We start from the raw sequence: 113554 nt of genomic DNA on the forward strand, positions 1-113554 counted from the left end.
GTCGAGGAGCGCGGCGCTGTGGCGGTTCCGGCCGGTCGTCGCGTTGCCTACTCTTTGCGGCCATGAAGGAAATACCCGCGCGTGTGCGCTGGGAGCGGCGTACGCAGCGCCCGTTGCTGGCGTTCGCGTTGCTGTTCGGTGTCGCGTACGCGCTGCCCATCGTCATGCCCGGCGCGCACGGCGCCCTCACCCGTGCCTGTTCGGTCGTCGAGTGGGTGGTGTGGGGGCTGTTCGCGGCGGACTACGCGGTGCGGCTCGTTCTGGCCCGTGCCCGCAGGGAGTTCGTGCGGCGTCATCCGCTGGATCTGCTCGCCGTGCTGCTGCCGATGGTGGCGCCGCTGCGGTTGCTGCGTGTGGTGGCGACGCTGTTGCTGGTCGGGCAGCGGGCGAGGATCGCGAGTCAGATCAGGCTCACGACGTATGTGGTGGGGGCGGTCGCCGGGCTGATGATGTTCGGTTCGCTGGCGGTGCTGGAGGTCGAGCGCGGCTCCCCCGACGGGAACATCAAGACGCTGGGTGACGCGGTGTGGTGGTCGTTCACGACGATGACCACGGTGGGGTACGGCGATCTGTCGCCGACGACGGGGCTCGGGCGGCTCCTGGCCATCGGTCTGATGCTGAGCGGGATCGCGCTGCTCGGGCTGATCACGGCGAACATCGCCACCTGGTTCATCTCCCGTTTCGAGCAGGAGAGTGCGGGCGAGGAGCGTCAGACGGCCGCGATCGAGCTGCTGACGGAGGAGGTGCGGGAGTTGCGCGCGGAAGTGGGCCGGCTGTCGGGTGCCGCCCTGCCCGGTCGAACGGGGGAGAGCGACGGTACGACAGCCGGCCGCACACCGGTCTGATCGCGCTGTCCGATCTTTCTGGTCCTGCTGATTCTTCTTGTCCTGTTGAAAAGGCTGAAACCGCGGGTCCCGTCACGGGTCACCGTGTGGCCGGTCAGACCAGCCACATGAGTGCCAGTACGGTGTCGGCGATTCCGAGCGTGAAGGCGATCACCGCGGGTACGTACGCGGTGCTCCACCGCCGGCCCATGCCGAGCCAGCCGAGCACGATGGCCAGCGGGCCGAGCACGATCGACGCCACGAACAGGCCCGCGACGGCGAAGACCAGACCTACTATCCCGATGGTCACGCGGTCCGTCCCGTTCCGCGACCCCGTCCGGCCGCGTGAGCGGGGGTGCTTGCGTGTCCGGGTGTTTCCGAAGCCCGTCATCATCACTCCCTGTGTCGGTGGATGTGGGCTGTCTGAAACACCGGGTACCCCCGCTCAGCGCTCCCAGACCTTGAAGGCCCGTACGCGGTGGGGCGACTGGGGGATCCAGGTGCCGTCGCCGGGGTACGTCTCGAACTCGCCGGTCTCCTCGCATTCGCCGGACTGGTAGGTGGTGACGGGCCGCCCCAGCCGGTTGACCAGGGACTGGGCGTCGGTGCCGGGCGGCAGGGGGACGCAGTTCTGGATCTCGGTGCGGAAGAGCTCATGGGTCTGGCGGGCGCCCCGGAAGTCGGGCTTTCCCCACAGGCAGAGTTCGCCGGGTCCACAGACGCCGCGCGGTGCGGCGCCGGCGGCCGGGGCCGCGGCGGGCAGCAGGACCGTGGCGGCGGCCAGGGTGGCCGCGGTGAGCATGGTGGCGGGCGTGGTCGTACGCATGATGGTGAACCCCCGTGTCGTGCTGATCAGTTGTCGGCAATCTGACCCGGCGGGCCGCCCCACGGGAAGAGGATCTTGCCGCACTCCACCCGAACAGGCGACGGCCCCGCCGGGATGTCCGGGCGGGGCCGTCGTGCTGAATCACGTCCTGTTGACGCGACCGGCTCTCGTCGCACCCCGGCGACTGCGTCGCGTGGGACGCGCTGTGCCGGGGTGTCAGATGTGGACGCCGCCCCCGGCCGCGTCCGCGTTGTCGCCGCGCTTGGCGCGGGTGGCGACGAACGCCGCGATCACCGCGACCGTACCGGCGACCAGGAACGCCAGGCTCATCCCGGACACGAACGTGTCCTGCATGACTCCGGTGATCTTGGCGAAGATGTCGGGGGTGACTCCGGGTGCCTCGGCCAGGGCCGGCGGGGCGACGCCGATCTCGGCGGCCTGCTCCAGGGACGGGTCCAGCGGCAGCGGTATGCCGGCTTCCTGCCAGTTGCCCTCCAGGTCGGCGCCGACCTTGGCGGACATGACGGCGCCGAGCACCGCCGTACCGAGCGCGCCGCCGACCTGCATCGCGGCCTGCTGGAGACCGCCGGCGACGCCGGAGAGCTCCAGCGGCGCGTTGCCGACGATGACCTCGGTGGCGCCGACCATGACGGGGGCCAGGCCCAGGCCGAGGAGGGCGAACCAGAGCGACATCACGGGCGTGCCGGAGCCGGGCGACAGGGTGGACATGCCGAACATGGCTGCGGCCGTGGCGGCCATGCCGCCGACCAGCGGGACCCGCGGCCCGAACTTGGTGATCAGCATGCCGGCGACGGGCGAGGCGATGATCATCATGAGGGTCAGGGGCAGCAGGTGCAGGCCGCTGTCGACGGGGCTCATGCCGTGCACGCCCTGGAGGTAGAACGTCACGAAGAAGAGGCCGCCCATGAAGGCGAAGGCCATCAGCACCATGAGGATCGTGCCGGCGCTGAGCGGGACGGACCGGAACATGCTCAGCGGTACGAGGGGTTCCTTGACCTTCGTCTCCCAGACGGCGAACAGGACGAAGCACAGGACCGCGGCGCCGAGGAACCCCCAGGTGCCGCCCGAGGTCCAGCCCCAGGACTCGCCCGCCTTGATGATCGCCCAGATCAGGGAGAACATCGCGGCCGAGAGCAGCAGGATCCCGAGGACGTCGAAGGACTTGGGCGCGTTCGCCGCGCGGTGGTCCTTGAGGATCACCAGTCCGAGGACGAGGGCGACGACACCGACGGGCACGTTGATGAAGAACACCGACTGCCAGCTGACGTGTTCGACGAGCAGACCGCCGACGATCGGGCCGCCCGCGGTGGAGGCGCCGATGACCATGCCCCAGATGCCGATGGCCATGTTCAGCTTCTCGGCGGGGAAGGTGGCGCGCAGCAGTCCGAGGGCGGCGGGCATCAGCAGGGCGCCGAAGACGCCCTGGAGCACTCGGAAGGCGACGACGAAGGCAACGCTGTCGGAGAAGCCGATGACGGCGGAGGCGGCGGCGAAGCCCGCGATGCCGATGAGGAAGGTCTGGCGGTGGCCGAAGCGGTCACCGAGCTTTCCCGCGGTGATGAGCGCCACGGCGAGCGCGAGGAGATAGCCGTTGGTTATCCACTGCACCTGGGCGAAGGTCGCGCCGAGGTCCTCCTTGATCACCGGGTTGGCGATCGCGACGATCGTGCCGTCGAGCGCGACCATCATCACGCCGATGGCGACGGAGAAGAGGGTCAGCCAGGGGTGGCCACGCAGGCCCTTGGGGGCTCCCGGAACCGCTTCCCGAGGGTCGTTCGGCGCCGGTTCGACGGTGGTCTGACTAGTCATGCCGCGAGGCTAATGACAGTGTCTGACAGTTGACAAACCATTTCACTAGTCTGTAACTGTCACGTGGCTCACATCTCATTCGGGGTGGGCGGCGGTTCACGGAGTGGACCGGAGGTGACGGGACGGAGGACCTGCGGGCGATGGACGGGCAGCGGGCGGCGCGGCACCCGGCGGGACTGCGGGAGCTGAAGAAGCGGCGTACGCGCGACGCCCTGCTGCGGGTGGCGCTCGACCTGTTCACGACGCGGGGGTACGAGGAGACCACCGTCGACGAGATCACCGAGGCCGTCGACGTCTCGCAGCGCACGTTCTTCCGCTACTTCGCGAGCAAGGAGGAGGCCGCGTTCACGATCCAGGATCTGGTGGAGACGCGTTTCCTCGCGGAGCTGCGTCAACGTCCCTGCGCGGAGACCCCTTTCGAGGCCATGCGCCACGCGGTGCTGGGTGCGTGGAGCAGCATCAACGAGGCGATCGAGGCGCTGGTCCCGGTCGAGCTTCATATGCGGACCTACCGGATGATCGAGTCCACCCCCTCGCTGCTGGCCGCGCATCTGCGGCGTGCCACCGAGCTGGAGGAGCAGGCCGCGCTGGTGATCGCCGAGCGCGAGGGGCTCGATGTGGAGAGCGATCCGCGTCCGCGTGTGGCCGTCGCCGCGTTCTCCGGGGTGATGCGGGTGACGGGGCGGCTGTGGGGGCAGGGCCGGGAGACCGGTCTGGACGGGCTGCGTGAGCTGACGGAGTCGTATCTGGACCAGCTGGCGCCCACCCTCGCGGGTGACTGGAGCGCTCCGCGAGAGGCGTCGAACGGCGCCCGGCGGGCGGGCTGAGACCTCACCGCGGGTGACGGCCGTGCGCGCGGCCGACGTTCGGCACCTCTGACCGCCGAGGCGATTTGCACCTTTCGCTCCGTTACATACGACACAGGGATGCTCCGATGCGTGCGCGCTACCCCGACGGAGCGTGAACAAACGGGAGTTCACCCCTGTCCACGTGGTGATCTGTCTCACGGTCGTGATGAGCGCCGCCGAACGTCTCCTAGGGTGTGGCGCAGTGACTTACGCAGACTCCTCTCCGTCCCTCACCGCGTGGCGCACCTTGCTGGCACTCGCCGTGGTGTTCGTGATGCTGGCGACCACCGGGTGGACGGCGCTCCAGCAGCACGGCGAGCGCGGCACCGCGCGCGAGCAGGCCCTGTCGGCTTGGGAGAAGGGCCGGGTCGGCGTCCTCGACCTGCCGGACCCCGCCTCCTCGCACCAGCTGATCGCCGCGTTCTTCGCCTCGATCACGGCCGCGCAGCGCGTCCGGCTCGCCGACCGGTACCCCCTGGTGGTGGGCAACCTCAACGGCGTGCCCCTGACACTTCGCTACCGCGCCAACCGGCTGGCCGTGATCCAGGCGCGGGACGCCGAGCGCGAGCGGATGCGTGACGGGAGGCTGTCCCTCGACGGGCGGCAGCTGGCGAACCGGCGGATGCACCGCTTCCAGTCGATGGCCGACAGCGACCGCCACCTCCTCGCCTTCGATCCCACCGGCAACGGCCGCGCCGCCGAGGTCTTCGGCGACCTCGGCAGCGCCGAGCGCGTGTCGGTGGTCGTCCCGGGCGTCGACACGAACCTGCTGACGTTCGAGCGCACGCAGCGCCGCTTCACCGCGCCGGTCGGCATGGCCGAGTCGCTGTACGACGCCGAGCGGGCCGCCTCGCCCCGTACCAGGACCGCCGTCATCGCCTGGGCCGACTACACGGCGCCCGCCGGGCTCGGCATGGACGCGGCGATCGGGAGGCTGGCCTCCGACGGCGCCGTACGGCTCAACGCGCTCACCACCGCGCTGCCCGGCGACTCCCGGGTCTCACTGATCTGCCACAGCTACGGCTCCGTGGTGTGCGGCATGGCCGCGCGCCGGCTGCCCGCCCGCGTCACGGACGTGGCGGTCGCGGGCAGCCCCGGCATGCGGGTCGAGTCGGCGGGACAGCTCGACACCCACGCCCGGGTGTGGGCCATGCGCGACCAGGACGACTGGATCCAGGGCGTGCCGTATCTGGAGGTCGTCGGGCTCGGCCACGGCGCCGACCCGATGACACCGGCCTTCGGCGCGCGGGTGCTGTCAGCGCGGGGCGCGGTCGGCCACAGCGGCTATTTCGAGCCGGACACCGAGAGCCTGCGGAACTTCGCGGACATCGGGGTCGGTTCGTACCGGAACACCAGCTGCGCGGACGACGGCGACACCTGCCGGAGCTGATTCTCCGGCGCCGGAGTGATCTGACGCGCGTAGAACTCGGGGCGCCGGGGTGGGCTCCGAGGGGCGACGCGCGGACTTTCGCCGCATACGATGAGGCACATGGGTGATGTGCTGGCCGGAATTCATGCCACCTGGGAGTTCGACAGCGACTCCGTGCTCATCCGCTTCGAACGGGGGATACGCACGCCAAAGCTCTTCCAGGCTCTGCGCGAACGGCGCGTACCGCACGAGGCGTTGGCATCGGTGACGCTCACCCCGGGCAGACGCGGGACGGTGGTGCTGCACGCCGTGCCCCGACCGGGCGCCGACCCCCTGATGGAGGCGGCGGCGGGCCAGCTCAAGGACACCTGCGATCCGTACCGGCTGGTGCTGCCCGCCGAGCGCGCGACGCTCGCGGAGTACTACGCGGACGAGCTGCGCGCCGCCCTCACCGCGACCGCGCCGGCCGACGAGCGGGAGCCGGCCGACCGCTATCTGGTGGACCCTCCCCCGGCGCCGCTGCACTTCAAGGCGTACGACGGCAAGGCGTCCTTCGACGGGTCCAAGGTGTCCTTCCGCTGGTTCTGGACCGGCGCGTCGTCGGCGAAGTGGAAGGCGGGCGACCAGCGCTTCGGCGTCCCGGAGCTGTGCGGGGTCGAATGGCGCTCCCCCGAGGTCTTCGACGGCTACCTGCGGCTGCTGCGCCGTGGCGACCAGGAACAGCCCGCACAGGCCGACCACGACCCGGCGGCGGTGGTCTTCGGCCTCGGCTACGGGCCGGTCCACGAGTCGCTGCCGTTCGCGGCGGCGGTACTGGCCGCCGTACGGACGTCGGACACCGCTCCCGCCCTGGACGCCGGGCCCGTCCCGGTGCCGGTGATGGCGTCGGGCCGGCGCGACCCGGCCGACATCGCCGAACGGATCCGGCACCTGGGAGAGCTGCACGAGGCGGGGCTGGTGACGGACGACGAGTTCAGCGCGAAGAAGGCGGAGCTGCTCGCCGAGCTGTGACGCGCGTAGCGGGCCGGCACCCCCTACTGGGGTACGAGGCCGGGGGTGGCTCCCGGGTATGACGCCGCCGGCGCGCGGGCTGCATACGCTGAACCGGCCATGAGTAACGAAGACCCGCCGCCTCCCCCGGCGCCCCGCACCGCCCGTGCCCGTGAGTCGCTGCGCTCGCTCGGCAGCGCCCTGCGCACTCCTGCCGCCTCCACCGAGCCGCTGCTGGCGCGCGCCGCGAAGCCCTGGCAGCGCTACATCCCGTACGTCATCGCCCTCGGCTTCGCCGTCGCGCTGCTGCCCGTCACGGTGACCGTGCTCGTCCAGGACTACGGGCTGGCCGGCGGCTGGGCGGGGTCGCTCGCCACCGCGCAGGCCGCGCCGCTGCTGCTCGCCGTGACCCGGCCGCTCCAGGCGTGGTGGATCATCTTCACGGCGGACGTCGTCGGCGCGGTGCTGCTCCTGACCACCGCGGACGGTCTCGACGGCCGCTCCTGGCCGTGGACACCGATGGTGGTCGTCGGCTATCTCCTGCTGATGGTCTGCCTGGGCCTGCGCGAGCCGCGCCGTACGCTGCTGGCCGTCTGGCTCGCGACCGGGGCGGCGGGACTGGTCTTCGAGCTTCTCTCGCAGGACCGCAGCGACGGCGTGCACCTCCTGCTGTTCGTACTCAGCGGCATGATCCTGCTCGTCACGGCCGCCCTGCGGGAGCGCGGTGACGCCCAGCGCAGGCTGGTGGAGCAGGAGACGATCAGCGAGGTCGAACGCGCGCAGCGCACACTGCTGGAGGAACGGGCCCGTATCGCACGCGAGTTGCACGACGTGGTCGCCCACCACATGTCCGTGATCACGGTGCAGGCCGACTCGGCGCCGTACCGGATCGAGGGGCTGCCGGAGGCGGCGCGCGAGGAGTTCTCCACGATCGCCGCCGGGGCGCGGGAGTCGCTGACCGAGATGCGGCGGCTGCTGGCGGTGCTGCGCAGCGACGGTTCGGCGGCCGAGCGGGCGCCGCAGCCGGGGCTCGGGCGCGTACAGCAGCTCGTCGAGGCGACGGTACGGGCCGGGGTGCCGGCCGAGCTGTCCCTCGCGGCGGATCTGGGTCCCGTCCCGCCGTCCGTGGACCTCTCGGCGTACCGCATCGTCCAGGAGGCCCTGTCCAACGTCGTACGGCACGCGCCCGAGGCCCCGACGCGGGTCTCGGTGACCTCGGACGCCGACTGGCTGACCGTGCTGGTCGTCAACGGGCCGGCGAGCGCCCGCACCTCACCGCTGGAGACCTCCGGCACCGGCCACGGGCTGATCGGTATGCGCGAACGCGTACGGTTGACCGGCGGCACGCTGGACACGGGGCCGCTGCCGGACGGGGGGTTCCGGGTTGCGGCGAGGCTTCCGCTGACGCGGGTGTCTGGTCGGGGGCCGGGGCCTGGGCCGGATGCCGCCGTCATCGATCCGACCGCGAAGGACCCGTCTTGACCATTCGTGTGATCATCGTCGACGACCAGGCCATGGTGCGGGCGGGTTTCGCCGCGCTGCTGTCGGCGCAGGCCGACATCGATGTGGTCGGCGAGGCGCCGGACGGGCGCCAGGGCATCGAGGTCAGCCGCGGCACCCACCCCGACGTGGTCCTGATGGACGTCCGGATGCCGGAGATGGACGGCCTGGCGGCGGCCCGCGCGCTGCTGGACCCGCCGGTGGGGGTGGTGCACCGGCCGAGGGTGCTGATGCTGACCACGTTCGACGTGGACGACTACGTGTACGAGGCGCTGCGCGCGGGGGCGTCCGGGTTCCTCCTCAAGGACGCGCCGCCGGCGGACCTGATCTCGGCGGTCCGCGTGGTCGCGGCGGGCGAGGCGTTGCTGGCGCCGTCCGTGACGCGCCGACTGATCGCGGACTTCGCCCAGCAGCGGCCGGCACCGCGCAAGGACCGCTCGCTGCGGCTGAAGGGGCTGACGCCGCGCGAGACGGAGGTGCTCGAACTGATCGCGCGGGGTCTGTCGAACCAGGAGATCGCGGAACATCTGATCCTCGCGGAGCAGACGGTGAAGACGCATATCGGGCGGGTGCTGGCGAAGTTGGGGTTGCGGGACAGGGCGCAGGCGGTGATCTTCGCGTACGAGTCCGGGCTGGTTGCCCCTGGCGGTTGAGGTTGCTGGGTCCGGCCGGTGGTGGGTGTGTCCTCAATCGCCGGACGGGCTTGTTCTCCGCCGTCCCGGCGAGGGGTCCGGTGCCTGGGGCGCCGGGCTCGGTTGGTGCGGGCCGGTGGCCGGGTGCCGCTGCGGGGTCATGCCCGGACGGCGTGATTTACGGCGCGTGCAAGGCTCGTCGGTCTCAGGGGGACCGGCATTCTCACGCGCCACAAATCAGCCCGGGTGTCCGGACACACCCCCCCAAAGACCCCGAACCCCGCCCACGACCGACAACCGCGACCAAGACCCCGGACACCGCGCCCCGGAAGGGCCCCGCACCCCGACCGGCACCCGACAACCGCAACCGCCCCACCCCCGGAGGGACCCGCACCCCGCCCGGGAGCACCGACCCGCAGCCAAGACCCCGGACACCCCCTACCCCGGTAGCACTCCCGACCTGGCCCCCCGGTGTGACGTCACAGCGCCCGTCGTCCTCCTACCTTCCTCCCGCCACACCCCGTGGCCACGAGGAGGGAGACGCGAGATGCGCCGCTACAGAAGGACCTTGGTCGCCGTCGCGCTGATGGCCACCCTGGTGTCCGGCACCGCCGGATGGGCCGCCGGGAGTGGGCAGCAGGCGGTCGACGGGCCGCCGCCCGGCAGCGACGCCTGGCGGCACGACGGGTCGCTCGGGCGCGCGCTGCCCGACCCGCAGACCGCGTCCCCCGCCCAAGTCGCCTCCTTCTTCCGCACGTTGAGCCCCACAAGCCGGCGGGACCTCGCCGAGCGGCACCCCTCGGTCGTGGGGAACCTCGACGGCGCCCCCGTCGAACTCCGCTACGCCGCCAACAGGATCGCGCTCGCGAAGGACCCCCGCCACAGCCGTCTCGCCGCCCCCGGCCGGCAGATCCTCGCGTTCGATCCGCGTGGCCGCGGCACCGTCGCCGAGGTGTACGGGGATCTGCTGACGTCCCGTCATGTCGCCGTCGTGGTACCGGGTTCGGACATCGACGCGGGGACCTACGACCGGTCGGGCGACGCGTACGGCACCCCCGCCGGGATGGCCACGTCGCTGCGGACCGCGACCGAGGGGCGTAGCGCCGTGGTGGCGTGGGCCGGATACACGACGCCCGTCGGCCTCGGGCTGGACGCCGCGACCGGTGGGCTCGCCGAGGTGGGCGCGGAGCGGCTGGCCCGGTTCACGCAGGGGCTGTCCGCGGCGGGGGTCAGGACGCCCGCGCTGTTCTGCCACAGCTACGGCTCCGTGGTGTGCGGGCTGGCCGCCGCGGCGGCGAAGGCGTCGGACATCGTGGTCCTGGGCTCCCCCGGCATGCGGGCCGCCAGCGCGGCCGCGCTCGGCACGGACGCCCGGGTGTGGGCGGCGAAGGACCCGTCGGACTGGATCTCCAAGGTGCCGAACGTGGAGTTCCTGGGCCTGGGCCACGGCACGGACCCGGCGGCGGAGGGCTTCGGGGCGCGCCGTGTCCCGGCGCGGACCGCGCACGGGCATACGGGCTACTTCGCCCCGGGCACGGACTCGTTGCGTGCCTTCGCCTCGATCGCCACGCATGGTGACGTGCGATGAGGTTCGCCGAGAGGATCGAGGCGCGGACACCCGCGTCGCGTGACCGCGCGATCGACGGTCTGCGCGCCCTGGCGCTGCTCGCGGTGCCGACCGGGCACTGGCTGCTGGGCGGATTCACCCTGGACGAGGGCGCGTTGCGCAACGCGAGCCCGCTGAGCACGTTCGGCTTTTTCGCGCCGGTGAGCTGGGTGCTTCAGATGCTGGGCATCTTCTTCCTGGTCGGGGGTTACGCGTCGGTGCTCTCCTACCGGCGCAGGAAGGGCTCCACGGCGGCGTGGCTGCGGCGGCGTGCCGCCCGGCTGGGGCGGCCGGTCCTGGGTGTGACGGCGGTGTGGGCGGTGCTGATTCCGGTGCTGTACGCGGCCGGTGTGCCGGGGACGACGCTGCGTACGGGCTCGACGCTGGTGGTGCAGCCGCTGTGGTTCGTGGGGGTGTACGTGGTGGTGACGGCGCTGACGCCGTACTGCGTGCGGATGGCGGGGCGGCTGGGCGCGTGGGCGGCGGCGCCGTTGCTGGGGGTGGTGGCCGTCGTGGACGTGCTGCGGTACGGCCCGTACGGCGAGGCGATGCCTTCGTGGCTGGGCGTGGTCAACATCCTGCCGGGCTGGCTGTTCGCGTATCAGCTGGGTGTGTCGTGGGGCGAGGGCGGGATCGGCCGGCGCGGCGCGCGGGTGCTGCTCGTGGGGGGCGGGGTGCTGTTCGCCGTACTGCTGCTGGTCTTCCACTACCCGGCGTCGATGGTCGGGGTGCCCGGTGAGGCGCGGACCAATTCGCATCCGCCGTCGCTGCTGGTGCTGGCGCTGGCCGCCGCGCAGAGCGGTGCGGCGATCCTGTTGCGGGACCGGATCGCGGGTGTGCTGCGCAGGCCCGCGCTGTGGGCGCCGGTCGTGGTGGTCAATCTGCTCGCGATGACGATTCTGTGCTGGCACCAGACGGCGATGCTCGCCGCGGCGGTGCCGGGTTCGTATCTGGGGGCGGTGCCGGGGCTGACGACGGCGCCCGATTCGTACGGCTGGATTCTCGGCCGGTTGCTGTGGATGCCGCTGTTCGCGGTGCTGCTGGTACTGATCGCCCGGTACGCGCGGGCGTTCGAGGCGCCGTGGCGGTCGGGGACGCGAGCGGCGAGGGCCCGCCGGGCGGCGGCGGGGCTGCTCGCGGCGGGCTTCGCCGTGTACGCGCTGGCGTCGTGAGGCGCTGCGCGGTGCGGGGGTCTACTCGCGGGCGACGGCTGTCGCGGACATGTCCGGGTAGCGGTCGCCGGCGACCTGTCCGGCGATCGGCTCCAGGAGTGCCAGCTCCTCGGGGGTGAGGATGATGCGGGTGGCGGCGGCGTTCTCCAGCAGGCGTGAGCGCTTGCGGGTGCCGGGGATCGGTACGACGGTCAGGCCGTGTTCCTGGGCACGCTGCTGCACCCAGGCGAGCGCGATCTGGCCGGGGGTCGCGTCGTGTGCGGCGGCGATGGTGCGGACGGGTTCGAGGAGGGCGGCGTTGCGGCCCGCGTTGTCGCCGGTGAAGCGGGGCTGGGTGAGGCGGATGTCGGCGCCCTTCAGTTCCTTGTCGGCCCGCGTGAACGAGCCGGTCAGGAAGCCGCGTCCGAGCGGTGAGTACGGGACGAGGGCGACGCCGAGTTCGGCGGCGGCGGCCACGGCGCTGGTCTCGACGTCGCGGGAGAACAGCGACCATTCGGACTGGAGCGCGGTAATGGGGTGCACGGAGTGCGCCTCGCGCAGTTCCGCGCCGGTGACCTCGCTCAGGCCGAGGTATTTGACCTTGCCCTCGGCGACGAGTCCGGCCATCGCGCCGACGGATTCGGCGAACGGTACGGCGGGGTTGTACCGGTGCATGTAGTAGAGGTCGATGACGTCGACGCCCAGGCGCCGCAGTGAGCCTTCGACGGCCTGTCTGATGTAGGCGGGTTCGTTGCGGATGCCCCGGTATGCCGGGTCGTCGCTGCGCTCGATGCCGAATTTGGTGGCGAGAGTGATCTCGTCGCGGTGTGCGGCGACGAAGGGCGCGAGGAATGTCTCGTTGGCGCCGCGTCCGTAGGCGTCCGCGGTGTCGATGAGGGTGACGCCGGTCTCGACGGTCGCTTCGAGGGTGTCGCGGGAGGCGGTGTCGTCGGTGTCGCCGTAGAACTCGCTGATGCCCATGGCGCCGAAGCCCTGGACGCCGACGGTGGGTCCGGCGGCGCCGAGCGTCACCGCGGTGATCTTCTCCGTGCTGGGGGTGTTCATGAGGCCCTTTCCGACGCGGGGCGCGCACCGGCGTAGTAGTCGATCTTGTAGTCGAGTACGGCGAGTGTGTCGTGGAGTTCGGCGACGCGGGTGCGTACGTCGCGCCGGGTCTGCTCCAGCAGTTCCTGCCGCCGTTCGAAGGTGTGCTCGCCCTCCCGGACCAGTTCGGCGTAGCGGACCATGTCGGCGACGGGCATACCGGTCAGACGCAGTTTGCCGACGAAGGCGAGCCAGTCGAGGTCCTGGTTGGAGAAGCGCCGCTGTCCGGTGTGGGACCGGTCGACGTGCGGCATGAGTCCGATGCGCTCGTACCAGCGCAGGGTGTGCGCGGTGAGGCCGGTGAAGGAGACGACTTCGCTGATCGTGTACTGGTCCCGTCCGGCGGGGCGGGGATGCGTGGGCGGGGCCGATACGCAGAGGTCCTCGGTTTCCGTCCGGACGGGTGTGCTCTCCATCAGCGTCATGCCTTCAACGTAGGACCTTGGAGTGCACTCGAAGCAAGTGCGACCCGTGACGATTTTCGCGCGTCGCGCTCCCGGGGGCGGGCGCCGGGTGGGACCGGTCTACGCTCGTGGCCATGCAGAGCGTCTCTGATCAGCTGAGCGATCCCGTGTCAGACGTGGTGTCTGGCAATGGGATTGCCCACCGTGGAGGGGTGGCGTGGGCGTGCAGGTGGAAGCCCGCGCCCAGTGCTGCTCCTCGTGGCCGGTGACCGGCTGTGGTGGGTTTGCTGATCGTTGCCACGCCCTGTTGCCGGTGGGCCGCGCGAGGCAGCCGGTTCCGGTCCGTGTGAGCGTGTCCCTCCGGACGCTGGCCCGCCGGACCCGAAGGTCTGACAGGGGAGGGTGTCCGGCGTCGCCTGGGCGTCGGACGTGTTGCATGGTGCCGGGTGGGGCCGGTCTTGGACCGGTCGTTCCGGCTGGTCTTGTCGGTACTCGGCGTGACGACCGCGCCCGCTTCGAGCGTGTCCACCACCGTGCGGATCGCCATCGCGCCGCTGGTGCGGTCGGTGACGGTTTTGGTCTGGTGGGTGAGGCCGCGTGCGGCGATGCGCCGCCACGCCCCGTTGTCGCGGTCGCCCTGCCACCGGCAGGAGGGGCAGAGGGCCCATTTCCATCCGGGTGTGGTGGGCCGGTCGGGGGCTTCGCGGTGCCGCAGCGGGGTGAGGCACTGGGGGCAGTGCTTGGAGGTGTTGCGCGCCGGGACGGTGACAACAGTGATACCCACTTCGGCGGCGAGGTGCCGCATACGGTCCACGATCTGCCCGCGCACCTGCTGGGAGAGGCGGGTGTTCATGGTTCGGCCCATGCCCTTGGCTTCCATCGACCGCAGGTCTTCCACGTAGATCACCGTGGCCGAGAAGGTGATGGCCTGATCCACTGTCCAGCGTGCGGCGGCCGACGCGAGGGCGTTGTTGAGGTGGGAACGCCGGTCGGAGACGTGCCGGATCTCATCGGACAGGGCCGTGTGCCTGGCGGCCAGCGGATGATGTCCGTCTCCGCCCGTGAGCCGCTGGTAGTGGTCGGCCTTGGCGTGCAGGTGCTCGGACAGGCGCCGGAGCCGATGCTGTTTGGCGAGGACCCCGGCGGCACGGAACTGTCCGCCGGAGCCGAGGGCGCTGATCCGGCCGTCCGCATGCAGGCGGACCGCTCCGGCGGACAGCAGGGTGTTCAGGCCCCAGTCCACACCCAGCGCGACCGTGTGACCGGTGCGGGCGGCCTTCGGGACGGCGTGGGTGTAGGCGAGATCAGCCCGCACTCTGCCCTGGTGGATACGCAGAGTGGGCAGGTGCAGCACCGCACCGGCCGGGATCACCGGCGGCAGGCTGATGGGGCAGGCGACCCAGGTCCAGTCTTTGTACGAGGCCGGGTCGGCGCGGGTGGGCAGCTGGAGCCTCAGCAGGGCGCGGCCGGGTTCGTCGGCGCGTTCGATGGTGGCCTGCTGCCCGTCACACGCCGAGAGCAGCAGCATGCGTGCGATCCGGGGCGTGGGCTCCGTCTCGAACACATCGACCGGCATCCGGCCGTGCTTGCCGACGAACGCCGCAGCCTGCCGGGTACGGGACTTGATCACACTGGACGGCAGGAACTGGCCGCCGGGCACCGCCTCGCGCACCGCTTCCCACTCGGCCGCCGTGCGCTTCGCCGGATCACCCGGCCACGTCTTGAGGACACCGGCCGTCAGATCGGCGCGCCACTTCGCCGACCGCAGCACGCGCCCGGCCTGCTCCTGCGCCATCCGCACGATGCGGTCGTTGACCTTGACACCCCTGGGCGGCGCGACGGCCCAGCCGAGGCGGCGCAGTGCCATCCACGCGTTCGACGGCAGTTTCCTGCCCCCCGTGTCCTCGCCGGATGCCAGGGTGTCCACGTCGGCGGTGTTCCAGTGCTCGACGGTCAGCTCACCGGCCATGCCGGACACCAGGCCCGCGCACCAGCCCACACGCTCCGCCAGCACAGCGGTGGACAGGAGGTCGCCGGTCCTCTCATCCAGGCCCGTGCGCAGCACGCCACGGGCGCATGCGGTGCGGGAGGTCTCGCCCTCGGCGAGCGGCAGCTTCCGGCTCACCGGCCGCCACCGTCTTCAGCGCACTGCCCGGTCTCGGCGAGCAGCCGTTCGCGAGCCTCTGCTGACCGCATCCCGTACAAACGGCCCGCGAACGTGGTGACCAACGAGACGAAGTCTTCGAGGAGTTCATCCCGGCCGCCGGACTTCTTCGGGTACAGCACTTCGAGCGAGGCGCCGTACACGGCGAACAGACGCCTCAGCCAGCCCACACCGAACCGCGCGAGACGGTCCTCATGCGTCACCCGCACCACGCTCACCGAGCCGTCGGACACCATCGCCAGCACCCGGTTCAGGCCGGGCCGGTTCTCCCGCAGGCCAGAGCCACGGTCCCTGACGACTTTCACGACCTCACCCGCGGACGTGGCCCGCGGCTCCTCCTCCTGCGCGAGCAGCGAGGACTCCTGGCCATTCGAACCGGACACGCGCACATACAGAACCTCCCGCCTCGGACGGGAGGTTGCGGAGCCGCTACCGCGCTTCATGTTCTCCACATCGACCGAGGAGAACCGGCGCTCCCTGCCAACCCACACGAACGGGACCTTGCCGTCGACAGCCCACTGGCAAAGCGTCATCGAGTGAATCCCCAGACGCTTCACAGCCTTGGACATACGCAGCAACTCCTCGCATGCAATTTCACATACACAACACTAGGGATAACTAATGAAGTTGATGAGCCTGGCGATGATCGAGAACTGGCCGGTGCAGGCCGCCGCGGCGGCCGTCGTACGGGCGGACGGCACGGTGAGCGGATCGTACGGCCCGACGGGGCGCCGTTTTCCGCTGGCGTCGGTGACCAAGCCGCTCGCCGCGTACGCGGTGCTCGTGGCGTACGAGGAGGGCGCGGTGGAGCTGGACGAGCCGGCCGGGCCCGAGGGCTCGACGGTGCGCCATCTGCTGGCGCACACCAGCGGTCTGGCCTACGACGAGCACCGGGTGACGGCCCCGCCCGGCACCCGGCGGCTGTACTCGAACGCGGGTTTCGAGGCGCTCGGGGACCATGTGGCGGAGGCGACGGACATCCCGTTCGGCGAGTATCTGCGCCAGGCGGTCCTGGAGCCGCTGGGCATGACGTCGACCACCATGGGCGGTTCGCCCGCCCGGGACGGTGTCTCGACGGTGGACGATCTCGTCGCGTTCGCCGCGGAACTCCAGGCGCCGCGGCTGCTGGACCCGCGTACGGTGCTCGACGCCATGACGGTGGTCCATCCGGGGCTGTCGGGGATCCTGCCGGGCTACGGGCATCAGAAGCCCAACGACTGGGGTCTGGGCTTCGAGATCCGCGACTCCAAGTCGCCACACTGGACGGGCGGTTCGTCGTCGCCGCGTACCTTCGGCCACTTCGGCCAGTCGGGCACGTTCCTGTGGATCGACCCGGACGCGGGCGCGGCGTGCGTGGCCCTGACCGACCGGGCCTTCGGTCCGTGGGCGGTCGAGGCCTGGCCGCCGTTCACGGACGCGGTTCTGGCGGAGCTGCGGTCGGCGGGCCGGGGGGTGTCCGGGGAGTAGCGCCGTCAGGGTCCCAGTTCCCAGATCAGTGTCTCCGACGGGGTCTCTGCGGTCAGTTCGAGGCCGACGGAGTCCGTGATGCGCGCCGAGTCGCCGGGGCCCAGTTCCACTCCCGCCAGGACCACCAGGCCCCGGACCACGTGCAGATACGCCCGCGCCGCGTCGGGCACCGCCGCCCGTTCGCCCTCCTGGAGGCGGCGTACGTGCAGCATCGCGCCGGCCTCGGGCAGCGCGTACGGCGTGGAGTCGGCGATGCCGCGCACGATCTCGTAGCGCGGGTCGCCGCCGGGTGCGAGTGGGGCGAGCCACATCTGGACGAAGACCAGGGGGTGCTCGCCGTCGTTGCGCTCCACGTGCCGCACGCCGCCGCCCGCGCCGAGCCGCTGGACGTCGCCGGGCCGAACCACCGTGGCGTTCCCGGCGCAGTCGCGGTGGGTGAGTTCTCCCTCGACGACCCAGGTGACGATCTCGGTGTGGCTGTGCGGGTGTTCGTCGAAGCCCGCGCCGGGCGCGAGACGTTCCTCGTTGCAGGCGATCACCGCGCCGAACCGGAGGTTGTCGGGGTCGTAGAACTGCCCGAAGGAGAAGGCGTGGAAGGACTCGATCCCGGTGGACGGGTCCCCGCCGGGATAGCGGTCGTCGGCGTACCGGACGGAAATCACGTCCCCACGTTAGACCCGCCCCGGCATGCGGCCGTCCGGATAAGGCAGTCTTGTCCCGTGCCTGAACCCGCGAACGAAGCCCATCCGCATCCCGCGACCCTGCGCCGGCTGGAGAAGTCGGCCGGCCGGCTGGCCGCGAACGCGATCGCCCGCATGGACGAGAAGCTGCCGTGGTACCGGGCGATGCCTCCGGAGAACCGTTCCTGGATCGGCCTGGTGGCCCAGGCGGGCATCGCGGCCTTCACCGAGTGGTTCCGGCATCCGGAGACCCCGCAGGCGATCTCCACCGATGTGTTCGGCACCGCTCCGCGGGAGTTGACGCGGGCCATCACGCTGCGCCAGACCGTCGAGATGGTGCGCACCACCATCGAGGTGATGGAGTCGGCGATCGAGGAGGTCGCGGCGCCCGGTGACGTGTCGGTGCTGCGTGAGGCGCTGCTCGTGTACGCGCGGGAGATCGCCTTCGCCACCGCGCAGGTGTACGCGCAGGCGGCCGAGGCGCGCGGCGCGTGGGACGCGCGGCTGGAGTCGCTGGTGGTGAACGCGGTGCTGTCGGGCGAGGCCGACGAGGGCGCGGTGTCGCGGGCCTCGGCGCTGGGCTGGAACTCGCCCGAGCATGTGTGTGTGCTGCTGGGCACGGCGCCCGACGGGGACAGCGAGCTGACGGTGGAGGCGATCCGCCGGGCCGCGCGGCACGCCAAGCTCCAGGTCCTCACGGGGGTGCTCGGTGACCGGCTGGTCGTCATCGCGGGAGGCAGCGACAATCCGCTGCAGGTCGCGAAGGAGCTGATCGGACCGTACGCGGCGGGGCCGGTGGTGGCGGGTCCGGTGGTGCCGGACCTGCTGGCGGCCACGAGGTCGGCGCAGGCGGCGGCGGCCGGGCTGAAGGCGTGTTCGGCCTGGCAGGACGCGCCGCGTCCCGTACTGTCGGACGATCTCCTGCCGGAGCGCGCGATCGCGTCGGATCCTGCCGCGCGTGAGCAGTTGGTGGAGGAGATCTACAGACCGCTCGAAGAGGCGGGGTCGGCGCTGCTGGAGACTCTCAGTGTGTATCTGGAGCAGGCGAGCAGTCTCGAAGGCGCCGCCCGGATGCTGTTCGTGCACCCCAACACCGTGCGCTACCGGCTTCGACGTGTGACGGACGTCACCGGCTGGTCACCGTCCGACGTCCGTTCCGCTTTCACTCTGCGGATCGCGTTGATCTTGGGGCGGCTGGCCGACGGAGAATCGTCCTCATAGCTTTTTGTGGGACATCAACAATTCCCCCGACGGTTCTTCGTCCCTGTCCCCACGGGCGTCGGAGGCCGTCCGCAGGAGAGAGTGTGAGGGTGCTCGTACTCGTCGCTCCCGGCCAAGGCGCTCAGACGCCAGGCTTCCTGACTCCCTGGCTCGACCTCCCCGGCGCCGAAGACCGGCTGCGGGCGTGGTCGGACGTCATCGATCTCGATCTGGTCCACTACGGCACGAAGGCCGACGCGGACGAGATCCGCGACACCGCCGTGGCCCAGCCGCTGCTGGTCGCGGCCGGGCTGCTGTCGGCCGGGGCCGTGCGCGGGCTCGTCGGCGAGGGCGCGAGCGTGGGTGCGGTCGCGGGGCACAGCGTCGGCGAGATCACCGCCGCCGTGTACGCGGGTGTGCTGGGCGAGGAGGCCGCGCTGGGCTTCGTCCGTACGCGCGGTCTGGCCATGGCCGAGGCGGCGGGCATCACGCCGACCGGTATGGCGGCGCTGCTCGGCGGCGACCCGGACGTGACCCTGCCGCATCTGGAGAGGCTCGGTCTGACGCCGGCGAACGTGAACGGCGCGGGCCAGATCGTGGCCGCCGGCACGCTGGAGCAGATCGCCGCGCTGGATGCCGACAAGCCCGAGGGCGTACGGCGCGTGGTGGCCCTCAAGGTCGCGGGCGCCTTCCACACCGAGCACATGGCTCCGGCGGTGGCGAAGCTCGCGGAAGCGGCCGAAAAGCTCGACGTGTCAGACCCGGCCCTGCCGTACGTCTCGAACAAGGACGGGCAGACTGTGACCACGGGGGCCGAGGTCGTCGCGCGTCTGGTCGGCCAGGTCGCGAACCCGGTCCGCTGGGACCTGTGCATGGAGACGTTCAAGGAGCAGGGTGTGAGCGCGCTGATCGAGTTGTGCCCCGGTGGCACGCTGACCGGCATCGCCAAGCGCGCGCTGCCCGGGGTGCGGACCCTCGCGCTGAAGACCCCCGCCGACCTCGACGCGGCTCGCGAGATCGTCGCAGAGCACGCTTCCTAAGGAGCCCGAGAGAGCATGGCGAAGATCAGGCCCAGCCAGGGCGCGCCGTACGCCCGCATCATGGGTGTCGGCGGGTACCGTCCGACGCGCGTGGTGCCCAACGAGGTGATCCTGGAGACGATCGACTCGTCCGACGAGTGGATCCGCTCCCGCTCCGGTATCGCGACCCGCCACTGGGCCTCCGACGAGGAGACCGTGGCGATGATGTCGATCGAGGCGTCCGGCAAGGCCATCGCCGACGCCGGGATCACGCCCGAGCAGATCGGCGGTGTGATCGTGTCGACCGTCTCGCACTTCAAGCAGACGCCGGCCGTCGCGACGGAGATCGCCGACCGGATCGGGGCGGGCAAGCCCGCCGCGTTCGACATCTCGGCGGGCTGCGCGGGCTTCGGTTACGGGCTGACGCTCGCCAAGGGCATGGTCGTCGAGGGGTCGGCACAGTACGTGCTGGTCATCGGTGTGGAGCGGCTGTCGGACCTCACCGACCTCGAAGACCGCGCCACGGCCTTCCTGTTCGGCGACGGCGCGGGCGCGGTGGTCGTCGGCCCGTCGCAGGAGCCGCAGATCGGTCCGACGGTCTGGGGTTCCGAGGGCGACAAGTCCAACACGATCATGCAGACCGTACCGTGGGACGCCTACCGCAACGGCACGGTCGAGAGGTTCCCCGCCCTCACGCAGGAGGGGCAGGCGGTCTTCCGCTGGGCCGTCTTCGAGATGGCGAAGATCGCCCAACAGGCCCTGGACGCGGCCGGGATCACCTCGGCGGACCTGGACGTCTTCATTCCGCACCAGGCCAATATGCGGATCATCGACTCGATGGTGAAGACTCTGAAGCTGCCGGAGCACGTCACGGTCGCCCGTGACGTGGAAACCACCGGCAACACCTCGGCCGCCTCGATCCCGCTCGCGATGGAGCGGCTCCTGGCGACCGGTCAGGCGAAGAGCGGTGACACCGCGCTCGTCATCGGCTTCGGGGCGGGTCTCGTGTACGCCGCGACGGTCGTTACCCTCCCCTAGGCACACCGGAACTTTCCGGACCGTGCTCGTACAAATCCCTCTGCTCACGCTGAATATCGAAGGAGCGCCCACATGGCCGCCACTCAGGAAGAGATCGTCACCGGTCTCGCGGAGATCGTGAACGAGATCGCCGGCATCCCGGTCGAGGACGTCCAGCTGGACAAGTCCTTCACCGACGACCTGGACGTCGACTCGCTGTCCATGGTCGAGGTCGTCGTCGCCGCCGAGGAGCGCTTCGACGTGAAGATCCCGGACGACGACGTCAAGAACCTGAAGACCGTCGGCGACGCCGCCGACTACATCGCGAAGCACCAGGCCTGATCCAGGTCGCGCGGCTGACGCCACCCGGTGGTGGTGCCGTAGAAATTCCGCACCCTCTACACGTGGAGAAAGAATTCCAGTGAGCCCGACCAATCGCACCGTGGTCGTCACCGGTATCGGCGCAACCACACCGCTGGGTGGCGACAGCGCATCGACCTGGGAGGGCCTGCTCGCCGGCCGCTCCGGCGTCAAGCCCCTCGAAAGTGAGCGGTTCGCCGACCTGCCGGTCCGGATCGCCGCGGTCGCCGCGGTCGATCCGGCCGACGTGCTTCCCCGCCCGCTCGCCCGCAAGCTGGACCGCTCGGCGCAGTTCGCGCTGATCGCGGCCCGTGAGGCGTGGGCCGACGCGGGCTACAAGGACAAGGCGGGCGAGGACGAGTCCGTCGCCCCCGAACGCCTCGGCACGGTCATCGCCTCCGGCATCGGCGGCGTGACCACCCTGCTCGACCAGTACGACGTGCTGAAGGAGAAGGGCGTACGCCGCGTCTCCCCGCACACCGTGCCGATGCTGATGCCGAACGGCCCCTCCGCCAACGTCGGCCTGGAGGTGAACGCCCAGGCGGGCGTGCACACCCCGGTCTCGGCCTGCGCGTCGGGTGCCGAGGCCATCGGCTACGCCGTGGAGATGATCCGCACCGGCCGCGCCGATGTCGTGGTGGCGGGCGGTACGGAGGCGGCGATCCACCCGCTGCCGGTCGCCGCGTTCGCCAACATGATGGCGATGTCGAAGAACAACGACGCGCCCGAGAAGGCGTCCCGCCCGTACGACAAGGCCCGTGACGGCTTCGTCCTCGGTGAGGGCGCGGGTGTCGTGGTCCTGGAGTCCGCCGAGCACGCGGCCGCGCGTGGTGCGCGGGTCTACTGCGAGGTGCTGGGCCAGGGCCTGTCCGCCGACAGCCACCACATCGCCCAGCCGGAGCCGACCGGCCGCGGTGTCGCGGCGGCGATGCGGAACCTGCTCGACAACACCGGCATGAAGCCGTCGGAGGTCGTGCACCTGAACGCGCACGCCACCTCCACGCCGCAGGGCGACATCGCGGAGATCAAGGCGCTGCGCCGGGTCCTGGGCGAGGACCTCGACCATGTCGCGGTCTCCGGTACGAAGTCGATGACCGGCCATCTTCTCGGCGGCGCCGGCGGTATCGAGACCGTGGCGACGGTGCTCGCGCTGTACAAGCGGCTGGCCCCGCCGACAATCAACATCGACGACCTGGACGAGGAGGTCGACGCGGACATCGTGAGCGGTGAGCCGCGGGCGCTGCCCGAGGGCACGATCTCGGCGATCAACAACTCGTTCGGCTTCGGCGGCCACAACGTGGTGCTGGCGTTCCGCTCGGTCTGATCCACCGACGCAGCCGACGGGCGGGCCGCACATGCGGCCCGCCCGTCGGCACATCAAGCCCGTCCGGCGATTGAGGACACCACCCACCGGCCGGACCGTCTCAGCCCGTCCCGGCGATTGAGGACGAACCGCCCCCGGCGGCGCCGGCTCAGGTGTCGAAGCTCGCGAAGTACGTCGCCGCCATGTCCCGCGCCCCGTGCCCCATCGCCTCCGCGCGGGCGAAACGGTTCGCGCCCGCCTCGGCGACGTCCAGCCGGACGCCTTCCGCCTCGCCCGCCGACACGATCAGCCGGGCGTCCTTGACTGCCGTGGTGAGGGCGAAGCTCGGGGTGTAGTCGTCGTCGAGGATCGCCGACGACTTGACGCGGAGGTACCCGCAGTCGAGGCCGCCGCCCGCCACGGCGTCCAGGAAGCCCCGCGGGTCGACGCCGAGCCCCTTCGCCAGGGCCAGCGCCTCGGCCGTTCCGTGAGTGAGCGTCAGGACCCAGCTGTTGCAGACGAGTTTGAGTCTCGTCGCCGCACCGGACGCCCCGTCCTCGCCCACCCACAGCGTGCGGTCGCCGACGGCCTCCAGAACGGACGTGAGGGTGTCACGCGCGGCCTCCGGGCCCGCTGCCAGGACGGTGAGCTTTCCCTCCCCGGCGGGGCCCCTGGTGCCGAGGACGGGCGAGTCGAAGAAGACCAGTCCGTGCGCGTCGGCCAGCTCCGCGAGCGGCGCGAGACCCTCCAGGCCGGCCGTCGTCGTCTGGAGCCAGACGGTGCCGGGCCGCAGCCCCGGTGCCGCGGCCGTCATCGCCTCCAGGGCGGCGGGGCCGTCGTACAGCATCGTGAGGACGACGTCCGCGCCCCGTACGGCGTCCGCCGGGCTGTCCGCGACGCGCGCCCCGTCGGCCGCCAGCGGCTCCGCCTTCGCGCGGGTGCGGTTCCAGACCCGGACCGCGTGACCGGTCCGGCAGAGATTGCGGGCCATCGCGGCGCCCATGATGCCCGCGCCGAGAACCGCCACTGCGAGTTGATCAGCCATGCGCCCACGGTAGAACGCGGCCGTCCGGTCCGCCCGAAGGACGTAGGTCAGGCTCAGACGACCTGGTGCAGCCAGCGCACCGGGGCACCCTCGCCCGCGTACCGGAAGGGCTCCAGTTCGTCGTCCCACGGCTTGCCGAGCAGCTTGGCGACCTCGGCCTCCAGCCGGCTCTCGCCGGTCAGCGACCGGGCGAGTGCGGCGCGCAGCCGGTCCTCGGGGACCAGGATGTCGCCGTGCAGACCGGTGACGGCGTGGAAGATGCCCAGCTCGGGGGTGGCGCTGTAGCGCTCGCCCTCGGCCGTGGGGCTGGGTTCGGCGGTCACCTCGAAGCGCAGCATCTGCCAGCCGCGCAGCGCGGACGCGAGCTTGGAAGCGGTGCCCGCCTCGCCCCGCCAGGAGAACTCGGAGCGCCAGGTGCCCGGTGAGGCGGGCTGCCTGATCCAGTCGAGCTGTACGCGCAGACCTAGGACGCCCGCCACCGCCCATTCGACGTGGGGGCACATCGCGCGCGGCGCGGAGTGCACGTACAGAACACCACGTGTGGTCACCGGGACCTCCAGTGTGGGACGAGGATCGCCATTGCCCAGCGGCCTCAGTAAACATCATCGGGCTTGAAAACCCGCAAAACGGACAACGTGTGACGGTATGTAACGTACCGGAGCCGGAGAGCGTTGTTGACTCTGGTTCGACGCCTGAAAAGCTACCTTGCGCGGGGGCCATGGGGGTGCCGTACTGTCGGTCCCAGGCGCGATATACGCGAAGCTTTCACTCGCCAGGACGCCGCCGTACGCATGACGACGCCCACGCGGAGGGTTCGGACGATGCAGGAGAGCCCTCAGGGACACGAGCGACGCCTCGGCGGACGCTCCGTCCGCCGCCGCACTCCGTACGCGGGCGTCGCGGCGTCCTGTGCGGGGCTGCTGTTCGCGGTGGCCGCCCTGGCGGGCTGCACGTCGTCGGACGGCGCCGATCCGGACTGGAAGAAGGCGAAGGCGAGCCAGTCACCGCCCAAGCCGATCTGGGACCGCAGTCCCGCTTCGATCGCCGCCGTCGGCGACTCGATCACCCGTGGTTTCGACGCCTGCGGGGTGCTGAGCGACTGCCCCGAGGTGTCCTGGGCGACGGGCACGGACGACGGGGTGCGCAGTCTCGCGTTGCGGCTGCTCGGCAAGCCGGGCGCCGTCGAGCGCAGTTGGAACTACGCGCGTTCGGGCGCGTCCGTCGCCGCGCTGCCGGCGCAGATGGGGAAGGCCGCGGGCCACGAGCCGGATCTGGTCACGGTCATGATGGGCGCCAACGACGCGTGCAAGGACGAGGCGGCTCTGATGACGCCGGTGGACGAGTTCCGGGCGTCGTTCGAGGAGTCGATGCGCCGGCTGCGCGCGGACTCCCCCAAGACACACGTGTACGTGGCGAGCGTGCCCGATCTGAAGCGGCTCTGGTCCGAGGGCCGGGAGAATCCGCTGGGCCGGCAGATCTGGAAGCTGGGGATCTGCGCGTCGATGCTGGGCGATTCGCAGGACATGGGCGCCGAGGCGCGGCAGCGGCGGTCGGCGGTGCAGGCGCGGGTGGTGGCGTACAACAAGGTGCTGAAGGACGTGTGCGCGAAGGATCTGCGCTGCCGGTACGACGGCGGGGCGGTCTTCGACTTCCGGTTCACCGGTGAGCAGTTGAGCACGTGGGACTGGTTCCATCCGAGCAAGAACGGCCAGGGGAAGCTGGCTGACATCGCCTACCGCAACGTGGTCGCGGCGAAGCCCCCGGCGTAGGGTCGGCGACCGTGGACGAGTCGACGGTGAACGAGATGACGCCCGAGCCCGCCGGTTCGGCGCCCGAGGGCACTGCGGTGCACCGCTGGACCCTGGAGCGGGCCGGTGTGCGGGTGAAGGTGCTGACCTACGGCGGGATCCTGCAGTCCGTCGAGGTGCCGGACCGCGAGGGTGCGTCCGCGAACGTGGTGCTGGGCTTCGACGACGTGGAGGGGTACGTCGGCTGTCCCTCACCGTACTTCGGCGCGCTGATCGGCCGGTACGCGAACCGGATCGCGGGCGGTTCCTTCACGCTCGACGGGCGGACGTACCGACTGCCGCGCAACAACGGGCCCAACTGTCTGCACGGCGGGGAGCGCGGCTTCGACAAGCGTGTGTGGGACGCGGAGCCGGCGGCGGACGGGCACGGTGTGCGGCTGTCTCTGGAGAGCCCGGACGGCGAGGAGGGGTTTCCGGGCCGCGTGGAGGTCTCGGCGACGTACGCGCTGGACGCGGCGGGAGCGCTGCGGATCGGCTACCGGGCGGTGACGGACGCGCCGACGGTGCTGAATCCGACGAATCACTCGTACTGGAACCTGGGTGGCGCGGGCGGTGGCAGCGCGGCGGGGCACGTGCTGCGGATCGCGGCCGGTCACATCACGCCGCTGGACGGCGACTCGGTGCCGGCGGGCCCGCCCGCGCCGGTCGACGGGACGCGTTTCGACTTCCGTGAGCCGCGCAAGGTGGGGTCGGGTTACGACCACAACTTCGTGCTGGACCAGGGGGGTTCGGTGGCGGCGGAGCTGTACGACCCCGCTTCGGGACGGGTGTTGACGGTGACGACCACCGAACCGGGCTTGCAGCTGTACACGGGGGACCACTTCGACGCGGGGCCGTTCGGGCCGGGCGAGGGGATCGCGCTGGAGACCCAGCACTTCCCGGACTCGCCGAACCGGCCGGATTTCCCGAGCACGGTGCTGCGGCCCGGCGAGGAGTTCACCTCGGAGACGACGTACGGGTTCGGGCTGCTGTAGGTGTCTCCCCGATCGCCGGACGCGCTCATTGTGAGCGCGTCCGGCGATCGGGGGACGGACCGGCTACGGCTCGACCGTGGCGGTCAGTCGGGTGTCGGTCAGTGAGCGGCCCGCCTGGATCTCGTAGGTGCCGGGGACCGCCGTCCAGGCGTTCTCCCGCTCGTCCCAGATCTGATAGGCGCGTTCCCTCAGCGGGACGCTCATCTCGACGCTCTCGCCCGGGCCCGCCTCGACGGAGGCGAAGCCCGCCAGCCAGCGCCGCGGGCGCTCCGGGGTTCGCGGCGCGGTTGCGGGCGCGGGGGCGAGATAGATCTGGACGGTCTCGCGGCCGGGCCGCGACCCGGTGTTGCGCAGCCGTACGGTCACGTTCCCGGTGGTGGCGCGGAGGGTCTCGTACTCCCAGTCGGTGTAGCCGAGCCCGTGGCCGAAGGGGTACGCGGGGGCGGTGCCGGCGCGCTCCCAGGCGCGGTAGCCGATGAACACGCCCTCGGTGTAGTGGAGTTCGCCGTCGGCGGGTGTGGTGTCGTGGACGGGGACGTCGGCGAGGGCGACCGGCCAGGTGGTGGTGAGCCGGCCGCCGGGCTCCTCGGCGCCGGTGAGGACGTCGGCGAGGGCGGCGCCGCCCTCCTGGCCGGGGAACCAGCTGAGCAGTACGGCGGCCACGTCGTCGCGCCACGGCAGTTCGACCGGTGAGCCGGTGTTGACGACCACGACGGTGTTCGGGTTGACGGCGGCGACGGCCGCGACGAGCGCGTTCTGGTGGCCGGGCAGTTCCAGGCTCGTACGGTCGAAGCCCTCGGACTCGACGGCCGAGGTGGTGGCGACCACGACGACGGCGGTGTCCGCGGTCCTCGCGGCCTCGACGGCCTCGGCGATCAGGTCCTCGGGGTCGCGCCGCGGGCCGAGGTGGAGCAGCGAGAAGGCGACCGCGTCCATCGGGGCGCCGGGCAGCCTGGGCACGGTGAGACGCAGCGAGACATCGACGGACTCACCCTCGGTGAGGGTGACTTGGGCGCGTTCGAGACGCTCGCCGAAGAAGGCGTTGAACGGGTCGGAGCTGTCGCCGAGGCGTTCCTCGCCCTCCCAGACCTTCTCGCCGCCGACGGTGAGGACGAGGGGGCCGATGCCGCGGGTGCCGAAGGTGTGGTCGCCGCTCTCGCGCGGGGTGAAGGTGCCGGTGAGCTCGACGGTGTGCAGTTCGTCGTAGCGGACGCCGTCGGGCAGGTCGGCGCCGACCCACTGGACCATGCCGGAGGGGATGTCGGTGGTGCCCAGCTCCCGTCCGTCGGCGGCGCGGCAGACGGCGCGCAGGTCGAATCCCTGTGCGGCGACGCCGAGTTGGTCGCTGGGGTCGGCGCCGACGCGGTAGCTGAGTGCGCCGTCGGGGAGGGCTGCGGTGAGGCCGTCGAGCGGGGCGACGACGTGCGGCGGGAAGACGGTGGCCGAACCGCCGCCGAGGATCCGGGCGTCGCGGGCGGCGGCGCCGCTGAGTGCCACCGTGCGGGTCCTGGCCGGGTCGAGGGGCAGGGCGGGGTGGCCGTCGCGTACCTCGTTGCGTACGAGGACGAAGGAGCGGCGCGCGACCTCGCGGGCCAGCGCGTCGCCGTCGACGGGCGCGGGGAGCGTGGAGGCCGCGACCACGGCGGGGGCGTTGTCGAGGACGCCGACGCGGGCGGCGAGCCTCAGCACGTTGCGTACGGCGTCGTCGACGAGGGATTCCTCGACGTCGCCGGCCCGGACGGCGGCGGCGAGCGCCTGGCCGTAGACGGTCTTGGGGCCGGGCATCGCGACGTCGAGGCCGCCGAGGAGGGCGCCGGTGGTGGAGCGGGCGGCCAGCCAGTCGGAGACGATGTAGCCGTCGAATCCCCATTCGCCGCGCAGGACCTCGTTCTGGAGATAGCGGTGCTCGGTCATCGAGTAGCCGTTGACCTGGTTGTAGGCGGCCATGATGCCCCAGGGGTGGGCGTTCTTGACGATGGCCTCGAACGGGGCGAGGTAGAGCTCGCGCAGCGGGCGCGGGGCGACGATGTTGTCGACGGTGAAGCGGTCGGTCTCGGCGTCGTTGGCGACGAAGTGCTTGACGGTCGTGCCGACGCCGCCGTCCTGGACGCCGAGGACGTAGCCCGTGCCGATCTCGCCGGTGAGGTAGGGGTCTTCGCTGTACGCCTCGAAGTGCCGTCCGCCGAGCGGGGACCGGTGCAGATTGACGGTGGGCGCGAGGAGGACGTGCACGCCTTTGCGGCGGGCCTCCTGTGCCAGCAACCGCCCTGCCCTGCGGGCCAGTTCGGGGTCCCAGGTGGCGGCGAGCGCGGTGGGTGAGGGGAGCGCGACCGACGGGTCGTCGGCGGTCCAGCGCACGCCCCTGACGCCGATCGGGCCGTCGGACATGACGAGGGAGGCCAGGCCGATCTCCGGGAGCGCGGGCAGCGACCAGTTGTCCTGCCCTGCCAGCAGCCGCGCCTTGTCGTCCAGTTCCAGCTTGCCGAGCGCCGCCTCGACGGCCGCTTCGCGTGCTTGGTCGGCCCGGGTGATGGGTGCGCCGGTCACGGCGGTACCTCCTCGTCAGTGCCCTGCGTCGTGCGGACGGTTACATGGTGGCCCCCGATTCTGTAGGTGAGTAGGCTTCGTTATCGGTTTGTTACTCGTGTACGGTCCGGACAACGGTCGGTGAGCGGACAGGTGCGAGGCGAGAGGACCCGGTTGGATGGCGAGGCCCAGAGGCGTGGAGCGGCGGGCGGAGATTCTCCGCGCCACCATCGAGGTGATCGCCGAACGCGGCTACCGCGGCGCGACGTTGGGCGCGGTGGCCGAGCGGGTGGGACTCACCCAGCAGGGGCTGCTCCACTACTTCCCCACGAAGGAGGCGCTGCTCCTCGCGGTCATGGACGAGCGCGACCAGTGGGACACCGGGGGCGGCAGCCGGGGCGCGGACGGCTGGCGGCTGGAGCTGCTGACGTCGATGGTCGACTACAACGCGATGCGGCCGGGCATCGTGCAGACCTTCTCGGCGCTGCTCGGCGAGAGTGTGACGGAGGGTCACCCGGCCGGGGAGTTCTTCACCCGGCGGTACGTCCAGGTCCGGGGCAACATGGCGGGCGTACTGCGCGACGAGTTCGGCGACCGGCTGCCGAGCGGGCTCACGCCCGAGCAGACGGCGCCGTTGCTGGTGGCCGTCATGGACGGGCTCCAGTACCAGTGGCTGCTGGCGCCGGAGTCGGTGGACATGCCGGCGGCGTTCCGGGCGTTCGTGACGCTGCTGCGGGGCGGGGCGGAGGGGCCGGAGCGGTAGGGGGTCTCCGGCGGACGGTCGGGAGCAGTGGGGCGCCGTAGCCATCGGCGGGGTGCGGAGGCGATACTTCCGCCACCCGAAGGAAGGACTCCCGTGAGACTCGTGCGCACCACAGGCAACACTGCCGGCCGGCTCGGCCTCGTCCTGCTCGCGTCGGCCGCGCTGGTCGCGGTGGCGCCTCCCCCGCACGCCGCGGCCACCGGCGGCGCCGTCGCCGCCCGTCCTGCGTCCGACGCCGCCCCGGCGGTCACCGTCGAGGAAGCGCGGCTCGACAGGGACGTACCGCGGCGGATACTCGCCGACAGCGGCTTCGACGGGGTCGCTCCGGCGTTCGCGACAGCACTGCGCGGCGCCGGTTCGTACGGGCAGGCGGAGCGCGCCGCCGTACGGCACGGCGAACGGCTGTGGCGGCGCGCGGTGGACCGCGCGCAGGGGCGGGGCCCGGCGGGCGGTGAGCTGAGCAGGGACGACGACCGGTCGCTGTACTGGGCGCGGCTGGCCATGACCCGCGAACTGCGCGCCTGGCACGCGGAGTCGGGGCTCTCGGACGCGGCGGGCGTACGGCTGCTGGAGCGGCTGGAGAGCACGTCGCGCGGTCAGGAGTCACTGGCACTCGGCGGCGGCGGTGACCGGGCCGGGGAGCGGGAGCGCGACAGGGCGAAGGGCGTCAAGCAGATCGTGGTGACCGGCTTCGACCCGTTCACCCTGGACAGGGACATCCGCATCAGCAATCCGTCCGGGGCCCTCGCGCTCGCGCTGGACGGCACGGTGATCCGTACGGCCGACGGACCGGCGCGCGTCGAGACGGCCGTGTTCCCGGTCCGCTGGGGGGACTTCGCCGACGGCACGGTCGAACGCGCCCTGCGCCGGGCGCTGCCGCGCGCCGATCTCTTCGTGACGGTCAGTCAGGGACGGGTGGGGCGCGTCGATGTCGAGCGGTACAACGGCGCCTGGCGCGGCGGTTTCGGTGACAACGAGAACGTGTCCGAGACCGGGCTCGTACCGGTGAAGAACCCGGCCACCCAGCCGCAGTGGACACGGACGACGCTCCCCTACGCGGGCATCGTGGCCGCCGGCACGGGGCGCTTCCCGGTGTACGACAACACGTCGGTCACCGAGATCCCGGCGGGCGCCGCCGCGCCGGTCGTACGCCCCGACGGGCCGACACCCGGCTCGGCGGCCCGAGCGGGTGGCGGCGGGGACTACCTGTCGAACGAGATCGCCTACCGGGCGACGCTGCTGCGCGACCGGCTCGGGCTGGACATCCCGGGCGGGCATGTCCACACGCCGGTACTCCAGTTCGGTCCGGACAACACCGATCCGGCGACGGGTTCGGTGACCGATCCGGTCTTCGTCCAGAACAGGCTGGACATCACGGAGCAGTTGCGGGAGATCGTGCGGGTGGCGGCGGAGGAGTCGTAGCGGGTCCGCCCCGGCTCACCGGGCCCGCCCGGTGAGCCGGCTCGTGTTCACCACTCGTGTGGGGCGTCCGCCGTCGGGACCGTACTTCCGGGCAGGGGCGAACCCGACTGCCCGGCGCCCGCACCCGCGCCCGCACCCGCGTCCGTCAGGTCGCGGGCCATCAGTGTCGCTCCCGCCACCGCCCCCGGCATCAGGAACACCGCGACGAACGGCACCAGGAACGCGAGCGTCAGCGGGACGCCGAAGCCCAGCGTGAGCAGCCGGCGGCCCCGCAACAGCGCGAGGCGTTCCTTCAGTTCGATGCCGCGCCGCTGCATCGCGACCGCGTTGAGCTCGTGCGCGAGGAAGAAGCCGGACACGCAGAAGCCGAGCACCGGCACGACGGTCTGCCCGACGACGGGGACGAACCCGAGGGCGAAGAGCAGGACGCCGTACAGCACCACCCGCCCGAGGACCCGCAGGCTGTCGCGCGCGGAGACCCACAGCTCGCGCCAGAGTGTCAGTCCCGACTCGGGTACGTCTCCGCCCTCCGACCGGTCCACCGCCTCGGAGAGCGATTCGTAGAAGGGCTGCCCGACCAGCAGCGTCACGGCCGTGAACGCGATCACGGCGAGGAACAGCACGAGCCCGACGATCAGCACGGTGAGGAAACCGCGGAACAGCCCCTGCCACGGCGAGGACCAGTCGTCGGCGAAGGGCGTCGCCCAGGCCGTCAGATCGTCGGCGCCGTGGAAGAGGCCGACGAGCGCCGCCACGTACAGCACGAGGGTCACCAGTCCGGGCAGCAGCCCGAAGCCCAGCCATCTGCCGTGCGCGCCGACCCAGCGCTGGCCTTTCACCAAGTAACCGAAGCCCACACCGAGATCACGCATACGGTCACCCTATCGGGGTTGTTCCGCGGCTGTTTCGGGGTGGTTCCCGGCCGGTTCCACGGTGCGGGCGGGACCGACGAGACTCCAGACACCCCTTGTTGTTGACACGTTCAACCGGTATGACCTGCCTATTGAACCGAACGATCCCCCCCGCACGACCCGGAGGTACATCCGCATGGGGATGCCCAGACCCGTACTGCTCGCCACGGCCACGGCCACCGCGGCCCTGATGCTCGCACCGCTGCCCGCGCTCGCCGTGCCCGGCGCCGACGACGGCCGGTCGTCGCACCCGGTGAGGGACGGTGGCACCACGGACTCCCGCGTGGCCTCGACCGCGCTGCCGTCGGCCGGCGCAGCGGCTCTCTCCTCGGTGGGCAAGACCTCGCTCGGTCTGCGCAGGGACGGCGGCTACCCGCGCCGCACCGTCCTGGACACGCTGCCCGAGAACCCGGCGGACAAGGCCATCAAGCTCGGCCTCGCGCCGTACCACGCGCTCGCTCCGCGTCTCAACGCCCTCCAGGAGCTAGGCAATCGGGTCAGTGTCGAGGTCACGGGCCGGTCGGCGGGCGGGCACGACCTGTATCTCGTCACGGTCACCGCGCCGGAGAGCGCGAAGGAGGCCGCCGAGCAGGAGCGGATGCGTGAGCGCATCGAGAACTCCCCCGCGTCGGCCGCCAAGGACAAGCGCATCAAGGAGAGTTACAAGACCCCGGTCTTCATCAACAACAACATCCACGGCAATGAGTGGGAGGGCACCGACGCGGCCCTGAAGCTCATCGAGGAGCTGGCGAAGGCCAAGGACAGCCGTACGAAGAAGCTGCTGTCCACGAGCCGGATCATCCTCAACGTCACGGCGAACCCGGACGGCCGGATCGCCGGAACACGCGCCAACGGCAACGGCATCGACCTCAACCGGGACTTCATCACCGCCTCGCAGCCGGAGGCGCGCGCGATCCGGCAGATAGCCGTCGACAAGCAGCCCGCGGTCATGCTCGATCTGCACGGATACGTCAACGGCACCCTCATCGAGCCGACGACGCCGCCGCACGGCGAGAACTACGAGTACGACCTGTTCCTCAAGAACTCCTACGCCAACGCCCTCGGCATGGAGGAAGCGGTCAACGACCTCGGCTACACGGCCGAGAAGGACGGCGTGCAGCCGCCCGTCATCCCCTTCCGTGACCAGGAGGAGGGCTGGGACGACTGGCCGCCGATCTTCACACCGCAGTACATGGCGTTCCAGGGCGCGGTCGCCTCGCACACCATCGAGATCCCGATGCGGGTCAACAACAACGACTACAACAACCTGCCCGTCGAGGAGTTGCGCCGCAGGTCCGCGATCAACACCGATGTCGCCGGCGCGGCGATGCGCTCCACGCTCGACTTCGCGCTGGCCAACCGCAAGACGCTGATAGCCGACCAGATCGAGACGTTCCGGCGCGGCGTCGCGGGCGAGAAGCAGCGGATCATCTCCGAGGAGACGGTGCCCGGTGTGCCCGGCATCGGTCCGGAGGACATCTACACGACCGACTTCCCGCGCGCGTACGTGATTCCGGCCGGCGACGGCCAGCGGTCGGCGTCGGCCGCCGCGCGGCTCGTCGACCATCTCATCGCCAACGACGTAGTGGTGGAGCAGGCCCGTAAGAGCTTCAAGCTGGCGGGCCGCACGTATCCGGCCGGTTCGTACGTGGTCGACATGGAGCAGGCCAAGCGCGGTCTCGCCAACGTCATCCTGGACGAGGGCCGGGACATCAGCGCGGACGTGTCGTCGATGTACGACATCTCGGGCTGGAGCCTCGGGCTGCTGTGGGGCGCGAACGTCACCAAGGTCCAGCGGGGCTCGCTGAACCTCGAAGGTCGCGAGGTCGACGCCGCGTCGCCCGTCGGCTCGGTGGCCCGCGGCGGCGACCTGAAGCTGCGGCTGGACGACCCGAAGGAGTTCGCCGCCCTCAACTCGCTGCTCGCGCAGGACGTGAAGGTGCGCAGGACGGCGGACGGCGCGGCGATCGTGCCGTCGTCGGCCCGCAGGAAGGCCGAGATCCTGGCCGACCGGTACGGCGTCGTCTTCACCGCCACGAAGGACAGGGGCGTCGCGGCAGTGCGGCGCACGACGGTCGCCGCGGCCGTGAACTCGGGTGAGCTGTTCGCGCTGCGCGAGATGGGCTTCGAGGTGCTGCCCGTGTCGACGGCGACGGCGAACGCGGGCTTCGACTGGTCGAAGGCCGACGCGCTGTACGTGTCGACGGGTCTCAGCCACCGCTCGCTGAACGAGACCGCGCGCGCCGCGCTCGGTGAGTTCCTCGCCGGGGGCGCGCCCGTGGTGGCGCTCGGCTCCGGCGGTGCGACGTTCAACGCCGAGGCCGGTCTGCTGACGGCCACGCCGGTACGGGGCAACGGGAACGCCAACGGTGTGGTGCGGGTGGTCAACACGCCCGGACCGGTCACCGGCGGCACACAGCCCCACTCGTTCGTCTACTCGCCGATCTGGTACACCGCCCTCGGCAAGGACGTGCGCACCGAGCAGTCGTACGGCGGCGGCAACCCGCTCGTCTCGGGCCACTGGCGTGGAGACGATGGCAGCACTGACGGCACGGGCGGTCCGCGGGCCGCGGCGGGTCAGGCGGCGATCGTGAGCGGTACGGCGGCGGCCGGAGCGCCGGTCACGCTGTTCGGCACCGAGCCGCTGTTCCGTGACCACCCGAAGGGCGCGTTCGCCCAGGTGGGCCGGGCGCTGCTGAACCGCCTTCCGTAGGAGGCGGGTTCGTCACACCTGTCCGTGCGGAAGGCCGCACCCCGCTCGTGGGGTGCGGCCTTCCGTACGTACGGGGCACTCGTGCCCGGCGTCGGTCAGACGACGGACAGCTCGACCTTGATGTTGCCGCGCGTGGCGTTGGAGTACGGGCACACCTGGTGCGCCTTCTCCAGCAGGTCCTTCGCGGTGGCGGCGTCCACGTTCGGGATGGACGCCGCCAGCTCGACCTCGAGTCCGAAACCACCGGCCTCGGACTTGCCGATGCTGACCCTGGCGGTGACGGTCGAGCCGGATATGTCCGCCTTCTCCTTGCGGGCGACGACGCCGAGCGCGCCCTGGAAGCAGGCGCTGTAACCGGCGGCGAAGAGCTGCTCCGGGTTCGTGCCGGCGCCGCTGCCGCCCATCGACTTGGGCGGGTTGACGACGACGTCGAGCTGGCCGTCGTCCGTGGAGACCCGGCCGTCACGGCCGTTCTCCGCGGTGGCGACGGCGGTGTAGAGGGTGTCGATCTTCTGGATGGTCATTCGGGGGTGTCCTTCTTCTTGTACGCCGCGGCTCGCGCCCACGGACCGCGACGGCCTCGCACGAGCCTAACGGCTGGGCGTCAGTTGAGGGTGACGATCATCTTTCCGGTGTTCTCGCCGCGGAGCAGACCGAGGAAGGCGTCGAAGCCGTTGCCGATGCCTTCCACGGAGGTCTCCCGGTACTTCAGCTCGCCGGAGGCGAGCCAGCCGGCCACGTCCTTGACGAACTGCGGCTGGAGGGCCTGGTGATCGCCCACGAGCATGCCCTGGAGGCGCAGCCGCTTGCCGATGACCTGGGCGAGGTTGCGCGGGGCGGGGGCGGCCTCGGTGCTGTTGTACAGCGAGATCATTCCGCAGATCGTGGCGCGGCCGTGCAGGTTGAACGAGGAGATCGCGGCCTCCAGGTGCTCGCCGCCGACGTTGTCGAAGTAGACGTCGATGCCGTCGGGCGCGGCCTCCTTGAGCTGTTCCTTGACCGAACCGCCGCTCTTGTAGTTGAAGGCGGCGTCGAAGCCGTACTCCTCCACGAGGAGTTTGACCTTGTCGTCGGATCCGGCCGAGCCTATGACCCGAGACGCGCCCTTGATCCGGGCGAGTTGGCCGACCTGGCTGCCGACGGCGCCCGCGGCACCGGAGACGAACACGGCGTCGCCCTCCTTGAAGGAGGCGACCTCCAAGAGTCCGGCGTAGGCGGTGAGGCCCGGCATGCCGAGGACGCCGAGGTAGGCGCTGAGCGGCGCGAGCGAGGCGTCGACCTTGACCGCGTACCGGGCCGGCACCTGCGCGTACTCCCGCCAGCCGAGCCCGTGCAGGACATGGTCACCGACCGCGAACCCGTCCGCGTTCGAGGCGACGACCTCGCCGACGGCTCCGCCGTCCATGGGGTGGTCGAGCTTGAACGGCGGGGTGTACGACTTCACGTCGTTCATCCGGCCGCGCATGTACGGGTCGACCGAGAAGTGCTTGTTGCGGACGAGGATCCTGCCCTCGCCCGGCTCGGTCACCGGGACCTCGCGCAGGGCGACGTCCTCGGCCTTCGGCCAGCCGTGCGGGCGGGCGACGAGATGCCATTCGCGGCCGGACGCGGGAAGAGCGGTCATGGGTGCGATGTCTCCTCGGGTTGTGGGTCTCGGGTACTGCCCGGGTGTTCAGGTGCTCAGGTGCTCAGGTTTCGCGGCGAAAGATTCACTACCTGAAACAACCATGCTCCTAGATATTTCATGTTGTCAAGTAAACGGGTACCCTGGCACGTATGGCCACTGAGCACTCGGACCCCCTGACCCTCGAAGTCGTCGGACTCATCGGCACGGTCGTGGCCCGCTACTACGAGGAGTACGACCACGCCGCCGCGGAGCACTCGCTCACCGGCGCGCAGGCGCGCGTGCTGGGGCTGCTGTCCATTCAGCCCATGCCCATGCGCCGGATCGCGCGGAAGCTGAAGTGCGAGCCGTCGAATGTCACGGGGATCGTGGACCGGCTGGAGTCACGCGGTCTGGTCGAGCGGCGCCCCGACCCCTCGGACCGGCGGGTGAAGCTCGCGGCGCCCACCGAGAAGGGGCGCGACACCGCGCGGCGGCTCCGGGACGGGCTGAACTTCGCGCGGGAACCGCTCGCCGACCTGTCGGTCGACGAACGGACGGTGCTGCGGGATCTGCTGCGGCGGATGCTGGGGGACGACGCCGGGGAGTGATCCTCCGCGCCCGTCTCGGACGCGGAGGATCAGAAGCAGAAGATCAGCAGGACGCAGTCGTCCTCCGTGGGCGTCGGCGTGGGTTCGGGCGCCGGAGGAGGCGGCTTATTCGGCTGCCCCGGAGTGCTCGGACCGCCCGTGGGGCCGGTGGAGTCCGTGGGATCCGGCGAGTCGCCGGGGTCGGGCTCGTCGCTCGGCCCGGCCGACTCCGTCGGTGCCGGGGACTCCTCGTCCGACGGCCCGGATCCCGCCCCCGCACTCGCACCCGTCGCGGAGGGATCGGGCGAACCGTCCCCGCCGGGGCGCGCGGAGGGGGTGCCTTCCACCGGGCCGGGATCCTTGGGCTCCTTCGGGCCCGGCGAGGGCGGCCCGCCGTCGAGGTCGATGGCCCTGTCCTCCTGTACGGAGGTGGCGTCACCGTCTCCGCCGGACTCCAGCGCCAGCTCGGCCAGACTCAGCGCGCCGACCGCCAGGACCAGACCCATCACGGTGAGCAGGACCGCCCGGCCCTTGCGCCGGTGCGTACCGCGCTCGGCGCGCATCTCACGGCGCTCGCGCCGGGACACCTTGCGCTTGCGCGAGCCGCGCGCACGGCGCGGACCCTGGGCGGGCTCCTGGCCGTATTCGCGCGTGGCGAGTACCACCTCCGCCTCGTGCGGAACGCGGTCGTGGAGCCGTAGCTCCTCGGCGGGCGTCCCGCACCCCGCGCACGCCAGCGCGCCGTTGAGGTGCCGCTGGCAGTGGTGGCAGTAGTCCATGGCGCCCTGAAGATAATCCGACCGGCACCGATGCGGGCACCTGTGACGTGAAGATCCTGTGTGGAATCAGCCCTTCCACCAATCCGCCGCCCGACCTGCCCCGAAGGTGCACGATGTCGCTATGAATGCCACGACATCGGCCGGAGCCGGTGGAGCGTCCCGGCCTTTCGGGCCGCGCGAATTCCTGCTCGTACTGCTGCGCCGGATGGCCGACCATCAGCCCGGACTGGTCGAGGACGCCCGGCGTGAACTGGGCGCCCCGCTCGGCGAGATGCGGGAGGCCAACCGGCGCTGGCAGGCCATGGTCCGCTCCCCCCGCGCCCGCGGCACGCTGTCGCGCTACCGCTCGGTGCTGGGCGCACCGGAGGCGACGTTCCCCCGGCAGGTCGGCGATCTGGCGTGCGAGGTGCTGCTGTGGCCCGTCCCCCTCTGGCCGGCGCTGCGCTTCGAGGTGACGGCGGCGCCGGGCGGCGGTGTGTGGAACGAGTGGCTGGTGCGGGCGCCCGGCGAGCCGGGCCCCGAACTGCGTACGGCCGACGATCTGCGCCCCTGGTCCTGCACGGTCGACGAGGTCGCCCGCGCTTTCGCGCCGGCCGTACCGATGGAGGGGACGGCGCCGACCCGCTGGGGTCTCGCGTTCGACGTGCCGGGGACCGGGCCGTGCGTCGCGGAGTTCACCTGGGGCCTGCTCCAGCGCTGGTCGCCGAGAACTTGAGGCCGCGCGTCCGGGGCGGATCGCGCCCGGCGGGGCGTCGGGGCGGGCCGTGGCGCGGCGCCGGCCCCGTACCCCGACCGGCGCATCCCAGCGCGCGCACCGCCCTCGGCGCGCCCACGATGCGAAGAGGGCCGGCCGCCCGCCGGTGATCCACCTCAGCGCTCCCGGGAGAAGAACCCGCCGTGACCGTCAGCCTTGAGCAGTTGCGCCGTTGCCATGTCGCCGTCGATCTCGGGGCCGCCAGGACCCGGGTCTTTGTGAAGGGAGCCGGGCTCGTCGTGGACGAGCCGAGCGTCGCGGCGGTGAACACCCGCAGCGGCGCGCTCATCGCCGTCGGCGCCCTGGCCGAGCAGATGACGGGCCGTACGCCGGACTACATCCGCGTCACCCGCCCCGTGTCCGGCGGCACCGTCGTGGACATCGATATGGCCCAGCGGATGCTGCGCCATCTCCTCGGCGAGAAGCTCCGTCGCCAGCTGCGCAGGAAGCCCCGGCTGCGGGCGGCGGCCTGCACGCCCCACGACAGCGACCCGCTCGCGCAGCGCGCGGCGATCGAGACCCTGGTGGGTCTCGGGGCCCGCCGGGTCGAGCTGGTCGACACGCTCATCGCCGCGGCCGTCGGCTGCGGGCTGCCGGTGGAGAAGCCGACCGCCACCATGATCATGGTCTGCGGGGCGGCGACGACCCAGGTCGCCGTGCTGTCGCTGGGGTCGATCGTGACGGCCCAGCGGATCCCGGTCGGCGGCAACGCCATCGACCACGCGGTCATCCAGCACCTGCGCCACCAGCACGAGTTGATGCTGCCGAGCCAGTCCGTCCGGCCGCTCCAGCTCGCGCTGCGCGGCAACGGCATCACCCCCGACGGCCCCACCTCGACGGAGATCCACGGCCGTGACGTGGCGACGGGGCTCGCCCGGTCGGTCGTCGTGGACACCGCGGCCGTACGGCAGGCCATCCACACCCCGCTCACCGCGGTGCTCGACGGCATCGGCAAGGTGCTGCGCGACTGCCCGCCGGACCTGGTCGCCGATCTCGCCGACACCGGGATCATGATGGTCGGCGGCAGCGCGCTGCTGCCCGGTCTCGACCAGATGCTGCGTGACGCCACGGGCATGCCCGTGCACATCGCCGAGCGGCCCGACGTCTGCGCGATCCTCGGGCTCGGGGCGATGCTGGACGGGAAGATCCAGCCCCTGGTGCTCGATCCGCTGGCGCACGCCGAGTGACATGACGTGACGGCGGGCAGCGAACACGCGGACGCGGACGCGAGTGAGAGCGGGCACGCGGACGCGGACGCGAGTGAGGGCGAACACGCGGACGGGGACGACCGGGACGAAGACGACCCGGACCGGCCCGGCTGCGGGCGCCCCCCGAGGAAGACCCCCCGGCTTCCCATGCTGCTCGACGCCGTCCTCAACGTCGGGACCGAGGGCGAGCTGGCCGCCACTCTCCAGCACGTCGTCGACAGCGCCGCCGACCTCACCGACGCGCGCTACGGCGCACTCGCGCTCGCCGGCCCCGCCGACGGCCGGGGTCCCGACCGTGGCCGGAGCCGTATCGCCGAACTCTTCTCCGTCGGCCTCAGCGACGACGAGCGCCGTCGAATCACCCGGCTCCCCACCGGACACACCGGACTGCTCGGCCACCCGGGCGGCTCCCAGAGCCTCGGCGTCCCCGTCCGGGTGCACAACGACGTACTCGGCCACCTCTGTCTCGCCCGCAAGCGGCACGGCCCCTTCACCGAGGAGGACCTGGCCCTGCTGCGGGTGCTCGCCTCGCAGGCCGGGATCGCGATCGGCAACGCGCGTCTGTACGGAACCGCCCGCCAGCGCGAGCGGTGGATCAAGGGCGCCGCCGCCGTCACGACCGCGCTGCTCACCGGCGAGACCGCGGCGGACGCGCTGACCACGCTGGCGAAGTCGGCGCGGATCCTGGCCGGAGCCGCCGCCGGGGTGGTGCTCCTGCCCACCGACGAGGGCGGCATGAAGATCGTCGCCGCCTCGTCGCTGGACGACCCCGGCGACATCGTCGGTACGAACATCGCGCCCGGATCGCCCGTACTCGACCAACTCCTCAGTGGCGAACCGGTGTACATCGACGACTCGGCGACCGACCCCCGGATGACCACCCATGTCCGGACCCGCTTCGGCCCCAGCATGATGCTGCCCCTCCGGAGCGGCGGCCGGCTGATCGGCACGCTCGCCCTTCCGCGCGAGCGCGGCGGACGCCCGTACACCACCGTGGAGCGGCTGCTGGCCACGCAGTTCGCCTCCCAGGCGGCGCTCGCGCTGGTCCTGGCGGACGCCCAGCACAACCGGGAGCGGCTGGCGGTCTTCGAGGACCGCGACCGGATCGCCCGTGACCTGCACGATCTGGTCGTACAGCGGCTGTTCGCCACCGAGATGATGCTGGAGTCGACCCGGCGGCGCGCGGGCGAGGGCGAGTTGTCGGATCTGCTCGGCCACGCCGTGGACGAGCTGGACTCCACGATCCAGGAGGTACGGACGACGATCTTCGCCCTCCAGCAGCCACCCGCCGACGCCCCGACGAGCCTGCGCGGCAAGGTGCTGCGCGAGACGGCGGGCGCGGCGGCCCTGCTGGGATTCCAGCCGTCCGTGCACTTCACGGGGGCGGTGGACACCCTCGTGGAAGACACGCTGCACACCGGACTCCTGGCCGCGCTGCGCGGCGCGCTGGCCGCCGCGCACCGCAGGGCGGGGGTGACGTCGATCGATGTGGAGGTCGACGCGACGGCCCGGCTGCCCGACGGCCGGGACGGGGTGCGGCTGGTGGTCTCGGACGACGGGGAGCGCGAGGAGGGTGAGGCGGACACGACGGTGACCTGGAAGACGGCGCGGTAGGACGCGGCCCGAAGTCCGGTGGACGCACAACAGCGGGCCCGGTACGGCAGGTTCGCCGTACCGGGCCCGCTGCATCGTCGCCCGCGCCGGGGGTGACCGGCGCCCGGCACGGGCCGCTCTCAGCGCAGCTTGGCCGCTCGCGCCGCCTCGAACTGGTTCACCCAGTGCCGCGTGCGGTCGAGATACGCCGTCTCGGCGTCGGCCCCGGTCTTCCCGTACGCACCCGAGAAGGTCTGGTAGCCGTGACCGGCCGGCGGGTTGCCCGACGCGGGTTCGATCGAGCTTCCCTCGTGCCATTCGTTGAAGGAGGTGACGGACACCCAGGTGGGCGATCCGCCGATGGCCGGGTCGAGCGCGTTGTTCCACTGCTTGTCGTACGCGGCGCCGTTGTCCCTGCCCAGGGTGGGCGTGGTGTTGCCGGGTACGGCGCGGTCGTCGATGTAGCCGGGTGCCACCGACGGCGCCCAGACCAGATCGTTGGCCCGCGCGTAGTCCCCGGCGTTCTTCCAGCCGGGAGCGGTGGCGCCGGCGATGCCGTCGTAGGTGTAGATGCCGTTGAAGTGCGCGATCTTCGAGGTGTCGGTGGTCTGGGCCAGGACGATGTTGTTCTCGGTCACCTGGTCCAGCGCCGACCAGTCGGGCACGTCGAGGCTCTGGAAGACGTAGAACGCGTTGCTGTCGCCGCGCTCCGCGTCCCTGAAGTACGCCGGGTGGTCGCCGTAGTTGTCGTTGATGTAGTTGATGTCGTCCACGGTCGACGCGCCGCTGCGACCGCTGTACGGCTCCAGGTGCCAGGCGACCTTGATGCCGTGGCGCTGGGCCGCGTCCATCACGCCGTCGACCAGACCGTCCTCGTAACTGCCCTGGCCCCACCAGCTGTAGACCAGGACGTTGGCGCCCGACTGCTTGATCCACTTCATGTGCTGTTCGACGGCGCCGGTGAAGTCACCGGAGTCGTAGGCTCCGAGCTTCGGGTAGAGGTCGGCGCCGACGTCCTCGGGCGGGTTCTGGCCGCCCTGCTGCCAGTGCCGCCAGCTGCCGTTGATCTCGGGGTTGCCGTACCAGGGGTAGTAGAAGAGGTGCACGTTCGACGAGCCCTCGGCCTTGGGCTCCTCGGCGGCGCCGGACAGGGTGAAGCTGTCGATGTCGAACAGCGCGCCCGCTCCCCCGGTGAAGCGCAGGAACAGCGCGCCCGTCCCGGTGGCGGTCAGCGTCGTGGAGACCTGGGTGAAGGTCTCCCAGCCACCGGTCGGCTCGATGTCGACCGACCCGAGGAGTGTGCCGGTGGCCGATCCCGAGCGGATCTCGACCGCGCCGCCCGCGCCCGCCGAAGAGACGTCGGCGGTGAACTTCGTGGCACCGGCCGTCCGGACCTGGGAGTACCCGGCCCAGTCACCGTTCTCGATGTGGCCGAGGGTCTGGCCGCCGCTCGCCGAGCCGTGGTTCGCGCGCTCGACTCCCGAGCCCGAGGTGTACGCCTCGCCCTCCACGGTCGTGGGCTGCGGACCCGGGTCCTCGCCGCCGTCCGACGAGCAGTCGGCGTCGACCGCGCCGGCCGCGTACTGGATGCCGCCGAGCAGCACCTGCCGGAAGGCGGGGTCGGCGTACGACTCCCGGGTGTGGCCGAGCCCGGTGTAGAAGGACCGGCCCGCGGCCTGTTCGTCGCACCAGGTGATCGGGTGGTCGTCGCCCATCTCCCCACCGCTGTAGGTGGATTCGTCCAGGCTCTGGAGCACGTGCACGCTTTCCCGCGGATTGGTGCGGTAGTTGTACCACTCGTCGGTCCTGGTCCAGGTCGGGTCCAGGTGCGAGGTGGCGGGGTGGCTCCGGTCCTCGTTCCCGACCGTCGCCTGCTGGATCGCGGGGTGGCTCTTGAACCAGGCCCCGACCAGGCCCTCGTACTGGGGCCATTCGCACTCGGTGTCGGCCGCCGCGTGGACGCCGACATAGCCGCCGCCCCCGTCGACGTACGACTTCAGCGCGGTCTGCTGCGCGTCGTTGAGCACGTCGCCGGTGGTGCTGAGGAAGACGACCGCCTCGTAGTTCGCGAGGTTGGCCGTGGTGAAGGCGCCGCTGTCCTCGGTCGCCGTGACGGTGAACTCGTCGGCCGCGCCGAGGTCCCGGATCGTCTCGATGCCCACCGGGATCGAATCGTGCCGGAAGCCCGCCGTCTTGGAGAAGACGAGTACCTCGTACGGATCGGCCGCGGCCTCGGCGCAAGCACCGGTGGGTGCCAGGAAGGCGGCGCCGAGCGCGACCGCCAGTACGCAGGACACGTGCCGCATTCGCCGGGCGACGCGCTGTCTCATCGGTCCGCTCCCTTCACGGATTCGGCCGCCCCGGCGCCCTTGTCGGCCTTGGCCGCCGCACCCGTGGAGAAGGTGAAGGCGTCCAGGTCGAAGAGGTTGCCCTGGCCCGTCGGGCCCTTGAAGACGAGGAACAACTCCGTTGTCCCACCGGGGGCGTTGGTGATGTCGGTCGTGACGTCCTCGAAGTTCTCCCAGCCGCCGGTCGGGGCGACCGCCACCGAGCCGAGCAGTGTTCCGGTCGCCGACCCGGCCCGCATTTCGAGCGTGCCGCCGACACCGCCGGACGCGACGCGCGCCGAGACGCCGGTCGCGTTGTCCACCGCGTACGGCTTGAAGGAGACCCAGTCGCCGTTGTCGGTGTAGCCGACCGTGGCGCCGCCCTCGGCGTTGCCGTGGGCCGCGACCTCGATGCCGGACTGGGCGCCGAAGTGCTCGCCCTGCCGGTGCCGGGGCTGGAGGACGCTGTCGCTGTGCGTGGTCAGGCCGCCGGCGTCGGTGTACTCGGCGTCGAAGACCCCGTAGATGTTGGCGGCGGTGTCGTGCTCACCGTCGACGGGGACGTCGATGGTGCCGGTGCAGCCGTTCTTCGAGGTGATCTGGTGCCGGTGCTCGTCGTGGCCCAGCAGATACGTCACCTTGACCTTGGCGCAGTCGATGGTGCCGTCCTCGGGGTCGGTGACCGTCACGCCGAACGGGACGCTGTCACCCCAGGAGAAGAGTTCGCCGTCGGTGGGCGTCGTCAGCGTGACGGTGGGCGCGGTGTTACCGGCCGTCACCACGAGGCTGGCGGAGCCGGTGAGGCCCTCCGGGTCGGTGACGGTGAGGGTCGGCTGGTAGGTGCCGGCCTCGGTGTAGGTGTGGCTCGGGTTGGCGTCGGTGGACTTCGTACCGTCACCGAAGTCCCAGGCGTAGCTGAGCGCTCCGCCCTCGGGGTCGGTGCTTCCCTCGGAGGAGAAGGAGACCGCCAGCGGTGTGGGACCGGAGGTCTTGTCGGCGGCGGCCTTGGCGACCGGGCTGCGGTTGCTGCCGGCCAGGTACTCGACGCGGTACAGGGCCTGGTTGTTGGAGCCGGTTCCGTAGTCCAGCACGTACAGCGCCCCGTCGGGGCCGAACGCCTGGTCCATCACCTGGGTGCCGGTCCACGGGAAGTTCTCGATGACGCCGGGGGAACCGTCGGCCTCGACCTCGATGGCCTTGATCCACTTGCGGCCGTACTCACCGGCGAAGAAGCGGCCGTCGAGGGACTCGGGGAACTTCACGGCGGAGTCGAGACCCGCGTCGTAGTTGTAGACCGGTCCGCCCATGGGCGATTCGGAGCCGCTGCCGAACTCGGGCGGGGAGCCCGCGTCACCGGAGTAGCGGATCCAGGCGGCCTCGGCCGGCGGGAGCTTGCTCTGGCCGGTGTTGTGCAGGGAGTTGTTGGTGGCGCCGCCCGCGCAGTCGTACTTGCCGGCGGAGGGGCCGTCCGGGAACGCCCACTCGCCGTAGGTCTCGGTGGCGGTGTTGGAGCCGGTGCAGTACGGCCAGCCGAAGTTGCCCGGTCCGGTGATGCGGTTGAACTCGACCTGGCCGCTGGGGCCCCGGTCCGCGCTCGTGGAGCCGGAGTCGGGTCCGTAGTCGCCGAGGTAGACGATCCCGGTGGCCTTGTCGACGGACATCCGGAACGGGTTGCGGAAGCCCGTCGCGTAGATCTCGGGACGTGTCTGCGCCGTGCCCGGGGCGAAGAGGTTGCCGGACGGGACGGTGTAACCGCCGTCGGCCGTGGGCTTGATCCGCAGGACCTTGCCGCGCAGGTCGTTGGTGTTGCCCGAGGAGCGCTGGGCGTCGAACTGCGGGTTGCGGTCGGTGCGTTCGTCGATCGGCGAGTAGCCCGAGGACTCGAACGGGTTGGTGTCGTCGCCCGTGGTCAGGTAGAGGTTGCCCTGCGCGTCGAAGTCGATGTCACCGCCGACGTGGCAGCACTGGCCGCGGTCGTTGGGGACTTCGAGCACGACCTTCTCGCTCGCGGTGTCGAGGGTGCCGTCCGCCTCGAGTGTGAAGCGGGAGAGGTTCAGGTGCCCCTTCCACGGCTCGAAGTCGGCGGCGCTGCCCGTCACCGGGGCGTCGCCGCCCGGTGTGTCGAGCTTGGGCGAGTAGTAGAGGTACAGATACCGGTTGGTCGCGAAGTCCGGGTCGGCCGCGACTCCCTGGAGACCTTCCTCGTCGTGCGTGTAGACGTCGAGCTTGCCCGACGTCTTGGTGTTGCCCGAGGCGTCCGTGAGTCGGACCGTTCCGTCCCTCGCGGTGTGCACGACCGAGCGGTCGGGCAGGACGGCCAGCGACATGGCCTCGCCCAGTTCGGAACCACCGAGGGCGAGTTGTACCTGCTGGTAGTCCGATGCGGGGATCTCGGCGGCTTCGTGCTCCGGGTGACCGGGGTGCGCGACGGCCGCGGGAGCGGCGGTGAGCCCGGCGGAGAGTACGAGGGCGAGCGCCGCGAGGATTCTGGACCACGCTGGTGGGCGTCGTGACATGGAGTTTCCCTTCCTGACCAGAGGTGGGGTGCGTCAGGCAAGGCGCGCGCCGTCGCGCTTTGCTGCCGTGCGGGTGGTGCGGACCGGTGCGGGGGGGGTGATGGGCCGGGTGGCGCGGAGATGACGCGGTTCGGTACGCGGGGGGGATGCCGTGCGTTCGACCGGGAGCCATGTCCGCAGTCCGGGCGAGTTGCATGCTGGCAACGGCGAATTAATTTGTCAAGGTCGTGTCAAAATTGCCGTCGGCCGTTCCGGTGGAGCCCCGCGTGTCCGCGCGAGGCCGAACTCGCCCCGCGTAGACCGGCCTTGGCCTGCCGCGTTTCCCGGTCGATCTTGGCGTTCGAGGTACCGGCAACTGGCCACCTTTCGGACAGTGTTGTGTGACTGAACAAATTCGACGGGGTTACGGAAACTCCGCCGTGACGCGCGGCGGCGCCGGGCCGGGTCCGCCGGGCGGGAAGGTTTGCCCGACCGGGAGAGACTGTGCGACTCTTCGGTGCCATCTCTCCGAAAGGGCTGATCGTGACACTCGGCATGGTTCTCGGCGACATCTCCTCCCGCGCTTCGACGCGGGGGCGGTAGACGGCCACACCTGCCTCTCGATCCGCGCCCGTGCCGCCGTAGTCCGCGGTAGGGGCCGTTTCCCGTGCTCCTCGTCGAAGTGCTCTTCGTGCCCCCGCACGTTCGATCACGAGGAGTATGTGATGCCCACGATCAGCTGGACCGAAGGCGACCACGCCGAAGGGGCCCACGGAGCCGCCGACTGGCACTCCGAGAGCGGGTCGCCTCCCCCGGCCCACGTCGTCGTCGCCGACGACCGGATGAAGGCCGACACCGCCTACCGACTGGCCCGCAAGGGCACCGCCCTGCTCTGGCGGGGCGACTTCCACAACGCGCGCCAACTTCTGTCGGCGATGAGCCGCCGCGTCGAACGCGAACCGGCCCGGCCCGCCGCCGGCCCGGCCGAGGCGTTCCGTCTGCACCGCCGCGCACGTGCCCATCGCGCGCGTGTGCTGGGCAAGTTGCTCGTGACGCTGGAAGGCGACCACTTTCTCGCGCTGCGCAGGGCTCCCGATGTCCGCCGCGCGTGCGCGCAGGCGTACGGCCCGCCGTCCGGCGCCCGCGTGGTCGCGCTCACCGAACTGCTGGGGGTGATCGGCGCGCGGCAGTGGCGCGCCAAGGGCGTGGAGGTGCCGGCGCTCGGCGCCCGCGTGCATCCGCACTACGGCGTGTTCTCCCCGGTCAGGGGTGAGTACGTCGACCTCGTCGCGCGAGCGCCGCTGGACGGACCGTCACCGGTGGCACGCGGCAGCCGTACGGCCTTCGACCTCGGAACGGGCACCGGCGTGCTCGCCGCTGTCCTGGCCGGGCGCGGGTTCGACCGTGTCGTGGCCACCGACATCAGCCCCCGCGCCCTCGACTGCGCCGACGACAACGTCCGCGCGCTGGGACTCGCCGGGAGGATCGACGTCGTGGGCCCGTGCCTGTACCCGGAGGGCCGAGCCGATCTGGTCGTCTGCAACCCGCCGTGGATTCCGGCGCGGCCGACGTCCACCGTCGAGCAGGGTGTGTACGACCCCGACAGCGGGATGCTCCGCGGCTTCCTGGCGGGGCTCGCGAGCCATCTCGAACCGGGCGGTGAGGGCTGGCTCGTCCTGTCCGACCTGGCCGAACACCTCGGGCTGCGGACCCGGCGCGAGCTGCTGTCGGGCATCGCGGCGGCGGGCCTGCGCGTGGTGGACAGGACCGGTACGAAGCCGCGCCATCCACGGGCGGCCGACACCACCGATCCGCTGCACGCGGCGCGCGCCGCGGAGACCACGTCGCTCTGGCGCCTGAGCCGCGCGTAGTCCCGTGGCCCGCCACCCGGTGAACCGCCCCGGTCACCGGCCCGGTTCAGCTCAGCAGCGCCCGCAGCGAGACCGCCGTCCGCGCGATGAACGCGTCTCGGGTCGCCTCGTCCAGCAGTCCCAGCGACAGGAAGGGATTGAGATCCTCCAGCTCCACCAGCAGCAGCTCCCCGTCCGGCGCGCGGCACGCGTCGACGCGCTGGATGCCGTGGTCGAGGGTGTTCCAGTCGATGAACTTCCGGGCGAAGTCCAGGTCCACGGCCTTGGCCCGGTACGGCACGAGCTCCCAGCGCCGGTCCGGGTCGGGCGCGTGGAGTGCGTACTGGAAGTCGTGGTCGACGAAGTAGAAGGAGACCTCGTACCGGAAGGGGATGCGCGGCTGCACGAGGGTGTCCCGGAGGTCCCCGAGGTCGGACAGCCGGTCGCCCGGCACGAACCGCATGCCTATGGAGTCCGCCCCGTCCTTCGGCTTGACGACGTACTCGTCGGCGTCCGGCAGCCGGCCCAGGTCCTCGGCCCTGTCGACGGTCGGTATGACGGGCAGCCCCTCGGCGCTCAGCTCCACCAGATACTGCTTGCCCGCCATGTCGCCGCGCCCGGTGAGCGGGTTGTAGACGCGTACGCCGTCCGCCGCCGCCCGCTCGCGGAAGTCGTCGTAGACCTCCCGGTAGTGCAGCACGGGTCCGCTGTTGCGTACGACGACGGCGTCGAAGTCGCCCATGAGCCGGGCGGCGTCGGCCGGATGGCAGGTGGCGACGGTGAAGTCACGACGCAGCCGGGAGGAGAACAGGATGTCCTCGTCGCAGTAGCGGCGGCCCTTCGCCTCGTAGGCGAAATCGGTGACATAGAGAATGCGCGGGGGCGGGGCGGCGGCGGACATCGTGCTCCTGGGAGTGACGGGGATGCCCGCAGGCTACGCGGCGCGGATGCGGGGCGGGGATGCCGGTCCGATGCCCGGGGCGATCGGGGCGGCTCACAGGGCCACCACGGTCGCCTCGGTCGCCTTCACGCTCGTCCAGACGGGCACACCGTCGGCCAGTCCGAGTTCGACGGCCGCCTGCGGGGTGATCTCGGCCACCAGATCCGGTGCCCGCTCCGAGGTGATCAGTACCCGCAGCCGGCTGCCGCTCGCGGTGATCTCCCGTACGGTGCCGGGCCAGACGTTGCGGGGGCTGCCGCTCGGCCGGTCGCGGTGCACGGAGACGGCCTCCGGGGCGATGATCGCCAGCGCGCGGGTGCCGGGAGACAGCGGATCGGCGGAGACCAGCAGTCCGCCGCCGGTGGGCGCGAGACCGTCGGCGGTCGCGGTGCCGGGCCAGGCGTTCTTGCCGAGCATCCGGGCCACCCACGGTGAGCGGGGGTGGCGGGTGACATCGGCGGGCGGCGCGTCCTGGACGACCCGGCCCTCGTCGAGCACGAGGACCCTGTCGGCCAACGACACCGCCTCCACCGGGTCGTGAGTGACCATCAGACAGACACCGCCGAAGCCGTCGAGATGGGTACGCAGGGTGTGCCGGACCCGCGCGCGGGTCGTCTGGTCGAGCGCGGCCAGCGGCTCGTCGAGCAGCAGCAGCCGGGGGCGGGTCGCCAACGCCCTTGCCAGCGCGACCCGCCCGGCCTGCCCGCCGGATACCTGGGCGGGCTTGCGGTGTGCGAGGTGGCCCACGTCGAGACGGTCGAGCCACTGTCGCGCGGTCCGGCGGGCCTCGGCGCGGGTGACACCCTGGGCGCGGAGCCCGTACGCCGTGTTGTTCAGGGCGCTCAGATGCGGGAAGAGCGCGCCGTCCTGGGGCACCCAGGCGACGCCCCTGCGGTGCGGCGGGAGCGCGGTGACGTCGAGCGCGCCGAGGCGAAGCTCGGCGTGGGCGCGGGTGGTCAGGCCGAGGAGGGCGCGCAGGAGGGTGGTCTTGCCGGCGCCGTTGGGGCCGACGACGGCGATGGTGGTGCCGGGTTCGGCATCGAGCACGAGGCGGGTGAAACCGGTGACGTCGGCGTGCAGCGCCCAGCGCTCGTCGACGGCCGTCGTCTCTTTCACCGCGACCGGCGCGGCCTTCGGCCCCGGCCCCGGTTCGGTGCCGTCGTCCGGTGAAGTGGCCCGGTCCCGGCGCCTGTCCGGGTTGCCCGCGGTGTCCCGTGGTGTGCCGGTCCAGCGCCCGCGCAGCGCGATCAGCACGGCCATGGCGATGACGAGCAGCAGCAGCGAGACGGATGTCGCGGCCTCGGGCGAGTTCTGGAGCAGCAGATACACCTGGAGCGGCAGCGTCTGGGTGGTGCCCGGCAGATTGCCCGCGAAGGTGATGGTCGCGCCGAACTCGCCGAGCGCCCGCGCCCAGGTCAGCGCGGCCCCGGCGAGCAGTCCGGGGGCGACCATCGGCAGGGTGACGGTGGCGAACACCCGTACCGGCGAGGCGCCGAGGGAGGCGGCGGTCTCCTCGTAACGGGGGCGCAGTCCACCGAGCGCGCCTTCGAGGCTGATGACGAGGAACGGCATCGCGACGAACGTCGCCGCCACGACCGCGCCCGAGGTGTGGAAGGGCAGCGTGATGCCGAACGTGTCCTCCAGCCAGGGGCCGAGCAGCCCGCGCCGCCCGAAGGCGAGGAGCAGCGCGACGCCGCCGACGGTGGGCGGCAGCACCATCGGCAGCAGGACCAGGGACCGTACGAACGCCTTGCCGGGGAAGTCGACCCTCGCCAGCAGCCAGGCCAGCGGCACCCCGAGGACGAGGGAGAGCGCGAGGGCCCAGAAGGAGACGAGGAGGGACAGTTCAAGTGCCTCGACGACGCCGGGGCTGGTCAGATGGTCACCGACCTCGCCCCAGGAGGTCCGGGCGAGGATCCCGACGAGCGGCAGGAGCAGGAAGGCGACGGCGAGCAGCGCGGGGACGGCGAGTGCGACGGGGGTACGGGTACGGCCCGGGGCACGTCGGGGGAAGCTGAGGCGGCTCATCGGGCTCCTGCGTTTCCTGGCGTCCGCCGCACGAGGGGAGGACGGCGCGTGACACACGCGAGTTGACGGGTGGCGGAGGGTGTCGGCCCGTCGACTCGCGTGCGGGTCACCGGGGTTACGGCTGCTGGAAGCCGGCGTCCTGGAGGAGCTTTTGCGCCTCGGGGCTGCTGAGCCACGCGACGAACGCGGCCGCCGCATCGGCGTGTTCGGACGTCTTGAGCGTGGCGGCCGGGTATTCGGCGACGGCGTTCCGGCCGTCGGGGATCTCGATCGCGTCCACCTTGTCCGTGGCGGTGGCCGCGTCCGTCTTGTAGACGATCCCGGCGTCGGCCTCGCCGAGTTCGACCTTGCTGAGGACGGCGCGGACGTTCGGTTCCTGCGAGACCGGCCTGACGTCGATCTTCTGTGCGCCGAGGACCTGTTCGCTGTAGCGGCCGACCGGGACCTCGGGCGCCGCGAGGACGACCTTGAGCTCGGTGTCGGCGAGGTCCTCGAGATTCTCGATCCTCTCCGGGTTGCCCTCGCCGGTGGCGATGACGAGGCGGTTCTTCGCGATGACGGTCGGCGTCCCGGTGTCGTCCTTCAGACCGTCCATGGTCTTGGTGTCGGCGGTGACCAACGCGTCGGCGGGAGCGCCCTGTCCGACCTGCGCGGCGAGTTCCTGGGAACCGGCGAAGGAGAACGTCACCTTGGTGCCCGGGTTCTCCTTCTCGTACGCGGCGCCCGCCGTCTTGAAGACGTCGGTGAGCGACGAGGCGGCGAGAACGGTGAGTTGGGCCTCGGGGGCGCCGGTGGCCGACTCGGTGGACTTGGCTCCGGCGTCGCTGTCGTCGCTGTCACCGCCGCCGCACGCGGTCACTGGCACGAGCAGGGCCGCGGTGAGCGCCGTGGCGGCGGCGCGGCGTACGGCGGCGCTGAGGGTGAAGGACATGAGGGTCAGGACTCCCTGGAAGGCTCGGAGGAGGCTGGGAGGAAGGCGGTAGGGGTCAGACGCGGTCGATGTGCACGCTGGTCGACTTCACGCGGGCGGTGGCCCGCATGCCGACCTCGAGGCCCAGCTCCTCGACGGCTTCCCTGGTCAGGAGCGAGACCAGCCGGTGCGGGCCGGCCTGGATCTCGACCTGGGCCGCCACGTCGCCGAGCTTGACGGCGGTGACGATGCCCGGGAAGGCGTTGCGGGCGGACGTGTACGAGACGTCCTCCTCACCGCTGCCGCCCTGGCCGACCTCGATCGAGAACGCGGCGAGGTCGCGGCCGTCGATGAGCCGTCGGCCGCCTTCGTCGCGATGGGTGGCGACCCGGCCGGCGTCGGCCCAGCGACGGGCGGTGTCGGTGCTGACGCCCAGCAGGCGGGCTGCCTGGCCGATTGTGTAGGACTGCATGCGCGGAAAGATAGGCCTCCGACCCTCGCATCTGCAAGGTTTCAGGTCATTGTCCATGGCAGATGCGTGGCGTCTAGGAGGAACCGACGAAGGCGGGCGAAGGCTGGGGGGTGCCCCTATCTGTTTCGTCAACCCCGGTGGGGTCGGCTTGTAGGGGTTGATCCTGGTTTTTTGGGACGTCCCGCGAAGCGGGATGTCCCCGACGGATCGGGTGGCTGATGGGCAGTGCGGTGGTCGGCGGGGCCGCGGTGGCCGTGCCGGTGCGCGGGTGTGATGGGGCCTGGAGGGCGGGGGCGGTGGAGTCGTCAGGCAGCGAGGTCGACGTCGCCCGGGGTGCGTGCTTCGTAGAGAGCCCCGGTGCGGATCATCGCGTGGATGACGTTCACGCGCTGGCGGGCCAGGCGGAGGATCGCCTGGGTGTGGGTCTTGCCGCGTGCGCGTTGGCGGTCGTAGTAGGTCCGGGAGGACGGGTCGGTTTTGCAGCCGATCGCGGCGAACGCGGCCTGGAACAGGGCCCGTTTGAGGAGCCGGTTGCCGCGGTGGGGTGCGTGTTCGCCGCGAATCGAGGTGCCGGAGGACTTCGTGGCCGGGGCGAGTCCGGCGTAGGAGGCGAGGTGTCCGGCGCTGGGGAAACCGGTGCCGTCACCGATCGCGACGATCACGGCGGCCGTGGTCCTGACGCCCAGGCCGGGCAAGGAGGTCAGGAGGTGGAAAAGAGGGAGGGCCTCCAGCAGGGCAGCGATCTCCTGCTCGGCCTGGCGGCGCTGAGTGTGGGCGGCGGCGAGCTGGGCGGCGAGTCCCGGCACGATCAGCGCGGATGCCTCGGTGCCGGGAACGACGAGGGTCTGCTCGGCGAGCGCGTCGAAGATCTCTGCGGTGAGGTGGTGGGCCTTGCGCGAACCGTGCGCCTTGAGCAGGGACTCGCAGCGGGCCCGGCCCAGTTTCTTCAGCCTGGCTGGGGAGCCGTGGCGCTGGAGGAGAGCCTGGATGTAGGGGTAGGCCAGGCGGGGGCCGAGGACACGTTCGAGGGAGGGATGGATCTGGGAGAGCAGGCCACGCAGCCGGTTGGTGGTGCGGTTGACCTCGCCGGCCAGGTCGTTGTCGTAACCGGTGAGCATCGTCAGCTCGGCCAGCACCTCGTCGTCGCGGTCCACCGCCCGCAGGGTGTGCGGCATCGTGCGGGCGGTCTCGGCGATCACGAACGCGTCGCGGGCATCGGTCTTGGCCTCGCCGGGATGCAGGTCGGCGGCCCGCCGCATCGACAGCCCGGGCAGGTAGGCCACCCGGCAGCCCGCCGCACGGGCCACCGTCAGCGGCAGCGCACCGATGTTCGCGACCTGGTCCACGATCACCAGAACGGTGCCGAACTTCGCCACCAGCCTGGTGGGGCCTTCACCCGGAATCTTGGACACGGGCTATGCGGCTGGGGCCAGGGTAGTTGATGTTGAGTTGAGGGCTGTCTCGTAGGCGATGGGACTGCGTTGTCCGAGGCTGGAGTGGCGGCGTCGGGTGTTGTAGCGGTGGAGCCAGCGGAACAGGTCGAGGCGGGCTTCGCGCTCGTCGGCCCACGCCCTGCGGCCCTGGAGTGTCTCCCGCTTGCAGGTGGCGTTGAAGGACTCGGCGAGTGCGTTGTCCGCCGAGCTGCCGATGGCGCTCATGCTCTGCATCACGCCCGCCCGGCGACAGGCGTCGGCGAACGCCCTGCTCGTGTATTGGGCGCCGTGGTCGGTGTGCATGACGGCGCCGGCCAGGCTGCCGCGGCACCGTTCCGCGGCGGCCAGGGCGTCGGTGACCAGTTCGGCTCGCATGTGGTCGGCGATCGCCCAGCCTGCCAGGCGCCGGGAGGCGAGGTCGATGACCGTGGCCAGATACAGGAACTTCCCGCCGGTCAGCGGGAGGTAGGTGATGTCGCCGACGTACTTCGTGTTCACCTTCGCGGCGGTGAAGTTGCGGCCGATGAGGTCTGCTGCCTTCGCGGCGGTCGGATCCGCGATGGTGGTGCGGTGCTTCCTGCGCAGCCGCAGTCCGGCGAGTCCCGTGGTCTGCATGAGGCGGGCGACACGTTTGTGATTGATCCGCTCGCCGTTTTCGCGGAGCTCGGCGGTGATCCTCGGGACGCCATAGGTGCCGTCCGAGCTGTGGTGGATGGTGCGTATCCGCGCGGCGAGCTTCGCGTCGGCTGCCTTGCGGGCCGCCCTCGCGGCCGCGGTGTTGCGCCAGTAGTAGAAGCTCGAGCGGGCGATGCCCAGGATGGTGCACAGCCGCTTCACGCCGAAGCGGCGCTGGTGGTCGGCGACGAACTGGAAGCGGTTCACCAGCGCGTCTCCCCGGCGAAATACTTCGCCGCCTTCCTCAGGATCTCGCGCTCCTCCTCCAGCTCGCGGACCTTCTTGCGCAGGGCCGCGTTCTCCTCCTCCAGCGGCGTGGGCGGCTCCGCGGCTGTCTCCGCCCGGCGCCCCCTCGGCCGGTTCGCCCCGGCCGCCCGAACCCAGTTGCGCAGCGTCTCCGGGTTGACTCCCAGATCAGCGGCAACCGACCTGATCGTCGCTCCGGGCCGGGACCGGTACAGCGCGACCGCGTCCGCCTTGAACTCCGGCGGGTAGTGCTTCATGACCACGAGATGTCCGTTCTCAGATCCTCAGGATCCAGTGTCTCGTGTGCCCAAGATCAAGGGTCAAGGCCCGTGAACAGCTCCAGCAGTCTCGGCTCGGTGTTGGGCAGCCGCTTGTCGTGCACGGTTCTGCCGTCCCGGGTCCGGCCGTGGGCGTGGTGGAACTCCTTGCCCAGGTCCAGGCCGAGGAAGAGATCTATCGCGGTCGTGTCGACCATGTGCGTGTGCCTCTCGCCACTCGTCTCCTGAAACTCCCGGCCGTCCCTGCGGCACCACACGCCGGCAACCACGTTACGCAGACATGCCGCCCGGTGAAGCGGCCCGGCATTGCGCCGGACCAGGCGGTCGTCAGGCCCCTCATCAGCGGTCAAGCGGTGCCCCGAAGCCCAGCGGCAACACCCCCCAGGTCATCGCCTTCGACAGGGGGCACACAGCCATACCGGACCCGGGGGCCAGGAACCCCATTGCGGGGCCACGAGAAAGGTAACGGGCAGGGATGGTGAGGGGGCGGCGGGCGCCTCACACGGGACCGGGTTGCGGGGCCGGGGACGGGGCTCGCGCCTACCCATACGCTCGTGATCGCGCTGACGCAGCGCGCCCCGCACCGGTCGGTCGGCACGACGAGCCCGGCTGCCCGCCGGATCCAGCGGCACCCCGTCGAGCGTGGTGGTCGGCAGCGCGGGCACAGCACCGAAGTCGGGGTCGATCTCGCCCCAGGACAGTACGGTGCGGTGCCCGTCCCGGCCGGTGACGGCCAGCAGGAAGCGGGAGCGGTCCCGCCGGCGCCGTACGTCGAAGTCCGGCCGCGCGTCGGCCACGACCTCACGCAGCAGGGGCCCCTCGAACCTGTGGTGGCGCGGCCCGCTGCTCGCGCACCGGAAGACCGCGTCGGCACTGTGCTGCTCCCGTCCCCGCCGGAGGTCGTCGACGCCCGGCGTGCCGGGCCGGGCCGGCTCACCGCGCGCAGAGCCAAGGCCCCGGTACGGACGGAAGGAGGGCCCCCGGGTGGCGTCTTGAGTCGGCCCGTCGAAACTCCCCCTTCGAACGGCGCACACGCGACGACCGGGGCGATTCCTGCGGGACGGTCCGCGAAATCTCATCTGCGGCTCTGAAGACCGCATTGCCCTCGCTTCTGCGTGGACGGACACGGATTATCGGCCGTGAACGCGCCGACGAAAGCCGACCCGGGTCGGGGGCGTCGCGCCAGACTGGTGGGCATGGTGCGTCTGCGGGTACTGACGACGAACGACTGGCCGCTGTGGCGCGAGGCGCGTCTCGCGGCGCTGACCGAGGCGCCGCACGCGTTCAAATCCCTGCTGGCGGACTGGGATCGGGGCGGGGAGGAGCGGTGGCGGGCGCGACTGGAGACTCCCGGTACGTACAACGTCGTCGTGTCGCTGAACGGACGGACCGCCGGTATGGCGAGCGGTGTGCCCGGGGAGGGCGGCGTGTGCGAGCTGAGGTCGGTGTGGGTCGGTCCGGGCGCGCGGGGTCTCGGCGTCGGGAACCGGCTGATCGCCGCGGTCGAGACCTGGGCCCGGCGGTCGGGCGCCACGACGCTGAAGCTCGCGGTGATCCCGGGCAACGAGTCGGCGGTCGCGCTGTACCGCCGTAACGGCTTCCTCCTCACCGACGAGCGAGGAGACCTGCTGCCGGACGGCGTGACGACGGAGCGGGTGATGGCGAAGCCGCTCCGCCCGGCCGAAGGCAGGTCGACCGGAGGTACCTAGCGTGCCAGGAACGGGACGAGTGCCGCGGTGAGTTCCTCGGGCGCGTCCAGCGCGATGAGGTGGGCCGCCGTGGGGAACTCGACCAGGGTGGCGCCGGGAATCCCGGCGGCGTACCGGCGGGCGATGTCCTGGAAGTCGGCGACGTCGAGCCCGCCGATGCCGACGAGCGTGGGGACGGCGATCGTGCCGATATCGCCGGCCTCTCCGCCCTGGGAGTGTTCTTCGACGGCGTCCTGGTTCATCAGCGCGGTCCGTACGGAAGCGCGGAGTTGCCCGGCCAGCGCCGGGTCGACGTCGCGCCATTCGCGGGCCGGCCCGCGGAGCCACATGTCGAGGTTCACCAGCACGGCGGCGTCGACGTCGCCCGCGGCGAGGGCCGCCGTCTCCGCCTCGTCGTACGCGACCATCCCGGCCGACCAGTCGTACCCCGGCCACGGTGGAGCGAGCAGCGCCAGCGAACACACCCGGTCCGGGTGGGCGAGGGCGAACTCCACCGCCACCCGCCCACCCCAGGACGCGCCGACGAGCCGAACGCGCTCGTGACCGAGGTGATCCAGCAGCAGCCGCAGATCGTCGGTCTCACTGAACGGCCCCGCCGGGGTCGCGGACCCACCGAAGCCGCGCAGGTCGTAACAGATGACCGTGTGACGCTCCGCGAGACCGGGCACGGTCGCGTCCCACATCCGGTGATCCGCGATGCCGGCGTGCACGAGAACGACGGGCGGGCCGTCCCCGGTGACGGTGTACGAGAGATGGCCGAGGTCGTCGGCGAGTACGGGCATCCGCAGATGCTCGCAGGTCGCCACCGCGCACGCCACAGAGAAAATCGGCGACACCGGTCAGGATTCCGACCGGACGGGCGTCACCGCGAAGGGGGAGGCCACGCCGCCTTTCGGAACTCCGCGACGTACTCATCCCCGGCGTCAGAGACGAACCTCGTCGAGCGAATTTTCGACCCAGATGGTCTTGCCGTCCGGCGTATACCACGTTCCCCATCGCCGAGCCAGGGAAGCGATGATCAGCAGACCACGGCCATCTTCGTCTTGAGCGCGGGCGTGGCGGAGGTGCGGCGCCGTGGTGGCGTTGTCCGAGACTTCAACAGTCAGATATCGATCGCGTATGAGGCGAACTGTCGGATTTCCGCTGGCGTGCCGGATTGCATTGGCAACAAGTTCACTCACCACCATTTCCGTCGTGAACGCATGTGTCTCAAGACCCCACTCCTCGACTTGCTGAGTAGCCTCTCCCTGGCCTCGCCCACCGCGGCAGGATCCCGGCTTCCGGTCCATGCGGCCACCCGGTCGTCCGGCAGACGGTGGGTACGGGCTGCGAGCAGAGCGGCGCTCTCACCTCCCAGCCCGCCGAGCATTCTGCGCACGATGCTGTCGCAGATGGCCTTCGGGGCGCGGCCGGAGCGAGTGGCGGCTTGCCGCAGTTGCACCATGCGCTCTTCCGCGCGAGGGCCGGGCTCAAGAAACGACTGGGAGAAGAGGACCAGCATGCTCTCCGGAGCAATGACCTGACGGTGCAGATCGTGTCCCAGGCCCTGCCCCAGTGGTGCGCCGACCGGCACTTCCACGGTCGTGATGTCGCCGGCCGGGGAGATCAGCAAAGGGGCTGGCCAGCCAGCTGAGGCAACAGCGAACTCACCGGTCACGGAATCGTAGACCGCATAAAGACAACAGGGAGGATCCGTCGACGAGGACGGCAGGCCCGTGGGATTGGAAAGGAACTGGCCGGTGGCATCGTCGAGGCGAGCCAGCAGTTCGTGGGGAGGGAGGTCAAGCACGGCCAGGGTATCCAGCGCGGTGCGGTAACGCCCCATCGCCGCCGATGCGTTGAGTCCTTGCTGGGAGACTCGACCGATGGCAAGGCCAACGCGGGCTCCCGACAACTCGATGACGTCGAACCAGACCGTCTCGTTGGATCCGGGCGTGTAGGCGAGGCCCACGTCTGATGCATCAAAGAAAACAGGGTGGCGGGGTCCTCGATAGAAGCTGGCCAACCCCAGGACACGCGCATGAAATGACAGAGGTACGATAATCATCGAGTGAATTCCGGCGTTTCCCAGAGCTCCAGCACGCGCGGCGTCATGCATGAGCCAGTCCGATGGCGAGGTCTTCGGGTCCAGAAGTACGGGTGTGAGATCCGCAATGACCTGTGCGCAAGGGGTCGGAAAGGCGAAATAGCTCATTTCCCCGACGCGATAGACAGCCTGGAGACCGCCGGGGGCCTCGAATGCCGCCCGGCGCAGGACAACGTCCGCGCCGACCGGAGGCGCCGGTGCCTCTGCCCCCTGTATGACGTCGTCGACGAGGTCCACCGAGACGGCGTCGGCGAAATCCCGCACCGCAACCACGGCGAGTTCCTGAGCAGTCCGCATCGCGTCGAGCGTGGAACCGATCTCTTCATGCGCTTCGGCCAGGAGCCGCGCGGCGGCCTCCGACCGGTTTTGATCGGTGACATCGTGGATCACGGCGCCGGCGCCAATGGTCTGCTGGTCATCGCGCAGCTGAAATGCGGTAACTGCGAAGACCCGCGGGTCTCCGCGGCCGTCGCGCCCATTGATTCTTTCCTGGACAGCCGCCTCGTCACCCACGATGACCCTTTGGAGCAACGGAGCCAGAGGGAGACGCGAATCAAGATTACCAACATGGTGCTGGAGGACCTGTTCTGCCGAACGTCCGCGCATGGCAAGGGCGGCTGAATTGGCGCGCAGGACGCTCAGGTCAGCGTCGTACACCTCAAGACCAGCAGTGCTGTGCTCGAATGCCGAGAACTCGAAGGCCGATTCGACGTCAGCGGCGTGAAGGCTTGGAGCGGTGCCTCGCGAGGCGATAACGGTCCCCGCCTCGCCCCGGCACGCGGTCAGGAACAGTGCAGCAGGCGCATGCCCTCCGCTATCACCGTCATGGGAGCCCAGGAGTCTCTCGATGACCAGACCCGCAGGCGCGCCGACGACATCGCGCGAAGAGAGCTCCGGGTAGCGCCCTGCCTCATCGTCCCAGCGGGAAACATTTCCCCTGGTATCAATAGTGAATGAGCTGTTGTGCGCCATGATTGGCATCTCCTCGCACAGCCTTTCCTACTAACCACTCGGTAGCTTTTGGCTGCGGGGCGTCCCTTCCAGGCTGAAGGACGCCCGCTCCGACGGCAACTGGGTCAGAAAGTGCTTGTGATCCAGCTAAGGGCTTGCAGGGAATCAAGGTGTTGCTTCCCTGCAAGCCCATAGCCAGTCCTCGGGGCGCTGGTTGTCGGTCATCAGCTCGCCTTGTTGTCGAGTGCGTTGCGGATGCGCTGTGCCCGGCGCTGAGCGATACCGCGTTCGCGCTTCATCCGTCGCAGGCTGAGGGGGCCCGTCCTGGCAAGTTCGCGGGCGCGTTCGACGAGTTCGGCGTCGGAATCGAGCAGCGCGGTCGCGGGTGCGGGCTCCGCTCTCTGCGGGTGCGGCTTCATGCCGGCCGGGTCCGTGCCGCACACGACGTCCGGGTGCGGTGGGTCCATGGGTGCGAGGTCGAGAAGCAGCGCGCCGTGGGTGCGGGAGCGCGCACTCACTGGAGTGGGTGCGGACCCGGTCGGCGCACTCGGGTGCACTGCGGGTGCGGGTGTGTTGAGTTCGGCGGTGAGTGCGGGTGGGGTTCGAGGGGGCGCAAGTGCGACGGCCTGGTTCGCGGCTGCGTAGAACTCGACTGCGGGTGCTGTCAGTTCAGCGGGTGCGGGTGCGGCGGTGGGTACAGGCTCCGCGGCGGCCGTAGCGGAAGAGAGGGGGTCCGGTTCGATGCCGACGGCGGCGAGACCGGCCGGGCCGGTGTCCGCGAGCGGGACGCCGTACTTGGCGAGCCGCAGCGGCATCATCGCCTCGATGGGCGCCTTGCGGCGCCAGTTGCGGCCGTAGCGCGCCTGGAGGCGGGCCTGGTAGATGAGCCGGTCCTGTTCGAGCTGGATGATGTCCTCGTAACTGCGGATCTCCCACAGCTTCATCCGGCGCCACAGCTTGAACGTCGGGACGGGCGAGAGCAGCCAGCGGGTGAGGCGGACGCCCTCCATGTGCTTGTCGGCGGTGATGTCCGCGATCCGGCCGACCGCGTGGCGGGCCGCCTCGACGACGACCACGAACAGGATCGGGATCACCGCGTGCATGCCCACGCCGATCGCATCCGGCCACGCAGCGGCGGCGTTGAACGCGATCGTCCCCGCAGTGAGTACCCACGCGGTGTGGTGCAGCAGCGGGAACGGGATCCGTACCCATGTGAGCAGCAGGTCGAGCGCGAGCAGCACGCCGATGCCAGCGTCGATGCCGATCGGGAAGACAAGCGCGAACGTGCCAAAGCCCTTCTGTTCGGCGAGTTCGCGCACGGCGGCGTACGAGCCGACGAAGCCGATCGCGGCGATCAGCACGGCGCCCGCGATGACAACGCCGATCAAGCGGCGCTGTGTCGAGGTGAGTTGGAGCCGTGTCACGAGAGGTGCCTTCCGGAGGGGTCGGGCCCGCGCGGGGGTGATCGCGGGCCCGACCGGTCAGGTGCGGGTCTGGGACTGCTCGGCGGCGTGCTCGCGGGTCTGGGCGAACTGGGCCGCAGCGGCTCCCTTTCCCTGCGCAGCGTCCCGATCCTGCTGGCATGCGGCCGGGGTCGCAGGAGCGTCCACGATCGGGTGCTCGCGCGGCGTGTCGGCGGCCATCAGACTGTGCCCGCAGCCGCGCGCAGGCACAGGGCCCATTCGCCACGGGTACGGGAGCTGGCCCACATGTCCGGGGTGAGCGCGCGCAGGGCGCGACGGCCGGCGTGCTGCGCGACGTACGACGGGTAGCTGGTCAGTACGCGGGCGTCGGCGAGCGCCAATGCGCGAGCCCATCCGGCGACGGTTAGTTCCTGGTCCGGCTTGTGCTCGGCGAGGTGGTCGGCGGCGGCGGTGAGTACCTGGCTCGCGATGCTGGGGAGGGCGAGGATGCGGCGAAGGCCGTCCTCGGTAGTGGGGGCTGCCTGCGTGGCGGCTGCCCGGATACGATCTGTCACGGCTGGCTCTCCTGTTAGTAGCAGGGGGCTGGCAGCCCGCGAGGTGTGTCACCACCTGCGGGGTTCTGGCCGGGCCTGGTGTGTCACCACCGGGCCCGGCCGTCCTGCGCCCCGTTCGGTGTCACTGCCGAGCGGGGTTTCTGCATTTCCGAAGGTACGGGAAAGTTGCGAGACTCGCAACTTTTAGAGGAGGATGACGCCATGCCAGATGAGCCACCGAGCGGGGAGAGATACACCATGCTCACGTTCGAGCAGGCGGCGGCGCGACTCGTTGAAGACGGGCATGTTGCCCGCATGACGGGCGAGGGGCTACGCAAGGCAGCGCGGACACATCCCGACTGGCCAATCACGCAGGCGATGTACGGCAAGGCGGCGAACGCACGGACCCTCCCATACGAACTCGCCGTCCGTTTCGTCAAGACTCGACGCCGTCAGAACTGAAGGCGCACGCCGACCGGCCCGCCGTCGACGGAAGATCGGCGGGGGCCGCCTGCCCCTTCGACGACCGCCGCATCGTCGTGGCCACGCCAAGCAGGCGAAAGCCGCATTCGGGGCTATGGACATCCAGATCAACCGCAGCGGCGACTCCCCAAGTACGCGTCAGCCACCGAGATCCTCATGACCAAGCGAGAGAAATAGAGAAGCCCACCGAGAGGAGTGGAGCGCCTTCGGGTAGAGGGATCAGCACCCGAACTGGGACTCCAGCACTCTCGCGACCTCCATGTCGTACCCGTGTTCTACCGATGAACGAGGAGTCCCATCTGCGGCGGGAAGGTTGAAATACGCCTCCGCATGCAGCTGCGGGATGCCTGCCGCCAGCACAGTGGCGACCGCAAGCCTCCGCAGATCGAACACCGATACTCGTAGGCCAGCCCGCTGCGCGTGATCCCCGAACACGCCCTCGATCCAACCTCGCTCATGCAGCCCGAGGACGAGTGGCTCGTACGGCGTTGTGGGCTCATCGCCCAGGTAGGTGCCGAGTGCGGCAGCTGCCGAGCGGGCAACACGGATCGTGCGGGCGCAGGTGCCCCGGATGGTGAGTTGCGGAGCGCGCCCAGGCGCCCAGTCACGGACGTTCAGCCGACTTATCGTTCCCGGCGAGAGGCCCACCAACAGCGCCAGGGACACAGCGGCGTGCAACTCCAGATGATGATGGGTGATGGCCAGGGCCATCCGCCCGTCCTCAGGGGAAACGGTCGGCCGAGTCTTCATGCTGCGACGATAGCGCCGGCGGTTCGCAAGTTGCGCTCACAGAATGTGTCCTACTCCACCCGAAGACCCCCTTGATGACAACCGGCGGCGCGCACGGAGGTCCGGCCGGCCATCGCGGCAGCGTCAAGCTGTACAGAGCCGCCAGGGGCGGGCGCCCCGGTGAAGGTGGCGCGCCACTACCAATGCCGGGGCGTCGGAGCGGCATCCCATCGCCGAGGGGTCGACTGACAGAAGAACAAGAACGGAGCCCTCAAAGGGCCCTTCGTGATGGGCATCTCCTTCGGCCCGAAAACATGCGGGTGTTCGAACCACTCGCGGGTGCCGGGCGGGCGAGCCGAGAACACGGCTCCAACATTTCGGGCGAGCAGCGGGCGAGCAGACGATCTTGGAGACATAAAAAAGGCCCCCTCCGCAGAGGGGGCCGACCTGTTGTTGCTGGTCAAACGGGTGAACTTGTGGGGCGTACCGGTGGGGCGGGTGGGACTCGAACCCACGGCCGACGGATTATGAGTCCGCTGCTCTAACCGGCTGAGCTACCGCCCCTAACGGCGCGTCGCGCACATTTGTGCGCGCCGTCTGCCGCAGCATAGCCGCTCATACGATCTCCTGCCTCGGATGGTCGGCAACGCCTGACCTTGAGGACTTCCTGAGGAGCCGACCGGTTCCAGGAGAAGCCCGAAGATCACCCAAAAGGCTGGCGGCGACGCCCCGACGGACCGTCAGTGGCACGCCGGTGAGCAGTGGCGGGCACAAGAAAGAGGACCCCGAGGGGTCCTCTTCCGTGCTTGCTCTCCCGGCTGGACTCGAACCAGCAACCCTCCGGTTAACAGCCGAATGCTCTGCCAATTGAGCTACAGGAGATCGCGCTCCCCCGACTGGACTCGAACCAGTAACCTGCCGGTTAACAGCCGGCTGCTCTGCCAATTGAGCTACAGGGGATTGCTGCGTATGCACCGAACGCACCCACCCCGGGTCTCCCGGGCGGCGGACGTCCGCTGCGACACATACATTAGCGCAAGCAGGGGGGTGCTCCGCCAATCGGTATCCCGCCGGGTCACACTGGGTGATCTCGGACCTCGTGGGTAGGCGGACGTCACGGCTCAAGGTCCGATGCCAACGAACTAACGAAGGGTGGCAGGCCATGCGGCGCCTCACGTTCATCGCGGGACTGGCTGTCGGTTACGTACTGGGAACCAGGGCCGGGCGCGAGCGCTACGAGCAGCTCAAGAAGTCCGCAAGCCGGATCTCGCAGAACCCGGCCGTGCGCAACGCCGCCGAGACGGCGGCGCTGTCCGGCCGTGAGTACGCGGGGAAGGCGTACCACTCGGTGAGCGACAAGGTCGGGGACAAGGTCCCGGGGTCCGTCGCCGACCGGGTCCGGTCGCTGCGCTCGCGGAACGGCAACGGCGAGGACGACTGGGGAACCACCAACACCTGACCCGCTCGACGGCGGTGTGGCGGCGGTTCCCGGGCACCGGACGGTCCCGGGAACCGCCGCCGCCCCGCGCGTGCGGCAGAATCGTGGCATGGGAATAGTCGCCGGGTTGGACAGTTCGTCGGGCTCCACACGCATCGTCGTGTGTGACGCGGACACGGGTGCCGTGCTGCGGCAGGGATATGCCGTACATCCCGTCGAGCCCAAGGCCACCGAGGTCGATCCGCAGGCCTGGCTGCTGTCGCTCGGTGAGGCCGCGGGCGGCGGGGTGCTGGAGGGCGTACAGGCCATCGGCGTCTCCGCGCAGCAGCACGGGCTCGTGCCGCTGGACCAGTCGGGCAATCTCGTACGACCCGCGCTGCTCGGCAACGACAAGCGCGCGCAGGTCGCCGCCGCCGATCTGATCGACGCGCTCGGCGGGCGGCAGGCCTGGGCGGAGGCTGTCGGGTCGGTGCCGCAGTCCGGTCAGCCCCTGGCGAAGCTGCGCTGGCTGGCGCGGAACGAGCCGGACGCGGCGCGGCGTACGGCGATGGTCCTCCAGCCGCACGACTGGCTGGTGTGGCAGTTGCTCGGCCGGCCCGCCCGGCGGACGACGGACCGGGGCGCGGCGTCCGGTTCCGGCTTCTGGTCGGCCCGCACCGGCGAGTACCGGCCGGATCTGATGGAGCTCGCGCTGGGCCACCAGGCGGCGCTGCCGGAGGTGCTCGGCCCGGCCGAGGCCGCCGGGACCACCCCCGAGGGCCTGCTGATCTCCGCCGGTACGGGCGAGACCATGGCCGCCGCTTTCGGGCTCGGTGTCGGAATCGGGGACGCGGTGGTGTCGCTGGGCGCCTCCGGGTCGGTGATGACCGTGCACCACGAGGCACTGGCGGACCCCACCGGGATGATCACGTCGTTCGCCGACGCCACCGGGATGCATCTGCCGGTCGTCCACACGCTCAACGCCGTACGGGCCCTGCGCGGCACGGCGGAGCTGCTGGGGACCGAGGACCTGGACGAACTGTCGGCGCTGGCGCTCAAGTCCACGCCGGGCGCGTCCGGTCTGGTGTTCCTGCCCTATCTGGAGGGCGAGAAGACGCCGCATCTGCCGCACACGGCGGGCACGTTGACCGGTCTGCGGCGTGAGTCGATGAAGCCGGAGCATCTGGCGCGGGCCGCGTTCGAGGGGATGCTCTGCTCGCTGGCCGACGCGATGGACGTGGTGCGGGGACGCGGGGTCGAGGTGCGGCGGGTGTTCCTGCTGGGTGCGGCGGCCGGGCTGCCTGCGGTACAGGCGGCGGCGCCGGGGATCTTCGGGGCGCAGGTCGTCGTCCCGGAGCCCGCGGAGTACGCGGCGCTGGGCGCGGCGCGGCAGGCCGCGTGGGCGCTGGGCGTCTCGAAGAACACGCTGTCGCCGCACAGCCCGCCCGACTGGCGGGGCGCGGCGGTGCAGGTCTTCGAGCCGGGCGAGGAGGCGGCGGTGGGTGCCGCGGTGCGCCAGCAGTACACGTCCGCCCGCGATCACATCCACCCGGGTGCCTTCTCGGCCGCTCCGGGGGCCTAGGGGGCGGGCGGGGCGGGGGCCGGGCGAAGGGCGGGGCGGGGGGGCCGAGGGCTCGGAGCGGAGCCCTCCGGTACGACAGTCGTTCTTGACTTGTCCTTTGTGGAAAACCCTTGGGTTCCAGCGGCTGGAGTGTCGCAGGATGGGTCCGACCCCCGATCTTGCCGAGCCCGAGAGACAGCACGTGCTGCTACGACTACTCAGAACCCATCTCGCCCCCTACAAGAAAGCCATCGGTCTGCTGGTGGTGCTCCAGCTGCTGCAGACCTGCGCCTCCCTCTATCTGCCCACCCTCAACGCCGACATCATCGACAACGGTGTCGTGACGGGTGACACGGGTTACATCATGGAGTTCGGCGCTCTCATGATCGCCGTGAGCGTCCTCCAGGTGCTCGGCCAGATAGGCGCCGTCTACTACGGCGCGCGTACCGCCTCGGCCCTCGGCCGGGACGTGCGGGCCGCGATCTTCGACCGGGTGCAGAGCTTCTCCGCCCGTGAGGTCGGCCAGTTCGGGGCGCCGTCGCTGATCACGCGCACCACCAACGACGTCCAGCAGGTGCAGATGCTGGTGCTGATGTCGTTCACGCTCATGGTGTCGGCCCCGATCATGTGTGTCGGCGGCATCGTGATGGCGCTCGGCCAGGACGTGCCGCTGTCCGCGGTGCTGCTCGCCGTCGTGCCGGTCCTCGGCATCTCCGTGAGCCTGATCGTGAAGCGGATGCGCCCGCTGTTCCGCACCATGCAGGAGCGGCTCGACACGGTGAACCGGGTGCTGCGTGAGCAGATCACCGGCAACCGCGTCATCCGGGCGTTCGTCCGCGACGAGTACGAGAAGAAGCGGTTCGAGGGTGCCAACACCGCCCTCACCGAGACGCAGCTGGCGACCGGCCGGCTGATGGCGCTGATGTTCCCGGTCGTGATGACGGTCGTGAACGTGTCGTCCGTCGCCGTCGTCTGGTTCGGCGCGCACCGGATCGACAGCGGCGGGATGCAGATCGGCGCGCTGACCGCGTTCCTCGCGTATCTGATGCAGATCGTGATGGCCGTGATGATGGCCACCTTCATGTTCATGATGGTGCCGCGCGCCGAGGTGTGTGCCGAGCGCATCGAGGAGGTGCTGGACACCAGGTCGAGCGTCGTACCGCCCGAGGATCCGGTGCTGATGCTGCGCCGGCACGGTCATCTGGAGGTGCGGGGCGCGGAGTTCCGCTACCCGGGGGCCGAGGAGCCGGTGCTTCGTGATGTGTCACTGACCGCCAGACCGGGCGAGACGACCGCCGTCATCGGCTCGACCGGCAGCGGCAAGTCGACACTGCTGGGGCTGGTGCCCCGGCTGGTCGACGCGACGGCCGGCGAGGTGCTGGTGGACGGTGAGAGCGTACGCCGTCTCGATCCGGCGCTGCTGGCCAAAACGGTCAGCCTGGTGCCGCAGAAGCCGTATCTGTTCTCGGGCACGGTGGCGACGAATCTGCGGTACGGGAATCCGGACGCGACCGACGAGGAGCTGTGGCACGCGCTGGAGGTCGCGCAGGCCAAGGAGTTCGTCACCGACCTGGAGGGCGGGCTGAACGCGCCCATCGCGCAGGGCGGGACGAACGTCTCCGGTGGGCAGCGCCAGCGGCTCGCGATCGCGCGCACGCTGGTGCAGCGGCCGGAGATCTATCTGTTCGACGACTCGTTCTCCGCGCTGGACTACGCGACGGACGCGGCGCTGCGAGCCGCCCTGGCGCGCGAGACCGCGGAGGCGACGGTGGTGATAGTCGCCCAGCGGGTGTCGACCATCCGCGATGCCGACCGGATCATCGTCATGGACGAGGGCCGGGTGGTCGGTCAGGGACGCCACCGCGAACTGATGGCCGGGAACGAGACGTACCGGGAGATCGTGCTCTCCCAGCTGACCGAGGCGGAGGCGGCCTGATGAGCGGTCCTGGCGGACGCATGATGGCGGCCGGCGCGGGTTCCCCGTCGCAGCGGTCGATGGATTTCAAGGGGTCGAGCAAACGGCTGCTGCGGCAACTCGCGCGGGAGAAGGTCACCCTGTGGTGGATGGTCGCCGCGGGTGTGCTGAGCGTGGCCGCCTCGGTGGTCGGCCCGAAGATACTCGGCTCGGCGACCGACCTGATCTTCGCGGGGGTCGTCGGCCGTCAGACGCCGGGGGGCGCCGGCAAGGAGGAGACCGTCTCGCGGCTCCGGGAGGAGGGCGACAGCGGGCTCGCCGACCTGCTCTCCGGGGTGGACTTCGTACCGGGGCAGGGCATCGACTTCGACGCGGTCGGCCGGGTCCTGCTGGTGGCGCTGGCGGTGTACGTCGCGGCCGGGCTGCTGATGCTGGTCTCGACGCGGCTGTCGATCCGGGTCATCAACCTCACCATCTACCGGATGCGCGAGGACGTACAGGCCAAGCTGTCACGGCTGCCGCTGTCGTACTTCGACCGTCAGCAGCGCGGTGAGGTCCTGAGCCGGGCGACGAACGACGTCGACAACATCTCCCAGACGCTCCAGCAGACGATGGGCCAGCTCATCAACTCCCTGCTGACGATCGTCGGTGTCCTCGGGATGATGCTGTGGATCTCGCCCCTGCTGGCGCTGGTCGCGCTGGTGACCGTGCCGCTGTCGGTGCTGGTGGCGACGAAGGTCGGCAAGCGCTCGCAGCCGCACTTCGTACAGCAGTGGAAGTCGACGGGCACGCTGAACGCCCATATCGAGGAGATGTACACCGGGCACGCCCTGGTGAAGGTCTTCGGGCGGCAGGACGAGTCGGCGCGGGCGTTCAAGGAGCAGAACGAGGCGCTGTACCAGGCCGGTTTCAAGGCGCAGCTCAACAGCGGCGTGATGCAGCCGCTGATGTTCTTCATCTCCAACCTCAACTATGTGCTGGTGGCGGTCGTCGGCGGGCTGCGCGTCGCGTCGGGGACGCTGTCGATCGGTGATGTACAGGCGTTCGTCCAGTACTCGCGCCAGTTCTCGATGCCGCTGACGCAGGTGGCGTCGATGGCCAACCTCGTCCAGTCCGGGGTCGCGTCCGCCGAGCGGATCTTCGAGCTGCTGGACGCGGACGAGCAGGAGAAGGACGCTCCCTCGGCCGCGCGTGCGCACGAGTTGCGGGGACGGGTGGCGCTGGACGGCGTGGCGTTCCGCTACGAGCCGGACAAGCCCCTCATCGACGACCTGTCGCTGTCGGTGGAGCCGGGCCAGACGGTGGCCATCGTCGGCCCGACGGGCGCGGGGAAGACGACGCTGGTCAATCTGCTGATGCGGTTCTACGAGGTGACGGCCGGCCGGATCAGTCTGGACGACATCGACATCGCCACCATGTCGCGGGAGGACCTGCGGTCCCGGATAGGCATGGTCCTCCAGGACACCTGGCTGTTCGGCGGCACGATCGCGGAGAACATCGCGTACGGCGCGGCGGGCGAGGTCACCCGGGAGGAGATCGAGGAGGCGGCGCGGGCGGCCCACGCGGACCGTTTCATCCGCACGCTGCCCGACGGCTACGAGACCGTGATCGACGACGAGGGGTCGGGCGTCAGCGCGGGCGAGAAGCAGCTCATCACGATCGCGCGGGCGTTCCTGTCGGACCCGGTGATCCTGGTGCTGGACGAGGCGACCAGCTCGGTGGACACCCGTACCGAGGTGCTGATCCAGAAGGCGATGGCCCAACTGGCGCACGGGCGGACGAGCTTCGTGATCGCCCACCGGCTGTCCACGATCCGCGACGCGGACGTGATCCTGGTGATGGAGAACGGCTCGATAGTCGAACAGGGCACGCACGGAGGGCTGCTCGCGGCGCAGGGCGCGTACGCCCGGCTGTACGCGGCGCAGTTCGCGCAAGCGGTGGCCGAGGTGGACTAGGGCGTGTCCGGAATGTAGCGCCGTCCGCGCGCAGGGCGGGGCCCGCGGCGGCCGGTGCGGTGCATCGCGAAGCGCGGAGGATCGGTGTTGTGGACGGCCCGGTCGTACTCGGCCGACTCCGACAACGCGGCAAGCTGCCGTGCCGGGCGTCGCGGGCCGGGTGGGACTTCGACGACAGGTCCCGGTGCGAGTGGGTCTGACCGGACCTCCGCCCGGTGGGCCGGATCGTCCTCAATCGCCGGACGGGCTTGAAGTGCCCGTCCGGCTCCGGCCTCAGTCCAGGTAGCCGCGCAGTTGGTCCGCGAAGGCGTGGTCGCGGAGTTTGTTCAGGGTCTTGGACTCGATCTGCCGGATGCGCTCGCGCGTCACGCCGAAGATCCGGCCGATCTCCTCCAGCGTGCGGGGGCGGCCGTCCGCCAGGCCGTAACGGAGCTGGACGACCTTGCGTTCGCGCTCGCCGAGCGTGGAGAGGACCGCTTCCAGATGCTCGCGGAGCAGCAGAAACGCCGCCGATTCGACGGGGGAGGCGGCGTCGCCGTCCTCGATGAGGTCACCGAAGGCGACATCGTCCTCCTCCCCCACCGGCGCGTGCAGGGAGACGGGTTCCTGGGCGAGCCGCAGGACCTCGCCGACCCGCTCGGCGGTGAGCTCCAACTGGGCGCCGACCTCTTCGTGGGTCGGTTCGTAGCCGCGCTCCTGGAGCATGCGGCGCTGGACCCGGACGACGCGGTTGATCAGCTCGACCACATGGACGGGGACGCGGATGGTGCGGGCCTGGTCGGCCAGCGCGCGCGACATCGCCTGGCGGATCCACCACGTCGCGTACGTCGAGAACTTGTAGCCGCGCGCGTAGTCGAACTTCTCCACGGCCCTGATCAGGCCGAGGTTCCCCTCCTGGACGAGGTCGAGCATCGTCAGTCCGCGGCCGATGTAGCGCTTGGCGACGGAGACGACGAGTCGCAGATTCGCCTCGATGAGCCGTCTCTTGGCCATCCGGCCGCGCACGACGAGCCGGTCGAGGTCGAGTGCGAGCTGGGAGTCCAGGTCGGGCGTCGAGCCGAGCTTCTCCTCGGCGAAGAGGCCGGCCTCGACGCGGCGGGCGAGGTCCACCTCCTCGACGGCGGTGAGCAGCTGGATCCGCCCGATCTCGCGCAGATACTGCCGGAAGAGGTCGGACGAGGGCCCGCCGCTGTCGGCCTTGCCCCGAGGGCTGACGCGCTCCGGGACCTCGGGGATGTCCACCGGGTCCTCGGTGACGGTCTCCGGGGCCGGCTCCGGGGTCGCCTCGGGATGGTGCGCGGCTCGGCTTTGCGAGGGAACCGCCGACACCAGTTCGGTCTCGGTCAGGGTCTGGGTCTGGGTCTGGGTCTGCACGGGGGCGGCCTCCAGGGTGATCGCTGCCGGATCGGGGGCGTGCGGCAGCGGGACGTGGGCGGCCGGGCCGCCGTCAGTCCCGTACACGATGAGCGGATCCGCGGGGATGAGTGGCCCACCGTGGGTGGACCGGCCGCGCTCCGAGAACACAGGCACCGCTGCCCAGTGTGGGGTACAGCGCACTGCCGCCACGAGAGGCGTGCGAGGACTTTCTGAGTCCCGTGCGTAACCGGGCAGTTACCGAAGGATGTTTAAAACGGCGGGAGTTGGGACCGGTGGGACGGCAGTGGCGGCGGCCGCAGGGAGCCGGGTCCGTACGGTGGCCGCTTCGTCCGCGATCGCCGGACGGGCCGGCTTCGCAGGCGTCAGAGCGCCGCCGCGCCGCTGTTGCGGAGGGACTGGCGGTACTGCTGGAGCACCCACAGCTCGTTCTGCACCGCCTGGTGCCGTTCGGCGTCGGCGCCCGTACCGAGGCGGGCCAGTGTGCTCGTCACGTCGTGGATGCGGAGGTCGACGGCCCGCAGCCGGACCCGTACCAACTGCTCCCCCGCGTACGCCTCGTCGATCGTCTTGCCGTGGAACACCTCCACCGCCAGCTCCGTGACCAGGGCGCGCACCGCGTCGTTCGGCGCGGCCTCGCGGACCCCGGCCAGATACTCCGGCGCCGAGACGATGCCCTGCTCGGCGCCGCCCGCGTCCTCGACGGCACGGCGGACGGCGGCGTACGGCGGGGCGGTGAACTCGTCCACGCCGTACGCGTCGAAGGCCGGGGAGACCAGCTCCGGGCGCTGGAGGGCGAGCTTCAGCAGTTCGCGCTCGGTGCGGTGGGCGGGACTGCGGAGGTTGAGCGCGGGGCCGGAGAGGGCCGGGGAGGAACCGGAGTCGTACGAACCCTGCGGGCCGTTCGGCCGGCTCCCGCGGCCGTCCGCCGGGCCCGCGGGCCCGCGCCCGCCCCGGTCACGGGCCCAACGGGCCATCTGGGCCACCCGCTTGACCACGAACTGGGTGTCGAGGATGCCGAGGATGCCGGCGAGCTGGACAGCGACCTCGTGCTGCGAGGCGCCGTTCTTGATCCGGGCGACGATGGGGCCCGCCTCGTCCAGCGCGGACGCGCGGCCCGCCGGGGTCTCCAGGTCGTACCGGGACACGATCTGGCGGATCGCGAACTCGAAGAGCGGCGTGCGCGGTTCCACCAGGTCCTGGACCGCCGCGTCGCCCTTGCTGAGCCGCAGTTCGCACGGGTCCATGCCGTCGGGCGCGATCGCGATGTACGTCTCGGCGGCGAACTTCTGGTCGTCCTCGAAGGCACGCAGCGCCGCCTTCTGGCCCGCCGCGTCACCGTCGAAGGTGAAGATCACCCGCGCGCTGCCGTTGTCCATCAGCAGCCGGCGCAGGATCTTGATGTGGTCGGTGCCGAAGGCCGTGCCGCAGGTGGCGATGGCGGTGGTGATCCCCGCCAGATGGCAGGCCATCACGTCCGTGTAGCCCTCGACCACCACCGCGCGGCTGGCCTTGGCGATGTCCTTCTTCGCCAGGTCCACCCCGTAGAGCACCTGCGACTTCTTGTAGATCGCCGTCTCGGGGGTGTTCAGATACTTCGGCCCGTTGTCGTCGTCGCGCAGCTTGCGGGCGCCGAAGCCGACGACTTCGCCCGAGATGTCCCGGATGGGCCACATCAGCCGGCCCCGGAACCGGTCGATCGGGCCCCGGCGGCCGTCCTGGGAGAGTCCGGCGAGCAGCAGTTCCTTGTCGCTGAAGCCCTTCCCGCGCAGGAAGCGGGTCAGATGGTCCCAGCCCGCCGGGCTGTAACCCACCCCGAAGTGCTCGGCCGCCGCCTGGTCGAAGCCCCTCTCGGCCAGGAACTTCCGGCCGATCTCGGCCTCTTCACCGCCGAGCCGCTCCGCGTAGAACTCGGCCGCCGCCTTGTGCGCCTCCACCAGCCGGATGCGCTCGCCCCGCTGGTGGGTGGGGTTGTAGCCGCCTTCCTCGTACCGCAGCGTGATGCCCGCCTTGGCGGCGAGGCGTTCGACCGTCTCGGAGAAGGAGAGATGGTCGATCTTCATCACGAAGGCGATGGTGTCCCCGCCCTCCTGGCAGCCGAAGCAGTGGAAGAGACCCTTGCTCGGACTCACCTGGAAGGACGGGGACTTCTCGTCGTGGAAGGGGCACAGACCCTTCAGGTTTCCGCCGCCGGCCGGGCGCAGTTGCAGGTACTCGGACACGACGGTGTCGATCGGGACCGCGTCCCGAACCACCTTCACGTCGTCATCGTTGATCCTGCCTGCCACGCGAGAATTCTACGGGGACGCACCGACATTCCCTTACGCCCGGTCCGCGGACGGGCGACACGGACGCGCGACGGTGCGCGGGCCGGTGCGAGGGCCGGTCAGGTGCCGAGCGTGTCCAGCGGCACCGTCGGGTCGGCGAGCGCGTCCAGATCCTGCTGGGCGCCGGAGCGGATGAGCCGCTGAATGTCGCCGGTGACGTCCCACACGTTGACGTTCATCCCTGCGAGCACCCGGCGGTCCTTGAGCCAGTAGGCGATGAACTCCCGCTTTCCGGCGTCCCCGCGCACCACCACCTGATCGTAGCTGCCGGGCGGCGCCCAGCCCGAGTACTCGAGCCCGAGGTCGTACTGGTCGGAGAAGAAGTACGGGAGCCGGTCGTACCTCACGTCCTGGCCGAGCATCGAGCGGGCGGCGGCGGGTCCGCCGTTGAGCGCGTTGGCCCAGTGCTCCACGCGGAGCCTGTCCGCCGGCAGGTCGGTGCCGGGCAGCGAGAAGGGCACGGAGGCCACGTCGCCCGCCGCGTAGATGTCCGGGTCGGAGGTGCGCAGCGCCAGGTCGACGGCGATGCCGCCGCCCTGCTCGCGCCCCACGAGGTCGAGTCCGGCCGCCTCGGCGAGGCCCGTGCGGGGCGCGGCGCCGATCGCGGCGAGCACGTCGTGCGCCATGTGCTCCTCGCCGTCGTCCGTACGGACGGAGAGGACCATGCCGTCCTGGCCGACGATCTCGGTGAGGCGGGCGCCGAAGTGGAACCGTACGCCGTGCTCGCCGTGCAGTTCGGTGAAGAGCTGTCCCAGCTCCGGGCCGATGACGTCGTAAAGAGGCGTCGGCCGCGGCTCGACGACGGTGACCTCGGCGCCGTACCCGCGGGCGGCGGCGGCGACCTCCAGACCGATCCAGCCGCCGCCCGCGACGACGAGGTGGCCGTTGTCGCGGCCCAGGGCGGTGAGGACGTGGCGCAGCCGGTCGGCGTGGGCGAGCCTGCGCAGATGGTGGACGCCCGCGAGGCCGGTGCCGGGGATGTCGAGGCGGCGCGGTTCGGAGCCGGTGGTCAGGAGCAGTTTGTCGTAGCGCACGGAGGTGCCGTCGCCGAGGTGGACGCACCGGGTGTCGCGGTCGATCCCGGTGACCGTCTGGCCGAGGTGGAGCTCCACGTGGTGGCGGGCGTACCAGGAGGGCTCGTGGACGAAGACGCTGTCGCGTTCCTCCTTACCGAGGAGGAAGCCCTTGGACAGCGGGGGGCGTTCGTAGGGGTGGTCACCCTCGTCCCCGATGACGATCACTCGGCCGGTGAATCCGTCGGAACGGAGGGTTTCCGCGGCCTTCGCCCCGGCCAGCCCACCACCGACGATGACGAATGTCCGATGTGCGTCGACCACTTGCTGCCTCCTCTTTACGCTGCCGCCATCTGTGAGCGTCCCGCACGGAGCGTGATGGCGAAAGAGGGGAGGCTCCACGGGCATGGTTCCGGCTTGATGTGGCTACCTTGCTACACGCGTCACCCCCGTGACGGGGCGGCTCGGCCGCTTCGGCCGTTGGCTGAATATGACGGGTGCGGGATGCGGGACGCGGGGCGTCCCGGTCTCCGACCACCGCGATCAGGTGCGGCCGGTGAGCGCCGTGTGGAGGGATCGCGCCGCGGCATCCGTGAGAGAGGCGATCTGGTCGACGATCACACGCTTGCGGGCGCGGTCGTCCACCGCCGTCTCGAAGAGCGCGCGGAACTGCGGATCCAGCCCCTCGGGCGCGCGGGCCGTCAGCGTCCAGGCGAGCTCGGCCAGGACGATGCGCTGGTCCGCGCGGAGGGATTCCTGGTCGGCGCGCTGCATCACATAGCGGTGGGCGACGGTCTTGAGCACGGCGCACTCCTCGCGCGCCTCGCGCGGGACGACCAGCGAGGCGCCGTACCGGGTGAGCCGTCCGGTGCCGTACTCCGCCCGGGTCGCGCCCTCCGCGGCGAGACAGAACCGCCCGATGAGCTGGCTGGTGGCGTCCTTGAGCCTGGCCTGTGCGACGGCCGTCCCGTCGTAGCCGTGCGGCCACCACTCCTGGGCCGTGAGACGGTCGAGCGCGGCGGCGAGTTGGTCAGGGTCGGTGTCGTGCGGTACGTAGCGGCCGATCGCGACCGCCCAGATCTCGTCGCGTTCGGGTGCGGAGAGCAGCACCCGGTGGTCGATGTGTCCGGCGTGCAGGCCGTCCTCGAAGTCGTGGACGGAGTAAGCGACGTCGTCGGCCCAGTCCATGACCTGGGCCTCGAAGCAGGTGCGGTTCGGCGGCGCGCCGCGCCTGGCCCATTCGAAGACCGGCAGGTCGTCCTCGTACACACCGAATTTCACCGAGTCCGGGTCGGTGGGGTGGGCGCCCTGCTGCCAGGGGTACTTCGTCGCGGCGTCCAGTACGGCGCGGGTGAGGTTGAGGCCGACGCTGACGAGGCGGGCGCCGCCGCCGGCCGCCGCCTCGGCCTCGACCGCCGCCTCGGCGTGGGGCGTGGTGACCTCGGGGGTCACCGAGTCGGCGCGGACGAAGCGCTTGGGCTCGATGCGGGTGAGCAGCCGCAGCGACTGGGCGTTGCCCTCGAAGCCGCCGCAGTCCTTGGCGAAGTCGTTCAGCACCTGTTCGCCGTTGTGGCCGAACGGCGGGTGGCCCATGTCGTGCGAGAGGCACGCCGTCTCCACGAGGTCCGGGTCGCAGCCGAGCGCGGCGCCGAGTTCGCGGCCGACCTGGGCGCACTCCAGGGAGTGGGTCAGCCGGGTGCGGGGGCTGGCGTCCCACTCCTGGCTCTGCGAGCCGGGTGTCACGACCTGGGTCTTGCCGGCGAGACGGCGCAGGGCTGAGGAGTGCAGGACGCGTGCGCGGTCGCGCTGAAAGGCGGTGCGGCCGGGACGTTTGTCGGGCTCGGCCGAGAAGCGCCGGGTGTCCGCCTCGTCGTAGGGGATGCCATCGTGAGGTGCGGTGATGCCTTCCATGCGACGAAGGTAACCGGCTCGGTGGCCGGGGCGGGCTCCAGGTGGGTCCGGGCCTCGTCGTAGCGGAGCAGGAGGAGACGGGCCAGGTCCGGGTGGTCGCCGAGCGGGGCGGCGGCGATCCAGGGGGCGTGGGCGGCCGAGCGGGTGGCGAAGTGGCCGGGGGCGGTGAAGTACGACGCCAGCGCGATACGGCTGTGGCCGTGTGCGGTCAACTCCCGTACGGCGTCGGGGACGGTGGGCGCGGCGGCCGACGCGTACGCGGGGACGACCGGCACTCCGCCGAGCCGTGCTTCGAGGAGCGCGGCCGTGCGCCGGGTGGCCGCGGCCGACCGGGGGTCGCGTGATCCGGCGGCGGCGAGGACGACGCCGGTGTCGTGCGCGCGGTGCGGGTCGTCGTGCCAGCCGGCCTCCACGAGGCGGGCGTAAAGGGTCTCGACCAGCAGGGGGTGCGGGCCGAGCGGAGCGGCGATCGTGGTGCGCAGCCGGGGCGCGGCGGCCGCGAGGCGCGGCAGGTCGTGCGTGACGTGGTGGCCGGGTCCGAGCAGCAGCGGTACGAGTACGGCCCGGCCGCCTCCCAGGGAGGTGAGCGTGTCGGCGAGGGCCGGTTTCTCGATCTCGATGTGCCCGAGCCGGACGGTGAGCCCGGGGCGGTGCGCCCGGATCCGCCGCAGCAGGGCCCTGATGGTGCGCAGGGCACGTGGATCACGGCTGCCGTGGGCGACGACGACAAGGGTGGGGGCGGAGGTGGGCGGCTCGTCCATGGGCCGATCCTGAGGGGCGGACGTTGCCGGGTGGTTGCGGTGTGTGTCGCGGAGGTTTTCGGGGTGCTCACAGGCGGGAGCGGGCCGCCGCGAACTCTTCGGGGGCGCCGAACGTCGTACGGAGTACGTACGGGACGGACGTACGGATGGCAGGTCGGACGACGGGGGCTCATGTTCATGCCGAAGATGCCACGGCTGCGGAAGGCGCGGTTGCGGTTGGCGCCGTCGACGCGATCGCGCGAGGCAGGGGCGCGATCGCGGTTGCGGTTGCGGTTGCGGTTGCGGTTGCCGGCGCGGTTGCGCGAGCTGCGGCCGCCCTCCCTGCGGCTGCCGAGGACGCGGCGGGGACAACGGCGCGGCGCCCAGGCCGTCATGGTCGGGTGCGTGCTGGCGCTGACACCCGCCACATGGATGCACACGACCGCCGACGCCCGTATCCGTTCCGTCGCCGACGTGCCCGCGCGGGACGTCGCCGTCGTGTTCGGGGCGGGTCTGCGCGACGGCGCGCCGACGCCCTATCTGGCGCACCGCCTCGACGCCGCCGCCGAGCTGTACGAGGGCGGAAAGGTGAAGGTCGTCCTCGTCACCGGGGACAACAGCCGCGAGGAGTACGACGAACCGGACGCCATGCGGACCTATCTGACGGCGCGTGGGGTACCGGACGGCCGGATCGTCAGCGACTACGCGGGATTCGACACCTGGGACTCCTGCGCCCGGGCGAGGCAGATCTTCGGCGTCGAGCGGGCGGTGCTGGTCACGCAGGGCTTCCACGTACGGCGCGCGGTCGCGCTCTGCCGGGCGGCGGGCGTCGACTCCTACGGCGTCGGCGTCGCCGAGCGGCGCGACGTGACCTGGTACTACGGCGGGGTCCGGGAGCTGGCGGCGGCGGGAAAGGCGGCGCTCGACACGGTGACACGGCCCGATCCGCACTTCCTGGGCCCACGGGAGACCGGTGTGACGGAGGCGCTGGCGAGCGAGGGGCGGTGAGGCCCTCTCCTCCGTGAGCCGTGACCGGCCCCCAAAAAAAGGGGCCTCACAGCGCCGGTGGACCGCGCGGGAGGTGCGCGTGTCGGGGGCGTAACCGCGTACGGCCGGGTCCGTAACACCCGCGTCGCACGCTGGCGCCATGACCGATGCCGCCGTCCCGACCCACTGCCCCTACTGCGCGCTCCAGTGCGGGATGAGCCTGCGGCCCACGGCGGACGGTCCGGGTGTCGAGGTCGTGGAGCGCGCCGACTTCCCCGTCAACCGGGGCGCGCTCTGCGGCAAGGGACGTACCGCGCCGGCCGTGCTGTCCTCGCGGGTGCGGCTGACCGAACCGCTCGTACGGCGGTCGGCGGGCGGTCCGCTCGAACCGGCCGGCTGGGACGAGGCGCTGGGCGCCGTCGCCGCCGGGCTGGCGCGGACGCGGGCGGATCTCGGGCCGGACGCGGTGGGTGTCTTCGGCGGGGGCGGGCTGACCAACGAGAAGGCGTACACGCTCGGCAAGTTCGCCCGCGTCGTGCTCGGGACCTCGCAGATCGACTACAACGGGCGGTTCTGCATGTCGTCGGCGGCGGCCGCGCATCAGCGGGCGTTCGGGCTCGACCGGGGGCTGCCGTTCCCGCTCGCCGACATCCCGCGTACGGGGTGCGTGATCCTCGTCGGTTCCAATCTCGCCGAGACCATGCCGCCCGCGCTGCGGTATCTGACCGAACTGCGCGAGAACGGCGGCACGTTGATCGTCGTCGATCCGCGCAGGACCAGGACCGCCGAGCAGGCGGACCTCCATATCGCGCCCCGGCCCGGCACCGATCTCGCCCTGGCGCTGGGTCTGTTGCACCTGGTGGTGACGCAGGGCCGGACGGACGAGGCGTTCATCCGGGAGCGTACGACCGGATGGCCGGAGACCAGGGCGGCGGCGATGGCGCACTGGCCGGAGCACGTCGAGCGGGTCACCGGGGTCCCGGTGCCCCAACTCCGCCAGGCAGTAAGGCTGTTCTGCGACGCGCCGACGGGCATGGTGCTCACGGCGCGCGGGCCCGAGCAGCAGTCCAAGGGCACCGACACCGTGGGCGCCTGGATCAACCTCTGCCTCGCGACCGGGCGCGCGGGCCGGCCGCTGTCCGGCTACGGCTGTCTCACCGGCCAGGGCAACGGCCAGGGCGGACGTGAACACGGCCAGAAGGCCGACCAGTTGCCCGGCTACCGGAAGCTGACCGATCCGGCCGCGCGGGAGCACGTGGCGCGGGTGTGGGGGGTGGATCCCGACGGGCTGCCGGGTCCGGGGCGCAGCGCGTACGAGCTGCTCGACGCGCTCGGCGGCGACGTGAGGGCGCTGCTGCTGATGGGGTCGAACCCGGTCGTCTCGGCGCCGCGCGCCGCGCACATCGAGGGGCGGCTGCGATCGCTGGACTTCCTGGCGGTGGCGGACGTGGTGCTCTCGGAGACGGCGGCGCTCGCGGACGTCGTGCTGCCCGTGGCGCAGTGGGCGGAGGAGACGGGGACCACGACCAGTCTGGAGGGGCGGGTTCTGCTGCGGCGCCGGGCGCTCAGCCCGCCGGCGGGTGTACGGAGCGATCTTCAGGTGCTGCACGGACTCGCGGAACTGCTCGGTCACGAGAAGGGGTTCCCGGCGGATCCCGAGGAGGTCTTCGAGGAGCTGCGGCGCGCGTCGGAGGGCGGTCCGGCCGACTACTCGGGGATCACCTACCGGCGGATCGCGGCGGAGGACGGGGTGTTCTGGCCGTGCCCCGGGGAGGGGCACCCCGGCACGCCCCGGCTCTTCCTCGACCGGTTCGCCACCGACGACGGGCGGGCCCGCTTCGTGCCCGTCGTCCACCGGCCGGCCGCCGAGGAGACGGACGCGGAGTTTCCGGTGCTGCTCACGACGGGGCGGGTCGTCTCGCAGTACCAGTCGGGCGCGCAGACCCGGCGCGTGGACGAGTTGAACGCCGCCGCGCCGGGTCCCTTCGTGGAGCTGCACCCACGGCTCGCCGAGCGGCTCGGCGTGGCCGAGGGCGACCGGCTCGCCGTGGTCTCACGACGGGGCCGGGCGGTCGCGCCCGCGCGGATCACGACGGCGATCCGCGCGGACACGGTCTTCATGCCGTTCCACTGGCCGGGCGAGGGCCGGGCGAACAACCTGACGAACCCGGCGCTCGATCCGACGTCGAGGATGCCGGAGTTCAAGGTGTGCGCGGTGCGCGTGGAGCCCGTGGGTGACTAGGCCGTGTCCGGAGAGTCCCGCCGATCCTGCCGGGCTCGTTCGGCCCCCGGAATCACCGGAAGCAGCAGGTACGACGCGTGGTCCCCGCCCGTGTGGACGGTGGTGCGCCCGTCGTACGTCCCCGCGACGCGGTCCCGGTCGTCGTTGTGCAGGAACGGCCCACAGCCGGTGAGGTCGTTCCTCAGGGTTGGACAGCCGGGCGCCGGGCTCCAGCGGCTCGGCGCGGTCGTGGAGGTTGACAGTTCGGGGTCGAGCCGGCGGCGCGACGCCCGCAGCCGGCACTGCGCGACGGGCGTGTGCGGGTCGAGCGCGCCCTGGAAGGCGACCTCGTCGACGGCGGGCGAGCAGACCCGTACGACGAGGAACAGGTCGCGAGGTGCGGGGGCCGCAGCGAGGAGACCTGTCACTGGTTCATCGCGTAGTAGGAGATGCCGTTGAGGCCGACACGGCCGTTGCTCCAGTCGCGGGTGACCGCCCATTCGACGCCGTCGTGGAAGTCGCGGGTCTCGCGCGGGGGAACGGGTCGACGCGGCCCGGTGAACGGCCGGTCCCGCGCGAGTCGACGCGCACGCACGCGTAGCCGTCCGGCACCCATTTCTCCGGGTCGACGACTTCCCAGTTCTGGTACGTGTTCGAGGTGCCCGCCACGGTGTCGGGGTGGTCCCGCGCCATGGACTTCCAGACGTACGGCGAGGTCAGATGGCGCAGCCACGCCACCCGTCCGACGGCGAGGCCGAGTCCGGTGCTCGCGCCCGCGCCCGCGCCCGCGCCCGCGCCCGCGAACTCACGGGCCGGCGGCTCAGGCCCTGTCCGGCGGATCTTCGGGGGCGTCGCCGGGCGCCGTCTCGTCCGCCAGCCAGGCCAGGTACGGCGCACTGCCCCGTACCACCGGGAACGCGAGGATCTCCGGCGTGTCGTAGTCGTGCTCCGCCGTCAGATGCGCCTCAAGGGCTTCGTAACAGGCGGCGGTCGTCTTGAGGAGCACCTGCCACTCCTCCGTCGTCTCGATCGCGCCCTGCCAGTGGTAGACGGAGGTGACCGGCGCCGAGACCTGCGCGCACGCGGCGAGCCTCGCCCCCACCGCGCCCCGTGCCAGGGCCTGCGCCTTCGCCGCGCTGTCGGTGGTGGTCAGTACGGTCAGAAACTCCGGACCGGTCATCCGCGTCACTCCTTCTCTCGGGCCGCCGCCGCGAGGCGTGAGGCGTGGCGGCGGGCACGGGCGCCCCCGGGCACCAGGAGTCCGTCATGGGCGCCGGCGTTTAACGATATGGCCCGGCTCGGTCAACCGGCGTACGCGCGAGTTGATTTGGCGTCCCGCAGGGCCAGGCCCCACCAGGCGAGCTGGTCGAGCATCGCGGTGGCGGCGGCGCCCGCGCCGGACGGGTCCCGGTGGCGGCCCTGGTCGTCGAAGAGGGCGCCGGCGTTGTGGAAGGAGACGGTGTCGCGCACGGCGACGGCGTGCAGTTCGGCGAAGACCTGGCGCAGATGCTCGACGGCGCGCAGACCGCCGGAGATGCCGCCGTAGGAGACGAACCCGACGGGCTTGACCCGCCACTCGTCGAAGTGCCAGTCGATCAGGACCTTGAGGGACGCGGGATAGGAGTGGTTGTACTCGGGGGTGACGATCACGAACGCGTCGGCGTCGGCCAGCCGGTGGGTGACCTTGCCGAGCTGGCCCCGGACCGAGACGGGCGGGCTGAAGGAGAGCGCGGTCGGCAGATCGGTGTCGGCGAGGTCGATCAGGTCGACGGTGAAATCGGTGCGCCCGGTGGCATGGGAGACGAACCAGTCGGAGACGACCGGGCCGAACCGGCCCTCCCTGTTGCTGGCCATGATGACGGCGAGTTTGAGGGGCGCCTGGGGAGCCGGGGCCCGAGGGGACCGGCGGCTCGTTTCGATGGCTGAATCCTGTGTGGTGATGTCCATGGGTACGAGCGTGATACTTAAACCATGGTTCAGGTCAAGCTACGCTGAGCCGCATGACGCAACTCGCCTGGAACGCCAAGGAAGCCACGGTCGGCGAACTGGCCGAACGCAGCGGTGTCGCCCCCTCCGCACTGCGCTTCTACGAGCGCGAGGGGCTGATCACCAGCCGCCGCACCTCGGGCAACCAGCGGCGCTACACCCGTGACACCCTCCGGCGCGTCGCCTTCATCCGCACCTCGCAGCGCCTGGGCATCCCGCTCGCCCTGATCCGCGACGTGCTGGGGCTGCTGCCGGAGGACCGCACGCCCACCAGGGAGGACTGGGCCCGCATCTCCGAGTGCTGGCAGGACGATCTGAACACCCGGATCCGCACCCTTCAGCGGCTGCGCGACAACCTCGCGGACTGCATCGGCTGCGGCTGCCTCTCACTGGACCACTGTGTCCTGTCCAACCCCGGCGACGAACTGGCCGCGCACGGCCCCGGACCCCGCAGGCTGATCGAGGACTGACCGGCCCTACCGTGGGCCCATGGCACCGACCGAGGCTATCCAGGTCATCGAGATCAACGGCGAGCCCGCCACCCGGGCCACGCTCCGGGTCCCGGCGCTCAGCGGCTACGGGCACTTCACCGCCATGCAGGTCAGGGGCGGCCGGGTGCGCGGACTGGAGCTGCATCTCGCCCGGCTCGACTCGGCGACCCGCGAGCTGTTCGGCGCGGGCCTGGCAGGGGAGCGCGTACGGGAACTGCTGCGCCACGCGCTGCGCGAGGTGTCCGACGCGTCGGCCCGGGTCCATGTGCACTGGCCGGAGGGCGACGAGGAGGCGCGGGTGATGATCACCGTCAGGCCGCCGTCGGCCAAGGACGGCCGACCGCACGGCCTGATGTCGGTGCCGTTCGCCCGCGAGGTCCCGCACATCAAGCACCTGGGCGGCTTCGGGCAGACGTACTACCTGCTGCGGGCCGAGCGCGCCGGGTTCGACGAGGCGCTGCTGACCGCGCCCGGCGGCCTGGTGACCGAGGGAGCCGTCACCAACATCGCGTTCTGGGACGGCACGCACGTGGTCTGGCCGGACGCGCCCTCGCTGCTGGGGATCACCATGGCGCTCATCGAGCCGCGGCTGCCGTCCGTACGGCGCCCGGTGACGCTGGCCGATCTGCCTTCGTACGCGTCGGCCTTCGTCACCAACTCGCAGGGCATCGCGCCCGTGGACCGGATCGACGACGTGGCGTTCACGGTCGACGCGGAGCTGATGGGGACAGTGGCGGCGGCGTACGAAGCAGTGGAGTGGGACGCCGTCTGAGCCGTCCGGACCCGCCGCACAGGGGGACGCCGCCGGTGGGCCTCACCCGTTCGGCACGACGGTCCGTCCGGCGTGTCAGCTGCTCAACCGCACGCCACTGACCTGCGGAAACATCAACTGGCAAGCGGGACACGCCGTGGTGAGCCGATCAATCTGATTCGCCATCAGCAGGCGTGCGCGCCGGGCTGCGCCTTATCTCGGAAGAGACGAGAACCGCGCCGCCACGGAGGAAACCATGCGCACCACCGCCCGCCTGCTGACCGGTACCGCGCTGGCGGCCGCCTCGCTCGGGTTGTCCCTCGCGGTCCCCACCGCCGCGATCGCCGGCGACCGCGATGGGCTGGAGCTGTACCCCTCGACGGCGGCGCCCGGCGCGACCGTCACGGTCAACACCACCGCCTGCGGCAAGGACGGGCACGGCAGGGGCGACGCCAGTTCCCTGGGCGCGGGCGAGTTCCGTCTGCGGCCCGGCGACTACAAGGACTTCGCCGTCGGCCGGTTCCATGTGCCCGAGAACACCCGGGCGGGCACCTACGGCATCTTCGTACGCTGCGAGAACGGCCGAAAGGCCCGCGGCGACCTGACGGTCGAGCACCACCGCGAGCATCAGCCGTCCGGCCATGTACGCACAGGGGTCGGCGGCAGCGTCGGGCCCGACACCACCCAGATCGCGGCGGGGGCGGTCGTTCTGGCCGCTGCCGCCGTCGGCGGGACCTGGCTCCTGCGCCGTCGGGCGAGCGGCGCGCAGGGCAGCTGACGGGGCGGGGCCCGGTCCTCGGACCGGGCCCCGGCGGCCTCCACCGCCCCCGTACCGCCGTGGCCCCCGCCCCCGGCACGCTCATCGCTGCCGGGGGCGGGGGAACAACTTCCGGAGGACCCATGACCTCGCAGGTCGACCGATGAGCGTCAAGGGCAAGGCGTGGCTGGTGGCCGGCGCCGCGTGCGTCGGCGTGTGGCTCGTGCAGAACGGCTCGCGGACCGTGACTCCGCCGATGCCGTCGGCCGCGCAGGCGTTCGCCGCCGGGCCCGGCTTCCACACGGACGCCGCCGCCGACCCGATGCCCGCCTCCCCGCCCGTACGGCTGCGGATACCCGGGATCGGCGTCGACGCGCCGGTCACCCGGCTGGGCCTGGCGAAGGACGGCAGCCTCGACGTCCCGCCGGCCCGCAACGGCGATGTCGCGGGCTGGTACAAGGACGGAACCACCCCGGGCGCCAAGGGCACGGCGATCGTCGCGGGCCATGTGGACAACGCGCGCGGCCCGGCCGTCTTCTACAGCCTGGGCACCCTTGAGAAGGGGCAGCGGATCGAGGTCACCCGCGAGGACGGGCGGACCGCCGTGTTCACGGTCGACGCCGTCGAGGTCTACGACAACGCCGACTTCCCGGACCAGAAGGTCTACGGGAAGAAGGACCGGGCCGAACTGCGGGTGATCACCTGCGGCGGCGGATTCTCCGAGAAGACCGGCTACCGGGGCAACGTGGTGACGTACGCGCACCTCATCGGGGTCCGGTGATCCACCGAGGCGCGAACCGGCGGTGGTTCAGGCCGTCCACTGGTCGAAGGCGAGCTTCGCGACCAGCGAGAACACGACGACGAGCAGCACCCCGCGGACGAACTCGCTGCCCCTCCTGAGCGCCATCCGCGCACCGAACATGCCGCCCGCCAGGTTGAACACCGCCATCAGCGCGGCCAGTTGCCACAACACGGTGCCCTGGTAGGCGAACATCGCGAGCGCCCCGCCGTTGGTGCAGACGTTGACGATCTTCGCGGTGGCCGACGCCGTCACCAGATCCAGGTGCAGCACGGCGGTCAGCGCCAGTACGAGGAACGTGCCCGTGCCGGGACCGAACAGCCCGTCGTAGAAGCCGATGCCGCCGCCGACGAGGACGATCGCGGTGACATGCCTGCCCCGGGAGACCGGCCCGCCCGCCTGCGTCCTGCCGAACGCGGGCCGCAGCAGCACGAAGGCCGCGACCCCGAGGAGCACCACCATGATCACGGGGCGCAGGACATCGCTGCTGATCCCCGCGGCGAAGAACGCCCCGGCCATGGACCCGGCGAGCGCCGTCAGCCCGATCCGTACGGCGCTCTTCACGTCCACCGGGGCCTTGCGCACGTAGGTCACGGCGGCGCCGGTGGTGCCGACGATCGCCACGGCCTTGTTGGTACCGAGGACGTGCGCCGCCGGCACGTTCGGCAGACCGAGCAGCAGCGCGGGCAGGAGCAGCAGCCCGCCCCCGCCCACCACGGCGTCGATCCAGCCGGCGGCGGCTGCCGCGAGGCAGAGGACGACGATCATGGTCAGGGATATCTCGGGCATGATCGCGACCCTATGGGACGACTGGTTGGCCCCGACACGGATTCGGGGTGAGGTGGCACACGCCACCGCGCGCCCGCGCCCCGGACCCTCCCCGCCAGGTCCGACGCGGCCTCACACCCCGTACCGGCGCACGCTGAGGGCAGCGTTCCGAGCGGGAAACAGTGGTGGTGCCGCCGGGTAACACCGGCCACGCACTCTGCGGACATGGCAGCTGACGGCAGGGCGACGGAGATCGTGGTGATCGGCGGGGGCACGGCCGGCGTACGGCTGGCCCAGCGCCTCGCCGCCAACGCCGGCGAGCCCGCGCCCGGTCCTGCGACGGCGGTCACCCTGCTGGGCGAGGAGCCGCACGCCCCGTACAACCGGGTCCTGCTCGGCGAGGTGCTCGCCGGGCGGTACGGCCCCGATGTCATCTCCCTGCCGCCTGCGCCCGGCACCGTACGGCGCGGTGTCCGGGCGGTCCGGATCGACCGCGCACAGCGGCTGGTGCGGTGCGACGACGGCACCGTCGTCCCGTACGACCGGCTGGTCCTCGCGACCGGCTCGAACCCCGTACTGCCGGCCCTGCGCGGACTCCGGCGGTCGGAGCAGGGCGGTCTGCCGGCCGGGGTGCACTCCTTCCGGACCATGGACGACTGCTTGGCACTCTCGGCGGCGGTACGGCCGGGGACACGCGCCGTCGTCATCGGCGGCGGGCTCCTCGGGGTCTCGGCCGCCCGCGCGCTCGCGGAGCGCGGCGCCCAGGTGGTGCTCGCGCAGCAGGGCGAGTACCTGATGGAACGTCAACTGGACCGCACGGGATCGCTGTTGCTCAGGCGCCATCTGGAGTCGTGGGGAGTGGAGGTCCACACGGAGTGCCGGGTACGGGGCCTGGTACTCGATCAAGCGGGCGAAGGCGACCCCGGATCCGATCCCGGCCCGGGCCCCGGCCGGCCGGCCGCCGTCGAACTCGCCGACGGCTTCCGGCTCGACGCCGAACTCACCGTCCTGGCCTGCGGCGTACGCCCCCGCACCGGCCTCGCCCGCGACGCCGGGCTCGACGTCCGGCGCGGCATCGTCGTGGATGACGAGCTGAGGACGTCGGACCCGTACATCCACGCGATCGGGGACTGCGCGGAACACGCGGACCGGCTCTACGGTCTCGCCGGCGCCGCCATCGAACAGGCCGACGCGCTGGCCCGGTCGCTCACCGCGGGCCGGGCCGAGGACCGGGCCGCGCGCTACACCGGCACCCGCGCCCTCACCCGGCTCACCCTCGCCGCCCTCGGCGGCCCCACCCCCCAAGAGCCGCCCACGGAACGGCCGTCCGGCCCGCTCGACCTCGCCGCGTTCGGCGAGACGACACCCCTGCCCGGCGACGACGTCGTCCAGCTGACCGACGCCACCCGCGGCGCCTACCGCAAGGCCGTCGTCCGGGGCGACCGTCTCGTCGGCGGCGTACTCCTCGGCGACCTGACCACGATCGGCGCGCTCGCCCGCACCTGGGAGGACGACGAACCGCTGCCGCCCACCACCCCGCTGCTCCACCTGCTCACTCCCGACGGAGGCTTCTGAGATGCCCGACACAACGTCCCTCCCCACCATCGTGGTCGTCGGCCACGGCATGGTCGGCCAGCGGTTCCTCGAAGCCCTCGCCGAGCACGGCACCACTGGTCGGGCCCGGGTCGTGGTGCTCTGCGAGGAGCCGCGTCCCGCCTACGACCGGGTACGGCTCAGCTCGTACTTCGACGGCCGCACCCCGGACGAACTTTCCCTGGTCGAACCGGACTTCATGGACCGGCACGGAATCGAGCTGCATCTGGACGACCCGGCCGAGACCGTCGACCGGGCGGCGCGCACGGTCACCTCGCGCGCCGGGCTGACCTTCACGTACGACACGCTCGTACTGGCCACCGGGTCCTACCCCTTCGTGCCGCCCGTACCGGGCAAGGACGCGACGGGCTGCTTCGTCTACCGCACGATCGAGGACCTGCTGGCGATCGAGGAGTACGCCAAGACCGCCCGCACCGGCGCCGTGGTGGGCGGCGGCCTCCTCGGTCTTGAGGCGGCCGGCGCGTTGAAGGGACTCGGACTCGACACGCACGTCGTGGAGTTCGCGCCCCGGCTGATGCCCGTCCAGGTGGACGAGGGCGGAGGCTCGGCGCTGCTGCGCACCATCGAGGGCATGGGGCTGACGGTCCACACGGGCGTCGGCACTCAGGAGGTGACGACGGACGCGGAGGGCGTCGTCAACGGCATGACACTGTCGCACGGTTCGGTCCTCGCGACCGATCTCGTCGTCTTCTCGGCGGGCGTACGGCCCCGGGACCAGCTCGCGCGCGACGCCGGACTGCGGGTCGGCGAGCGCGGCGGGATCGCGGTGGACGAGCGGTGCCGTACGTCGGATCCGCGGATCTTCGCGATCGGCGAGTGCGCGCTCGCGGCGGACGGGCGGGTGTACGGACTGGTCGCGCCTGGCTACGAGATGGCCCGGACGGCGGCGGACGCGATCGCCGAAGTCACCGAGGGCGCGAACGAGTTCACCGGGGCCGACCTGTCCACGAAGCTCAAACTGCTCGGGGTGGACGTCGCGTCCTTCGGCGACGCACACGGCGCTGCCCCCGGCTGTCTCGACGTCGTGTACGCCGACTCCCGCTCGGGTGTCTACAAGAAGGTCGTCGTCGGCTCGGACGGGGCGCTGCTCGGGGGCGTGCTGGTCGGTGACGCCGACGCGTACGGGATGCTGCGCCCGCTGACCGGTTCCGTGCCGCCCGTACCGCCGGAACAGCTCGTCCTGCCGCCGGGGGTCGGGGCGCCGGCGGCGCTCGGTCCGGGCTCGCTGCCGGACAGCGCGGTGATCTGCAGCTGTCACAACGTGACGAAGGGTGCGATCGCCGCGTGCGCGACGCTGCCGGAAGTGAAGAAGTGCACCAAGGCCGGTACCGGCTGCGGCAGTTGTGTGAAGGTGATCGGCCAGCTGCTGCCCGCCTCCGGTGACAGCGGGCTGTGCGGCTGCTTCAGGCACACGCGCGGCGAGCTGTACGAGATCGTGCGGACCCTGCGGGTGACGTCCTACGCCTCGCTGCTGGACTCGCACGGCCGTGAGGGGGCGCGCGGCGGTGACGGCTGCGACGTCTGCAAGCCGGCCGTCGCCTCGATCATCGCCTCCCTCGCGCCGACGCTGGGGTTGAGCGGCCATGTCCTGGACGGCGAGCAGGCCGCGCTCCAGGACACCAACGACCATTTCCTGGCCAACTTGCAGCGCAACGGCTCGTACTCGATCGTGCCGCGCATCCCGGGCGGCGAGATCACGCCGGAGAAGCTGATCGTGATCGGTGAGGTGGCGCGGGACTTCGGGCTCTACACGAAGATCACGGGCGGCCAGCGCATCGACCTCTTCGGGGCGCGGGTCGATCAACTGCCGAAGATCTGGGCGCGGTTGGTCGAGGCGGGCTTCGAGTCCGGGCACGCGTACGGAAAGGCGCTGCGGACCGTGAAGTCGTGCGTCGGACAGACCTGGTGCCGGTACGGCGTACAGGACTCGGTGAAGATGGCCATCGATCTGGAGCTGCGCTACCGGGGCCTGCGCGCGCCGCACAAGCTCAAGTCGGCGGTCTCTGGCTGCGCCCGGGAGTGCGCCGAGGCACGCGGCAAGGACTTCGGGATCATCGCGACGGCGGAGGGCTGGAATCTGTACGTCGGCGGCAACGGCGGCGCCGAGCCGCGCCACGCCGACCTGCTGGCCCGGGATCTGGACGACGAGTCGCTGGTACGGCTGATCGACCGTTTCCTGATGTTCTACATCCGCACCGCCGACCGGCTGGAGCGCACATCGGCGTGGCTGGGCCGGATCGAGGGCGGTCTCGACCATGTGCGGGATGTCGTCGTCCACGACTCACTGGGCCTGTGCGACGAGTTGGAGAAGCTGATGGCCGACCATGTGACGGGCTACCGCGACGAGTGGGCCGAGACGCTGGACGACCCGGCGCGGCTGCGACGCTTCGTCTCCTTCGTCAACGCGCCGGACGCACCGGACCCGACGGTGCGGTTCGTGCCGGAGCGCGACCAGGTGAAGCCGGATCTGACATTTCTGACCCTGGAAGGGGTGACGGCCCGATGAGCACGATGAGCCCCACGAGCCCGGCGGACGCGGCAACGGGCCGGGTGCGGGAGACGCTCCAACTCCACCTCGGCCAAGCCTGGTTCCCGGTCTGCTTCCGGTCCGCGCTCATCGCGGGCCGGGGCGTGGCCGCGCTGCTGCCGGACGGCCGGCAGGTCGCGCTCTTCATGGACCGGGCGGGCCGAACGTACGCGATCGACAACCGCGACCCGTACTCCGGCGCCCAGGTGCTGTCGCGCGGGCTGACGGGCACGCAGGACGGCCGTGCCTTCGTGGCGTCGCCGCTGCTGAAGCAGCGTTTCGACCTGGAGACGGGCCACTGCCTGGACGACGACTCGGTGACGGTGACGGTCTACCCCTCCCGCATCGCGTCCTGAGCGCCCCGCGCCGCCGCCGGGTCCAGAACTCACCGGCAGTCACCTCCGTGCCGGCGCAGCCGCCGCACTCGGCGGCACACTCCGGCGCGGCGCCGCGTACGCCGACCCGGCGCAGCCGGGCGCGGGACCGTACGGCGCGCTCGGTTCGGCCGACGCCAACGACATCCGGCTGCCCGCCGGATTCACCAGCAGGGTGATCGCCCGGCGGTTTCACGTACGAGGTGACGGGACCGTTCCGGATGTAGTCCCCGTCCGGCGGCCGCGTTCGGGCCCCGGCACACCCTGGGCGCCGCCGTTGAGCAGGGCGGCGCCCAGGGGGGTCAGCGTGTGCAGCACGGCGTTGCCGTGGCGCAGGGACACCACCAGTCCCGCCTCGCGCAGGACGCACGCGTGCTGGCTGGCCGAGGCGAGCGACACCCCTGCCCTGCGGGCGAGTTCACTGGTGGTCGTGCCGTGCTCGATGGCGCTCAGGACCTCCGAGCGCGTACGGCCGACGAGCCGTCCCAGGGACGGTCCCGCGCCCCGGCCGCGATGGCCGGCGGCGGTCGGCGCGTCCACATGGGTGACGGGGTAGACCAGTACCGGCGGCAGCGTCGGATCGCGGTAGACGACCGGTGTCCCCCGGCAGAAGAACGACGGCTGGAGCAGCAACCCCCGTCCGTCCAGGAAGAGTTCACGGTCCACCGGATAGTCCGCCTCCAGGACCGGTGCGCGCCAGCGGATCATCGGCGGGAGCGTGGCGAGCAGTTCGTCGGCTCCGCCGTCGAGCAGCGCCCTGCCCCGCACGACACGGTCCGCCTCGGCGCGTGCCCGGATGTGCGGCCAGTACGGCTCCACGGCGGCCCGGTGGTAGGCGCGCAGCGCGCCGGCGAGCCGCCCCAGTCCGGCCGGGTCGTCCTCGGACAGCGCGCCGATCCGGGCGGGGAGCGCGGGCGCCCCGGAGCCGAGCAGGGCCAGCTCCTTACGGATCTGCTCCTCCGGCGTCGCGCGCAGCGCCTCCAGCCCCTCCGCCATCCCGAAGCGCCCCTCCGGAGGCGTCAGGAAATCCGGGAAATAACCGCGCCTCGGCACCAGCGCGCCGAGCAGACGTGTTTCACCCTTCAACCTCGCCCGGGTTTCCGTGCGCCATTCCCCGAAAGCGGGCGCACCCCGCCGGTCCCGCAATCGGTGAAAGCTGAGAATCGTTTCCCACAGCGGGTCGGGACCGGCGGCCGTCCGGACCGCGCCGAGGTCTCTCCCCGTGAAGTGAATTCGCAGCACATATCCCCCACTTGTTTTCCCTGTTGCATCCGCAATCACCCCCAGCGATGAGTATGCATGCCATCACAGGCCGTCACCACGGAGTTTCAGCCACAGTTGAAACGCGTCGCGCGCAATGGGTGCGAAACGAAAGGCTGTACCAGGTCAGGCGCGAAACCCGAGCCACCGAAAGGCGAAGTGAAGACCGTGGGGGGCTTTGCTCGCTCGGCGGCGGTCGGTGAGGGTTGCGGCTCCGTGCCCGGCCGGTAAATGGGGTGCGGCCGGTGGGTGGGGATCCACCGGCCGCGCCCCGATTTGTTTCCGTGCCGTTCTTGTCCATTGCCGGAGGAGCGGCGGTAAGCGATTTCACATTCGGAAGCTGTGCGGGCGTGAGTCGGGCACGACACCGGGGACGGATACGCCCGGTCTCAGCGCGTGTCGCCGCCACCGTCCGACTGCGCCGCCGCCCGTCCGGCCTCCAGGCGGGCCACGGGAATCCGGAACGGCGAGCAGGAGACGTAATCCAGTCCCACCTTGTGGAAGAAGTGCACCGACTCGGGGTCACCGCCGTGCTCGCCGCAGATGCCCAGCTTCAGATCGGGCCGCGTCCTGCGGCCGGCCTCGCACGCGCTGCGCACAAGCGCTCCGACACCGTCCATGTCGATCGTCTCGAACGGGGACACCCCGAAGATTCCCTTCTCCAGGTACGCGGTGAAGAAGCTCGCCTCGACGTCGTCGCGGGAGAAGCCCCACACGGTCTGGGTGAGGTCGTTCGTCCCGAAGGAGAAGAACTCGGCGGCTTCCGCGAGCTGACCGGCCGTCAGCGCGGCTCGCGGCAGTTCGATCATCGTGCCGAGCGACAGCTTGAGGTCGATCCCGGTGGACTTGCGGACCTCCGCGATGACCTGCTCGGCCTCGTCACGGACGATCTCCAGCTCCTGGACGGTGCCGACGAGCGGGATCATGATCTCGGCCCGCGGGTCGCCCTTGGCGTGCTTGCGCTCGGCCGCGGCCTCGGCGATCGCCCGTACCTGCATCGCGAACAGTCCGGGGATGACCAGGCCGAGCCGTACGCCGCGCAGTCCCAGCATCGGGTTCTGCTCGTGCAGTTTGTGCACGGCCTGGAGCAGTCGCAGATCGTTCTCGTTGTGGTCCTCGCGGGATTCGGCGAGCGCGACCCGTACGGACAACTCCGTGATGTCGGGCAGGAATTCGTGCAGCGGCGGGTCCAGCAGCCGTACGGTGACGGGCAGTCCGTCCATCGCCTCGAACAACTCGACGAAGTCCTTCTTCTGGTACGGCAGCAGTGCCTTCAGCGCCTGTTCGCGCTCGTCGTCGGTGTCGGCGAGGATCAGCTTCTCGACCATGGCCCGGCGTTCGCCGAGGAACATGTGCTCGGTGCGGCACAGTCCGATGCCCTGCGCGCCGAAGCGGCGCGCGCGCAGCGCGTCCTCGGCGTTGTCGGCGTTGGCGCGCACCCGCAGCCGGCGGCGCCGGTCGGCGTAGGCCATCATCCGGTGGACGGCCTCGACCAGTTCGTCGGCGTCGTCGGCGCCGGCGTGCATGCGGCCCTCGAAGTACTCGACCACCGGCGAGGGGACGACCGGGACCTCACCGAGGTAGACCTTGCCGGTCGAGCCGTCGACGGAGACGATGTCGCCCTCCTCGACGACCGTCTTGCCGACGGTCATCCGGCGCCGCTTGGTGTCGACCTCCAGCTCCTCGGCGCCGCAGACACAGGTCTTGCCCATGCCGCGGGCGACGACGGCGGCGTGCGAGGTCTTGCCGCCGCGCGAGGTGAGGATGCCCTCGGCGGCGATCATGCCGTCCAGGTCGTCCGGGTTGGTCTCGCGGCGGATGAGGATGACCCGCTCACCGGAGCGCGACCACTTGACGGCGGTGTACGAGTCGAAGACGGCCTTGCCGACGGCGGCGCCGGGCGACGCGGCGATACCGCGCCCGAGCAGCTCCGGCCCCTTCCCGCCGCGGGCTCGATCGTCCTCGAAGCGCGGGAACATCAGCTGGGCCAGCTGGGAGCCGTTGACGCGCTGGAGCGCCTCCGCCTCGTCGATCAGGCCCTGGTCGACGAGCTGGGTCGCGATACGGAAGGCGGCGCCCGCGGTGCGCTTGCCGACGCGGGTCTGGAGCATCCACAACTCGCCGCGCTCGATGGTGAATTCGATGTCGCAGAGGTCCCGGTAGTGCGTCTCCAGGGTCTCCATGATCTGCATCAGCCGGTCGTACGACCTCTTGTCGATGGTCTCCAGGTCGGCGAGCGGCACGGTGTTGCGGATACCGGCGACGACGTCCTCGCCCTGCGCGTTCTGGAGGTAGTCCCCGTACACGCCCTGGTGACCGCTGGCGGGGTCGCGGGTGAAGGCGACGCCGGTGCCGGAGTCGGGGCCGAGGTTGCCGAAGACCATGGAGCAGATGTTGACGGCGGTGCCGAGGTCGCCGGGGATGCGCTCCTGGCGACGGTAGAGCTTGGCGCGGTCGGTGTTCCAGGACTCGAAGACGGAGCGGATGGCGAGGTCCATCTGCTCGCGCGGGTCCTGCGGGAAGTCGCGGCCCGCGTCGCGCGAGACGATCTTCTTGAACTGCTTGACCAGCTTCTTCAGGTCGGCGGCGTCGAGGTCGACGTCGGTGGCGGCCTTCTTGGCCCGCTTGGCGTCCTCCAGTGCCTCCTCGAAGAGGTCGCCGTCGACGCCGAGGACGGTCTTGCCGAACATCTGGATGAGCCTGCGGTAGGAGTCCCAGGCGAAGCGCTCGTCACCCGACTGCTTGGCGAGGCCGGCGACGGACTTGTCCGAGAGCCCGATGTTGAGGACGGTGTCCATCATCCCGGGCATGGAGAACTTGGCGCCGGACCGTACGGAGACGAGCAGCGGGTCGTCGGACTGGCCGAGCTTCTTGCCCATCTTCCGTTCGAGGGCGTCGAGGTGCGCCCCGACCTCTTCACGCAGGGCGGCCGGCTCCGTACCGGTGGCGAGGTAGACCTTGCACGCCTCGCTGGTGATGGTGAAGCCCGGAGGGACGGGCAGACCGAGGTTGGTCATCTCGGCGAGGTTGGCGCCCTTGCCGCCGAGAAGGCCCTTGAGATCCTTGTTGCCCTCGGTGAAGTCATAGACGAACTTCTGGTCCTGCGGGGCGGTGTCTGTCGCTACATGGGTGTCTTTGCTTTCGGACACGGATCTCGGCTCCTCCGGGAGACGCTGACTGCCCTGACGGCCAGGAACATACCCAGATCGAAGGTGCCTGGACATGTCCACCTGTCCGTCATACGGCCGCAACCACCCGTCCGCCACTGGATCGAATGCGTATGACGGGGGGTCAGCCTCCGCGATGCCCTTCATGGCTCGAACCGGGCATGACCTTTGCATGACGCAACCCGCTCATCTGAGCCGGTATTGCGACTTCTGAGTTCACCTCTCGAACACGGAAGGGGTGGCACCCAGTGCCACCCCTTCCGGAAGTGCAACCGCCCGCGAGTCGCTCGTCTGAGCGAAGCGCCTATCAGACGTGGCGAGAATCACGCCCGACGCCACACGCCGTTCAGCCGCCGGAGGTGTCCAGCTCCGCGTCGGCGCCGATGCCCGCGCAGTCGTACGGATCCTTCAGCCAGCCGTCCGGCAGGACCACCCGGTTGTTGCCGGACGTCCGGCCCCGTGGCCCGTCGGCGCCGTCCGGCCACGGCTGGTCCAGGTCCAACTCGCCCAGCAGCGCGTCCAGTTCGGCGAGGGACGAGGTGATCGCGAGCTTCTTGCGCATCTCGGAACCGACCGAGAAGCCCTTCAGGTACCAGGCCACGTGCTTACGGAAGTCGATCACGCCGCGCGCCTCGTCGCCGATCCACTCCCCCAGCAGCTCCGCGTGGCGCCGCATGACCCCGGCGACCTCGCGCAGCGCGGGCCGGGACAGCTCCCCCGTGCCTTCGAAGGCAGCCACCAGATCGCCGAAGATCCACGGCCGGCCGAGGCAGCCGCGCCCCACGACCACGCCGTCGCAGCCGGTCTCGCGGACCATCCGCAGCGCGTCGTCGGCCGACCAGATGTCGCCGTTGCCGAGGACGGGGATCTCGGGGACGTGCTCCTTGAGGCGGGCGATGGCGTCCCAGTCGGCGGTGCCGCCGTAGTGCTGGGCGGCCGTCCTGCCGTGCAGGGCGATCGCCGTCACACCCTCCTCGACCGCGATGCGGCCCGCGTCCAGATAGGTCAGGTGACCGTCGTCGATGCCCTTGCGCATCTTCATGGTGACCGGCAGGTCCCCGGCGTTCGACACGGCCTCGTGCAGGATCGCGCGCAGCAGGGGCCGCTTGTACGGGAGGGCCGAGCCGCCGCCCTTGCGGGTGACCTTGGGGACGGGACAGCCGAAGTTCAGGTCGATGTGGTCGGCCAGGCCCTCGTCCGCGATCATGCGGACGGCCTTGCCGACGGTGACCGGGTCGACCCCGTAGAGCTGGATCGAGCGCGGTGTCTCGGTCGCGTCGAAGCGGATGAGCTGCATCGTCTTCTCGTTGCGCTCGACCAGCGCCCGCGTGGTGATCATCTCGCTGACGAACAGCCCCTTGCCGCCCGAGAACTCCCGGCACAGCGTCCGGAACGGGGCGTTGGTGATCCCGGCCATGGGCGCGAGGACCACCGGCGGGCGCACCGTGTAGGGGCCGACGTCGAGGGTGCCGGGCGGTGCGAGCAAGGGGGCGAGCGGAGCGGTCATCCCGCCATTGTCGCGCATGGCGGCAGAAGGGCCGCCGAGTGCCGGACATACGATCGGCCCATGCCAGCTCCCCAGCACGATTCCTCGCCGGAGCCGTCGAAGGAGTCCACGCCGCAGTTCGGTCCACACCGGCGGATGGTGATTCTGGGGACCTGCTGCATGAGTCTGCTGATCGTCAGTCTCGACAACACGGTGCTCAACGTCGCGCTGCCGTCCATGCAGAAGGAACTGCACACCACGGTCGCCGGCATGCAGTGGACCATCGACGCGTACACCCTGGTCATCGCCTCGCTGCTGATGCTGGCGGGCTCCACGGCCGACCGCGTCGGCCGGCGGCGCGTCTTCAAGACGGGGCTGGTGATCTTCACCCTCGGATCGCTGCTGTGCTCGCTCGCGCCGAATCTGGAGTCACTCGTCGCGTTCCGGATGGTGCAGGCCGTCGGCGGCTCGATGCTCAACCCGGTCGCGATGTCGATCATCACCAACACCTTCACCGACCCGCGCGAGCGCGCCCGCGCGATCGGCGTCTGGGGCGGGGTCGTCGGTATCTCGATGGCGGCCGGGCCACTGATCGGCGGGCTGCTGGTGGAGACGGTCGGCTGGCGCGCGATCTTCCTGATCAATCTGCCGGTGGGGCTCACGGCGTTCCTGCTGACCTGGCGGTTCGTTCCCGAGTCGCGCGCCGCGAAGCCGCGCCGCCCCGACCCGGTGGGCCAGCTGCTGGTCATGGCCACCCTCGGCGCGCTCACGTACGCGATCATCGAGGCGCCGATGGCCGGCTGGACGTCGCCGCTGATCCTGACCCTCGTCGGGGTCACGGTGTGCGCGCTGACCGGGCTGGTGCTGTACGAGCCGAGGCGCCCCGAGCCGCTGATCGATCTGCGTTTCTTCCGCAGCGCGCCGTTCAGCGGGGCGACGGTCATCGCCGTGTGCGCGTTCGGCGGCCTCGGCGGCTTCCTGTTCATGAACACGCTCTATCTCCAGAACGTACGGGGCCTCTCCGCCCTGGACGCCGGTCTGTACATGCTGCCCATGGCGGCGCTCGCCTTCGTCTGCGCGCCGCTGTCGGGGCGGCTCGTCGGCACGAGGGGGCCGCGGCTCCCGCTGCTGCTCGCGGGCACGGCGATCGCGGCGAGCGGGCTGCTGTTCGCGGTCTTCGAGGCGGAGACGCACACGGCGCTGCTGTTCACCGGATACGTACTGTTCGGCGCGGGCTTCGGCCTGGTGAACGCCCCGATCACCAACACGGCGGTGTCCGGGATGCCGCTGGCGCAGTCGGGGGTGGCCGCCGCGGTCGCGTCGACCAGCCGGCAGATCGGTCAGACGCTGGGCGTCGCGGTGATCGGAGCGGTACTGGCCGCGGGCGCGTCGGCGGCCACGCACCGGGGCGGCATCGACGAGGCGGGCTTCGCCGCCGCGAGCCGGCCCGCGTGGTGGATCATCGCCGGGCTCGGGTGCTGTGTGCTGGTGGTCGGCGCGCTGACGAGCGGGGAGTGGGCGCGGGGTACGGCGCGCCGCAACGCGGCGCGCCTGGAACCGGCGTCGGTGCCGGACTCGGCGGCCTGACACGTCCGGCCGGACTCCGCCGGTGTGCCGCCGGCCGCGCTGATCCTGCTCTTCTCGCCGATCGGACACGCCTGGGACCTGCCCCCCGCGAGCCGCACGCGCCCCGCACATCGCCCGCGTCGCACGAGCCGCATGAGTCATCGGGCGGACGGACCGCACCGCACTCCCGGCCCGGCTGACGGACCCCGCGACGACGGCCCGGATCACCGAGGCGATCCGGGCCGTCGTCGCGCCGAAGCGGTGTGTCAGGACTGGGCGGCGGACCCGTCGGTCACATCGGCCGCGCCGTTCGCGTCGGTGGTGGCCGCCGCGTCCGCGGTGGGCTCCTCGGAGTCGGTACCGGTGGCGCGCTCGCGCATCTTGCGCACCAGTTCCTGCTTCTTGTCCTCGGCGACCTTGCGGTCGGCGTTCCGGCCGGGGCCGTTGCCCTGCTGATCGGCACGGGACAGCTTCTTACGCTGGCCGCCCACGCCGAGAAGGTTGTTCCGGCTCTTTGCCACGGGTTCTCCCGAATTGGTGAAGGCGAAGTGATCTGCGGATTCGTCTGGTGAGAGGCGGACCGTGACCGCCGCGTTCTCACTCGTAGATCTGGAAGAACATGCCCGAGACGCTACCACCGGGCGGGTGGCGCCCGTCACCTCATTTTCCCGGCACCGGCACCGGCACCCGCACCTGGGCCTGGGCCGATACCGGCGCCGGCCTCGCCTAGCCGGTGCCGGACACGGTCGGGTCGACGGTCGCCTGGTGCGCCTCGGCGAGGTGCTCCTCCGCCTTGAGCCACGGCAGGAACTGCGCCTTCTTGCTCCAGCCGCAGGTGTCGCAGGTCAACGCCCGCTGCGTGCCCGCCTTCTGGACATGGACGACATGCTCGCGGCCGTGCTGGTCCCATCGGCTTACCTTGCTGCTGGTCGTGGGCGGCATGAGTGCCTCCTGTAGACGGATGCGGCCAGTCGGCAGTGTGCGACGAAGCCCCCGGCTCCGTCATGGAACCGGGGGCTTCGAGCCACGAACGTGATCCGCGACCGTGATCAGCAGCCGAGCAGCCGCTCGCCGAGGTAGCCCTGGATCTGGCTCAGCGAGACACGCTCCTGCTTCATCGTGTCGCGCTCGCGCACCGTCACCGCGTCGTCGTCGAGGGTGTCGAAGTCGACGGTGACGCAGAACGGCGTACCGATCTCGTCCTGCCTGCGGTAACGGCGGCCGATCGCGCCCGCGTCGTCGAACTCGATGTTCCAGTTCTTCCGCAGGTCCGCCGAGAGCCCCTTCGCCTTCGGCGAGAGCTGCGGGTTGCGCGACAGCGGCAGCACCGCGACCTTGACCGGCGCGAGGCGCGGGTCGAGCCGCATCACCGTGCGCTTCTCCAGCACTCCCTTCGCGTTCGGCGCCTCGTCCTCGTTGTACGCGTCGAGAAGGAAGGCCAGCATCGCGCGGCCGACACCGGCGGCGGGCTCGATGACGTACGGCGTCCAGCGCTCACCGGCCTCCTGGTCGAAGTACGACAGGTCGTGGCCCGACGCCTTGGAGTGCGCGGTGAGGTCGAAGTCCGTGCGGTTCGCGACGCCTTCGAGCTCGCCCCACTCCGAGCCGCCGAAGCTGAAGCGGTACTCGATGTCGGCGGTGCGCTTGGAGTAGTGGGAGAGCTTCTCCTTCGGGTGCTCGAACCAGCGCATGTTCTCCTCGCGCAGGCCAAGGTCCCGGTACCAGTTCCAGCGCTGCTCCATCCAGTAGTCCTGCCACGTCTCGTCCTCGCCGGGCTTGACGAAGAACTCCATCTCCATCTGCTCGAACTCGCGCGTGCGGAAGATGAAGTTGCCGGGCGTGATCTCGTTACGGAAGGACTTGCCCATCTGCGCGATGCCGAACGGCGGCTTCTTGCGCGACGTCTGCTGCACCTGGGCGAAGTTGGTGAAGATGCCCTGGGCGGTCTCGGGGCGCAGATACGCGACGGAGCCGGAGTCCTGCGTCGGGCCGAGGTGGGTGGAGAGGAGGCCGGAGAACGACTTGGGCTCGGTGAAGGTGCCCTTGTTGCCGCAGTTGGGGCAGTTGATGTCCGCCAGGCCGTTGGCCGGCGGCTTGCCGTGCTTCTCCTCGTACGCCTCCTCCAAGTGGTCGGCGCGGTAACGCTTGTGGCAGGAGGTGCACTCGGTGAGCGGGTCGGTGAACGTGGCGACGTGGCCCGAGGCCACCCAGACCTCGGGGGCCAGGATCACCGACGAGTCGAGACCGACAACGTCCTCGCGCGAAGTGACCATGTAACGCCACCACTGGCGCTTGATGTTCTCCTTCAGCTCGACCCCGAGCGGCCCGTAGTCCCAGGCGGCACGCTGTCCGCCGTAGATCTCGCTGCACGGGTAGACGAAGCCACGGCGCTTGCTCAGGTTGACGATGCTGTCGATCTTGTCGGCGGCCACGGTGCTCTCTTCATTACGACGACGAACGGCGAATGCTTCAGATTAGCGGCGGGCGCACCCCCTGTATCAAATCGGTGTCCCGCGGTGGCCCTCACCACTCCTTGTTGACAATCGTTTCCACTTTTGTTGAAAATGACTGTCATGAACGTACGACGCCTGATACCCACCGCCGCGCTCGCCGGATCCGTGACCCTCGCACTGGTCGCGCTGTCCGCGTGTTCCCCCTCGGACGCGGCCGACGGCGGGGGCGGTGCGGGCGGCAAGGGCGACGGCAAGCTCGCGGTGATCGCGTCGTTCTACCCCATGCAGTATCTGGCCGAGGAGATAGGCGGGACGCACGTCGACGTCTCCACCCTCACCAGGCCGGGCGTCGAACCGCACGATCTGGAACTCGGGACCCGGCAGGCCGCCCAGCTCGGCGACGCCGACTACATCCTCTACCTCAAGGGCCTCCAGCCCGCCGTCGACGAGGCCATCGGCGCCGCCGGGGTGAAGAACACCGTCGACGCCGCGACCCTCACCGAGCTGGAGAAGCACGGCTCGGAGGTCGGCCACTCCCACGGGGACGAGCACGCCGGCGAGGAGCACGCCGAGGACGGACACGCGGAGGAGCACGCGGACGAGGAGCACGCGGACGAGGGCGAGGCCGGCACCGACCCGCACATCTGGCTCGACCCCGTGAAGTACGCCGAGGTCGCCAAGGGCGTCGGCGCCTCGCTGGAGAAGGCGGACCCGGACAACGCCGACGCGTACCGGAAGAACACCACCGCGCTGGTCGAGCGGCTCACCACCCTCGATACCGCGTTCGAAAAGGGCCTCGCCGACACCTCCACCAAGACCTTCATCACCACGCATTCCGCCTTCGGCTACCTCGCCGAGCGCTACGGTCTGAAGCAGGAGTCCATCTCCGGCCTCTCCCCCGAGTCCGAGCCCAGCCCGGCGCGGATCAAGGAGCTGCGGTCCATCGCGGCCCAGGACAAGGTCGGCACGGTCTTCTTCGAGACACTGGTCAGCGACAGGACGGCGAAGACGGTCGCCGCCGACAGCGGACTCAAGACGGACGTCCTGGACCCCATCGAGGGAATCACGAAGAAGTCCAAGGGCGCTGACTACGTCGAGGTCATGGAGTCCAACCTCGCCGCGCTGGAGAAGGCCCTCGGCACGAAGTGAAACGGGCGACAGCGGCAACGGAGGTACCGAACGTGGCGACGACACACACCGGGCGGACAGAGGCGGCCGAGCGGGACGCCGCCGCGCCCACGCCCCCCACCACCGTCCTGTCGCTGCGCGGCGCCACCGCCACGCTCGGCTCCCGCCCGGTGCTGCGCGGCGTCGACCTCACCCTGCGGCGCGGTGAGGTCGTCGCGCTGCTCGGCGCGAACGGCTCGGGCAAGTCCACCGCCGTACGCTCCGTGATCGGCCAAGTCCCGCTCACCGGCGGTGAGGTGACCCTCTTCGGCACCCCGCTGCGGCGTTTCCGCGACTGGGCGCGCGTCGGCTACGTACCGCAGCGCACCACGGCCGCGAGCGGCGTGCCCGCCACCGTCCGCGAGGTCGTGTCCTCGGGGCGGCTCTCCCGCTCCGGGCTGCTGAGGTGGCCCTCCAGGGCCGACCGGGCGGCCGTTCGGCGCGCCATCGGACTGGTGGGCCTCACGGACCGCGCCAAGGACGCGGTGGACGCACTCTCCGGCGGTCAGCACCAGCGGGTGCTCATCGCCCGCGCCCTCGCCGCCGAACCCGAACTCCTGATCATGGACGAGCCGATGGCGGGCGTCGACCTGGCCAGCCAGGAGATCCTGGCGGCCACGCTGCGTGACCAGGTGGCGGCCGGCACGACCGTGCTGCTCGTCCTGCACGAACTGGGCCCGCTGGAGCCGCTGATCGACCGCGCCGTGGTGCTGCGCGACGGCTGTGTGACGCACGACGGGCCGCCGCCGAAGGCCACGGGGCGGCACGCGCCGACCGGCCACGATCCCGAGCCCCTGACCAACCAGGGCTGCCACCCGCACACGGCCGACGAGCCGCTCCGTACAGGACTGCTGACCTGATCATGGAAATCCTTGAGACCGCCCTCATGCAGCGGGCCCTGATCGCGGCCGTGCTGGTCGGCGTCATCGCGCCCGCGGTCGGCATCTATCTCGTCCAGCGGCGCCAGGCGCTGATGGGTGACGGCATCGGCCACGTGGCCATGACCGGTGTCGGGCTGGGCTTCCTGCTCTCCACCAGCCCCGTGTGGATGGCGACGGCCGTGGCGATCGTCGGCTCCATCGCGATGGAGCTGATCCGGGCGTACGGCCGCACCCGCGGCGACATCGCCCTGGCCATGCTCTTCTACGGCGGCATGGCGGGCGGTGTGCTGCTGATCAACCTCTCGCCGACCGGCTCCAACGCCAACCTCGGCTCGTACCTCTTCGGTTCGCTCTCCACGGTCTCCGAGGCCGATCTGGACGCGATCTGGATCCTGGCGGCCCTGGTGGTGCTGGTCACCGTGGGGCTGCGGCGGCAGCTGTTCGCCGTCAGCCAGGACGAGGAGTTCGCGCGGGTCACCGGGCTGCCGGTGCGTGCCCTGAACCTGCTCGTCGCCGTCACCGCCGCCGTGACCGTCACCGTCGCGATGCGGGTCGTGGGCCTGCTGCTGGTCAGCGCGCTGATGGTGGTGCCGGTCGCGGCGGCGCAGCAGATCACCCGGTCCTTCGCGGTCACCTTCGTGCTGGCGGTGGTGATCGGTACGGCGGTCACGCTGGCCGGCACGGTCACCTCGTACTACCAGGACGTCCCCCCCGGAGCGACAATTGTGTTGCTGGCCATCGGCGTCTTCCTCGTCCTGACCGTGCTCGCGACGCCGCTCGCGAGACGGCGGGCACGGGCGCTGAGGTCCGCGGAGGACGAAAGCGCCGAGGGCCCGTCGGGCTCTCCCGCCGTTCCCGCCATGCGCGGACCGTCGGGCGAGGCCACGGTCTGACGCGAGCTGGCAGAATGGCCCGGCAGACGAGCGATTCCGGGCAGAGCATTGGAGGCACCCGTGACGACTGCGCCTGGCGGTGGGGCGAGCACCGCCCCTGTACGCGGCCGATCGACCCGGCAGCGTGCCGCGGTGGCCGCCGCGCTGGACGAGGTGGACGAGTTCCGCAGCGCGCAGGAGCTCCACGACATGCTGAAGCACCGCGGCGACTCGGTCGGGCTGACGACGGTCTACCGCACGCTCCAGTCGCTCGCCGACGCGGGCGACGTCGACGTGCTGCGCACGAACGACGGGGAGTCGGTCTACCGGCGCTGCTCGACCGGTGATCACCACCACCATCTGGTGTGCCGGGTGTGCGGCAAGGCCGTGGAGGTCGAGGGTCCGGCCGTGGAGCAGTGGGCCGAGACGATCGCGGCGGAGCACGGGTTCGTGGCCGTGGCGCACACGGTGGAGGTCTTCGGCACCTGCGCGGAGTGCGCGTCGGGCAACGGCCCCGGAGCGGGCGCGGGCCCTTCGGCCGCCGGTCGGGACCTGACGGAGCGGTGACCGGCGCGGGGCCGTGTCCCCGCAGTCCCGCCCCGTACGCCACCGGCCCCCGCTCCGGCGGAGAGGCCCTACTCTCCCTCGCCCTCGTGGTTCTTCTCGCTCAACTCGCCGGACTTGTCCGACTGGTTGGGCAGCGCCCCGCCGAAACGGCGGTCCCGGTGCGCGTACTCCAGACAGGCCCGCCACAGATCCCGCCGGTCGAAGTCCGGCCAGAGCACGTCCTGGAAGACCATCTCGGCGTAACTGCTCTGCCAGATCAGGTAGTTGGACGTCCGCTGCTCACCGCTCGGCCGCAGGAAGAGATCCACGTCCGGCATGTCCGGGTAGTACAGGTACTTGGCGAAGGTCTTCTCGTTGACCTTGGACGGGTCGAGCTTCCCCGACGCCACGTCCGCGGCCAGCGCCCGCGCCGCGTCGGCGATCTCCGCGCGGCCACCGTAGTTGACGCAGAAGTAGAGCGTCATGGCGTCGTTGTCGACGGTCTGCTCCTGCGCGACCTGGAGCTCCTGGACGACCGACTTCCACATCTTGGGCATCCGGCCGACCCAGCGGATCCGGATGCCGAGTTCGTTCATCTCGTCACGGCGGCGCCGGATGACGTCACGGTTGAAGTTCATCAGGAAGCGCACCTCGTCGGGGGTCCGCTTCCAGTTCTCGGTGGAGAAGGCGTACAGGGAGAGGTTCTTGACGCCCATCTCCAGGCAGCCCTTGAGCACGTCCAGCACGACGCCCTCGCCGACCTTGTGGCCCTCGGTGCGCGGCAGACCGCGCTCCTTGGCCCAGCGGCCGTTGCCGTCCATGACGCACGCGACGTGCTTGGGCACCAGCTCGCCGGGGATCTTCGGCGGCACCGCACCGGAGGGGTGCGGCTCGGGGACCTTGTACTCGCGGCGGGGCCGGCCCAGGAATCCGCGTCGTGCCATGCGCTCGTGTCTCCTAATTCTTCTCTACATATCTGAGTGAGCGCAGACCGCGCTCCAGATGCCAGTGCAGATACGCGGACACCAGCCCGCTGCCCTCCCGGACATGACGAGCCTCGCACGCGTCCGCGGTCCCCCAGTCCCCGGTCAGCAGCGCGCTGAGGAGACCGACCGCCTCCGACGACGGTACGACGCTGCCCGGCACCCGGCAGTCGGCGCATATGACGCCCCCCGCCGCGACCGAGAAGAAGCGGTTCGGCCCGTCGAGCCCGCACTTCGCGCAGTCGTCGAAGCTCGGCGCGTACCCGTTGACCGCGAGAGAGCGCAGCAGGAAGGCGTCGAGGATCAGATGCGGGGCGTGCTCACCGCGCGAGAGCGTGCGCAGCCCGCCGACGAGGAGCAGATACTGCTGGACGGCGGGTTCGCCCTCGTGGTCGGTGAACCGCTCGGCGGTCTCCAGCATGGCCGTACCGGCCGTGTAGCGGGGGTAGTCGGTGACGATGGCGCCGCCGTACGGGGCGATGGTCTCGCTCTGCGTACAGAGCGGCAGTCCGCGCCCGACGAGTTCGCTGCCGCGTGAGAAGAACTGCACGTCGACATGGGAGAACGGTTCGAGCCTGGCGCCGAACTTCGACTTCGTACGGCGGACTCCGCGTGCGACGGCCCGGACGCGGCCGTGGCCGCGGGTGAGGAACGTGATGATGCGGTCCGCCTCACCCAGCTTCTGGGTGCGCAGCACGATGCCGTCGTCGCGGAACAGGCTCATGGGTGCCATTCTCCCGCACCGGGAGGGCGCCGATGGCTGCCGCCCCGGTTATGGTGACGGCGGCGATCAGCCGCCTTCGGGCGCCGTGACCCGGATGTCACCGGGGGTGACCAGCCCCGACTCGTAAGCGATGATCACGAGTTGTGCCCGGTCCCGCGCGTCCAGCTTGCCCATGATGCGGCTCACATGCGTCTTGGCGGTCAGCGGGCTGAGGCCGAGGGACTCCGCGATCTCCGTGTTGGTGAGGCCGCGTGCGACGAGGGCGAGCACCTGCCGTTCGCGGACCGAGAGACAGTCGGGGCCGCGGGCCGGGGAGGTCTCCGGGACGCTGCGCGCGCTCAGCACGCGGGCGATCAGTCGCGCCGTCGGGCCCGGGGAGAGCAGGGAGTCGCCGGCGGCCACCGTCCTGATGGCGGTGAGGAGTTCGGCCGGTCTGGTGTCCTTCACGAGGAAGCCGGACGCACCGGCGCGCAGCGCCTCCACGACATGGTCGTCGGTGTCGTACGTGGTGAGGACCAGCACTCTGACGCCCGCGAGGTCCTCGTCGGCGGCGATCAGCCGGGTCGCCTCGATACCGTCCATCTCGGGCATCCGGATGTCCATGACGACGAGGTCGGCGCGTGCGGAGCGGGCCAGTTCGACGGCTTCCCGGCCGGTGCCGGCCTGGCCCACGACCTCCATGTCGGCGGCGGATTCGACGAGCATCGCGAAGGCGGCCCTGACGAGGCGCTGGTCGTCGGCGAGCAGGACGCGGATCATACGACCGACTCCCGTCTGCCGCCCGGACCGGCCGGACCGGCGACCGCCCGCCCGCCGCCCGTGCGCTCCCCGTTCGCCGGGTCGCCCGCCGGGTCCTCCGCCGCCTGGTCGCCGTGCTCCCGCAGGGGCAGGACCGCGGCCACCCGGAAGCCGTCGTCGTACGGTCCGGCGTCGAGCGTGCCCCCGACACTGCGGGCCCGCTCCCGCATGCCGACGATGCCGTAGCCGGGGTCGGCCGGCGCCCCCTTGCCGCCGGGCCCGCCCCCGTTGTCGGTCACGGTGACGTGCAGCGCCCCGCCCCGCGTCTCCACGAGCACCCGCACCCGTGGGGCGGGGCCGGCGTGCCGTACGGCGTTGGTGAGCGACTCCTGCACGATCCGGTACGCGGCGGCCTCGGCGACCGGCGGTACGCGTACGCCCTCCGTCCGTACCGTGAGCAGTGTCTCCGCGCCCGCCGTCCGCGCGCTCTCCACGAGGCCGGGCAGCGCGGACAGGTCGGGCAGGGCGCCGCCCCAGGCCCCCTCCTCGCCCTCGGCCGTTCCGGCGGCGCGCAGCACCTCCAGGGTGGTGCGCAGTTCGGAGCGCGCACCTCGGCAGGTGTCCGAGATGCCGTCGAGCGCCTGCGAGATCGCGGCCCGGTCCAGCCGGTCGGGGGAGACGGTCAGGACGTGCGAGGCCACCGATGTCTGGACGCCGATGAGCGTGATGCTGTGGGCCAGCAGGTCGTGCAGGTCCCGGGCGATGCGCAGCCGCTCCTCGGCGACGCGCCGGGCCGCCTCCTCCTCGCGGGTCCGTTCGGCGCGCTCCGCGCGTTCCACCATCGCCGCGATGTACTTGCGGTAGACGCGTACGTCCATGCCGATGACGAGGACCGCGATGATCCAGCCCGAGGTGCGGAGCATCTCCAGTCCGCGGTCGGTGTTGAGGAGGAACATCACCGTGAGCGTGGTGGCCACGGTGCCGACACCGAGCAGCGCGGCGCGCATCGGCGGACCGGTGACGGCGACGGTGTAGAGGGCGACCATCGTGGCCGGGGTGGTGGCCGCGTGCGAGTAGTCCAGTGCGTGGTAGGTACCGACGAGGACGACCATCACCAGCAGGACGGGCACCGGGTGGCGCCGCCGCCAGACCAGGGACGTGGTGACGGCGGCGAACATCGCCCAGCCGGGGGCGTCGAGGGAATTGCCGTCGCCGGGCACGGCCATGGCGAGCAGGAGGCCCAGGACACCGACGACTCCGGTGACCACCAGGTCCGTGCGCAACTGGTGCGGTGCTTGGAGCGGATCGCGGTTGAGCACCGCGAAGACACGTTCGGTGCGTGGTCCTCTACTCGCAGTCTCTGACACGGGTCCATCCTCTCTTGTCGCGCTCCGGCACGGTATGGCCCCGCACGAAGTCGTCCGGTGCGTCGCGGCCCGGTCCACGCCGAGCCGCGACGCACCGGACGTCTGCCGCCGTTCAGGCCCCGGTGCCGACCGGTTCCCGCTCGCGGTCGCCGGGTCCGTCCTGGCCGCCCGGTCCGCTCCGTCCACCCTGTCCACCCTGTCCGCCCTGTCCGCCCTGTCCGCCGCCGGACCGTGGCGCGGCCGGCGGCTTGGACAGCGCTCCGGGCCACCAGAGCGTGCGGCCGAGCAGCACGCTCGCGCTCGTCACCAGGTACGTACGGACGAGGAAGGTGTCCAGCAGGACGCCCACGGCCACCAGGAGGCCCATCTCCACGAGCATCACCAGCGGCAGGCCGGCCAGGACACCGAACGTCGCGGCGAGCACGACGCCGGCCGAGGCGATCACACCGCCCGTGGTGCGCAGCGCCGTCAGCGCGGCTGCCTCGGGCTCCGCGCCCTTCAGTGCCTCCTCCCGCATCCGGTGCATCAGGAAGATGCCGTAGTCGACGCCGAGCGCGACGAGGAAGACGAACGAGAGCAGCGCGAGCCCCGGATCCATCCCGGTGAAGCCGAGCAGTGGCCCGAAGACCAGACCGCCGATGCCCATCGACGCGCCCCAGACGACCACGACGGCGAACACCAGCATCAGGGGTGCGACGAGGCTGCGCAGCAGGGCGATCAGGATCAGCAGGACGGCGACGACGACCAATGGGATGACGTAGAGCCGGTCCCTGGCGTTGGTGTCGGCGAGGTCGATCTGCTGGGCACTGGGTCCGCCGACGTACGTCTCGTCGTCGAGGGCGGACCGCAGCCGTTCGATGGTGGCGGTCTCCCCCGCCGACTCCGGCGCGTCCTTGGCGTAGACGGTGATCTCGGTCCAGCCGCCGCCGCTGCGGCCCTGTTCGGCCTCGGCGACTCCGGAGACGGAGCGGGCGGTGTCGAGCGCCACGTCGGCCCTGCCGTCGGGCGCCATGATGCTGATGGGCTGCGCGCTCTGCTCCGGGAAGGCGTCCGCCAGACGCGCCATGCCGACGACCGACTCGGGCTTGTCGATGAAGCCGTCCTCCTGCTTGAGCGCGCCGGGCAGGTTCAGTATGCCGAGTGCGAGGACACCGAGCACCACGAGACCGGTGGCGAGCACGGCGACCGGCTTGCGGGCGGCCGAGGTGCCCATGGCGGCGAAGAAGGACCGGCGCTGCTTGCCCTCGCTGCCGTGGACGGGGATCAGCGGCCAGAAGACGCGGCGGCCGAGCAGCACCAGGAGGGCGGGGAGCAGCGTGAGCATCGCGATGAGCGCGCAGACGACGCCGATGGCGGCGATCGGGCCCATGCCGCTGCTGCTGTTGAGGTCGGCGGCCATGAGGCACAGCAGACCGGCGGCGACGGTGCCGGAGGAGGCGAGGACGGCGGGACCGCAGCTGCGCAGCGCGATGCGCATGGCGTCGTACGGCTGGGGTTCGCGGCGCAGCTCCTCGCGGTAGCGGGCGACGAGCAGCAGCGCGTAGTCGGTGCCCGCGCCGAACACGAGCACGGTCATGATCGCCGAGCTCTGGCTGCTCACGACGGTGTCGAAGGCCTGCACCAGTCCGTAGACGACGGCCATGGAGCTGACGGCGGCGGCGCCGACGACGAACAGCGGCACGATCCACAGGAACGGGCTGCGGTAGGTGATGATCAGCAGGACGGCGACGACCAGCACGGTCGCCATCATCAGGGTGCCGTCGATGGACTCGAAGACGGCCTCCATGTCGGACTGGACGGCGCCGGATCCGGCGACCTCGATGTCGAGTCCACTGCCGCCGCCCGCGCCGCTCCCGCCGCCCTCCGTGGTGAGGGCCCGTACGTCCTCGACGAAGGCGATCTGCACGGCTTCCTTGTCGATGCCCGGCTCGTCGGGCACGGCACTCGCGATCGGGTACATCAGGAGCGTGCCGTCCTCGGACGGGATGCCCTTGGGCGGTGCGGTGAGCTTCTGCTCGGCCGCGACCCGAGCCAGTTGCTCCTCGGCGGTCGTCCGGTCGGCGGCGGTGAGTCCGCCGTCCCGGTGGTAGACGACGATCAGATCGGTCGTCTCGCCGCCCGGCAGCGCCTGCCGGACCTTCTCCACATGGGTGGAGTCGGCGCTCGCCGGGAGGTAGTCGACGGCTTCGTCGCGCTGTACGTCGCCGAGCTTCCCGGCGAACATGGCGGCCACGGCGATCACGACCACCCACAGTCCGACCACCGCCCAGGGCAGCAGACGTCGGCGTTTGATATCGGGCCCCATCGCGGGCCCCCCTTCTGCACAGCCGGTCAGAGTTGACTACAGCCTCGCGGCGGGGAGCGCCGGAATCGTCGCGCGTGAGGGCGAGATGGGTGTTACTGCCCCGGGTGACCGGGACGCGTGGTTACTCCCGCAGGAGTACGCGGACGGGGTACGCCCGTGGGTGATCCCGGGCGCCGGGAGCGAGCCCCGGACGCCGGCTGCTCCGGAGGAGGCGGGAGGCGGCTCAGGAGGACGGCGTACGGGCCGATTCGAGCAGCCGCGCCGTGTCGTCGGCGCACAGTTGCAACGCGCCGCCGACGGTGGAGAGCACGTCGCGCTCCGCCGCGCTGTACGGCCCGTCGGCCAGCGCGATCCGCGCGCCCTGGAGCAGGATCGACTCCCGGCCGGCCGTCGCGAGATGCGGTGCCAGCGGCTCCAGCGCCTCGTGCAGCTCGATGGCGAGCGCGGCCCCGCAGGGTCCCGGGTCGATCAGGAACCGCCCCGTGTCGGCGGCCAGCGCCTCCACCAGCTCCGTGAGCTGCTCCTCCGTGCAGTCCTCGATCCCGGCCGCCCTGACCGTGCCGACGGCGGTCTCCCGGACCGTACGGGCGGACGTGCCGCCCGCGGCGAGGACGGCGAGCGCCACCGTGTGCACGGCGTCGCGGAGCATCGCGGAGAAGCGGACGGTGGTGGGGTGGTCGAGGATGTCGGTACCGAAGTGGCCGTGGCAGGCGGCGCATTCGACGACGGGGCCGGCCGAGCCGCGCGGCACCAGCGGCACTCCGAGCACGGCGAAACGGCGACGTCCGGTGCGGCGGCGGTAGTTGCGGTCACCGCCGCAGTCGGGGCAGAAGAACTCCCCGTCCCCGATGGTGTTCCACGCGGTGTTGATGCCGCAGATGCGCAGTTTCCTGCCGTTCGATCCCTGGCCTGGCAGCACGTCGCGCACCTCCGTAACGCTTCGGCAACTTTGCCGCATTGACGTGATGTTAACCACAGCAACGATGCGGCGTCATTACCTGGGCGTCAGTTCGCCACGACATGGCCGAACCCCGCCCACCGGGACAGGTGGACGGGGCCGGTAAACGCTCAGGTCAGCGCGTTGCGCGGTTCACCGCGGAGACAACGGCCTTCAGCGAGGCGCGCGTGGTGTTGGCGTCAATGCCGATACCCCACAGCACCTTTCCGTCGATCGCGCACTCGATGTACGAGGCGGCCTGCGCGCTCGCGCCCTCGCTCATGGTGTGCTCGGAGTAGTCCAGGAGGCGGGCGTCGACCCCCACGGCGGCCAGCGCGGCGAAGAAGGCCGAAATCGGCCCGTTGCCGGAGCCGGTGAGTACGGTCTCCACGCCGTCCACGACCGCTTCGACGGTGAGGGTGTCCGTGCCGTCCTTGTCGGTCGTGCTCTGGCCCGAACGCAGCTGGATCCGGCCCCAACGGGCGTGGGCGTCGCCCGGGTTGGGCAGGTACTCGTCCTCGAAGGCCGACCAGATCGCCTTGGGCGTGACCTCGCCGCCCTCGGAGTCCGTCTTCGCCTGGATGATCCGGGAGAACTCGATCTGCATCCGGCGCGGCAGGTCCAGCTTGTGGTCGTTCTTCAGTACGTAGGCGATGCCGCCCTTGCCGGACTGCGAGTTGACCCGGATGACCGCCTCGTACGAACGGCCCACGTCCTTGGGGTCGATCGGCAGGTACGGCACGGCCCACTGGAGATCGTCGACCGTCACACCCGGGCCCTGGGCGGCCGCGTCGGCCTCCATGGCGTCGAAACCCTTCTTGATGGCGTCCTGGTGGGAGCCGGAGAAGGCGGTGTAGACGAGGTCGCCCGCGTAGGGGTGGCGCGGGTGGATCTCCATCTGGTTGCAGTACTCGCTGGTGCGACGGATCTCGTCGATCTGCGAGAAGTCGATCTGCGGGTCGACGCCCTGGGAGAACAGGTTCATGCCCAGGGTCACCAGGTCGACGTTGCCGGTGCGCTCGCCCTGGCCGAACAGACAGCCCTCGATACGGTCGGCCCCGGCCATGATCGCCAGCTCGGCGGCGGCGACGGCGGTGCCGCGGTCGTTGTGCGGGTGCACGGAGAGGCAGACGTGCTCGCGGCGGGAGAGGTTCCGCGACATCCACTCGAAGCGGTCGGCGTGCGTGGAGGGGGTGGAGCGCTCGACGGTGGCCGGCAGGTTGAGGATGATCTCGCGGCCCTCCTCCGGCTGCCAGACGTCCATGACGCCCTCGCAGACCTCCAGCGCGAAGTCCAGCTCGGTGTCGGTGAAGATCTCCGGGCTGTACTGGTAGCCGAAGACCGTCTCCGGGCCCAGGATCTTCTCGGCGTACTCAAAGACCAGCCGCGTACCGTCCACGGCGATCTGCCTGACCTGCTCACGGGTGCCGCGGAAGACGACGCGGCGGAAGGTGGGGGCGGTGGCGTTGTACAGGTGGACGGTGGCGCGGTGGGCGCCGACGAGCGACTGGACGGTGCGCTCGATCAGCTCTTCCCTGGCCTGCGTCAGGACGGAGATGGTCACGTCCTCGGGAACGGCGCCCTCTTCGATGATCGACCGCACGAACGCGAAGTCGGTCTCGCCGGACGAGGGGAAGCCGACCTCGATCTCCTTGTAGCCCATCCGCACCAGCAGGTCGAACATCTCGCGCTTGCGGGCGGGCGACATGGGGTCGATCAGGGCCTGGTTGCCGTCGCGCAGATCGGTGGAGAGCCAGCGGGGCGCCTGGGTGATGCGATTGTCCGGCCACGTGCGGTCGGGGATGTCCACGGCCTCGTAACGGCCGTACTTGTGGATCGGCATCCCGGACGGCTTCTGGGTGTGCGTGGCGTTGGTGACGGGGGTGGGACGGCCGACGGCCGATCCGGCCGCCGCGGGGTCGGACATGCGCTCAGACATTGCGTTGGGCTCCTCGTGTGTCCGCTGGGACGGCCGACGGGGCGGGAAAACCGCATCACCAGACTCCGCGGGGAGGGGGTCGGCCTACGACTACAGACCCTCGCCGCGGCAGCTAAGGAGAAGCAGCCCGAAACGCATGATGTGCCGCAGCCTAGCGGAGCCGCGCGGTCCGCGCGGGGCCGTATCAGTATGCGGGATCACCGGGGGTTGCGGTCAAATGCCCGGAAAAGCACCGGTCCGCCCGCCCGTGCACCGACCCCCGGGCGCCGCCGGCCCCGCTCAGAAGCCGAGCTTGCGCAGCTGCTTGGGATCACGCTGCCAGTCCTTCGCGACCTTGACGTGCAGGTCCAGGAAGACCGGTGTCCCCAGCAGCGCCTCGATGTGCTTGCGGGACTTCGTCCCGACCTCCTTGAGCCGCTTGCCCTTGGGCCCGATGATGATCCCCTTCTGGCTCGGCCGCTCGATGTAGACGTTCGCGTGGATGTCCAGCAGCGGCTTGTCCGCCGGCCGGTCCTCGCGCGGCAGCATCTCCTCGACCACGACCGCGATCGAGTGCGGCAGCTCGTCCCGTACGCCTTCGAGCGCGGCCTCGCGGATCAGCTCGGCCACCATGACCATCTCGGGCTCGTCGGTGAGGTCGCCCTCCGGGTAGAGCGGCGGGCTCTGCGGCAGCAGCGGGACCAGCAGATCGGCGACGAGGTCCACCTGGTCGCCGCTGACGGCCGAGACCGGGACGATCTCCGCCCACTCGAAACCCAGCTCCTTGCCGAGCTGGTCGACCGCGATCAGCTGCTCGGCCAGCACACGGGAGTCGACGAGGTCGGTCTTCGTGACGAGCGCGACCTTCGGCGTCTTCCTGATCCCGGCCAGCTCCTTGGCGATGAACCGGTCACCGGGGCCGAGCTTCTGGTCCGCGGGCAGACAGAAACCGATCACGTCGACCTCGGCCCAGGTGGTCCGTACGACATCGTTCAGCCGCTCACCGAGCAGCGTGCGCGGCTTGTGGAGGCCGGGGGTGTCGACCAGGATCAGCTGCGCCTCGGGCCGGTGCACGATGCCGCGCACCGTGTGACGCGTGGTCTGCGGCCGGCTCGACGTGATGGCCACCTTCTGGCCGACCAGA

At 71.1% G+C, this 113554-nt stretch carries 96 protein-coding genes, 3 tRNA genes and 4 pseudogenes (1 of these 103 cut by a window edge); 45 read left to right on the forward strand and 58 right to left on the reverse strand.

The genetic code is table 11. The features are described 5' to 3' along the window. Positions 1-62 precede the first annotated feature (62 nt). Positions 63-845 (forward strand): potassium channel family protein, encoded by a 783-nt coding sequence (locus SSPS47_RS09100; protein WP_164250125.1) that lies wholly within the window; start codon positions 63-65, stop codon positions 843-845. Positions 846-939: 94 nt separating this feature from the next. Here SSPS47_RS09100 and SSPS47_RS09105 read toward each other — a convergent pair whose 3' ends face one another. The 3 genes from SSPS47_RS09105 to SSPS47_RS09115 all read right to left on the reverse strand — a co-directional run bounded on the left by SSPS47_RS09105 (position 940) and on the right by SSPS47_RS09115 (position 3480). Then, entirely contained in the window at positions 940-1134 is a 195-nt protein-coding gene (locus SSPS47_RS09105) for a hypothetical protein (RefSeq protein WP_343234870.1), read from the reverse strand. Positions 1135-1269: 135 nt separating this feature from the next. Continuing rightward, a complete protein-coding gene (locus SSPS47_RS09110; RefSeq protein WP_164250129.1) occupies positions 1270-1650 on the reverse strand; it encodes a peptidase inhibitor family I36 protein in 381 nt (126 codons plus the stop codon). A 216-nt stretch (positions 1651-1866) separates the two neighbouring features. After that, positions 1867-3480: an MFS transporter gene (locus SSPS47_RS09115; RefSeq protein ID WP_164250131.1), complete on the reverse strand. Its 1614-nt coding sequence runs from the start codon at positions 3478-3480 to the stop codon at positions 1867-1869. A gap of 140 nt (positions 3481-3620) precedes the next feature. On the opposite strand from SSPS47_RS09115, the gene SSPS47_RS09120 reads away from it, so the two are divergent. The 7 genes from SSPS47_RS09120 to SSPS47_RS09150 all read left to right on the forward strand — a co-directional run bounded on the left by SSPS47_RS09120 (position 3621) and on the right by SSPS47_RS09150 (position 11597). Next, positions 3621-4307 carry a TetR family transcriptional regulator gene (locus SSPS47_RS09120; RefSeq protein ID WP_164250133.1) on the forward strand — a complete coding sequence of 229 codons (687 nt, stop codon included), beginning with the start codon at positions 3621-3623 and terminating at the stop codon, positions 4305-4307. A 223-nt stretch (positions 4308-4530) separates the two neighbouring features. Next, a complete protein-coding gene (locus tag SSPS47_RS09125) occupies positions 4531-5718 on the forward strand; it encodes an alpha/beta hydrolase (RefSeq protein ID WP_164250135.1) in 1188 nt (395 codons plus the stop codon). 99 nt (positions 5719-5817) lie between these two features. Continuing rightward, on the forward strand, positions 5818-6708 hold the full coding sequence (locus tag SSPS47_RS09130; protein WP_164250137.1) for a DUF4429 domain-containing protein: 891 nt from the start codon (positions 5818-5820) through the stop codon (positions 6706-6708). Between the two features lie 99 nt (positions 6709-6807). Further along, positions 6808-8169, forward strand: a complete 1362-nt coding sequence (locus SSPS47_RS09135) for a sensor histidine kinase (protein ID WP_164250139.1) — start codon at positions 6808-6810, stop codon at positions 8167-8169. Then, complete coding sequence (locus SSPS47_RS09140; protein ID WP_147872913.1) at positions 8166-8840, forward strand: response regulator transcription factor; 675 nt, start codon at positions 8166-8168, stop codon at positions 8838-8840. The genes SSPS47_RS09135 and SSPS47_RS09140 overlap by 4 nt, the downstream gene beginning before the upstream one ends. A 526-nt stretch (positions 8841-9366) precedes the next feature. Further along, a complete protein-coding gene (locus SSPS47_RS09145; RefSeq protein ID WP_164250141.1) occupies positions 9367-10407 on the forward strand; it encodes an alpha/beta hydrolase in 1041 nt (346 codons plus the stop codon). Continuing rightward, positions 10404-11597, forward strand: coding sequence for an acyltransferase family protein (locus SSPS47_RS09150; RefSeq protein WP_164250142.1), 1194 nt, complete (start codon positions 10404-10406; stop codon positions 11595-11597). The genes SSPS47_RS09145 and SSPS47_RS09150 overlap by 4 nt, the downstream gene beginning before the upstream one ends. A 21-nt stretch (positions 11598-11618) precedes the next feature. Here the strand turns inward: SSPS47_RS09150 and SSPS47_RS09155 are convergent, their stop codons facing one another. The 4 genes from SSPS47_RS09155 to SSPS47_RS09170 form a co-directional block, all read right to left on the reverse strand. Further along, entirely contained in the window at positions 11619-12641 is a 1023-nt protein-coding gene (locus SSPS47_RS09155; RefSeq protein WP_164250144.1) for an aldo/keto reductase, read from the reverse strand. Continuing rightward, a complete protein-coding gene (locus SSPS47_RS09160) occupies positions 12638-13105 on the reverse strand; it encodes a MerR family transcriptional regulator (protein ID WP_164250145.1) in 468 nt (155 codons plus the stop codon). Before SSPS47_RS09160 ends, SSPS47_RS09155 begins: the two co-directional genes overlap by 4 nt. Positions 13106-13235: 130 nt before the next feature. Next, entirely contained in the window at positions 13236-15209 is a 1974-nt protein-coding gene (locus tag SSPS47_RS09165) for a zinc ribbon domain-containing protein (RefSeq protein ID WP_164250146.1), read from the reverse strand. Next, positions 15206-15817, reverse strand: a complete 612-nt coding sequence (locus tag SSPS47_RS09170) for an IS607 family transposase (protein WP_164250148.1) — start codon at positions 15815-15817, stop codon at positions 15206-15208. The genes SSPS47_RS09165 and SSPS47_RS09170 overlap by 4 nt, the downstream gene beginning before the upstream one ends. 58 nt (positions 15818-15875) lie before the next feature. On the opposite strand from SSPS47_RS09170, the gene SSPS47_RS09175 reads away from it, so the two are divergent. Further along, on the forward strand, positions 15876-16715 hold the full coding sequence (locus SSPS47_RS09175) for a serine hydrolase domain-containing protein (protein ID WP_164254463.1): 840 nt from the start codon (positions 15876-15878) through the stop codon (positions 16713-16715). Between the two features lie 5 nt (positions 16716-16720). On the opposite strand, the gene SSPS47_RS09180 is transcribed toward SSPS47_RS09175, so the two are convergent. Next, positions 16721-17377: a pirin family protein gene (locus SSPS47_RS09180; RefSeq protein ID WP_203557809.1), complete on the reverse strand. Its 657-nt coding sequence runs from the start codon at positions 17375-17377 to the stop codon at positions 16721-16723. A gap of 57 nt (positions 17378-17434) precedes the next feature. On the opposite strand from SSPS47_RS09180, the gene SSPS47_RS09185 reads away from it, so the two are divergent. The 5 genes from SSPS47_RS09185 to fabF all read left to right on the forward strand — a co-directional run bounded on the left by SSPS47_RS09185 (position 17435) and on the right by fabF (position 22315). Continuing rightward, entirely contained in the window at positions 17435-18616 is a 1182-nt protein-coding gene (locus SSPS47_RS09185; protein ID WP_164250149.1) for a helix-turn-helix domain-containing protein, read from the forward strand. 89 nt (positions 18617-18705) lie between these two features. Next, entirely contained in the window at positions 18706-19635 is a 930-nt protein-coding gene (locus tag SSPS47_RS09190) for an ACP S-malonyltransferase (protein ID WP_203558049.1), read from the forward strand. Between the two features lie 15 nt (positions 19636-19650). After that, on the forward strand, positions 19651-20652 hold the full coding sequence (locus SSPS47_RS09195; protein ID WP_147872920.1) for a ketoacyl-ACP synthase III: 1002 nt from the start codon (positions 19651-19653) through the stop codon (positions 20650-20652). A gap of 72 nt (positions 20653-20724) precedes the next feature. Further along, a complete protein-coding gene (locus SSPS47_RS09200) occupies positions 20725-20973 on the forward strand; it encodes an acyl carrier protein (protein WP_078077492.1) in 249 nt (82 codons plus the stop codon). A 79-nt stretch (positions 20974-21052) separates the two neighbouring features. Continuing rightward, on the forward strand, positions 21053-22315 hold the full coding sequence (gene fabF, locus SSPS47_RS09205; RefSeq protein ID WP_164250152.1) for a beta-ketoacyl-ACP synthase II: 1263 nt from the start codon (positions 21053-21055) through the stop codon (positions 22313-22315). 148 nt (positions 22316-22463) lie between these two features. On the opposite strand, the gene SSPS47_RS09210 is transcribed toward fabF, so the two are convergent. Both SSPS47_RS09210 and SSPS47_RS09215 read right to left on the reverse strand, forming a co-directional pair. Next, positions 22464-23339: an NAD(P)-dependent oxidoreductase gene (locus SSPS47_RS09210; protein WP_164250154.1), complete on the reverse strand. Its 876-nt coding sequence runs from the start codon at positions 23337-23339 to the stop codon at positions 22464-22466. A gap of 53 nt (positions 23340-23392) precedes the next feature. Next, positions 23393-23887, reverse strand: a complete 495-nt coding sequence (locus tag SSPS47_RS09215) for a DUF3145 domain-containing protein (protein WP_147872923.1) — start codon at positions 23885-23887, stop codon at positions 23393-23395. 273 nt (positions 23888-24160) lie between these two features. On the opposite strand from SSPS47_RS09215, the gene SSPS47_RS09220 reads away from it, so the two are divergent. Together SSPS47_RS09220 and SSPS47_RS09225 are read left to right on the forward strand one after the other, a co-directional pair. Continuing rightward, the gene (locus SSPS47_RS09220) at positions 24161-25108 is read left to right on the forward strand and encodes an SGNH/GDSL hydrolase family protein (protein ID WP_164250156.1); all 948 of its coding nucleotides are present in this window, start codon (positions 24161-24163) and stop codon (positions 25106-25108) included. A 35-nt stretch (positions 25109-25143) separates the two neighbouring features. Beyond that, entirely contained in the window at positions 25144-26121 is a 978-nt protein-coding gene (locus SSPS47_RS09225) for an aldose epimerase family protein (RefSeq protein ID WP_164254465.1), read from the forward strand. 63 nt (positions 26122-26184) lie between these two features. On the opposite strand, the gene SSPS47_RS09230 is transcribed toward SSPS47_RS09225, so the two are convergent. After that, positions 26185-28668: a glycoside hydrolase family 3 C-terminal domain-containing protein gene (locus SSPS47_RS09230; protein WP_164250158.1), complete on the reverse strand. Its 2484-nt coding sequence runs from the start codon at positions 28666-28668 to the stop codon at positions 26185-26187. A 157-nt stretch (positions 28669-28825) separates the two neighbouring features. Here SSPS47_RS09230 and SSPS47_RS09235 point away from each other — a divergent pair, with 157 nt between their 5' ends. Both SSPS47_RS09235 and SSPS47_RS09240 read left to right on the forward strand, forming a co-directional pair. Beyond that, a complete protein-coding gene (locus tag SSPS47_RS09235) occupies positions 28826-29410 on the forward strand; it encodes a TetR/AcrR family transcriptional regulator (protein WP_164250160.1) in 585 nt (194 codons plus the stop codon). 171 nt (positions 29411-29581) lie between these two features. Continuing rightward, a complete protein-coding gene (locus SSPS47_RS09240; protein WP_239065234.1) occupies positions 29582-30832 on the forward strand; it encodes a pyroglutamyl peptidase in 1251 nt (416 codons plus the stop codon). Between the two features lie 47 nt (positions 30833-30879). Here the strand turns inward: SSPS47_RS09240 and SSPS47_RS09245 are convergent, their stop codons facing one another. After that, a complete protein-coding gene (locus SSPS47_RS09245; protein WP_164250162.1) occupies positions 30880-31704 on the reverse strand; it encodes an EI24 domain-containing protein in 825 nt (274 codons plus the stop codon). A 175-nt stretch (positions 31705-31879) separates the two neighbouring features. Between SSPS47_RS09245 and SSPS47_RS09250 the strand changes: the two genes are divergently transcribed. Next, positions 31880-34456, forward strand: a complete 2577-nt coding sequence (locus tag SSPS47_RS09250) for a M14 family zinc carboxypeptidase (protein WP_164250163.1) — start codon at positions 31880-31882, stop codon at positions 34454-34456. 95 nt (positions 34457-34551) lie between these two features. On the opposite strand, the gene SSPS47_RS09255 is transcribed toward SSPS47_RS09250, so the two are convergent. Both SSPS47_RS09255 and SSPS47_RS09260 read right to left on the reverse strand, forming a co-directional pair. Then, a complete protein-coding gene (locus tag SSPS47_RS09255) occupies positions 34552-34980 on the reverse strand; it encodes an organic hydroperoxide resistance protein (RefSeq protein WP_164250165.1) in 429 nt (142 codons plus the stop codon). An 80-nt stretch (positions 34981-35060) separates the two neighbouring features. Next, a complete protein-coding gene (locus SSPS47_RS09260) occupies positions 35061-36080 on the reverse strand; it encodes an NADP-dependent oxidoreductase (protein ID WP_164250167.1) in 1020 nt (339 codons plus the stop codon). Positions 36081-36232: 152 nt separating this feature from the next. Between SSPS47_RS09260 and SSPS47_RS09265 the strand changes: the two genes are divergently transcribed. Next, complete coding sequence (locus SSPS47_RS09265; RefSeq protein ID WP_147872931.1) at positions 36233-36670, forward strand: MarR family transcriptional regulator; 438 nt, start codon at positions 36233-36235, stop codon at positions 36668-36670. A 29-nt stretch (positions 36671-36699) separates the two neighbouring features. On the opposite strand, the gene SSPS47_RS09270 is transcribed toward SSPS47_RS09265, so the two are convergent. After that, the gene (locus tag SSPS47_RS09270) at positions 36700-37428 is read right to left on the reverse strand and encodes a hypothetical protein (protein WP_164250169.1); all 729 of its coding nucleotides are present in this window, start codon (positions 37426-37428) and stop codon (positions 36700-36702) included. Between the two features lie 121 nt (positions 37429-37549). Here SSPS47_RS09270 and SSPS47_RS09275 point away from each other — a divergent pair, with 121 nt between their 5' ends. The 3 genes from SSPS47_RS09275 (at position 37550) to SSPS47_RS09285 (ending at position 41004) form a co-directional block, all read left to right on the forward strand. After that, positions 37550-38143: a hypothetical protein gene (locus SSPS47_RS09275; protein ID WP_164250171.1), complete on the forward strand. Its 594-nt coding sequence runs from the start codon at positions 37550-37552 to the stop codon at positions 38141-38143. 182 nt (positions 38144-38325) lie between these two features. Beyond that, positions 38326-39369 (forward strand): rod shape-determining protein, encoded by a 1044-nt coding sequence (locus SSPS47_RS09280; protein WP_164250172.1) that lies wholly within the window; start codon positions 38326-38328, stop codon positions 39367-39369. A 168-nt stretch (positions 39370-39537) separates the two neighbouring features. Further along, on the forward strand, positions 39538-41004 hold the full coding sequence (locus SSPS47_RS09285; protein WP_164254467.1) for a GAF domain-containing protein: 1467 nt from the start codon (positions 39538-39540) through the stop codon (positions 41002-41004). Positions 41005-41123: 119 nt separating this feature from the next. Here the strand turns inward: SSPS47_RS09285 and SSPS47_RS09290 are convergent, their stop codons facing one another. Both SSPS47_RS09290 and SSPS47_RS09295 read right to left on the reverse strand, forming a co-directional pair. Then, complete coding sequence (locus tag SSPS47_RS09290; protein ID WP_164250174.1) at positions 41124-43313, reverse strand: ThuA domain-containing protein; 2190 nt, start codon at positions 43311-43313, stop codon at positions 41124-41126. Further along, positions 43310-45826 (reverse strand): PQQ-dependent sugar dehydrogenase, encoded by a 2517-nt coding sequence (locus tag SSPS47_RS09295; protein WP_164250176.1) that lies wholly within the window; start codon positions 45824-45826, stop codon positions 43310-43312. Before SSPS47_RS09295 ends, SSPS47_RS09290 begins: the two co-directional genes overlap by 4 nt. A 704-nt stretch (positions 45827-46530) precedes the next feature. Here SSPS47_RS09295 and SSPS47_RS09300 point away from each other — a divergent pair. After that, the gene (locus SSPS47_RS09300; RefSeq protein ID WP_164250178.1) at positions 46531-47676 is read left to right on the forward strand and encodes a class I SAM-dependent methyltransferase; all 1146 of its coding nucleotides are present in this window, start codon (positions 46531-46533) and stop codon (positions 47674-47676) included. Between the two features lie 46 nt (positions 47677-47722). Here the strand turns inward: SSPS47_RS09300 and SSPS47_RS09305 are convergent, their stop codons facing one another. The 8 genes and pseudogenes from SSPS47_RS09305 to SSPS47_RS35265 form a co-directional block, all read right to left on the reverse strand. Continuing rightward, the gene (locus SSPS47_RS09305; protein WP_164250180.1) at positions 47723-48556 is read right to left on the reverse strand and encodes a hypothetical protein; all 834 of its coding nucleotides are present in this window, start codon (positions 48554-48556) and stop codon (positions 47723-47725) included. A 93-nt stretch (positions 48557-48649) separates the two neighbouring features. After that, positions 48650-50623: an ABC transporter permease gene (locus SSPS47_RS09310; RefSeq protein ID WP_164250189.1), complete on the reverse strand. Its 1974-nt coding sequence runs from the start codon at positions 50621-50623 to the stop codon at positions 48650-48652. A gap of 115 nt (positions 50624-50738) precedes the next feature. Beyond that, a complete protein-coding gene (gene modA / locus SSPS47_RS09315) occupies positions 50739-51554 on the reverse strand; it encodes a molybdate ABC transporter substrate-binding protein (protein WP_164250191.1) in 816 nt (271 codons plus the stop codon). A gap of 55 nt (positions 51555-51609) precedes the next feature. Next, a complete protein-coding gene (locus SSPS47_RS09320) occupies positions 51610-52005 on the reverse strand; it encodes a helix-turn-helix transcriptional regulator (RefSeq protein WP_078077473.1) in 396 nt (131 codons plus the stop codon). Positions 52006-52310: 305 nt separating this feature from the next. Continuing rightward, positions 52311-53387, reverse strand: a pseudogene (locus SSPS47_RS09325) (IS110 family transposase); the annotation flags it as partial. 33 nt (positions 53388-53420) lie between these two features. Then, a protein-coding gene (locus tag SSPS47_RS09330; RefSeq protein ID WP_164250193.1) for an IS3 family transposase occupies positions 53421-54622 on the reverse strand; the annotation gives its coding sequence in 2 pieces (ribosomal slippage) (positions 53421-54331 and positions 54331-54622; 1203 coding nt in all). 50 nt (positions 54623-54672) lie between these two features. Next, the gene (locus SSPS47_RS09335) at positions 54673-54834 is read right to left on the reverse strand and encodes a hypothetical protein (protein ID WP_203557810.1); all 162 of its coding nucleotides are present in this window, start codon (positions 54832-54834) and stop codon (positions 54673-54675) included. Positions 54835-55172: 338 nt separating this feature from the next. After that, positions 55173-55545 (reverse strand): annotated as a pseudogene (locus SSPS47_RS35265) (molybdopterin-dependent oxidoreductase); the annotation flags it as partial. Positions 55546-55833: 288 nt separating this feature from the next. On the opposite strand from SSPS47_RS35265, the gene SSPS47_RS09340 reads away from it, so the two are divergent. Next, complete coding sequence (locus SSPS47_RS09340) at positions 55834-56346, forward strand: GNAT family N-acetyltransferase (RefSeq protein WP_164250195.1); 513 nt, start codon at positions 55834-55836, stop codon at positions 56344-56346. Here the strand turns inward: SSPS47_RS09340 and SSPS47_RS09345 are convergent. The 5 genes from SSPS47_RS09345 to SSPS47_RS09365 all read right to left on the reverse strand — a co-directional run bounded on the left by SSPS47_RS09345 (position 56343) and on the right by SSPS47_RS09365 (position 61361). Continuing rightward, positions 56343-57152 (reverse strand): alpha/beta hydrolase, encoded by an 810-nt coding sequence (locus SSPS47_RS09345; RefSeq protein ID WP_239064823.1) that lies wholly within the window; start codon positions 57150-57152, stop codon positions 56343-56345. The genes SSPS47_RS09340 and SSPS47_RS09345 overlap by 4 nt on opposite strands. 117 nt (positions 57153-57269) lie before the next feature. After that, complete coding sequence (locus SSPS47_RS09350; protein WP_164250197.1) at positions 57270-57527, reverse strand: ATP-binding protein; 258 nt, start codon at positions 57525-57527, stop codon at positions 57270-57272. Beyond that, positions 57524-59404 (reverse strand): SpoIIE family protein phosphatase, encoded by a 1881-nt coding sequence (locus tag SSPS47_RS09355; protein ID WP_164250199.1) that lies wholly within the window; start codon positions 59402-59404, stop codon positions 57524-57526. Before SSPS47_RS09355 ends, SSPS47_RS09350 begins: the two co-directional genes overlap by 4 nt. A 203-nt stretch (positions 59405-59607) precedes the next feature. Further along, the gene (locus SSPS47_RS35270) at positions 59608-60807 is read right to left on the reverse strand and encodes a DUF2637 domain-containing protein (RefSeq protein ID WP_239064824.1); all 1200 of its coding nucleotides are present in this window, start codon (positions 60805-60807) and stop codon (positions 59608-59610) included. A 218-nt stretch (positions 60808-61025) separates the two neighbouring features. After that, the gene (locus SSPS47_RS09365) at positions 61026-61361 is read right to left on the reverse strand and encodes a hypothetical protein (protein ID WP_164250201.1); all 336 of its coding nucleotides are present in this window, start codon (positions 61359-61361) and stop codon (positions 61026-61028) included. Positions 61362-61598: 237 nt separating this feature from the next. On the opposite strand from SSPS47_RS09365, the gene SSPS47_RS09370 reads away from it, so the two are divergent. Then, entirely contained in the window at positions 61599-61802 is a 204-nt protein-coding gene (locus tag SSPS47_RS09370) for a hypothetical protein (protein WP_164250203.1), read from the forward strand. A gap of 240 nt (positions 61803-62042) precedes the next feature. Here the strand turns inward: SSPS47_RS09370 and SSPS47_RS09375 are convergent, their stop codons facing one another. The 4 genes from SSPS47_RS09375 to SSPS47_RS09390 form a co-directional block, all read right to left on the reverse strand. After that, the gene (locus tag SSPS47_RS09375) at positions 62043-62573 is read right to left on the reverse strand and encodes a hypothetical protein (RefSeq protein ID WP_164250205.1); all 531 of its coding nucleotides are present in this window, start codon (positions 62571-62573) and stop codon (positions 62043-62045) included. A gap of 469 nt (positions 62574-63042) precedes the next feature. Continuing rightward, a tRNA-Ile gene (locus SSPS47_RS09380) sits at positions 63043-63116 on the reverse strand. Between the two features lie 245 nt (positions 63117-63361). Continuing rightward, positions 63362-63434: transfer RNA gene (locus SSPS47_RS09385), tRNA-Asn, on the reverse strand. A gap of 5 nt (positions 63435-63439) precedes the next feature. Continuing rightward, positions 63440-63512: transfer RNA gene (locus SSPS47_RS09390), tRNA-Asn, on the reverse strand. A 202-nt stretch (positions 63513-63714) separates the two neighbouring features. Between SSPS47_RS09390 and SSPS47_RS09395 the strand changes: the two genes are divergently transcribed. From SSPS47_RS09395 to SSPS47_RS09410, 4 genes are all read left to right on the forward strand, one after another. Further along, positions 63715-64011, forward strand: coding sequence for a YtxH domain-containing protein (locus tag SSPS47_RS09395; RefSeq protein WP_147872945.1), 297 nt, complete (start codon positions 63715-63717; stop codon positions 64009-64011). A gap of 88 nt (positions 64012-64099) precedes the next feature. After that, a complete protein-coding gene (locus SSPS47_RS09400; protein WP_147872946.1) occupies positions 64100-65551 on the forward strand; it encodes an FGGY family carbohydrate kinase in 1452 nt (483 codons plus the stop codon). A gap of 181 nt (positions 65552-65732) precedes the next feature. After that, the gene (locus tag SSPS47_RS09405; protein ID WP_164254469.1) at positions 65733-67466 is read left to right on the forward strand and encodes an ABC transporter ATP-binding protein; all 1734 of its coding nucleotides are present in this window, start codon (positions 65733-65735) and stop codon (positions 67464-67466) included. Further along, the gene (locus SSPS47_RS09410) at positions 67466-69400 is read left to right on the forward strand and encodes an ABC transporter ATP-binding protein (RefSeq protein WP_164250207.1); all 1935 of its coding nucleotides are present in this window, start codon (positions 67466-67468) and stop codon (positions 69398-69400) included. The genes SSPS47_RS09405 and SSPS47_RS09410 overlap by 1 nt, the downstream gene beginning before the upstream one ends. Before the next feature lie 273 nt (positions 69401-69673). Here SSPS47_RS09410 and SSPS47_RS09415 read toward each other — a convergent pair whose 3' ends face one another. The 5 genes and pseudogenes from SSPS47_RS09415 to SSPS47_RS09435 form a co-directional block, all read right to left on the reverse strand. Beyond that, positions 69674-70930, reverse strand: a complete 1257-nt coding sequence (locus SSPS47_RS09415; RefSeq protein ID WP_164250209.1) for an RNA polymerase sigma factor — start codon at positions 70928-70930, stop codon at positions 69674-69676. A 209-nt stretch (positions 70931-71139) separates the two neighbouring features. Continuing rightward, on the reverse strand, positions 71140-73062 hold the full coding sequence (gene dnaG, locus SSPS47_RS09420) for a DNA primase (RefSeq protein WP_147872949.1): 1923 nt from the start codon (positions 73060-73062) through the stop codon (positions 71140-71142). A gap of 98 nt (positions 73063-73160) precedes the next feature. Continuing rightward, a complete protein-coding gene (locus SSPS47_RS09425; protein WP_164250210.1) occupies positions 73161-74438 on the reverse strand; it encodes an FAD-dependent oxidoreductase in 1278 nt (425 codons plus the stop codon). 219 nt (positions 74439-74657) lie between these two features. After that, complete coding sequence (locus tag SSPS47_RS09430) at positions 74658-76025, reverse strand: deoxyguanosinetriphosphate triphosphohydrolase (RefSeq protein WP_164250212.1); 1368 nt, start codon at positions 76023-76025, stop codon at positions 74658-74660. A 47-nt stretch (positions 76026-76072) separates the two neighbouring features. Further along, positions 76073-76786, reverse strand: a pseudogene (locus SSPS47_RS09435) (sirohydrochlorin chelatase); the annotation flags it as partial. A 186-nt stretch (positions 76787-76972) separates the two neighbouring features. On the opposite strand from SSPS47_RS09435, the gene SSPS47_RS09440 reads away from it, so the two are divergent. Both SSPS47_RS09440 and SSPS47_RS09445 read left to right on the forward strand, forming a co-directional pair. After that, positions 76973-77773, forward strand: coding sequence for an ElyC/SanA/YdcF family protein (locus tag SSPS47_RS09440; protein ID WP_164254470.1), 801 nt, complete (start codon positions 76973-76975; stop codon positions 77771-77773). 139 nt (positions 77774-77912) lie between these two features. Next, on the forward strand, positions 77913-79994 hold the full coding sequence (locus tag SSPS47_RS09445; protein WP_164250214.1) for a molybdopterin oxidoreductase family protein: 2082 nt from the start codon (positions 77913-77915) through the stop codon (positions 79992-79994). On the opposite strand, the gene SSPS47_RS09450 is transcribed toward SSPS47_RS09445, so the two are convergent. From SSPS47_RS09450 to SSPS47_RS09465, 4 genes are all read right to left on the reverse strand, one after another. After that, a complete protein-coding gene (locus SSPS47_RS09450) occupies positions 79991-80401 on the reverse strand; it encodes a hypothetical protein (RefSeq protein WP_164250216.1) in 411 nt (136 codons plus the stop codon). The genes SSPS47_RS09445 and SSPS47_RS09450 overlap by 4 nt on opposite strands. After that, positions 80398-80568, reverse strand: coding sequence for a CocE/NonD family hydrolase (locus tag SSPS47_RS34780; protein ID WP_203557811.1), 171 nt, complete (start codon positions 80566-80568; stop codon positions 80398-80400). The genes SSPS47_RS09450 and SSPS47_RS34780 overlap by 4 nt, the downstream gene beginning before the upstream one ends. A gap of 225 nt (positions 80569-80793) precedes the next feature. Next, positions 80794-81153, reverse strand: coding sequence for a divalent-cation tolerance protein CutA (cutA, locus tag SSPS47_RS09460; RefSeq protein WP_164250218.1), 360 nt, complete (start codon positions 81151-81153; stop codon positions 80794-80796). Between the two features lie 122 nt (positions 81154-81275). Beyond that, entirely contained in the window at positions 81276-81920 is a 645-nt protein-coding gene (locus SSPS47_RS09465) for an NAD(P)H-dependent oxidoreductase (RefSeq protein WP_164250219.1), read from the reverse strand. A 53-nt stretch (positions 81921-81973) separates the two neighbouring features. On the opposite strand from SSPS47_RS09465, the gene soxR reads away from it, so the two are divergent. The 4 genes from soxR to SSPS47_RS09485 all read left to right on the forward strand — a co-directional run bounded on the left by soxR (position 81974) and on the right by SSPS47_RS09485 (position 84739). Continuing rightward, positions 81974-82429, forward strand: a complete 456-nt coding sequence (gene soxR / locus SSPS47_RS09470) for a redox-sensitive transcriptional activator SoxR (RefSeq protein WP_164250221.1) — start codon at positions 81974-81976, stop codon at positions 82427-82429. A 19-nt stretch (positions 82430-82448) separates the two neighbouring features. Then, the gene (locus SSPS47_RS09475) at positions 82449-83222 is read left to right on the forward strand and encodes an aminotransferase class IV (RefSeq protein WP_164250223.1); all 774 of its coding nucleotides are present in this window, start codon (positions 82449-82451) and stop codon (positions 83220-83222) included. 235 nt (positions 83223-83457) lie between these two features. Continuing rightward, on the forward strand, positions 83458-83979 hold the full coding sequence (locus SSPS47_RS09480; RefSeq protein ID WP_164250225.1) for a hypothetical protein: 522 nt from the start codon (positions 83458-83460) through the stop codon (positions 83977-83979). A gap of 142 nt (positions 83980-84121) precedes the next feature. Next, positions 84122-84739, forward strand: coding sequence for a class F sortase (locus SSPS47_RS09485; RefSeq protein ID WP_147872958.1), 618 nt, complete (start codon positions 84122-84124; stop codon positions 84737-84739). A 27-nt stretch (positions 84740-84766) separates the two neighbouring features. Here the strand turns inward: SSPS47_RS09485 and SSPS47_RS09490 are convergent, their stop codons facing one another. Continuing rightward, positions 84767-85546, reverse strand: coding sequence for a TSUP family transporter (locus SSPS47_RS09490; RefSeq protein ID WP_164250227.1), 780 nt, complete (start codon positions 85544-85546; stop codon positions 84767-84769). A gap of 204 nt (positions 85547-85750) precedes the next feature. Between SSPS47_RS09490 and SSPS47_RS09495 the strand changes: the two genes are divergently transcribed. The 4 genes and pseudogenes from SSPS47_RS09495 to SSPS47_RS35275 all read left to right on the forward strand — a co-directional run. Continuing rightward, on the forward strand, positions 85751-87100 hold the full coding sequence (locus tag SSPS47_RS09495; protein ID WP_164250229.1) for an FAD-dependent oxidoreductase: 1350 nt from the start codon (positions 85751-85753) through the stop codon (positions 87098-87100). A 1-nt stretch (position 87101) separates the two neighbouring features. Beyond that, the gene (nirB, locus tag SSPS47_RS09500) at positions 87102-89645 is read left to right on the forward strand and encodes a nitrite reductase large subunit NirB (protein WP_164250231.1); all 2544 of its coding nucleotides are present in this window, start codon (positions 87102-87104) and stop codon (positions 89643-89645) included. After that, positions 89642-90022, forward strand: a complete 381-nt coding sequence (gene nirD / locus SSPS47_RS09505; RefSeq protein ID WP_239064825.1) for a nitrite reductase small subunit NirD — start codon at positions 89642-89644, stop codon at positions 90020-90022. Before nirB ends, nirD begins: the two co-directional genes overlap by 4 nt. A 52-nt stretch (positions 90023-90074) precedes the next feature. Further along, positions 90075-90227, forward strand: a pseudogene (locus SSPS47_RS35275) (translocation protein TolB); the annotation flags it as partial. 5 nt (positions 90228-90232) lie between these two features. Here SSPS47_RS35275 and SSPS47_RS09515 read toward each other — a convergent pair. The 3 genes from SSPS47_RS09515 to dusB all read right to left on the reverse strand — a co-directional run bounded on the left by SSPS47_RS09515 (position 90233) and on the right by dusB (position 95992). Beyond that, positions 90233-91282 (reverse strand): helix-turn-helix domain-containing protein, encoded by a 1050-nt coding sequence (locus SSPS47_RS09515; RefSeq protein WP_203557812.1) that lies wholly within the window; start codon positions 91280-91282, stop codon positions 90233-90235. A 407-nt stretch (positions 91283-91689) separates the two neighbouring features. Continuing rightward, positions 91690-94449, reverse strand: a complete 2760-nt coding sequence (ppdK, locus tag SSPS47_RS09520; protein WP_164250233.1) for a pyruvate, phosphate dikinase — start codon at positions 94447-94449, stop codon at positions 91690-91692. A gap of 364 nt (positions 94450-94813) precedes the next feature. Next, the gene (dusB, locus tag SSPS47_RS09525; RefSeq protein ID WP_203557813.1) at positions 94814-95992 is read right to left on the reverse strand and encodes a tRNA dihydrouridine synthase DusB; all 1179 of its coding nucleotides are present in this window, start codon (positions 95990-95992) and stop codon (positions 94814-94816) included. 117 nt (positions 95993-96109) lie between these two features. Here dusB and SSPS47_RS09530 point away from each other — a divergent pair, with 117 nt between their 5' ends. Then, positions 96110-97540, forward strand: coding sequence for an MFS transporter (locus SSPS47_RS09530; protein WP_164254473.1), 1431 nt, complete (start codon positions 96110-96112; stop codon positions 97538-97540). A gap of 245 nt (positions 97541-97785) precedes the next feature. Here the strand turns inward: SSPS47_RS09530 and SSPS47_RS09535 are convergent, their stop codons facing one another. From SSPS47_RS09535 to SSPS47_RS09545, 3 genes are all read right to left on the reverse strand, one after another. Further along, positions 97786-98040: a DUF6243 family protein gene (locus SSPS47_RS09535; RefSeq protein WP_164250236.1), complete on the reverse strand. Its 255-nt coding sequence runs from the start codon at positions 98038-98040 to the stop codon at positions 97786-97788. Between the two features lie 205 nt (positions 98041-98245). Beyond that, a complete protein-coding gene (locus SSPS47_RS09540) occupies positions 98246-98461 on the reverse strand; it encodes a hypothetical protein (RefSeq protein WP_164250238.1) in 216 nt (71 codons plus the stop codon). A gap of 107 nt (positions 98462-98568) precedes the next feature. Continuing rightward, positions 98569-99951 carry a glycine--tRNA ligase gene (locus SSPS47_RS09545; protein WP_147872966.1) on the reverse strand — a complete coding sequence of 461 codons (1383 nt, stop codon included), beginning with the start codon at positions 99949-99951 and terminating at the stop codon, positions 98569-98571. Positions 99952-100092: 141 nt separating this feature from the next. Between SSPS47_RS09545 and SSPS47_RS09550 the strand changes: the two genes are divergently transcribed. From SSPS47_RS09550 to SSPS47_RS09565, 4 genes are all read left to right on the forward strand, one after another. Further along, entirely contained in the window at positions 100093-101121 is a 1029-nt protein-coding gene (locus SSPS47_RS09550; RefSeq protein WP_164250240.1) for a metal ABC transporter substrate-binding protein, read from the forward strand. A gap of 107 nt (positions 101122-101228) precedes the next feature. Further along, on the forward strand, positions 101229-101999 hold the full coding sequence (locus SSPS47_RS09555; protein WP_239065235.1) for a metal ABC transporter ATP-binding protein: 771 nt from the start codon (positions 101229-101231) through the stop codon (positions 101997-101999). A gap of 2 nt (positions 102000-102001) precedes the next feature. After that, entirely contained in the window at positions 102002-102913 is a 912-nt protein-coding gene (locus SSPS47_RS09560) for a metal ABC transporter permease (RefSeq protein ID WP_164250244.1), read from the forward strand. Positions 102914-102973: 60 nt separating this feature from the next. Continuing rightward, positions 102974-103459, forward strand: a complete 486-nt coding sequence (locus SSPS47_RS09565; RefSeq protein WP_147872970.1) for a Fur family transcriptional regulator — start codon at positions 102974-102976, stop codon at positions 103457-103459. A 68-nt stretch (positions 103460-103527) separates the two neighbouring features. On the opposite strand, the gene SSPS47_RS09570 is transcribed toward SSPS47_RS09565, so the two are convergent. The 8 genes from SSPS47_RS09570 to era all read right to left on the reverse strand — a co-directional run. Next, positions 103528-104382 (reverse strand): isoprenyl transferase, encoded by an 855-nt coding sequence (locus SSPS47_RS09570; RefSeq protein ID WP_164250246.1) that lies wholly within the window; start codon positions 104380-104382, stop codon positions 103528-103530. Between the two features lie 13 nt (positions 104383-104395). Continuing rightward, positions 104396-105145: a DNA repair protein RecO gene (gene recO / locus SSPS47_RS09575; protein WP_147872972.1), complete on the reverse strand. Its 750-nt coding sequence runs from the start codon at positions 105143-105145 to the stop codon at positions 104396-104398. A gap of 66 nt (positions 105146-105211) precedes the next feature. Then, positions 105212-105904, reverse strand: coding sequence for a response regulator transcription factor (locus SSPS47_RS09580; protein ID WP_147872973.1), 693 nt, complete (start codon positions 105902-105904; stop codon positions 105212-105214). Continuing rightward, positions 105901-107250, reverse strand: coding sequence for a histidine kinase (locus SSPS47_RS09585; RefSeq protein ID WP_164250248.1), 1350 nt, complete (start codon positions 107248-107250; stop codon positions 105901-105903). Before SSPS47_RS09585 ends, SSPS47_RS09580 begins: the two co-directional genes overlap by 4 nt. Before the next feature lie 112 nt (positions 107251-107362). Continuing rightward, positions 107363-109555 carry an MMPL family transporter gene (locus SSPS47_RS09590; protein WP_203557814.1) on the reverse strand — a complete coding sequence of 731 codons (2193 nt, stop codon included), beginning with the start codon at positions 109553-109555 and terminating at the stop codon, positions 107363-107365. Between the two features lie 223 nt (positions 109556-109778). Continuing rightward, positions 109779-110474: a TerB family tellurite resistance protein gene (locus tag SSPS47_RS09595; RefSeq protein ID WP_164250249.1), complete on the reverse strand. Its 696-nt coding sequence runs from the start codon at positions 110472-110474 to the stop codon at positions 109779-109781. Positions 110475-110628: 154 nt separating this feature from the next. Then, positions 110629-112431, reverse strand: a complete 1803-nt coding sequence (gene leuA, locus SSPS47_RS09600; RefSeq protein ID WP_239064826.1) for a 2-isopropylmalate synthase — start codon at positions 112429-112431, stop codon at positions 110629-110631. Positions 112432-112710: 279 nt separating this feature from the next. Further along, positions 112711-113554: the 3' portion of a GTPase Era gene (gene era, locus SSPS47_RS09610; RefSeq protein ID WP_187279989.1), read on the reverse strand. It continues 119 nt past the right edge of the window; only the last 844 of its 963 coding nucleotides appear in the window; the start codon falls outside the window, past its right edge — the gene reads right to left on this strand; the stop codon is at positions 112711-112713.

The sequence above is a fragment of the Streptomyces sp. S4.7 genome, from assembly GCF_010384365.1.
Taxonomy (GTDB): Bacteria; Actinomycetota; Actinomycetes; order Streptomycetales; family Streptomycetaceae; genus Streptomyces.

Excerpts from the sequence above, each read along its gene's own strand:
- SSPS47_RS09135 (WP_164250139.1), top strand. The coding sequence starts at position 6,808 with ATGAGTAACGAAGACCCGCCGCCTCCCCCGGCGCCCCGCACCGCCCGT.
- SSPS47_RS09495 (WP_164250229.1), top strand. The coding sequence starts at position 85,751 with ATGGCAGCTGACGGCAGGGCGACGGAGATCGTGGTGATCGGCGGGGGC.
- dusB (WP_203557813.1), bottom strand. The coding sequence starts at position 95,992 with ATGCGCGACAATGGCGGGATGACCGCTCCGCTCGCCCCCTTGCTCGCA.
- SSPS47_RS09305 (WP_164250180.1), bottom strand. The coding sequence starts at position 48,556 with ATGTCCGCCGCCGCCCCGCCCCCGCGCATTCTCTATGTCACCGATTTC.
- SSPS47_RS09580 (WP_147872973.1), bottom strand. The coding sequence starts at position 105,904 with ATGATCCGCGTCCTGCTCGCCGACGACCAGCGCCTCGTCAGGGCCGCC.
- SSPS47_RS09465 (WP_164250219.1), bottom strand. The coding sequence starts at position 81,920 with ATGGACATCACCACACAGGATTCAGCCATCGAAACGAGCCGCCGGTCC.
- SSPS47_RS09550 (WP_164250240.1), top strand. The coding sequence starts at position 100,093 with ATGAACGTACGACGCCTGATACCCACCGCCGCGCTCGCCGGATCCGTG.
- SSPS47_RS09370 (WP_164250203.1), top strand. The coding sequence starts at position 61,599 with ATGCTCACGTTCGAGCAGGCGGCGGCGCGACTCGTTGAAGACGGGCAT.
- SSPS47_RS09220 (WP_164250156.1), top strand. The coding sequence starts at position 24,161 with ATGCAGGAGAGCCCTCAGGGACACGAGCGACGCCTCGGCGGACGCTCC.
- SSPS47_RS09290 (WP_164250174.1), bottom strand. The coding sequence starts at position 43,313 with ATGAGACAGCGCGTCGCCCGGCGAATGCGGCACGTGTCCTGCGTACTG.
- SSPS47_RS09120 (WP_164250133.1), top strand. The coding sequence starts at position 3,621 with ATGGACGGGCAGCGGGCGGCGCGGCACCCGGCGGGACTGCGGGAGCTG.
- SSPS47_RS09170 (WP_164250148.1), bottom strand. The coding sequence starts at position 15,817 with ATGTCCAAGGCTGTGAAGCGTCTGGGGATTCACTCGATGACGCTTTGC.
- soxR (WP_164250221.1), top strand. The coding sequence starts at position 81,974 with ATGACGCAACTCGCCTGGAACGCCAAGGAAGCCACGGTCGGCGAACTG.
- SSPS47_RS09430 (WP_164250212.1), bottom strand. The coding sequence starts at position 76,025 with ATGGAAGGCATCACCGCACCTCACGATGGCATCCCCTACGACGAGGCG.
- SSPS47_RS09245 (WP_164250162.1), bottom strand. The coding sequence starts at position 31,704 with ATGCGTGATCTCGGTGTGGGCTTCGGTTACTTGGTGAAAGGCCAGCGC.
- SSPS47_RS09260 (WP_164250167.1), bottom strand. The coding sequence starts at position 36,080 with ATGACCGCTCTTCCCGCGTCCGGCCGCGAATGGCATCTCGTCGCCCGC.
- SSPS47_RS09375 (WP_164250205.1), bottom strand. The coding sequence starts at position 62,573 with ATGAAGACTCGGCCGACCGTTTCCCCTGAGGACGGGCGGATGGCCCTG.
- SSPS47_RS09200 (WP_078077492.1), top strand. The coding sequence starts at position 20,725 with ATGGCCGCCACTCAGGAAGAGATCGTCACCGGTCTCGCGGAGATCGTG.
- SSPS47_RS09540 (WP_164250238.1), bottom strand. The coding sequence starts at position 98,461 with ATGCCGCCCACGACCAGCAGCAAGGTAAGCCGATGGGACCAGCACGGC.
- SSPS47_RS09270 (WP_164250169.1), bottom strand. The coding sequence starts at position 37,428 with ATGGACTACTGCCACCACTGCCAGCGGCACCTCAACGGCGCGCTGGCG.
- SSPS47_RS09275 (WP_164250171.1), top strand. The coding sequence starts at position 37,550 with ATGAATGCCACGACATCGGCCGGAGCCGGTGGAGCGTCCCGGCCTTTC.
- SSPS47_RS09400 (WP_147872946.1), top strand. The coding sequence starts at position 64,100 with ATGGGAATAGTCGCCGGGTTGGACAGTTCGTCGGGCTCCACACGCATC.
- SSPS47_RS09395 (WP_147872945.1), top strand. The coding sequence starts at position 63,715 with ATGCGGCGCCTCACGTTCATCGCGGGACTGGCTGTCGGTTACGTACTG.
- SSPS47_RS09100 (WP_164250125.1), top strand. The coding sequence starts at position 63 with ATGAAGGAAATACCCGCGCGTGTGCGCTGGGAGCGGCGTACGCAGCGC.
- recO (WP_147872972.1), bottom strand. The coding sequence starts at position 105,145 with ATGAGCCTGTTCCGCGACGACGGCATCGTGCTGCGCACCCAGAAGCTG.
- SSPS47_RS09490 (WP_164250227.1), bottom strand. The coding sequence starts at position 85,546 with ATGCCCGAGATATCCCTGACCATGATCGTCGTCCTCTGCCTCGCGGCA.
- SSPS47_RS09295 (WP_164250176.1), bottom strand. The coding sequence starts at position 45,826 with ATGTCACGACGCCCACCAGCGTGGTCCAGAATCCTCGCGGCGCTCGCC.
- SSPS47_RS09225 (WP_164254465.1), top strand. The coding sequence starts at position 25,144 with ATGACGCCCGAGCCCGCCGGTTCGGCGCCCGAGGGCACTGCGGTGCAC.
- SSPS47_RS09570 (WP_164250246.1), bottom strand. The coding sequence starts at position 104,382 with ATGGCACGACGCGGATTCCTGGGCCGGCCCCGCCGCGAGTACAAGGTC.
- SSPS47_RS09560 (WP_164250244.1), top strand. The coding sequence starts at position 102,002 with ATGGAAATCCTTGAGACCGCCCTCATGCAGCGGGCCCTGATCGCGGCC.
- SSPS47_RS09475 (WP_164250223.1), top strand. The coding sequence starts at position 82,449 with ATGGCACCGACCGAGGCTATCCAGGTCATCGAGATCAACGGCGAGCCC.
- SSPS47_RS09155 (WP_164250144.1), bottom strand. The coding sequence starts at position 12,641 with ATGAACACCCCCAGCACGGAGAAGATCACCGCGGTGACGCTCGGCGCC.
- SSPS47_RS09480 (WP_164250225.1), top strand. The coding sequence starts at position 83,458 with ATGCGCACCACCGCCCGCCTGCTGACCGGTACCGCGCTGGCGGCCGCC.
- SSPS47_RS09195 (WP_147872920.1), top strand. The coding sequence starts at position 19,651 with ATGGCGAAGATCAGGCCCAGCCAGGGCGCGCCGTACGCCCGCATCATG.
- modA (WP_164250191.1), bottom strand. The coding sequence starts at position 51,554 with ATGTCCTTCACCCTCAGCGCCGCCGTACGCCGCGCCGCCGCCACGGCG.
- SSPS47_RS09300 (WP_164250178.1), top strand. The coding sequence starts at position 46,531 with ATGCCCACGATCAGCTGGACCGAAGGCGACCACGCCGAAGGGGCCCAC.
- SSPS47_RS09355 (WP_164250199.1), bottom strand. The coding sequence starts at position 59,404 with ATGGCGCACAACAGCTCATTCACTATTGATACCAGGGGAAATGTTTCC.
- SSPS47_RS09265 (WP_147872931.1), top strand. The coding sequence starts at position 36,233 with ATGGCCACTGAGCACTCGGACCCCCTGACCCTCGAAGTCGTCGGACTC.
- SSPS47_RS09410 (WP_164250207.1), top strand. The coding sequence starts at position 67,466 with ATGAGCGGTCCTGGCGGACGCATGATGGCGGCCGGCGCGGGTTCCCCG.
- SSPS47_RS09130 (WP_164250137.1), top strand. The coding sequence starts at position 5,818 with ATGGGTGATGTGCTGGCCGGAATTCATGCCACCTGGGAGTTCGACAGC.
- SSPS47_RS09485 (WP_147872958.1), top strand. The coding sequence starts at position 84,122 with ATGAGCGTCAAGGGCAAGGCGTGGCTGGTGGCCGGCGCCGCGTGCGTC.
- SSPS47_RS09110 (WP_164250129.1), bottom strand. The coding sequence starts at position 1,650 with ATGCGTACGACCACGCCCGCCACCATGCTCACCGCGGCCACCCTGGCC.
- SSPS47_RS09530 (WP_164254473.1), top strand. The coding sequence starts at position 96,110 with ATGGTGATTCTGGGGACCTGCTGCATGAGTCTGCTGATCGTCAGTCTC.
- SSPS47_RS09255 (WP_164250165.1), bottom strand. The coding sequence starts at position 34,980 with ATGACCATCCAGAAGATCGACACCCTCTACACCGCCGTCGCCACCGCG.
- SSPS47_RS09210 (WP_164250154.1), bottom strand. The coding sequence starts at position 23,339 with ATGGCTGATCAACTCGCAGTGGCGGTTCTCGGCGCGGGCATCATGGGC.
- SSPS47_RS09145 (WP_164250141.1), top strand. The coding sequence starts at position 9,367 with ATGCGCCGCTACAGAAGGACCTTGGTCGCCGTCGCGCTGATGGCCACC.
- SSPS47_RS09285 (WP_164254467.1), top strand. The coding sequence starts at position 39,538 with ATGCTGCTCGACGCCGTCCTCAACGTCGGGACCGAGGGCGAGCTGGCC.
- nirD (WP_239064825.1), top strand. The coding sequence starts at position 89,642 with ATGAGCACGATGAGCCCCACGAGCCCGGCGGACGCGGCAACGGGCCGG.
- SSPS47_RS09250 (WP_164250163.1), top strand. The coding sequence starts at position 31,880 with ATGGGGATGCCCAGACCCGTACTGCTCGCCACGGCCACGGCCACCGCG.
- SSPS47_RS09310 (WP_164250189.1), bottom strand. The coding sequence starts at position 50,623 with ATGAGCCGCCTCAGCTTCCCCCGACGTGCCCCGGGCCGTACCCGTACC.
- cutA (WP_164250218.1), bottom strand. The coding sequence starts at position 81,153 with ATGACCGGTCCGGAGTTTCTGACCGTACTGACCACCACCGACAGCGCG.
- SSPS47_RS09115 (WP_164250131.1), bottom strand. The coding sequence starts at position 3,480 with ATGACTAGTCAGACCACCGTCGAACCGGCGCCGAACGACCCTCGGGAA.
- SSPS47_RS09440 (WP_164254470.1), top strand. The coding sequence starts at position 76,973 with ATGCCACGGCTGCGGAAGGCGCGGTTGCGGTTGGCGCCGTCGACGCGA.
- nirB (WP_164250231.1), top strand. The coding sequence starts at position 87,102 with ATGCCCGACACAACGTCCCTCCCCACCATCGTGGTCGTCGGCCACGGC.
- SSPS47_RS09235 (WP_164250160.1), top strand. The coding sequence starts at position 28,826 with ATGGCGAGGCCCAGAGGCGTGGAGCGGCGGGCGGAGATTCTCCGCGCC.
- SSPS47_RS09335 (WP_203557810.1), bottom strand. The coding sequence starts at position 54,834 with ATGGTCGACACGACCGCGATAGATCTCTTCCTCGGCCTGGACCTGGGC.
- SSPS47_RS09160 (WP_164250145.1), bottom strand. The coding sequence starts at position 13,105 with ATGACGCTGATGGAGAGCACACCCGTCCGGACGGAAACCGAGGACCTC.
- SSPS47_RS09340 (WP_164250195.1), top strand. The coding sequence starts at position 55,834 with ATGGTGCGTCTGCGGGTACTGACGACGAACGACTGGCCGCTGTGGCGC.
- SSPS47_RS09320 (WP_078077473.1), bottom strand. The coding sequence starts at position 52,005 with ATGCAGTCCTACACAATCGGCCAGGCAGCCCGCCTGCTGGGCGTCAGC.
- leuA (WP_239064826.1), bottom strand. The coding sequence starts at position 112,431 with ATGTCTGAGCGCATGTCCGACCCCGCGGCGGCCGGATCGGCCGTCGGC.
- SSPS47_RS09445 (WP_164250214.1), top strand. The coding sequence starts at position 77,913 with ATGACCGATGCCGCCGTCCCGACCCACTGCCCCTACTGCGCGCTCCAG.
- SSPS47_RS09150 (WP_164250142.1), top strand. The coding sequence starts at position 10,404 with ATGAGGTTCGCCGAGAGGATCGAGGCGCGGACACCCGCGTCGCGTGAC.
- SSPS47_RS09590 (WP_203557814.1), bottom strand. The coding sequence starts at position 109,555 with ATGGGGCCCGATATCAAACGCCGACGTCTGCTGCCCTGGGCGGTGGTC.